This window comes from Sphingomonas sp. NPDC092440 (assembly GCF_044754985.1).
Classification (GTDB): Bacteria; Pseudomonadota; Alphaproteobacteria; order Sphingomonadales; family Sphingomonadaceae; genus Sphingomonas.
In genome coordinates, this window is sequence record NZ_JBIVQA010000005.1 from 278,528 (window position 1) to 362,288 (window position 83,761).

77 protein-coding genes and 2 tRNA genes (1 of these 79 only partly in view) are annotated in these 83,761 nt (G+C 68.3%); 29 read left to right on the forward strand and 50 right to left on the reverse strand.

All coding sequences use genetic code 11. From position 1 onward, the window contains the following. From ACIQCS_RS10960 to ACIQCS_RS10975, 4 genes are all read right to left on the reverse strand, one after another. Window positions 1–1,018, reverse strand: the 5' portion of a protein-coding gene (locus ACIQCS_RS10960) for a glycoside hydrolase family 3 protein (protein ID WP_345850044.1). 929 nt of this gene lie to the left of the window's left edge; 1,018 of the gene's 1,947 nt are visible here — the first part of the coding sequence; it begins with the start codon at window positions 1,016–1,018; its stop codon lies off the left edge, out of view. Window positions 1,019–1,134: 116 nt separating this feature from the next. Beyond that, window positions 1,135–3,927 (reverse strand): TonB-dependent receptor, encoded by a 2,793-nt coding sequence (locus ACIQCS_RS10965; protein ID WP_345850045.1) that lies wholly within the window; start codon window positions 3,925–3,927, stop codon window positions 1,135–1,137. Window positions 3,928–4,175: 248 nt separating this feature from the next. Further along, window positions 4,176–5,279 (reverse strand): LacI family DNA-binding transcriptional regulator, encoded by a 1,104-nt coding sequence (locus ACIQCS_RS10970; RefSeq protein ID WP_280279539.1) that lies wholly within the window; start codon window positions 5,277–5,279, stop codon window positions 4,176–4,178. Between the two features lie 350 nt (window positions 5,280–5,629). Further along, a complete protein-coding gene (locus ACIQCS_RS10975; protein WP_345850046.1) occupies window positions 5,630–6,118 on the reverse strand; it encodes an Lrp/AsnC family transcriptional regulator in 489 nt (162 codons plus the stop codon). A gap of 103 nt (window positions 6,119–6,221) precedes the next feature. Between ACIQCS_RS10975 and ACIQCS_RS10980 the strand changes: the two genes are divergently transcribed. Beyond that, window positions 6,222–7,289, forward strand: a complete 1,068-nt coding sequence (locus ACIQCS_RS10980; RefSeq protein ID WP_345850047.1) for a Glu/Leu/Phe/Val dehydrogenase dimerization domain-containing protein — start codon at window positions 6,222–6,224, stop codon at window positions 7,287–7,289. A gap of 8 nt (window positions 7,290–7,297) precedes the next feature. Beyond that, the gene (locus tag ACIQCS_RS10985; protein ID WP_280279536.1) at window positions 7,298–7,531 is read left to right on the forward strand and encodes a hypothetical protein; all 234 of its coding nucleotides are present in this window, start codon (window positions 7,298–7,300) and stop codon (window positions 7,529–7,531) included. Here the strand turns inward: ACIQCS_RS10985 and ACIQCS_RS10990 are convergent. Continuing rightward, a complete protein-coding gene (locus ACIQCS_RS10990) occupies window positions 7,528–8,145 on the reverse strand; it encodes a TetR/AcrR family transcriptional regulator (protein ID WP_345850048.1) in 618 nt (205 codons plus the stop codon). The genes ACIQCS_RS10985 and ACIQCS_RS10990 overlap by 4 nt on opposite strands. Window positions 8,146–8,246: 101 nt before the next feature. Between ACIQCS_RS10990 and ACIQCS_RS10995 the strand changes: the two genes are divergently transcribed. The 6 genes from ACIQCS_RS10995 to ACIQCS_RS11020 all read left to right on the forward strand — a co-directional run bounded on the left by ACIQCS_RS10995 (window position 8,247) and on the right by ACIQCS_RS11020 (window position 17,290). Continuing rightward, on the forward strand, window positions 8,247–9,716 hold the full coding sequence (locus tag ACIQCS_RS10995) for an efflux transporter outer membrane subunit (protein WP_345850049.1): 1,470 nt from the start codon (window positions 8,247–8,249) through the stop codon (window positions 9,714–9,716). Next, entirely contained in the window at window positions 9,709–10,854 is a 1,146-nt protein-coding gene (locus tag ACIQCS_RS11000; protein WP_345850050.1) for an HlyD family efflux transporter periplasmic adaptor subunit, read from the forward strand. Before ACIQCS_RS10995 ends, ACIQCS_RS11000 begins: the two co-directional genes overlap by 8 nt. Before the next feature lie 11 nt (window positions 10,855–10,865). Then, window positions 10,866–12,395 (forward strand): DHA2 family efflux MFS transporter permease subunit, encoded by a 1,530-nt coding sequence (locus tag ACIQCS_RS11005; protein ID WP_345850051.1) that lies wholly within the window; start codon window positions 10,866–10,868, stop codon window positions 12,393–12,395. Window positions 12,396–12,589: 194 nt separating this feature from the next. Continuing rightward, on the forward strand, window positions 12,590–12,922 hold the full coding sequence (locus ACIQCS_RS11010) for a hypothetical protein (protein ID WP_345850052.1): 333 nt from the start codon (window positions 12,590–12,592) through the stop codon (window positions 12,920–12,922). Between the two features lie 54 nt (window positions 12,923–12,976). Next, window positions 12,977–14,104, forward strand: coding sequence for an efflux RND transporter periplasmic adaptor subunit (locus tag ACIQCS_RS11015; protein WP_345850053.1), 1,128 nt, complete (start codon window positions 12,977–12,979; stop codon window positions 14,102–14,104). 3 nt (window positions 14,105–14,107) lie between these two features. Beyond that, window positions 14,108–17,290, forward strand: a complete 3,183-nt coding sequence (locus ACIQCS_RS11020) for a CusA/CzcA family heavy metal efflux RND transporter (protein ID WP_345850054.1) — start codon at window positions 14,108–14,110, stop codon at window positions 17,288–17,290. Window positions 17,291–17,355: 65 nt separating this feature from the next. Here ACIQCS_RS11020 and ACIQCS_RS11025 read toward each other — a convergent pair whose 3' ends face one another. From ACIQCS_RS11025 to ACIQCS_RS11065, 9 genes are read right to left on the reverse strand one after another with little or no spacing between them, the layout of a single operon-like run. Next, window positions 17,356–17,757 (reverse strand): TrbC/VirB2 family protein, encoded by a 402-nt coding sequence (locus ACIQCS_RS11025; RefSeq protein ID WP_345850055.1) that lies wholly within the window; start codon window positions 17,755–17,757, stop codon window positions 17,356–17,358. Then, complete coding sequence (gene virB11, locus ACIQCS_RS11030) at window positions 17,754–18,749, reverse strand: P-type DNA transfer ATPase VirB11 (protein WP_345850056.1); 996 nt, start codon at window positions 18,747–18,749, stop codon at window positions 17,754–17,756. Before virB11 ends, ACIQCS_RS11025 begins: the two co-directional genes overlap by 4 nt. After that, on the reverse strand, window positions 18,746–19,852 hold the full coding sequence (locus tag ACIQCS_RS11035) for a TrbI/VirB10 family protein (protein ID WP_345850057.1): 1,107 nt from the start codon (window positions 19,850–19,852) through the stop codon (window positions 18,746–18,748). The genes virB11 and ACIQCS_RS11035 overlap by 4 nt, the downstream gene beginning before the upstream one ends. Further along, window positions 19,849–20,544 (reverse strand): TrbG/VirB9 family P-type conjugative transfer protein, encoded by a 696-nt coding sequence (locus ACIQCS_RS11040; RefSeq protein WP_345850058.1) that lies wholly within the window; start codon window positions 20,542–20,544, stop codon window positions 19,849–19,851. Before ACIQCS_RS11040 ends, ACIQCS_RS11035 begins: the two co-directional genes overlap by 4 nt. Then, a complete protein-coding gene (locus tag ACIQCS_RS11045; protein WP_345850059.1) occupies window positions 20,541–21,335 on the reverse strand; it encodes a VirB8/TrbF family protein in 795 nt (264 codons plus the stop codon). Before ACIQCS_RS11045 ends, ACIQCS_RS11040 begins: the two co-directional genes overlap by 4 nt. After that, window positions 21,332–22,564 carry a type IV secretion system protein gene (locus ACIQCS_RS11050; RefSeq protein ID WP_345850060.1) on the reverse strand — a complete coding sequence of 411 codons (1,233 nt, stop codon included), beginning with the start codon at window positions 22,562–22,564 and terminating at the stop codon, window positions 21,332–21,334. The genes ACIQCS_RS11045 and ACIQCS_RS11050 overlap by 4 nt, the downstream gene beginning before the upstream one ends. Further along, on the reverse strand, window positions 22,561–24,915 hold the full coding sequence (locus tag ACIQCS_RS11055; RefSeq protein WP_345850061.1) for a VirB4 family type IV secretion/conjugal transfer ATPase: 2,355 nt from the start codon (window positions 24,913–24,915) through the stop codon (window positions 22,561–22,563). The genes ACIQCS_RS11050 and ACIQCS_RS11055 overlap by 4 nt, the downstream gene beginning before the upstream one ends. Further along, a complete protein-coding gene (locus ACIQCS_RS11060; RefSeq protein WP_345850062.1) occupies window positions 24,894–25,178 on the reverse strand; it encodes a type IV secretion system protein VirB3 in 285 nt (94 codons plus the stop codon). The genes ACIQCS_RS11055 and ACIQCS_RS11060 overlap by 22 nt, the downstream gene beginning before the upstream one ends. Before the next feature lies 1 nt (window position 25,179). Then, window positions 25,180–25,467, reverse strand: coding sequence for a TrbC/VirB2 family protein (locus ACIQCS_RS11065; RefSeq protein WP_401530874.1), 288 nt, complete (start codon window positions 25,465–25,467; stop codon window positions 25,180–25,182). Window positions 25,468–25,845: 378 nt separating this feature from the next. Between ACIQCS_RS11065 and ACIQCS_RS11070 the strand changes: the two genes are divergently transcribed. Next, a complete protein-coding gene (locus ACIQCS_RS11070; RefSeq protein WP_401530832.1) occupies window positions 25,846–27,291 on the forward strand; it encodes an MFS transporter in 1,446 nt (481 codons plus the stop codon). 835 nt (window positions 27,292–28,126) lie between these two features. On the opposite strand, the gene ACIQCS_RS11075 is transcribed toward ACIQCS_RS11070, so the two are convergent. Together ACIQCS_RS11075 and ACIQCS_RS11080 are read right to left on the reverse strand one after the other, a co-directional pair. After that, window positions 28,127–29,284, reverse strand: a complete 1,158-nt coding sequence (locus ACIQCS_RS11075; protein ID WP_345850064.1) for a YdcF family protein — start codon at window positions 29,282–29,284, stop codon at window positions 28,127–28,129. Next, window positions 29,284–31,785: a TonB-dependent receptor domain-containing protein gene (locus ACIQCS_RS11080; protein WP_345850065.1), complete on the reverse strand. Its 2,502-nt coding sequence runs from the start codon at window positions 31,783–31,785 to the stop codon at window positions 29,284–29,286. The genes ACIQCS_RS11075 and ACIQCS_RS11080 overlap by 1 nt, the downstream gene beginning before the upstream one ends. A gap of 123 nt (window positions 31,786–31,908) precedes the next feature. On the opposite strand from ACIQCS_RS11080, the gene ACIQCS_RS11085 reads away from it, so the two are divergent. Beyond that, on the forward strand, window positions 31,909–33,042 hold the full coding sequence (locus ACIQCS_RS11085; RefSeq protein ID WP_345850066.1) for an ROK family transcriptional regulator: 1,134 nt from the start codon (window positions 31,909–31,911) through the stop codon (window positions 33,040–33,042). A 120-nt stretch (window positions 33,043–33,162) separates the two neighbouring features. On the opposite strand, the gene ACIQCS_RS11090 is transcribed toward ACIQCS_RS11085, so the two are convergent. Next, window positions 33,163–33,717: a TetR/AcrR family transcriptional regulator gene (locus tag ACIQCS_RS11090; protein ID WP_345850067.1), complete on the reverse strand. Its 555-nt coding sequence runs from the start codon at window positions 33,715–33,717 to the stop codon at window positions 33,163–33,165. 266 nt (window positions 33,718–33,983) lie between these two features. Here ACIQCS_RS11090 and ACIQCS_RS11095 point away from each other — a divergent pair, with 266 nt between their 5' ends. Next, window positions 33,984–37,376: an acyl-[ACP]--phospholipid O-acyltransferase gene (locus ACIQCS_RS11095; RefSeq protein WP_345850068.1), complete on the forward strand. Its 3,393-nt coding sequence runs from the start codon at window positions 33,984–33,986 to the stop codon at window positions 37,374–37,376. Window positions 37,377–37,519: 143 nt separating this feature from the next. Next, on the forward strand, window positions 37,520–38,320 hold the full coding sequence (locus tag ACIQCS_RS11100) for a hypothetical protein (protein WP_345850069.1): 801 nt from the start codon (window positions 37,520–37,522) through the stop codon (window positions 38,318–38,320). A 170-nt stretch (window positions 38,321–38,490) separates the two neighbouring features. Here ACIQCS_RS11100 and ACIQCS_RS11105 read toward each other — a convergent pair. From ACIQCS_RS11105 to infA, 5 genes are all read right to left on the reverse strand, one after another. Further along, window positions 38,491–38,566, reverse strand: a tRNA-Phe gene (locus tag ACIQCS_RS11105). 30 nt (window positions 38,567–38,596) lie between these two features. Continuing rightward, on the reverse strand, window positions 38,597–38,782 hold the full coding sequence (locus ACIQCS_RS11110) for a DNA gyrase inhibitor YacG (RefSeq protein WP_345850164.1): 186 nt from the start codon (window positions 38,780–38,782) through the stop codon (window positions 38,597–38,599). 19 nt (window positions 38,783–38,801) lie between these two features. Further along, window positions 38,802–39,746, reverse strand: a complete 945-nt coding sequence (locus tag ACIQCS_RS11115; RefSeq protein WP_345850165.1) for a ribonuclease — start codon at window positions 39,744–39,746, stop codon at window positions 38,802–38,804. Continuing rightward, window positions 39,739–40,308 carry a nucleoside triphosphate pyrophosphatase gene (locus ACIQCS_RS11120; protein WP_280279512.1) on the reverse strand — a complete coding sequence of 190 codons (570 nt, stop codon included), beginning with the start codon at window positions 40,306–40,308 and terminating at the stop codon, window positions 39,739–39,741. Before ACIQCS_RS11120 ends, ACIQCS_RS11115 begins: the two co-directional genes overlap by 8 nt. A gap of 13 nt (window positions 40,309–40,321) precedes the next feature. After that, window positions 40,322–40,540: a translation initiation factor IF-1 gene (gene infA, locus ACIQCS_RS11125; RefSeq protein ID WP_003049127.1), complete on the reverse strand. Its 219-nt coding sequence runs from the start codon at window positions 40,538–40,540 to the stop codon at window positions 40,322–40,324. Between the two features lie 235 nt (window positions 40,541–40,775). Between infA and ACIQCS_RS11130 the strand changes: the two genes are divergently transcribed. Beyond that, the gene (locus tag ACIQCS_RS11130) at window positions 40,776–42,164 is read left to right on the forward strand and encodes a hypothetical protein (protein ID WP_345850204.1); all 1,389 of its coding nucleotides are present in this window, start codon (window positions 40,776–40,778) and stop codon (window positions 42,162–42,164) included. 69 nt (window positions 42,165–42,233) lie between these two features. Here ACIQCS_RS11130 and ACIQCS_RS11135 read toward each other — a convergent pair whose 3' ends face one another. From ACIQCS_RS11135 to hisG, 6 genes are all read right to left on the reverse strand, one after another. After that, window positions 42,234–44,414, reverse strand: coding sequence for a sodium-translocating pyrophosphatase (locus ACIQCS_RS11135; RefSeq protein WP_345850205.1), 2,181 nt, complete (start codon window positions 44,412–44,414; stop codon window positions 42,234–42,236). 108 nt (window positions 44,415–44,522) lie between these two features. After that, on the reverse strand, window positions 44,523–45,362 hold the full coding sequence (gene thiL, locus ACIQCS_RS11140; protein WP_345850206.1) for a thiamine-phosphate kinase: 840 nt from the start codon (window positions 45,360–45,362) through the stop codon (window positions 44,523–44,525). Window positions 45,363–45,542: 180 nt separating this feature from the next. Beyond that, window positions 45,543–46,004: a transcription antitermination factor NusB gene (gene nusB / locus ACIQCS_RS11145; protein ID WP_280279508.1), complete on the reverse strand. Its 462-nt coding sequence runs from the start codon at window positions 46,002–46,004 to the stop codon at window positions 45,543–45,545. 333 nt (window positions 46,005–46,337) lie between these two features. Further along, window positions 46,338–46,730, reverse strand: coding sequence for a hypothetical protein (locus ACIQCS_RS11150; RefSeq protein ID WP_345850208.1), 393 nt, complete (start codon window positions 46,728–46,730; stop codon window positions 46,338–46,340). Then, window positions 46,730–48,022, reverse strand: a complete 1,293-nt coding sequence (gene hisD / locus ACIQCS_RS11155) for a histidinol dehydrogenase (protein WP_345850209.1) — start codon at window positions 48,020–48,022, stop codon at window positions 46,730–46,732. The genes ACIQCS_RS11150 and hisD overlap by 1 nt, the downstream gene beginning before the upstream one ends. Next, entirely contained in the window at window positions 48,019–48,672 is a 654-nt protein-coding gene (gene hisG / locus ACIQCS_RS11160) for an ATP phosphoribosyltransferase (protein WP_345850210.1), read from the reverse strand. The genes hisD and hisG overlap by 4 nt, the downstream gene beginning before the upstream one ends. 64 nt (window positions 48,673–48,736) lie before the next feature. Here hisG and ACIQCS_RS11165 point away from each other — a divergent pair, with 64 nt between their 5' ends. Then, a complete protein-coding gene (locus ACIQCS_RS11165; RefSeq protein WP_401530847.1) occupies window positions 48,737–49,834 on the forward strand; it encodes a DUF2332 domain-containing protein in 1,098 nt (365 codons plus the stop codon). Then, window positions 49,834–50,211 carry a DUF6157 family protein gene (locus ACIQCS_RS11170; RefSeq protein WP_345850212.1) on the forward strand — a complete coding sequence of 126 codons (378 nt, stop codon included), beginning with the start codon at window positions 49,834–49,836 and terminating at the stop codon, window positions 50,209–50,211. Before ACIQCS_RS11165 ends, ACIQCS_RS11170 begins: the two co-directional genes overlap by 1 nt. A 311-nt stretch (window positions 50,212–50,522) precedes the next feature. Here ACIQCS_RS11170 and ACIQCS_RS11175 read toward each other — a convergent pair whose 3' ends face one another. The 4 genes from ACIQCS_RS11175 to ACIQCS_RS11190 form a co-directional block, all read right to left on the reverse strand. Beyond that, complete coding sequence (locus tag ACIQCS_RS11175) at window positions 50,523–51,422, reverse strand: alpha/beta hydrolase (RefSeq protein ID WP_345850213.1); 900 nt, start codon at window positions 51,420–51,422, stop codon at window positions 50,523–50,525. A gap of 55 nt (window positions 51,423–51,477) precedes the next feature. Beyond that, complete coding sequence (locus ACIQCS_RS11180) at window positions 51,478–51,642, reverse strand: hypothetical protein (RefSeq protein WP_345850214.1); 165 nt, start codon at window positions 51,640–51,642, stop codon at window positions 51,478–51,480. Between the two features lie 43 nt (window positions 51,643–51,685). Beyond that, window positions 51,686–52,585 carry a pirin family protein gene (locus ACIQCS_RS11185; protein ID WP_345850215.1) on the reverse strand — a complete coding sequence of 300 codons (900 nt, stop codon included), beginning with the start codon at window positions 52,583–52,585 and terminating at the stop codon, window positions 51,686–51,688. 105 nt (window positions 52,586–52,690) lie between these two features. Further along, window positions 52,691–52,975: a BolA family protein gene (locus ACIQCS_RS11190; protein ID WP_345850216.1), complete on the reverse strand. Its 285-nt coding sequence runs from the start codon at window positions 52,973–52,975 to the stop codon at window positions 52,691–52,693. 90 nt (window positions 52,976–53,065) lie between these two features. Between ACIQCS_RS11190 and ACIQCS_RS11195 the strand changes: the two genes are divergently transcribed. Beyond that, window positions 53,066–53,626 (forward strand): J domain-containing protein, encoded by a 561-nt coding sequence (locus tag ACIQCS_RS11195; protein ID WP_345852059.1) that lies wholly within the window; start codon window positions 53,066–53,068, stop codon window positions 53,624–53,626. Window positions 53,627–53,778: 152 nt separating this feature from the next. Here ACIQCS_RS11195 and ACIQCS_RS11200 read toward each other — a convergent pair whose 3' ends face one another. Genes ACIQCS_RS11200 through ACIQCS_RS11235 form a run of 8 tightly spaced genes read right to left on the reverse strand, consistent with a single transcriptional unit; the run spans window position 53,779 to window position 58,351 of the window. Then, complete coding sequence (locus ACIQCS_RS11200) at window positions 53,779–54,426, reverse strand: glutathione S-transferase family protein (protein ID WP_345850217.1); 648 nt, start codon at window positions 54,424–54,426, stop codon at window positions 53,779–53,781. 6 nt (window positions 54,427–54,432) lie between these two features. Further along, the gene (locus tag ACIQCS_RS11205) at window positions 54,433–55,218 is read right to left on the reverse strand and encodes a VOC family protein (RefSeq protein WP_345850218.1); all 786 of its coding nucleotides are present in this window, start codon (window positions 55,216–55,218) and stop codon (window positions 54,433–54,435) included. 11 nt (window positions 55,219–55,229) lie between these two features. Beyond that, on the reverse strand, window positions 55,230–55,586 hold the full coding sequence (locus ACIQCS_RS11210) for a DUF1428 domain-containing protein (protein WP_345850219.1): 357 nt from the start codon (window positions 55,584–55,586) through the stop codon (window positions 55,230–55,232). 28 nt (window positions 55,587–55,614) lie between these two features. Continuing rightward, window positions 55,615–56,268, reverse strand: a complete 654-nt coding sequence (locus ACIQCS_RS11215; RefSeq protein WP_345850220.1) for a glutathione S-transferase family protein — start codon at window positions 56,266–56,268, stop codon at window positions 55,615–55,617. 10 nt (window positions 56,269–56,278) lie between these two features. Further along, on the reverse strand, window positions 56,279–56,758 hold the full coding sequence (locus tag ACIQCS_RS11220; protein WP_345850222.1) for a VOC family protein: 480 nt from the start codon (window positions 56,756–56,758) through the stop codon (window positions 56,279–56,281). A gap of 26 nt (window positions 56,759–56,784) precedes the next feature. After that, entirely contained in the window at window positions 56,785–57,168 is a 384-nt protein-coding gene (locus ACIQCS_RS11225; RefSeq protein ID WP_345850223.1) for a DoxX family protein, read from the reverse strand. 26 nt (window positions 57,169–57,194) lie between these two features. Next, window positions 57,195–57,635 (reverse strand): VOC family protein, encoded by a 441-nt coding sequence (locus ACIQCS_RS11230; protein WP_345850225.1) that lies wholly within the window; start codon window positions 57,633–57,635, stop codon window positions 57,195–57,197. Window positions 57,636–57,658: 23 nt separating this feature from the next. Beyond that, window positions 57,659–58,351, reverse strand: coding sequence for a DUF899 family protein (locus tag ACIQCS_RS11235; RefSeq protein WP_345850226.1), 693 nt, complete (start codon window positions 58,349–58,351; stop codon window positions 57,659–57,661). Window positions 58,352–58,510: 159 nt separating this feature from the next. Between ACIQCS_RS11235 and ACIQCS_RS11240 the strand changes: the two genes are divergently transcribed. Then, window positions 58,511–59,125 (forward strand): winged helix-turn-helix transcriptional regulator, encoded by a 615-nt coding sequence (locus ACIQCS_RS11240; protein ID WP_345850227.1) that lies wholly within the window; start codon window positions 58,511–58,513, stop codon window positions 59,123–59,125. 284 nt (window positions 59,126–59,409) lie between these two features. On the opposite strand, the gene ACIQCS_RS11245 is transcribed toward ACIQCS_RS11240, so the two are convergent. Continuing rightward, window positions 59,410–60,060: a hypothetical protein gene (locus ACIQCS_RS11245; protein WP_345850228.1), complete on the reverse strand. Its 651-nt coding sequence runs from the start codon at window positions 60,058–60,060 to the stop codon at window positions 59,410–59,412. Window positions 60,061–60,244: 184 nt separating this feature from the next. Between ACIQCS_RS11245 and cobS the strand changes: the two genes are divergently transcribed. Continuing rightward, window positions 60,245–61,249: a cobaltochelatase subunit CobS gene (gene cobS, locus ACIQCS_RS11250; RefSeq protein WP_345850229.1), complete on the forward strand. Its 1,005-nt coding sequence runs from the start codon at window positions 60,245–60,247 to the stop codon at window positions 61,247–61,249. Between the two features lie 323 nt (window positions 61,250–61,572). Here cobS and ACIQCS_RS11255 read toward each other — a convergent pair whose 3' ends face one another. Further along, window positions 61,573–61,956 (reverse strand): hypothetical protein, encoded by a 384-nt coding sequence (locus ACIQCS_RS11255; protein WP_280279485.1) that lies wholly within the window; start codon window positions 61,954–61,956, stop codon window positions 61,573–61,575. 138 nt (window positions 61,957–62,094) lie between these two features. Here ACIQCS_RS11255 and ACIQCS_RS11260 point away from each other — a divergent pair, with 138 nt between their 5' ends. The 6 genes from ACIQCS_RS11260 (at window position 62,095) to ACIQCS_RS11285 (ending at window position 69,109) form a co-directional block, all read left to right on the forward strand. Continuing rightward, window positions 62,095–62,985, forward strand: coding sequence for a hypothetical protein (locus tag ACIQCS_RS11260; RefSeq protein ID WP_345850230.1), 891 nt, complete (start codon window positions 62,095–62,097; stop codon window positions 62,983–62,985). Between the two features lie 42 nt (window positions 62,986–63,027). After that, window positions 63,028–64,854 (forward strand): cobaltochelatase subunit CobT, encoded by a 1,827-nt coding sequence (gene cobT, locus ACIQCS_RS11265; RefSeq protein ID WP_345850231.1) that lies wholly within the window; start codon window positions 63,028–63,030, stop codon window positions 64,852–64,854. After that, window positions 64,851–65,120, forward strand: a complete 270-nt coding sequence (locus tag ACIQCS_RS11270; protein WP_345850232.1) for a ribbon-helix-helix domain-containing protein — start codon at window positions 64,851–64,853, stop codon at window positions 65,118–65,120. The genes cobT and ACIQCS_RS11270 overlap by 4 nt, the downstream gene beginning before the upstream one ends. Before the next feature lie 112 nt (window positions 65,121–65,232). Continuing rightward, window positions 65,233–67,737, forward strand: a complete 2,505-nt coding sequence (locus ACIQCS_RS11275) for a TonB-dependent receptor domain-containing protein (RefSeq protein WP_345850234.1) — start codon at window positions 65,233–65,235, stop codon at window positions 67,735–67,737. Window positions 67,738–67,799: 62 nt separating this feature from the next. After that, a complete protein-coding gene (locus ACIQCS_RS11280; RefSeq protein WP_401530856.1) occupies window positions 67,800–68,432 on the forward strand; it encodes a tetratricopeptide repeat protein in 633 nt (210 codons plus the stop codon). Beyond that, window positions 68,426–69,109: a Fe2+-dependent dioxygenase gene (locus ACIQCS_RS11285; protein WP_345850235.1), complete on the forward strand. Its 684-nt coding sequence runs from the start codon at window positions 68,426–68,428 to the stop codon at window positions 69,107–69,109. Before ACIQCS_RS11280 ends, ACIQCS_RS11285 begins: the two co-directional genes overlap by 7 nt. A 380-nt stretch (window positions 69,110–69,489) precedes the next feature. Here the strand turns inward: ACIQCS_RS11285 and ACIQCS_RS11290 are convergent, their stop codons facing one another. The 6 genes from ACIQCS_RS11290 to ACIQCS_RS11315 form a co-directional block, all read right to left on the reverse strand. Beyond that, on the reverse strand, window positions 69,490–70,470 hold the full coding sequence (locus ACIQCS_RS11290) for an FAD:protein FMN transferase (protein WP_345850236.1): 981 nt from the start codon (window positions 70,468–70,470) through the stop codon (window positions 69,490–69,492). A gap of 202 nt (window positions 70,471–70,672) precedes the next feature. After that, the gene (locus ACIQCS_RS11295; RefSeq protein ID WP_345850238.1) at window positions 70,673–71,551 is read right to left on the reverse strand and encodes a DUF4198 domain-containing protein; all 879 of its coding nucleotides are present in this window, start codon (window positions 71,549–71,551) and stop codon (window positions 70,673–70,675) included. 19 nt (window positions 71,552–71,570) lie between these two features. Continuing rightward, window positions 71,571–72,104, reverse strand: a complete 534-nt coding sequence (locus ACIQCS_RS11300; protein ID WP_345850240.1) for a DUF2271 domain-containing protein — start codon at window positions 72,102–72,104, stop codon at window positions 71,571–71,573. A 6-nt stretch (window positions 72,105–72,110) separates the two neighbouring features. Further along, complete coding sequence (locus tag ACIQCS_RS11305) at window positions 72,111–72,761, reverse strand: PepSY-associated TM helix domain-containing protein (protein ID WP_345850242.1); 651 nt, start codon at window positions 72,759–72,761, stop codon at window positions 72,111–72,113. 541 nt (window positions 72,762–73,302) lie between these two features. After that, entirely contained in the window at window positions 73,303–77,892 is a 4,590-nt protein-coding gene (locus tag ACIQCS_RS11310; RefSeq protein WP_401530878.1) for an NAD-glutamate dehydrogenase, read from the reverse strand. A gap of 487 nt (window positions 77,893–78,379) precedes the next feature. Then, on the reverse strand, window positions 78,380–79,702 hold the full coding sequence (locus ACIQCS_RS11315) for a hypothetical protein (RefSeq protein ID WP_345850246.1): 1,323 nt from the start codon (window positions 79,700–79,702) through the stop codon (window positions 78,380–78,382). 187 nt (window positions 79,703–79,889) lie between these two features. Between ACIQCS_RS11315 and ACIQCS_RS11320 the strand changes: the two genes are divergently transcribed. After that, window positions 79,890–79,965: transfer RNA gene (locus ACIQCS_RS11320), tRNA-Thr, on the forward strand. Window positions 79,966–80,125: 160 nt separating this feature from the next. On the opposite strand, the gene ACIQCS_RS11325 is transcribed toward ACIQCS_RS11320, so the two are convergent. Together ACIQCS_RS11325 and ACIQCS_RS11330 are read right to left on the reverse strand one after the other, a co-directional pair. Next, window positions 80,126–81,010 (reverse strand): ImmA/IrrE family metallo-endopeptidase, encoded by an 885-nt coding sequence (locus tag ACIQCS_RS11325; RefSeq protein ID WP_345850248.1) that lies wholly within the window; start codon window positions 81,008–81,010, stop codon window positions 80,126–80,128. Further along, window positions 81,007–81,342, reverse strand: a complete 336-nt coding sequence (locus tag ACIQCS_RS11330) for a helix-turn-helix transcriptional regulator (RefSeq protein WP_345850250.1) — start codon at window positions 81,340–81,342, stop codon at window positions 81,007–81,009. The genes ACIQCS_RS11325 and ACIQCS_RS11330 overlap by 4 nt, the downstream gene beginning before the upstream one ends. Before the next feature lie 154 nt (window positions 81,343–81,496). On the opposite strand from ACIQCS_RS11330, the gene ACIQCS_RS11335 reads away from it, so the two are divergent. The 4 genes from ACIQCS_RS11335 to ACIQCS_RS11350 are packed head-to-tail and all read left to right on the forward strand — an operon-like array spanning window position 81,497 to window position 83,059. After that, a complete protein-coding gene (locus ACIQCS_RS11335; protein WP_345850252.1) occupies window positions 81,497–81,637 on the forward strand; it encodes a hypothetical protein in 141 nt (46 codons plus the stop codon). A gap of 13 nt (window positions 81,638–81,650) precedes the next feature. Further along, window positions 81,651–81,944, forward strand: coding sequence for a DUF3892 domain-containing protein (locus ACIQCS_RS11340; RefSeq protein WP_345850253.1), 294 nt, complete (start codon window positions 81,651–81,653; stop codon window positions 81,942–81,944). A gap of 25 nt (window positions 81,945–81,969) precedes the next feature. Continuing rightward, a complete protein-coding gene (locus ACIQCS_RS11345; RefSeq protein WP_345850254.1) occupies window positions 81,970–82,449 on the forward strand; it encodes a hypothetical protein in 480 nt (159 codons plus the stop codon). Then, window positions 82,388–83,059, forward strand: a complete 672-nt coding sequence (locus tag ACIQCS_RS11350; RefSeq protein WP_345850255.1) for a DUF6338 family protein — start codon at window positions 82,388–82,390, stop codon at window positions 83,057–83,059. The genes ACIQCS_RS11345 and ACIQCS_RS11350 overlap by 62 nt, the downstream gene beginning before the upstream one ends. Window positions 83,060–83,761 lie beyond the last annotated feature (702 nt).

An 83,761-nucleotide genomic window follows, 5' to 3' on the forward strand; every position in this document is an offset into this window, starting at 1 on the left:
CGGCCTGGGGGCAATGATCCTTGGTGCAGCCCGGCACCTGCTGGATGCCGTTCCAGTCGGACACGATCAGCCCGTCAAAGCCCAGCCGGTCCTTGAGCACGCCGGTCAGCAAGTCGCGGCTGCCGTGCATCTTGCCATGGTCCTGGCCGGCGGCGGTGTCGTTCCAGCTGCTGTACGAGACCATCACCGTCTGCACGCCGGCTGCGAGCGCGGGATAATAGCCGGCGCCGTGCACCTGGATCATGTGGGTCCGGGCGGCGCGGTTCTCGCCCTGGTCGATGCCGTCGAACGTGCCGCCATCGCCCAGGAAATGCTTGGCGGTGGCCACCACGTCGCCATCGCCCGTCAGGCCGCCCTGCAACCCATGGACCATGGCGCGCGCATAGGCGGCGACGATCGCCGGATCGCTCGAATAGCTTTCATAGGTGCGGCCCCAGCGGCGGTTCTCGCTCACTGCCAGGGTCGGCGCGAACACCCAGGAGATGCCGGTCGCGCGCACCTGGCGGGCGGTGGCGCGGCCGATCCGCTCGACCAGCGCGGGATCGCGCGCGGCGCCCAGGCCGATATTGTGCGGGAACAGCGTCGCCCCCGCGACATTGCCGTGCCCGTGCACTGCGTCGGTGCCCCAGATCACCGGCACCCGCACCGCCATGTCGGTCGCCATCGAGGCGCGGTAATAGGCGTCGGACAGCGCGGTCCAGTCGGTGACGGCCGCGTCCTTCCGCATTCCCGGCCAGGCGCCGCCGCCGTTGAGGACCGAGCCGATATAATGGCGCCGCACCTCGTCCGGCGTGATCGAGCGGATGTCCGCCTGGGTCATCTGGCCGATCTTCTGCTCGAGCGTCATGCCGCGCACGATGCCGGCAATCCGCGCCTCCATCGCCGCGTCGGGCGCGGTGGGGGAGCGGAGCGCCGGCCAGTCCTGGCCGTGCCAGAGCAGGTCGCCGCCCGCGCCGGTGCCGGCGCAGCTCGCCAGCAGGGGAAGGATCAGCCAGAGCCCGGATCGCAGCGCTTTCATCTTGTTACTCATCCGCAAGGGGCGGCACGCGGGCCGCGAGGATAAAAAAGGGGAGGCGCCGGCATTGCCGTGCACCTCCCCTCGAACGCCCGGAAGGTCGACCCGGGGGGAGGAAATCAGAAGCGGTAGTTGAACCCCAGCAGGAACTGGCGGCCATATTTCTCATAGGTCTCGGGCAGCGGCGTGCCGTCGCTGGTGTGGGTGCCGCCGGTGTCCAGCCCCAGCCGGGTGCGATAGGGCGAGTCGGTCAGGTTGCTGACCTGGAGCAGCACGCCGAGGCCCTTCAGCGCCGAATTGTCCGGGAAGGTATAGCCGATCTGGGCGTCGAGCTGCCGGTCCGCCAGGATCTCGGTGTACCCGCGATTGGTGAACAGCTGCACCGTCTCGCCCTTGTAGGCCGAACGGAAGCGATAGCTCGCCCGCGCCTGGAAGCCCCATTTCTCGAAATAGCCGGTGACGTTGTACACCGTGCCGGACAGGCCCGGGATGCGCACCACGTCGTTGCCGTCGGTGGGGTTGAGATCGGATTCCGTGTAGGAATAGCTGCCGGTGAACCCGAAGCCGTCCAGCGCCGGGATGATGCGGCCGATCTCGATCGCGCCGCTGACCTCGATGCCCTTCAGATTGCCGCCCGGCCCGTTGGCCGGCATCGTCACCTGCCCGAACGAGCTGATGTTGACGTTGCTCGGAATCTGGTTCGTCGGGATCGGCAGGCCCGAAAAGTCGATCGCGAAGTTGCGATTGTAGATATAATTGTCGAGCCATTTGTAGAAGCCGGCGACGCTGACATAGGTCGCCTTGCCGATGTACCATTCATAGGCGACGTCCAGCGCCTTGGCGCGCCAGGGCTGGAGGTTCGGGTTGCCGCCGGTCGCCGACCAGGGGAAGACCGTGCTGCCCGGCGCGCAGGGCGGGCTGCCGCCGCACGGATTGGTGGTGAAGCTCGGCGTGAAGTTCGCGCGCATGTCGTCCATGCGCGGGCGCGCCAGCACCTTGGACGCCGCCAGGCGGATGCGGTGGCCGCCGCCCAGGTCGTAGATCAGGTTCGCGCTGGGGAGCACGTCGGTGTAATGCGCGGTCACGAACACTTGCGACAGCGCGATCGGAGTCAGCGTCTGGTTGATCCGCAGGCCGGACGACGACTGGAACTGCTCCACCACCTGCACGCCGACATTGCCGCGCAGCCGGCCCCATTCGATGTTCGCCTTCGCCTTCCAGGTGATGACGTCTTCCTTGATCTTCCACGCCTTGTCGAAGTGGTTGGCGTCCTCCAGCGGGGTCTTGTTGTAATAGGTGTCGAGCGCCGCGGGCACGTTCCAGGCGATCACGTTGCCGAAGCCGACAAAGTCGAGCGAAGTCGGATCGAGCATGAATTGCGAACCGACCGGCACCTGCGCCCGCCCGTTCTTCAGGTTGAGGTCGAGCTCGTCGACGGTCTTGCGCTTGTTGCGCTGCGTGTAGTTCACGCCGAGCTCGATGTTCCGGAGGAACCCGCCGATCTCCCGGCTCAGCATGAAATCGACGGCGCCCAGCTCTTCCTTGACGTGCGGCGACTTCATCAGGCCGTCATGGCCCCAGCCGCCCCAGGGCGCGCGATCGCCGAGCGAGACCTGGCTGGCATTCGCATAGTCCAGGCCGAAGCCATAATGCGGGAAGGCGCCGTCGATCGGGAACGAGAAGTCGTAATTGTCCATGGTGCGGGTCTGGAACGGGCCCACGCCATAGCCGCCATAGGTCTCGATATAGGTCTCGTCGCGCTTGTTGGTCGAATAGCTCAGATCGGCGACGAAGCGGGTGCGCTCGTCGAGCTGGAATTCGTTGTTGAGCCCGGCCGAGAACAGCTCGTCCTTGCGCTCGTTATAGTCGTTGCGCAGGATCGGAACGGCGTTGGTGATGTGGCCCGAGGTCCCGATCGCCGAGCCGCCCAGCTGGCTGGTGCCGATGTTGGAGAAGGTCGCATTGTCCGCCCAGCCGTTGGAGAACCACTGCGCGCCGCGGATCACTTCCTTCTGCTTGAAGCGCGAATAATAGACGTCGAGCACGCTGTGGATGCTGTCGCTCGGCTTCCATTCGAGCGTGCCCATCACGCCGTCGCGCTGGTTGCGGCGGCTGGTCGCCCAGGCTTCCTGGCCGTTGAGCTGCAGCGCGTTGTCGGCGGAATCGGGCGTGACGGTGTTGGGGCTGCACGGATTGGCGACCGTCGGCTGGCAGATGCCGCCGAACGCCTCATAGCCATAGGCCTTGTAGTGATCGACATGGCTCGGCGAATCGAGATGCGCATAGCCGAGCGACCAGCCGAGCGTGCCGGCGGCATTCTGGTCGATATAGCTGAGCGTGCCGCGCCAGCCCCATTTGGAGATGTCGGCATTGCGGCCGCCATCGGCATCGAGCTCGCCGCGCAGGTTCATCGCGATCGCGCGCTTGCCATAAGCGAGCGGACGCACGGTGCGCAGGTCCGCGCTGCCCGACAGGCCCATGCCGGCGATGGCGGCATCCGGCGTCTTGTACACCACGACGCTCGACAGCAGCTCCGCTGGATACTGGTCGAACTCGACGGCGCGATTGTCGCCCGAGCTGGCCTGTTGCCGCCCGTTGAGCAGCGTGGTGGTGAAGTCGGGCGCGAGGCCGCGGATCGAGATCACCTGGGCGCGGCCGTTGACGCGCTGGGCGGCGAGGCCGGGCAGGCGGGCGATCGACTCGGCGATCGAGACGTCGGGCAGCTTGCCGATGTCCTCGGCCGACACCGCCTCGACGATCGAGGCCTGGTCGCGCTTGATGTTGATCGAATTCTGCAGGCCGGCGCGCAGGCCGGTCACGACGATGGTGCTTTCCTCGGCCGGCACCTGGTCCTGCGCCCGGTCTTCCCTGGCCCGCGTGGCGCCGTCCTGCGCCCAGGCATGGGCTGGCAACGTTGTCGCCAGAGCCAACGTCGAAATCGTGAGTCCGAGATTGCCCTTGGCGCGCTTCATAGCGCGCGCATGCGGACGCTCCGCCATTGCCTCTTCCCCTCTCATATCAGGCGGCCGTTATCGGCCGTCTCTGTCCCCGTTGCGCGCCTCGAGAAAACTGGAAGCGCTTCCAATTGGTATCATCGCGTCGCGCGAAATTGTCAACGCGTTACAGAAAACGCTTACGAAGGGGCTGGGTCCGGCGGGTTTCAGCCGCGCGGCGGCGCGACCGATTCGCGCAGCACGAGGTGATGGTCGATCGCGTCGAAGCCCGGCGTGCCGGTGCCCTGGCCGCGCAGCAGCGTCTCGACCAGGCGCTCCACCGCCCGCGCGGCGATGCGGCGAATCGGCTGGTGGATGGTGGTGAGCGGCGGCCAGATATAGGCAGCGACCGGCGCATCGTCGAAGCCGACCACCGAAAGGTCACCCGGCATGACCAGGTGCATGCGGTGCGCGGCGAACATCGCGCCGACCGCCATGTCGTCATTGGCGCAGACGATCGCGGTGGGGCGGTCGGGGCCGGCCAGCAGCGCCTCGGCGAGCTCCACGCCGGAGCGGAAGCTGAAGTCGCCGCGCAGTGCCGTCACTGCGCCTTCGTCGAGCCCCGCTTCGGCGAGTGCGCGCAGAAAGCCGGCGAAGCGCGTCTCGGCGGCGAGATGGCCTTCGATCCCCAGCATATAGCCGAAGCGGCGATGGCCGGCGGCGACGACGTGATGGGCGATCTCATAGCCGGCCGCCGCCTCGTCGAACCCCACCCCGGGCAGCAGCGCGCGCACTTCGTCGCTGGGCGAGATGCAGACCACCGGGCAGCCCTGGGCGATCAGCCGGCGGGCGAGCTCGACATCGGCGGAGAGCGGCGGCGACAGGATCAGCCCGGTGCTGCGGCCCGAGGCGAACAGCTCGATCAGCCGGTCGTCGCGATTGTCGTCCTCGATATGGATGTTGAAGGTCGAGAGCTCGAACCCTGCCGCCGCGGCCGCACGCAAGGCGCCCAGTTCGATCGCGGCGAAATAATAGGAATTGGGCGGCGCGTCGCGCGCGTTGCAGTTGATCAGCGTGACCGTGTTGCTCGCCCGGCTGGCGAGGTTGCGCGCCTGCGGATTGACTCGATAGTCGAGCGCCTCGACCGCGCGCATCACCCGGTCGCGCATCTTGTCGCTCACATGCGCCTGGTCGTTGAGCGCGCGCGACACGGTGGCCCGGCCGACGCCGGCGAGCGCCGCCACGTCGTCGATCGTCGGCGGCCGCCCGTTCCGGCCGGTCTCCGTGCCGCTGGCGCCCGGTATCGGCGACGATTTGGAAAGCGATGACATCTCTAGAAACGGATGGGTGGCACAGGCGTTGGCGGAGCGGCAACCGAAAATGCGCGCCGGCCGGGCGACCCCTTCGGGGCGGGCTGATTCTGGCGCATAGCGGCGTCAATCGTCGGTCACGATGCACCGCATCGCTCCCTCCTCTTTTCCTAACCTGTGCGCCAGAATCCGCGCCGTCACGACCATTGCCGGCATCGAGTACGGACCCTGGGTTGAGAACCCAGGCAAGCCCTTGAAACTACGCCCGTCATCCCGGTCTTGCGCCGGGATCCCGCTTCTGCTTGCGCTGTCGAGATAGCGGGACCCCGGCGCCAGGCCGGGGTGACGAAGCAAGAATAGGAGTCCCCAACCTAGGGAATCGGCAATGCCGTCGTTGCCTTCACTTGCGAGAGCGCGACGGTGGAGTTGATCTCCTGCACGCCGGGCAGCTTGGAGAGCTTGGAAAAGAAGAAGCGTTCATAGGCCTCGATATCGGCGGCGACGATGCGCAGCATGAAGTCGAACACCCCCATCAGCACATAGGCTTCCAGCACTTCCGGGAAGGAGCGGATCGCCGCGGCGAACTCGTCGAGATTGGCGCGGCCGTGCGCGTTCAGCTTGATCTGCGCGAAGATGTGCGCGTTGAGCCCGATCTTCTGCCGGTCGACCAGCGCGACGCGGCGAGTGATGATCCCTTCCTTCTCCAGCCGGTCGACGCGGCGCCAGCAGGGCGAGCTCGACAGGCCCACCATCTCGCCGAGCCGGGCGGTGGGCAGCGAGGCGTCTTCCTGGAGCACCTGCAGGATCCTGCGTTCGAAGGGGTCGAGATCGACGGGCAAATCTGTTCTCCTATTCGGCATTTTCAGGTCGGATCGTGCCGATTTTCGGCGATGATGCGCGAACAAGGCCAGTTTATCCCGCGAAACCGTGGAAGAGTCATCCCTGGATTTCAGGAGCGCTTTCATGGTCGATGCCCCGCAAGTTACCGCCACCCCGCCGGAGAGCGTGCACGTGCTGCGCGACATGGAGAGCGGGCTGGACGGCGTGATCGTGCTCCACTCCACGCGGCGCGGCCCCGCCGCGGGCGGATGCCGGCTGTGGCGCTATGGCGGCCATGCCGCGCTGGTCGGTGACGCGATGCGGCTGGCCGAGGGCATGACCTTCAAGAACGCAATGGCCGATCTGCCCCTGGGCGGCGGGAAGGCGGTGCTGAACCTACCGGCCGGCGATTTCGACCGGCACCGGCTGTTCTCTGCGTTCGGCCGGGCGGTGGCGCGGCTCGAGGGCGCCTATGTCACGGCTGAGGATGTCGGCACCTGCGTGGCCGACATGGAGGCAGTGCGCGGTCAGACCCGCCATGTCGCCGGCCTGCCGCCCCGGAGTGGCAGGCCGGGCGGCGATCCCTCGCCCTGGACGGCGCGCGGCGTGTTCCTCGCGATGGAGGAGGCCGCCCGGCGCCAGCTGGGCAGCGACCTGCGCGGGCTGCGCGTGGCGGTGCAGGGGCTCGGCAATGTCGGATCGGCGCTGTGCGGGATGCTCCATGCGGCGGGGGCGCGGCTGGTCGTCGCCGAGCCGCGCCCCGGCGTCGCCGCCGATATCGCCTGCCGCTATGACGCGGAGATCATGGGCCGCGACAGCATCCTCGACGCCCGCTGCGCGATCTTCGCGCCCTGCGCGCTGGGCGGGGTGCTCGATGGCGACGCCGTGGCGCGGCTGCGCGCGCGCATCGTCTGCGGCGCGGCGAACAATGTGCTCGCCACGCCCGAGGACGGCGACCGGCTCGCCGATCGCGGCATTCTCTACGCGCCCGATTATGTCGTGAACGCGGGCGGGATCATCAGCGTGGCCGGCGAGTATCTCGGCTGGAGCGCCGATGCAGTGGCGGCGCGCGTTCATGCGACCGGCCTGCGGCTCGGCGCGGTGCTCGCCCATGCCGCCCGCGAGGGGGTGGCGCCCCACCGCGCCGCCGACGCGCTTGCCCGGGCGCGGGTCGTCGCGGCATCGGCGGCGTCGGTGCGCGAGGCAGCCTGAGCCCGGCCATGCGGTTCGACATCATGGGCGAGGCGAGCGCCGCCCTGCTGTGCCGCCTGGTCGGCCTTGCCGCGCAGCATGATCTCGCGGCGCCGGCCATGGAGGTGCGCGTGACGCCCGAGCGCATGACCGTGCGGCTGGAGCTCGATGGCCTGGCCGGGCCGCTGGGCCGGATCGTGGCGGAGAAGATGCGCCGCTGCATCGGCGTGGAGGCCGTGGCGCTCGACGGGGTGCCGCTCTAGTCGGGCGCGAAGGCGCGCAGGAAGACCTCGGCCATCTGCGCGGCTTCATGGTCGCGCTCCGCCGCCGACAGGTCCTGCCCCCAGAGCATGCGCTGCTGCACGCCGAGGCAGAGCGTCGCGAGCACGCGCGCCGCGAACAGCGGGTCGGCGCGGCGAAGCGTCCCCGCGTCCATCGCGCGCTCGAAAAAGCCGGCGAGCAGCTGCTGGGTCGGCACGGGCGCGCGGCGATAGAAGATGTCGCCGATCTCGGGAAAGCGGCTGACTTCCGAGGCGATCAGCCGGTGCAGCCGCAGCCCGTCGGGCGACGAGATCTTGGCGATGAAGCCGCGGCAGAATTGCAGCACCGCGGCGCGCACGTCCTCGCCGGGCTTGAGCACATCGGCCAGCTGGCCGCGATATTCCTTGGTCGCATCGTCGAGCACCGCGGCGAACAGCTCTTCCTTCGACGGGAAATAGCTCCACAGCGTCCCCTTGGAGCCGCCAAGCTCCGCCGAGATCGCCGACATCGACGCGCCGGAATAGCCCTGGTCGAGGAACACGCGCTTGGCGATCGCCAGGATCGCCTCGCGGCGTTCCTCCTTGCGCGCCTCGCGCTTGCCGGACGGCCTGTCCATGATTTTCTCCATAACCGTACTATAGGGTACGATTACGGGTTGACAAGGTGGCGGCCCGCGCCCATCTGCCGCGCCGTACCCGACAGTACGGTATTTAAATCATGATCCGATTCTCCCTTCGTCCGTTGCTGCTCGTCGCGACTGCCGGGACCGCGCTGCTTTCCGCGTGCGCGCCGGTGCCGCAGCTCGGTGCCCGTCCCGAAGTGCGTGCGGCGGCCGGCTATGCCGCCGACCAGTCGCTGGCCGCCCGGGCCGATGCCGCGAACTGGCCCGCCAATGATTGGTGGAGCGCCTATGGCGACGCGCAGCTGAGCGGGCTGATCGCGGAAGGGCTGGCCGGCTCGCCCGATCTCGCCGCCGCCGCCGCGCGCCTGCGCTCCGCCCAGGCCTATGCCCAGCAGGCCGGCGCGGCGCTGCTGCCGTCGGTGGGCGTCCAGGCGGGCGCGAGCTTGGGCAAGCAGAGCTACAATAACGGCATTCCCGCCGCCTTCGTGCCCAAGGGCTGGAACGACAGCGGCCAGGTCGCGGCGAACCTGAGCTTCGATCTCGACCTGTGGGGCAAGAACCGGGCCTCGCTCGCCGCCGCCACCTCGGATGCCGCGGCGGCGCGGATCGAGCTGGAGCAGTCGCGGCTCGTGCTCTCGACCAACATCGCCAGCGCCTATGCCGATCTCGCGCGCCTGGCCTCGCAGCGCGGCGTCCAGGCCCAGGCGCTGGCGCTGCGCACCCAGACGCGGCAGCTGGTGAGCGACCGGGTGACCAACGGGCTCGATACCCGCGCCGAGCTGAAACAGGCCGATGCCGCGGTGCCCGCCGCCCGCGCCGACCTGGCGGCCACCGACGAGGCGATCGGGCTCACCCGCAACCGCCTCGCCGCGCTGCTGGGCAAGGGGCCGGACCGCGGGCTGACCATCGCATTGCCCACCGGCCCGGCCGGCGCGCACGGGCTCCCGGCGGGCGTCACCACCGACCTGATCGGCCGCCGTCCGGACATCGCCGCCGCCCGCGCCCGGGTGGAGGCCGCCGCGAGCCGCATCAAGGTGGCGCGCGCCGATTTCTACCCCTCGATCAACCTCAGCGCGTTGATCGGCTTCCAGGCCTTCGGGCTCGACAATCTGTTCAAGAGCGGATCGACCTATGGCTCGGTCGGCCCGGCGATCAGCCTGCCGATCTTCCGGGGCGGGCAGCTGGCCGGCCAGTACAAGGGGGCCCGCGCCGGCTATGACGAAGCGGTCGCGACCTATGATTCGACCGTGACCACCGCCTATCGCGAAGTCGCCGATGCGGTGACGAGCAAGAACGCCCTGGTCACGCGCCTTTCGGAGAGCCGCCAGGCGCTCGCCGATTCCGAGGCCGCCTATGGGATCGCCCGCCAGCGCTACGAGGGCGGCCTGTCGACCTTTCTCGACGTGCTGACCGCCGAGCAGGGCGTGCTGCAGAACCGCCAGATCGTCGCCGATCTCGAGGCGCGGGCGTTCACGCTCGACGTCCAGCTGGTCCGCGCGCTGGGCGGAGGCTTTTCCACCGACACCGCGGCCGCCGCCGCAACCAAGGACTCGACCCATGGCTGATGCCGAACCCCAGATCCATGTCGCGAACGCCGACGCGGCGCCCGCCAAGCCCAGCCTGCGCCGGCGGCTGCTCACCGGCATCGCCGGCGCGGTGCTGATCGCCGGCATCGGCTATGGCGGCTGGTACGTGCTGGTCGGCAGCCATTACATCAGCACCGACAATGCCTATGTCGGCGCCGATACCGCCAGCGTCACGCCGATGATCGCCGCGCAGGTGGCCGGCGTCGCGGTGTCCGATACCCAGGCGGTGAAGAAGGGCGACGTGCTCGTCCGGCTCGACGACAGCGACGCGCGGATCACGCTCGCCCAGGCCGAGGCGGATCTCGCCAAGGCCCGCCGCCAGTACGGCCAGACCTCGGCCACCAGCGCGGCGCTCGCCGCGCAGGTCCAGGCCCGGGGTGCCGATATTTCCCGAGCCCGTGCCCAGCTCGTCGCCGCCGAGGCGGATTACGAGAAGGCGCGGGTGGACCTCGCCCGGCGCCAGCGCCTCGCCCCCAATGGTGCGGTGTCGGGCGAGGAGCTCACTTCGGCGACCAACGCCTTCTCCTCGGCCAGGGCCAATCTGGAGCTGGCGCGGGCCGGCGTGGCCCAGGCCAGCTCGACCCGCGGCGCCGCCAGCGGCGAGCTTGCGGCGAACAATGCGCTGATCAGCGGCACTACCGCCAATTCGGCGCCGGAAGTGCTCTCCGCCCAGGCCAGGGTGGCGCAGGCGCGGCTCGACCTCGATCGCACCGTGATCCGCGCGCCGATCGACGGCGTGGTGACGCGCCGCAACGTCCAGGTCGGCCAGCGCGTCGCCCCGGGCGCGCAGCTGATGCTGGTCGTTCCCGTCGGCCAGCTCTATGTCGACGCCAATTTCAAGGAAGGCCAGCTGACTCGCGTGAAGGTCGGCCAGCCGGTGAAGCTCAAGTCCGACCTTTATGGCGGCGGCGTCGAGTATCACGGCAGGGTCGTCGGCCTGTCGGGCGGCACCGGTTCGTCCTTCGCGCTGATCCCGGCGCAGAACGCCACGGGCAACTGGATCAAGGTGGTCCAGCGCCTGCCGGTGCGCGTCGCGCTCGACCCCAGGGAGCTTGCCGAGCACCCGCTCCGGGTCGGCCTTTCCATGGACGCCGAGATCGACGTCTCGAAGAACTGAGGACGGCTGCGATGAACGGCAAGACCGAGACGGCGGCGCCCCTGACCGGGCTGCCGCTGATCCTCGCGGGCGTGGTGCTCGCGCTGACCAACTTCATGGTGGTGCTGGACACCACCATCGCCAACGTCTCGGTCCCGCACATCTCGGGCAGCCTCGGCATCTCGGGCAGCCAGGGGACGTGGATCATCACCTCCTATGCCGTGGCGGAGGCCGTGTGCGTGCCGCTGACCGGCTGGCTCGCCGGGCGTTTCGGCACGGTGCGCACCTTCACTTTCGGGATGATCGGCTTCGGCGTCTTCTCGGTGCTGTGCGGCCTGTCGACCTCGCTCGGCATGCTCGTCGCCTGCCGCATCGGCCAGGGGCTGTGCGGCGGCCCGCTGATGCCGCTGTCGCAGACGCTGCTGATGCGCATCTTCAAGCCCGAGCAGCGCGCCCAGGCGATGGGCGTCTGGTCGATGACCACCGTCGTCGCGCCGATCCTGGGGCCGATCCTGGGCGGCACGATCTCGGACAGCTGGTCGTGGCACTGGATCTTCTTCATCAACATCCCCGTCGCCGCCCTGTGCGCGTTCGGCGGCATGCGGCTGCTCTCCAAGGTCGAGACGCCGACGAGCAAGCTGCGCGTCGACCGGGTCGGGCTGATGCTGATGCTGCTGTGGATCGGCGCATTGCAGATCATGCTCGATCTCGGCCGCGAGCATGACTGGTTCAACGACCGCACGATCGTGATGCTCGGCGTGACTGCGCTGATCGGCTTCATGGTCTTCCTTGCCTGGGAAGGCACCGAGGACCAGCCGATCGTCGACCTGCGCGTGTTCCGGCACCGGGGCTTCACCGTGGCGGTGCTGTCGCTGGCCCTGGCCTTCGGGACCTTCTTCTCCTCGGCGGTGATCATCCCGCAATGGCTGCAGACCAGCATGGGCTACACCGCCACTTATGCCGGCTATGCCACGGCCTTCACCGGCGTGGCGGCGGTGATCATGTCGCCGATCGTCGCCAAGCTGACGAGCAAGGTGGATCCGCGGGCGCTGGTGTGCTTCGGCATCCTCTGGCTCGGCTTCACCTCGCTGCTGCGGGTCCATTGGAACAGCCAGGCCGATTTCTGGAGCCTGGCCTTCCCGCAGATGCTCCAGGGCATCGGCATGCCGTTCTTCTTCATTCCGCTGACCACGCTGGCGCTGGGTTCGGTGCGGCCGGAGGAAACGGCGTCGGCGGCGGGCGTGATGGCGTTCCTGCGAACGATGGCGGGCGCGATCGGCACGTCGGTCTCGACCACCGCCTGGGACGACAGCGCGCGCGTCGCCCGCAGCGAGATCGCCTCGCGGCTGAACAGCGACGGCACTGTCGACGCGATGGCGGCGCAGGGCTTCTCGCTCGACCAGGCGCGGCTCGCGATCGCGCAGCTGGTCGACAAGGAAGCGTTCGCGCTGGCGACGAGCCACATCTTCCTGATCTCCGCCTTCGTCTTCGTCGGCGCGGCGATGATCATCTGGCTGACGCCGCGCCCGCAACGGGCAGTGGGGGCGGGCGCGGCGCATTAGGCGCAAGATCCAGTCAGCAAGCCCCGGCATCATCCAATCGGCAAACCCGTCATCCCCGCCTGCGCGGGGATGACGGAAGAGAACAAGGGATGACGGAGGAGAGCGCGGGAATGACGGTGCTTGCCGCATGAGTCCCCAACCAGGCCCGTCATCGGGCGCTTACACATGCCCGCGGATGTGATAGGGACGCCGTGATGCGCCTGTTGCTGCCCTTCATTGCCTGTCTGATGCTGGTGATCACCAGCCTGACGACGGTCGCGCACGCGACCGAGGCGCCGGAGCGGCACCTCACCACGATCGAGATCGAGGGCTGGCACGCGCCCGGCGACGCCGATGAAGTGCCGGCCGATCCCGACAAGAACTATCCGCATCACCATGCGACCTGCCACGGGCATGACCTTGCCGCGCCGGTGAAGGCGCCGGCGGCGCCGCTTGCCCATGGCGGCACCCCCCTGGCCTGGCGCATGCCCAGCGCCGAGCTGGCCGCGCGCGTCGCCGACACGCCGCTCAGACCACCGATCGCCTGACACCGGCTTCCGCGCCCCTCGCGGCGCGTCTGTCCCTGTCAGGAGTTCAAGTTCATGTATCGAATCGCAGCGGCGCTTTGCGCCGCGATGCTCATTGCCGGTTGCGGCGCGCCCGCGCCCCAGCCGGAAAACAAGACCGCCGAGGCGCATGCCGAAGGCACCGCGCCTCTCACCGCCGAGCAGATCGCGGCGGCCAACATCACGCTGATCCGGCCCGGCCGGGGCGGCACCGGCGCGGCGATCGAGGCGCCGGCGCTGCTCGAGAGCGACCCGGACGCCACCCGGGTGGTCGCCGCGCCGCTCGAGGGGCGGGTGATCGCGCTCGTCCGCAATCTGGGCGATGCCGTCCGCCGGGGCGAGACGCTGGCGGTGATCGAGAGCCGCCAGGCCGCCGGTCTCCAGGCCGAAGTGGAAAAGGCGCGGACCCGGCTGGAGCTCGCCCGCAAGACGCTGGCGCGCGACGAGGCGCTCTATGCGCGCGGCTTCCGCCCGCTGCGCGAAGTAGAGATCTCGCGCGCCGCCGCCGAGCAGGCGGAGACCGATGTGCGGCTGGCGCGCCAGCAGGTGGCGGCCTCGGGCGTGCGCGGCGGCAGCCTCAACCGGATCGTGATCACCGCGCCGATCGCCGGCCGCGTCGTCGCGCGCAGCGCCGTGCCGGGCCAGATGTTCACCGCGGATGCAGCGGAGACGGAGCTGTTCCGGATCGCGGCGCTCGAGCGGCTGAGCGTTGTCCTGTCGATCGCGGCCGGCGATGCCGCGCGGGTGCGGCCCGGCAATCCGGTCGAGGTGGCCGCGGCGGGGCGCACCGCCATGGCGCGGGTGCGCTTCGTCGCGCCGGCGCTCGACCCGCAGACGCGCCTTGTCCGCGTGCTCGCCGATCTCGACAATCGCGGCGGCCAGTGGCGCGCGGGCGAGCCGGTGCAGGCGCGGATCGAAGTCGCCGGGGCGGGCGCCGCGCCGCTGATGGTGCCGGCCACGGCGGTACAGACAGTGGAGAACCGGCCGGTGCTGTTCGTGCGGACGCCGCAGGGCTTCCGGACCCAGCCGGTGACGCTCGGCGCGCGCGACGGCGCGATGGTCGCGATCCTCTCCGGCCTGGCGGACGGCGAGCAGGTCGCCGCCACCAACACCTTCACGCTCAAGGCCGAGCTCGGCAAGGGCGAAGCGAGCCATGAGGACTGAGCCATGATCGCCCGCATCGTCAACTGGGCGGTCGACAAGCGCTGGCTTGTCCTCCTGCTCACCGCCATCGCCGCCGTGATCGGCGCCGCCGCCCTGTACCGCCTCCCCATCGACGCGGTGCCGGACATCACCAACAACCAGGTCCAGATCAACGTGCGCGCGCCCGCGCTCTCGACCGAGCTGGTCGAGAAGCAGGTCGCCTTTCCGATCGAGACCGCGCTCGCCGGCATTCCCGGCCTTGAATATACCCGCTCGCTCAGCCGCAACGGCTTCGCCCAGGTGACGGCGGTGTTCGCCGACGCGACCGATATCTATTTCGCCCGCGCCCAGGTGAACGAGCGGCTGGCCGGCGTGCGCGAGGGCCTGCCCGACGGCGCCGATCCCGAGCTGGGGCCGATCGCCACCGGCCTGGGCGAAGTCTATATGTGGACGGTCCGGCTCGATCACCGGCCGGACGACAAGCATCAGCCCGGCGAGCCCGGGATGCAGCCCGACGGCAGCTACATCACCCCCGAAGGCGAGCGGCTGACGAGCGAGACCGACAAGGCGACCTATCTGCGCACCGCGCAGGACTGGATCGTCACGCCGCTGCTCAAGAACGTGCCGGGGCTCGCCGGCATCGATTCGATCGGCGGCTATGCCCGGCAGATCCTGGTCATTCCCGATGTGGCGAAGCTGGCGACGCTCGGCCTGACGCTCACCGATCTCGCTACGGCGATCGAGCGCAACAACACCAGCAGCGGCGGCGGCTTCGTCGACCGCAATGGCGAGGGGCTGGCGGTGCGCGCCGACGCGCTGGTCCGGGGGCCGGCCGAGCTGTCGCGCATCGTGATCGCCACGCGCGCGGGCGTGCCGATCACGCTCGATCAGGTCGCGACGGTGCGGACCGGCCAGGCGGTGCGGATGGGGTCGGCATCGGAGAACGGCACCGAAGTGGTGGTCGGCACCGCGATCATGCGGATCGGCGAGAACAGCCGCACCGTGGCGACCGCGGTGGCGGACCGCCTCAAGTCGATCAACGCCTCGCTGCCGCCCGACGTGGTGGTCCAGCCGGTGCTCGATCGCACCGCGCTGGTCAATTCGACGATCCGGACGGTGGCGCGCAATCTGAGCGAGGGCGCGCTGCTCGTCATCGTCGTGCTGTTCCTGCTGCTCGGCAATTTCCGCGCGGCGCTGATCGCGGCGGCGGTGATCCCGGTCACGATGCTGCTCACCGGCTTCGGCATGCTGCGCATGGGCGTGTCGGCCAATCTGATGAGCCTGGGCGCGCTCGATTTCGGGCTGATCGTCGATGGCGCGGTGATCATCGTCGAGAACGCGCTGCGCCGCCTCGCCGAACGCCAGCACGAAGCGGGCCGGCCGCTCGACCGGGCCGAGCGGCTGGAGACGGTTTCCGCCGCGGCGCGCGAGATGATCCGGCCCTCCGTCTACGGCCAGGCGATCATCATGCTCGTCTATGTGCCGTTGCTCACGCTGAGCGGCGTCGAGGGCAAGACCTTCGTGCCGATGGCGGTGACGGTGATCCTCGCGCTCGCCTGTGCCTTCGTCCTGTCGCTCACCTTCGTGCCCGCCGCGATCGCGATCTGGCTGTCGAAGCGGGTGGAGGAGAAGGAGGGGCGCATCCTCGGCTGGCTGCGCCGGCGCTACGAGCCGGGGCTGGACCGGGCGATGCGCCGGCCGAGCGTCACGATCGGCGCGGCGGTGGCGAGCCTGGGCGCGGCGGCGCTCGCCTTTCTGGCGCTGGGCCAGGTGTTCCTGCCGCAGCTCGACGAGGGGGACCTGCTGATCCAGGCGCTGCGCATCCCCGCCACTTCGGTTCAGCAGAGCCAGGCGATGCAGGTGCCGCTCGAACGGCTGATGGCGAAGCAGCCCGAAGTGAAGTTCGTCTTCTCCAAGACCGGCACGGCCGAGCTCGCCTCGGATCCGATGCCCCCCAACGCCACCGACATGTTCGTGATCCTGAAGCCGCGGGCCGAATGGCCCGATCCGGGGCTCGGCAAGGAAGCGCTGGTCGCGCGGATCGAGGGGCAGCTCGCGAAGCTGCCGGGCAATGCCTATGAGATCACCCAGCCGATCCAGATGCGCTTCAACGAGCTGATCGCGGGCGTGCGCGGCGACATCGCGGTGAAGGTGTTCGGCGACGACTTTTCCGCGATGAACGCCACCGCGAACCGTATCGCGGGAATCCTGCGGGCCACTCCGGGGGCGGCGGATGTGAAGGTGGAGCAGACCAGCGGCCTGCCGATGCTCGACATCCGGGTGAACCGCGACGCGATGGCCCGGCTGGGCGTCACCGCGCAGGACGTGCAGGATCTGGTCGCCGCCACGCTGGGCGGGCGCGAGGCCGGCATGATCTTCGAGGGCGACCGCCGCTTCCCGGTGGTGCTGCGGCTCTCCGAGGCGCAGCGCGCCGATTTCGATGCGCTGGCCCGGCTGCAGCTGCCTGTCGCGGGTGGCGCCTTCGTCCCGCTCGCCAGCGTCGCGGAGATCCGCGTGGTCGACGGTCCCAACCAGATCAGCCGCGAGAACGGCAAGCGGCGGGTCGTCGTCCAGGCGAATGTGCGCGGGCGCGACGTCGGCAGCGTGGTCGCCGATGCGCGCGCGGCGATCGAGCGCGAGGTGCGGCTGCCCGCCGGCAGCTATCTCCTCTGGGGCGGCCAGTTCGAGAATCTCGCCTCGGCGCGCGATCGGCTGGCGCTGGTGATCCCGGCCTGCTTCGCGCTGATCCTGTTGCTGCTCTACGGCGCGCTCGGCTCGGCGCGCGATGCGGCCATCGTCTTCACCGGCGTGCCGCTCGCGCTGGTGGGCGGCGTGCTCGCGCTGTTCCTGCGGGGCATGGACTTCTCGATCTCGGCGGCGGTGGGCTTCATCGCCCTGTCGGGCATCGCGGTCCTCAACGGGCTGGTGATGGTCTCCTCGATCCAGGACCTGGTCCGCGCCGGCGTGGCACGGGCGGAGGCGGCCAGGGCAGGCGCGATGCAGCGCCTGCGCCCGGTGGTGATGACCGCGCTGGTCGCCAGCCTCGGCTTCGTGCCGATGGCGCTCGGGCACGGCGCGGGCGCGGAAGTGCAGAAGCCGCTGGCGACGGTGGTGATCGGCGGGCTGATCTCGGCGACCTTGCTCACCCTGTTCGTGCTGCCGGCGCTCTATGCCCGGTTCGGGCAGCCGCGGCGCGACGCGGCATGAGGCGCGCGCGGGGCCGCGCGAGCGGCTCCGCGCGGTTCCCCGGCTGGCTTGGCGAGCTTCGCGGCTTATCGCTGCGGGACCGCCGCTCCGGCATAGGGGTCGTAGCTCCGCGCCGGCGTCGGCAGCGGCGTCGGCTTGGGCATGGCGGCGGCGAGCGGCGACGGCGGGGGCGCCGCACGCTCGGGAACATTGCTTCCGGATTGCAGCGATCCCAGCAGTCCGGCGGCGATCACCGGTGCGCCGAACAGCACGAAGCAGCCCGCGATGACGGTGGCGCCGCGCCGGACGGGCAGGCGGCCGCCGAGCATCAGGAAGCCGATGCTGGCCACGGCGATCAGCGCGATGCTGGTCGCGACCGTGCCGAGGGCCACGCCCTCGATCCAGCCGATCGCCGCCACGAACGGGTTCGATCCCGCGGGATCGGCCAGCGAGGGCGCGATCGCATAGGCAAGGGCGGGCACCGTCATGCGAGCAGCACCTCCGCCACGCGCCGCTGCCCGCCGGTGCGGGCGAGCTGGACATAGACGTCGACCGTGCTGCGCACATAATGGCGCACATCGTCGCGGCTGAGCTGGGTGCCGGCCTGCAGCACCAGCAGCACGATCTGCTCGATCGCGCGCTCGGCGGAATCGGCATGGACCGAAGTCATCGAGCCGGGATGCCCGGTGTTGATCGCGCGCAGGAAGGTATAGGCTTCCTCGCCGCGCAGCTCGCCCAGGATGATGCGGTCGGGGCGCATGCGGAGCGACGCGGCGAGCAGGTCGGTCGCCGTGACCCGCGCTTCGCCCAGCGCGCCGCGCACTGCCAGCAGGCCGACCAGGTTCGCGTGATGCTGGTGGAGCTCGGGCGTGTCCTCGATCAGGATCAGCCGCTCTTCGTCCGGGATCTCGCGGATCAGCGCGTTGAGGAACGTGGTCTTGCCGGTCGAGGTGCCGCCGGAGACGAGGATGTTCTTGCGGGCCTTCACGGCGGTGGCGAGCATGCCCGCGATGTCGCCCGCCTCGAGCAGTTCCGCGAGCTGCCGGTCGACCTGCGACTTGCCGGGCGCGGTGGATCGGCTGGTCGCGGCGAAGGCGCCGGCCGCGACATAGTCGTCGAGGCGGAGGTCCGGCGAGATGTGCTTGCGGATGGCGAGCGCCATGGGGCCGCGCGTGGCCGGCGGCGCCGCGACCTGCACGCGCGAGCCGTCGGGCAGGCTGGCGGAGAGCAGCGGGTGCTCGCGGCTGATCCCCTGATGCGAGAGCGCGGCGATCTGGCGGGCGAGCCGGTCGAGCGTGGCCGTATCGAGATCCGGCGCCGGATACCGCTCCACCGCGCCGCCGAGCGTCTCCGCCCAGATCTCGCCGGGGCGGTTGACATAGATGTCGGTCACGTCGGGTCGGGCCAGGACTTCGGCGAGCGGCGCGAGATAGGCCTTCAGATAGACCCGGGTGTCGTTCGCGGCGGCGGGCGCGTTCATCGGCCCTCGACGCTCGTGAAGTCCAGATCGCGCGCGACGAAGACCGAGATGCTGGTCGCGGCCTTGACCTTGAGCGTCGGCTTGATCTGGGTCGGGGTGACCGGGCGCGCGGCGCCGCCCAGGGTGCCGGGCAGGGCCACGATCACCGGGCTGTCCGCCGCGCGGGCGGCGAGGTTGACGCCGATATCGAGGGCGGACTGCAGGATCGCGCCGGCGAAGCGCTCGAAGAAATGCGAGTTGACCCTGGCGCGAATGCCGCCCTGGCCGAGCGGATCGCTGGCCGGCGAGCCGATCGCGATGGTGGCGCCGTCCGGGCGGATCAGACGGATCCAGTTGACGAGCATCCGCTTCTGGCCGGATTCGGTGTCCGTGCCATATTCGCCGATCAGCCGGCTGCCGCGCGGGATGAGCACGCGCGTGCCGTCGAAGCCGCGGATATCGCGCGAGACGAGCGCACGCGCCAGGCCCGGGCTGGTCGAATCCAGCGCGGTTTCGAGCACCGCGGGGATCAGCGTGCCCTGGGGCACCGTCGTCGCCTTGTTGGAGAGCACGCCGGCGGCGGTGCGCGCGCCGGCGACCGAATTCTTCGCGGACGGGCCGGCGGCGGCGGGCGCGGCATTGCCGTCGCCCTGTGCCTGCGGCCGCTCGGCACCGGTCGTGTCGATCACCAGCGTCGGCTCGGCGGCGACCCGGGCCGGCTGGGCCGGCGGCGGCGACGGTTGCGGCACATAGGTCGGTTGCGGGGTATAGGCCGGTGCGGGCGGCGGCAGGATCCGCGGCATGGGCGTCGGCGTGGGGCTGGGAAGCGGTGCCGGCAGGGGCGGCGGCTGCGGCGCCGGAACCGGCGGCACGTAGAGCGGCGCGATCTGCGACGGCGTCGACAGCGCATCGGCGGGGCGAGGCCGGACCGCAGGGGCGCTCAGCGAGCGGCGGCGCGCGTCCAGAACGGCAAACAGCACGAGCCCGATGCCGAGCGCGACGAGCAGCAACGTCCAGGCCGGCGGGCCGGATCGCGGCCGGGCGACCACGGGCAGCATGCCGGCCTCGGCGGCGGGGCGCGGATCGCCGCTCGGGGGCGGAGGCGGGGCGGCGGGGTCGCTCATCGCCGGTCCACTACGCGCACGGCTTCCGCGCTGCCATTGTCGATGCGGAACACCAGCCTGTCCTGAATGCTGTCGATCACTATCCGTCCGTCACGCATCATGCCGTTGATCAGCGTCTCCCTGCCGCGGCCGTTCACTGCATAGATGGCGGGAAGCGGCCGATCTTCCGGCCATTCGACATAGGTGTGGATGCCGTCGTCGTGAATCCCGCTGGGGCGAAGCTCGGGGCTGCCGCGCACCTTGTAGCGGCCGACCACCTTTTCCGGCCCCGCCGCGCCGGGCGCCTGATCGGACAGCAGCGCCGGATAGCGGAACTTGATCGACCAGGCCGTGCCCGGGCCGGCCTCGGCAAGCGCCGACAGCTCGAAATTATAGCGGCGCGCGTCAGTCACCACCAGCATGTTGGTCGAGACGCCGGTCCGGATCGGCTTGACGAACAGCCGGTCGCCGCGGCGATTGGCGGTAACCTGCCACGCGCCGCTGTCTCCCAGCGCGACATTCTCCACCCGCTCGTCCGGCGCCAGCTCGATCGTCACCTGATAGCCGGGCGCCGCCTCCAGCCACACCACCTGATCGGGGCGGTAATCGACCGACTGGATATGCGGATTGCCCGTGCCCGGTACCGGGCGGACCTGCGCGGCGGCCAGGCAGGGGGAAAGCAGCAGGAAGGCGAGGATGGCTGCCCGCGTCACAATTCCACCTCTGGCGTCGGCGCGGGCCGCGGCGGCGCCTGCGGCACCGGCGCGGCCGCGCCGGGCACGGGCGTGGGGGCGGGGGACGGCGCGGCGCTCGGCTCCGCTGCCGGCAGCGCCTCGGCATTGCGCTGATATTGCGTCACTTCGAAGCCCAGCGGATTCACGAACCGGTCCTCGAGGCTCATCGGCTCGCCCGAATAGCGATAGCGGATCACCGACACCCAGGCGCGCGGCGCCTGCACCGCGCCGTTGGCGTCGCGCTGCACCGTCTCGAACCGGACGAGCGCGGCGTTCCTGCCGATCGGCGACACGCTCTTCACTCGCGTCTCCACCAGGCTCGTGCGCGGCAGGCGCGCAAGCGGACTGTCGGGGTTCGAGACCTGCATGCCGGCGACATAGGCAGTGCGCGCCGCGCCTTCGGACCAGAGCGAGACCTTGCGATAGCTGGCCTGGAGCGAAGTCGCGTCGAAGCTCTCGCGCGCGATGACATATTGGACCAGGAACGACTGGGTGAGCGCGGCATTGGCGCTCACCTGCTGCGCGTCGAGCGGCTTCAGCGCCTGGACATAGCCGGTCTGCTTGTCGACCAGCAGCGTATAGGGCTCGACGGTCTTGAGCGGCGTGAGCGCCAGCAGCGCCGCGGCTTCCATCAGGGCGATCGTGCAGGCCACGCCGGCGACGATCCACGCCGTGCGCCGCGAGCCGCGCAGCGCCTCGCGGCCATCCTCGGCCCAGCTCCCCGCCTCGCGATAATAGGCGTCCAGCGCCTCGCGCGCCTCGTTCTTCATGGCTGACGGTCCCGTCGTGTTGCGCTGGCCGAGACCCGGTTGCGGGTCCGGCGATGAGTCTGGCCGAGCGGGGTCGGCGCGGACGCGGGCGTGTCGCGCAGGCCGGCGGCGGCGCCCGGGACGCGCGAGGCTCCGGCGGCGGCGCCCGCGAGCACCGCTTCCTGGCGCTGGATGCGCGCGACGGCTTCCGCCACCGCGGCGGCGCGCGACTGGTGCTCGGCCGGCGGCTGCCGTGCCGGGAGCGGCACGGAAGATTGCGTCCGTTCGGTATTGGTGGAGACCGTGGCGACCCGCTCGGCAAGGCGGCGCCAGAGCGTGCCGAGCCGGAAAGCGATGGCGATGCGCGCCGCCATGCCCAGGCCCGCCACCATCGCCAGCCCGAAGGCGAGCGCCGTGACGAGCAGCTCGCTGGTCGCGCCGCCGATCGGCAAGCCGGCCTGCCGGCGGGAGAGCAGGGTCGCGAGCCAGGGTTCGAGCAGCGCCAGCTCGACGCCGAGCAGGACCGTCACCGCCACCGCGCCGAGGATCGCGGCCACCAGCCCGCGCACCCAGCCCTCGAACAGGCTGCGGGTGCCCTCGAACAGCAGCAGCGCGATGAAGAGCGGCCCCAGCGCGAGCAGCAGGCCGGCAACCAGCCGCACCGAGGCATAGGCGGCGATCGTCGCGGTGAGGAAAGTGACCCGCGCGGTGCCGAGCGCGAATGGGCCGACGATGCTGGCCGGTTCCGGATTCGCCTCGGTGGTGGTGACCGGCTGGCCATTGGCGTCGGTTCGCGTCCGGGTAGCGGCGCTGTTCGGGCCGGTTCCCAGCGCGTTGAGCGCGATCAGGGCATCGTCCACCTGTTGCAGCCGCTCGACCAGCCCGCCCGTCGCCCCCGGTATTCCCGCAGGCGCGCCGGCACTCGCGGCGAGTTCGGCCGGGCCGTGCATCGTCACGTCATAGGCGAGGGTGCGATAGGCGCCCCAGCTCGTGGCGAGCGCCAGCACGATGCCGATCTTCACCAGCGCGAGGACGCCTTCCCGGACATTGGGCGTGTCGCCGAACAGCAGGCGATAGCCGTAGAACGCCACGAACAGCGTGACGAGCCCGGTGAGCAGCAGCGAGAGCGGCGAGCCCGGCGCCGCCGCCGCCTCATAGCCCGCGGCGCCGATCGTCTGCGCCTGGCAGTCGACAAAGGTCAGGACGCTCCGCAGATAGGCGCCGTCCGCGATGCCGGAGCAGGTGTTCATGCCACCTCCAGCAGGCGGGGCAGCCATTGTGCCGGATCCTCGCCATGCTCGGCGCGGATCTGGTCGAGCAGGCGCACCGTGCGCTCGCGGCCGGAGAGGATGGTGAGCAGCTCGCGCTCGCCGCCAAGGTTGAGCCGCGCGACAACGCTCTCGTTGCCATGCTTGATCAGGAAGCAATGCGCATTGTCGGGCAGGGTGCGGACCAGCTCATATTCGTGCGCGGTGAGCCCGAAGCCCTCCATATAGTCGCTGGCGCGCGCCTTGGGGTTGGCCATGAATATCTGCGTCGCCGCCTGCTCGATGATCGCGCTCGCGATGCGGCTCTCCAACGCATCCTGCGCGCTCTGGGTCGCGAAGCCGACGATGCCGTTGCGCTTGCGGATCGTCTTTTCCCAGTCCTTGATCCGGCGGACGAACACGTCGTCGTCGAGCGCCTTCCAGCCTTCGTCGACCACGATGATCGCCGGCGTGCCGTCCAGCCGTTCCTCCACGCGGTGGAAAAGATACATCATGGCGGGCGTGCGGACTGCCGGATCGTCGAGGATCTGGGTCATGTCGAAGCCGACCGTCTGGGCGGTCAGGTCGGTCCGGTCCTCGGCATTGTCGAACAGCCAGGCCCGTTCGCCGTCGCCCCACCAGGCGCGCAGCCGCGCCCACAGGTCGGCGCCGTGCGGGCGGTGGCTGCCCCGGAACAGCTCGACCAGGTGGCGCAGCCGGCGCTGCTCGCGCGGCTGGCCGAAATTGGCGTCGATCGCGTCCTTGATCTGGGCAAGCTCGTCGATGTCCGCGCCGCCGGCCAGCAGCGCCACCCAGTCGATCAGGAACTGCCGGTTGGCCGGATCGTCCGCCATCTGCAGCGGATTGAGGCCCGAGGGTGCACCGGGGCGCAGCAGGTCGTAGCGCCCGCCGATCGCGCGCAGGAAGGGCTCCGCGCCGCGATCCTTGTCGAAGAAGATGATGCGCGGTTCGAACTTGCGGCTCTGCGCGAGCAGGAAGTTGAGCACCACCGTCTTGCCCGAGCCCGAGGGGCCGATCACGGTGAAGTTGCCGAGATCGCCATGGTGGAAATTGAAGTGATAGGGGCCTGCGGCGGTGGTCTCGAGCAGAGTCACCGCGTCGCCCCAATGGTTTCCCGCCGCCTTGCCCTGGGGCAGGTTATGGCCGTTGGCGAAGCCGGCGAAATTGGCGGTGGAGATCAGGCCCCGCCGGGCGATATACTTGAAGTTCCCGGGAAACTGGGCCCAGAAGGCGGGTTCGAGCGCGATCTCCTCGCGCACCGCGATGATGCCGAGATCGGCCAGCGTCGCCTGCACCTCGGCCACGCCCCGATCGACTTCCGCCAGCGTCTGCCCGCGGATCGCGATCGTCATGTGGTGCTCGCCAAAGCCGGCGCGCCCCGCGGCGACGTCGTCCTTGGCGCTGGACAGGTCGGCGCGCAGGCTGACCGCCTCGTCCTCGGCCGAGCGCATCCGCCGGAGCGCCAGGTTCATCCGCGACAGCGCCGCCTGCCGCTCGACGAAGCCGAAGCTCTGCGCGATCGTGATCTCGAAGGGCAGGCGAAGCAGCTCGTCGAGCATGCCCGGCGCCGATTGGCCCGGATAGTCCTTGATCGAGACGATCGCCGCGAAGGTGCGCGGACTGGGGCCGGCGGCGCCGAGCTCGATCGCCTCCTGGCCGAAGCTGATCCGGCGATACGGCAGATAGGCGCCGGCATCCTGCATCGGCAGCAGCACGGGCCGAACCTCGCCATTGTAGAGCGAGGAGAGGAATTCGAGCGGTTCCGAGCAATTGCCCTGCGGCGTTGCGTAGACCGAGAGCAGCCGCGGCTCGTAGCTGCCGAGCGCAGCGGTCAATGCCTCGCGGGCGGTGTCGAGCGCGCGCAGATCATGCGCGCTGTTGGCCGCCGCCGGGCTGCCGCGCAGGCGATCGAGCAGGCCCATCCGGCCCTGGAGCGGGCGGCGGATCAGGGTGAGGAACAGGTCGTTGGTATAGAGCCGGCGCTCCGCCAGCCGCGCGCGCCAGGCCGCGTCGAGCCGGGCCGAGAAGGCATCGGGGAACGCCGCTTCGAGCTCGGGCTCGATCGCGCGGCGCACCACATGATAATAGACGGCGAAGCGCGAGGAACCGATCGACTGCAGCATCGCGTCGCGCAACCGCTTGCGATAGTTCAGCTCCTCGGTGTCGGCCGTCTCGAAGAGCAGGCCGCGCAGATGGACGACCTGGAGCAGCATGCCGTCGCGCGTCTCGACAGTGTGATCGTCGACGTGGCGCGCATAGGGCAGATGCCGTCCGGCGGGTGCTTCGCGCGCGACGACCTTGGGATCGCGCGTCAGGGCCGGTAGGAGTTGCATTGCCAGATCTTGTGGTTGCGGACGCGCGGGCAGCGGCTCATCCGCGCCAGCCACAGATCGAAGAAGCGCGGCTCACGCAGGCAGGCAAGGACGCCGATCAGGTGCACGGCGAGCGCCGCGACCAGCGCCCAGGCCGATTTGAAGATCAGGAACAGCTCGGTCGCCACGATCGCATTTGCGACGAAATAGCTATAGGTGACGCCCGCAAACATCTGCGGGCGAGTGAGGGCCACGAACAGCGGGTCACGCTCCAGTCCGTTCATGCTATTGTCCCAGCTGGGCGCTCGCCTGGATGCCCGCGACGATGCTCGCGGCGCCGAACAGGATGAAGCAGCCGAGAATGACGGTGGCGCCATAGCGCCAGTTGATCCGGCCGGTAAGCATCATCAGCCCGACCGCGGCAACCGCGATCACCGCCACGACGGTCGCCACCGTGCCGAGCAGGGTGCCCTCGATCCAATGCACCGCGCCGACGATCACGCCCGAACCCGCGGGGTCGGAACCCAGGTCCTGGGCAAGGGCCGCCATCGGAAGGGCCGTGACCCCAGCCAATCCGATGCGCAGCGACCGGAACGCGAATGACTTGACCAGCAAAGATCCACCCCCTTGATTCGAGGTGCAATACTGACGTTAGGAACGATACTTGCCAATGGGCTGATGGACAAATTCGATGGCTCCGCGCGTGGCGGTTCCTCCATCGGGAACTTTGCGGATACCGTGGCGGAACCAGGCCGTGCGGAAATATCTAGGCGCTTTCATCGAAAGCTGCATGCGTTCGTCCATCCGCGGACGAAGCCCGCCGGCATTTCGGTGCTGTCGCCAATCTGAAATGATCGGGCCGTACGGGCGACGACAGGTGCAGCATCGGGCTCGCCGCCACCTCGCATAGGAAAGACGTCGCCGATCGCGAACATTGCCACAGAGAGACGGATGCTCGCCTATTCGTCCGGCAATTTCGGCAAGGCCCTGGTGTTCGGGGGTGCGGATCTGACGATCCTGTTCCTGCTGACCGACGTGCTGGGCCTGAACGGTGCCCGGGCGGCGGGGCTGATGCTGTTCGCGGTGCTGGGCGATCTGGTGTTCGATCTGCTCGCCGCCCGGCTCGTCCTCCATTGGCGGGCGGCGGGGCGGGGCTATCGCTGGACCCTTGCCCTGGCCGCGCTGCCTTGCGGGGCGGCCTTCGGGCTGATCTACGCAATGCCGGCGCTGGGCCTGCACCGCGCCTGGATGCTGGCGGCGGCGATCCTGGTTTTCCGCGGCGCCTATGCGGTGGTCGACGTGCCGCACAATGCGCTGATGGCGCAGGTCAGCCGCGACAGCCGGGCGCGCGGGCGCGTCTCGGGCTACCGGCTGTTCTTCAGCACCGCGAGCGCATTGGTCATCGCCACAATGCTCACACCGCTGGTGCAGCAAGCGGGACGGACTGGGCATTTCGGCGCGCTGGCGTTCACCGGGATCGGTGCGGGCCTGGCCTTTGCGCTGACCATGCTGCTGTGCGCCTGGGCCTCGGGCGGGCGTGGCGAAAGCGGCACGGCATCCGCGTTGCGCGGCGATCGCGTCGCCGTTCCGCTGCGCGACCCGATGGTGTTGGCGATGGGCGCGCTGGCCCTGCTCACCGGCTTCGCCATGCCGTGTTTCGGCCGGATGCTGATGTATCTGGGAACCTATGTCGTCGATCGACCGCGTGCGGTCCCGTTGCTGCTTGCCGCGTTGACGGCGGGGCAGTTCGGCGGCGTGCTCGCCTGGACCGCGCTCACGCACCGCTTCAGCAAGAGCCGCCTGCTCGCTGCGGGGCATGCGGTGAGCGCGTTGGGCCTGCTCTGCTTCGCCCTGTGCATCGCGTGGCCGGCGGGGCAGGTGGCGGGCGCGGCGCTGATCGGCTTCGGCTTTGCGAGCGTGTTCATGCTGCCCTGGGGCCTGCTTGCCGACGCGATCGACGTCGTCGAATGGCGGCATGGCCGGCGGTTCGAGACGGGGCTGTTCGCCTTTTACCTCGTCCTGGTGAAGGCCAGCGGCGCCGCGTCGACAGCCATGATCGGCTGGGTGCTGAACGCGCTCGGCTACGTCTCCGGCGCCGTCCAGCCAACCGAGGTGCGCCTCGGCATGCTCGGCCTCGGCCTGGGCGTGCCGCTTGCCGGCGCGCTGCTGGCGATGCTGCTGCTCGGGCGCTTCACGCTCGACCATGGCCGCCATGCGCGGCTGCTGCGCGCGCTGGGGCGGCGTCAGGCCGGGGCGGAGCCCGTCTCCGGATTGAACCGGGGGTTGGAGGAATCGATCGGCGAGGGCACCACCTTGGCAGGCGGCACTGCACTTTCCGCCCAGGCACGGCAGAGCATGTCGCGCAGCATCGCCGCGCCCGCGGCGGTGCGCTCGTAGACCAGGGCGCGGACGTCCCTGTCGGCCGTATTGCCGAAGCCGTCGCGCTTCTCGAGCTTGTAGACCGTCTCCATCCGATCGCCGGACTGATCGAGAAAGGCGAGCACCGCGTCGAACATGTCGCCATGGAGATGCGCCGGCGCGCCGATTCGGGGCATGATGTCCGCGGCGGTGAGCCCGATGCCGTCGACGAAGCGGCTCTCGAACCGCCCATGGATGCTGCGATCGCGAGTATAGCCGTTCGGATTGGGGCCCAGCCAGCCGTCCGAGTGCACCGAGTCATGCAGCGGCTGCGAGCCGTCGCCGATATAATGGCCGAGCCGGATCGCCTGGAACGCGCAATGCTGCTCGGGAACCGATGCGTCGCCGCCGCTCGCCTGCGCCGCGCGGATCGCGCGCATGCAGACGATCAGCCGCTCATAGGCTTCCATCGCCGAATAGGGCAGCGTGCCGGTCCAGCGGACGTTCGTGCGTGCGGCGGCGGCCGGATCGCTCTGCTTGACCGTCTCGTAGTGTTTGTAGAGCGCGAGGATGAATTCGTAGCGCGATCGCGGGATCGGTTTCAGGAAGCCGAACTGCTCGCGGAACCAGCCATGGTTCGGGTCTTCCTCGATCTTCGAGAAGCCTTCCGAATCCCCGCGCCAGCCGTCCGGCAGCGCGGCGGAGGCCGAGATATAGTCGACATGGCGGCGCAGGAAGACCGGGCCGCCATCGGGTATCGCCTGGATCGCCGCACGATCGATCACCGCATGCGCCGTGCCGCCCCAGGCATGGGCGGCGGCGGGGCACAGCAGGAGGACGGCGGCCAGGGCGATGCGGCGCATGACGGTTCCTTTCAGGGATCGAGGGGATCGCGCGGGTCGACGCGCTCGGACGCCGGGGACGGGCGGAACACCAGTTCGGTAGGCGATATCCGGCGCACGACCTTGCCCGGCTGATAGCCGAGCTCGGCGGCGTTGCGCTCGGTGAACTTCGCGCTTTCGATATAGGCGCTCTGCAGCGGGTTGCAGACGATCACCGCCTCCGCCTCCACCGGCGCGCCCAGGCGCGCGAGCAGCCGGCTGGCGTTGCGCAGGTTGGTGGTGGTGTGGCGGGCATAGGGCTCGATGAGGATCGCTTCCGGGGGGACGCCGTAGCGGTCGATCAGCGCCTTGCGCATCTCGTCGGCCTCGGTGAAGGGCGTCGCGCGCGGATGCGCCCGGCCGCCGGTGACCAGGATGAAGGCGATATCGCCCTGCGCGAAACGGCGTGCGGCGAGGCGCAGGTGATATTTGCCGAACGGGCTGAGCGGCTCGCCCTCGATCTCGGGCCCGACGCCCGTGACGATCATCGCACTATAGCGATAACGGTGCCAGTCGAGCGTCTTCGCCCGCGCCATCGCCGCGGCGTTGGCGCCGCCGGTCAGCGGTTCATGGCCGATCGCATCGGTGCGGTCGCTCATGTCGAGCAGCGCGAGCGCATAGTCGATGCTGGGATCGAGCCGTTGTGCCGATCCGGCGCGGGGCGTCTCGGCGATCCAGTCGGCGGCCTGGAGGCGTGCCCGATGATCCTGGGGCGAGACGGTGCCGGGGCCATCGATCGCGGTGGCGGGGATCGCCCCCAGCGCATAGGTCCGCACGATCATGTTGATGCCCCCGATCTCGCGATCCACCTGTGCGGCGGGGCCATCGTCCGCGGCGGGAAGGCCTTGCGCCTGCGCAACGGCGCGACGCACCGCATCCGCTTCGCGATCGCTCCAGAGCAGCGCCTGCGCGCGACAGACGAGATCGGTGCCACATGCGGCGCGGCGCTCCTGCCGCACCCGCAGCACGCTCTCCATGCCGGGCGCCCTGGCGATCCGCTCGAGCGCCGCCGGATCGTGCCCGGCTGCATCGAGCAACGGGAAGAGCCGGGCGGACAGCGCCGCCATCACCCCGTCGTCCACCGCCCCGGCCGAAGCCGGGGCGGCGAGCACCGTCACCGCGAGCGCGGCGGCGGAGAGCATGGCGCGCATCACCAGCTGCGGCTGACGATGAGGCGGAAGTTCCGGCCGAACAACGGGCGGCCATAGATCGCCTGGCTGGTGCCCTGGCCGGCGAACTGGTCGGTACGCGTGTTGCCCTCGGTCAGGCCATGGGCGTTGAACAGATTGTCGCCGACCACCTGGAAGCGCCACGCCCCCCAATCGAGCGACGCGCCAGCGCCGATCGTCTGGTAGCCCGGCATCGCCGTGCGGTTGAACAGGTCGACATAGCGCCGGCCGACCCATTCGAAGCGCCCGAAGATCGAGAGTTTCTGTTCGCCCAGGTCGAAGTCGAAACTCGGCCGCAGATTGCCGAAGAACTTCGCCTCACGGATGATCTGCTTGCCGTTCACCGCACTCGGATCGGCGCCCGAATTGTTCTGGAGATTGGCATATTTCGGGTTCTGCCAGGTCACGGACCCGTCGAGCGAGAACCAGCGGACCGGCGCGATCCGGCCGTCTACTTCGACGCCCTTGACCGAGGCCTCGCCGATGAACGGCAGCGTCTGGTCGTTGCGGCCGGTCAGCGGGTTGAACGCCGCGAACGAGGCGTTGAACGGGTTGAACTTGGTGTAGAAGCCGGTCGCATAGAGATAGTTCGGGCCGAAGCTCGCCTTCAGGCCGACTTCATATTGGCGCGCCTTGGTCTTGACGATGGTCGCGTTGATGCCGGTCACCACACCCATCTGCGGCGGCACTTCCAGGTTCGAGATGCGGCCATAGGCGCCGAGATGGCCGTCCAGGTCGTAGCTGACGCCGACGGTCCAGTTGGTCGCCTTGGGGCTGAGGCGCTGGTCGAGCACCTGACCGGTGAAGGCGCGGGTGGTGTCGTCGGCCAGCGTGGTCGCGTCGCCGAGATTGGCCTGCGTGGTCGGCAGGGCGATGCCCCTGTAGCCGTAGCGCTCGGTGCGGATGCCGGCATCGACGCGCAGGCCGCGGGTGATGTCCCAGGTGTCGTTTGCGTAGAAGGCGATCATCTGGGCATCGCCTTTGCCCTTGTTGAGCGTGGTGGTGTAGCGCAGCACGCCGTTCTGGGTGACCGAGCCCAGCACCGCGCCGGTCGACGAATAGGCAAGCAGGTCGAGCGTGCGCGGCTGGCTGCGCACTTCGATCAGCATGTCCTCATAGGCCTGGAGCAACGTGTTGCCGTAGAACGCGCCGTACAGGCCGACGCGCACGTCATGGGTGCCGATGCCGGTCTCGAACTTGCGAGTGACGCTCAGGTCGCCCTGCACCGAGTAGAAGTCCGATTCCGAGGCGCGATACTGGCCGGACATGACCAGGCCCGAGGCAGTCGAGGGATCGTAGACCGACGCGCCGTTGGTGCCGGCGAACGCATAGCCGAGCCGGGCCACGTTCGGCCCGAAGGCAGTACGCGCGGCGGCCAGGTAGCCGGCGGCGAAGCTGGTCGCGTCCGCCGGGTTGGTGGTCGAATAGAACGCATCGAAGCTCGACTTGCCCTTGGTCCCGCCGACCTTGGCGGAGACCTGCCAGCCGCTGAAATCGGCCTCGTAATCGACCGCCGCGTTGAAGAAGCGCATGTGGCGGCCGCTGGAGAGGTCGCGCTGCATGCTCTGCAGCGTTCCGGCGCCGTCGCGATACTTGATGTTGACGTTGCGCAGCGACGGCGAGTTCATCGTGCCGGTGAAATAGTCGATATAGGGATTGAGCGAGACGGCCGGGTTGCGCGGATCGTTGGTCGGGATCGGCAGATAGAAGACGTTGTGGTCGTTCACATATTCGGCGGAGATCTTGACGTACCCGTTGGTCAGCTGGCGCTTGAGATTGGCCCGGATCTGGCCGCCCTTGTCGCTGGGGAAGCCGGCATAGCGATAGCCGTCATGCTGGCGCAGGAAGCCGCCGATCGCGAAATAGGTGTTGTCGCTGATCGGGCCGGACTGCATCGCGTCGAGCCGGTAGAGGCCGGTATCGCCCAGCGTGACCTGTGCCTTGCCGCGCGCCTGCGGGCCGCCCGACACGGTGATGTTGTTGGCGATCGCCGCCGCGCTGCTGGCATAGATCGGCGCCGGGCCGCCGCGCACGATCTCGACCCGCTCGGTCATCAGGTCGTAGCGGTTCATGCCTTCGCCGGAGTTGAAGAAGACGCCGTCGATCTCGTGGTAGAGCGGCAGGCCGTCCTGCTGGAAGATCAGATAGCCGCGATCGGTCGGGATGCCGCGCACGCGGGTGATGTTCTGCACCTCGCCGCCGGTCGCCTCGACCTGGATGCCGGGGACGGTGCCGAGCAGGTCGGCAAAGCTCTTCGGCGCGATCTTCTGGACGTCCGCCTGGCTGAGCGAGTTGATCGCATAGGAGACGTCGAAGCGGCGCTGCGCGCGCGCCGAGCCGGTGACGATGATGTCCGCGCCCGCATCGTCAGCGGCCGGCGCCGGGGCGGCGGCCGGCGCGTCGGCGGTCTGCGCGAAGGCCGGCGCGGACAGCATGCCGAGCGCGAGCACCGCGCAGCCGGCGGCGAGATTGTGCTTCTTCATCGGATCGTTCCCCCGAGATTCTTGTGAACTCGCGGCGGCGATGCGCGGTGCGGATGACAGATTTATTTATTTCTGGGAAAATTAATCGCGGACCGTGAATCGGGCTGCTATTGGCCCGGGACGATGAGGCATCCACCGGTCACGCTGCTCGAGGAGGAGAAGCGGCTGCTCTGGCAGCTGCGCACGCTCGGCCCGCAATCGCGGTCTGCCCTGGCGGAGACGCTGCAGATCAGCAACGGCGCCATCTCCAAGCTGACCAAGGCGCTGATCGGGCAGGCCTTGATCGAGGAACTGCCGCCCGAGGCGCTGGCGGGGCGGGGCCGCCCGACGGTGCCGCTGCGAATTTCCCCGGCCGGGGGCTATGCCGTCGGGCTGGCGATCTATGCCGGCCTTCTGGAAATCGCGCTGGTCGATTATGCCGGGGGCGTGGTGTCGCTCACTTCCGAGAGGATCGAGCCCATCGACCCGCATGGTTTCGCCCGCCATGTCGATCGCCGCATCCACGATCTGGCGATCGAGCACCGCCTGCTGGGCAGTCGTCTGTACGGCGTCGGCTTCAGCGTGCCCGGCCCGGCCCTGTCGCGCGACGGCAATCGCTGGCACGTCGTCCGCAACCTGCCCGGCTGGAAGGACGCGCCGCTGCGCACGATCTTCGAGGAAGCGCTCCGGCTGCCGATCTGGATCGAGAATGACGCGACGGCGGCGGCGCTCGCCGAATATTATCTGGGCGGGTTGATCCGGCGCTGCACCACGGCGGTGGTGATCCTGCTGGGGCATGGCGTTGGAGCGGGGATCGTCCATGAAGGCCGGCTGATGCGCGGCGAAACGGGCAGTGCCGGCGAGATCGGCATGTTCTACCCCGGCAACCAGCCGCGCCCGACGACGCTCGACCTGATCGCAACGCTGCAGGCGGCCGGATGCAAGGTCGGATCGCTGGCGGATTTCGCCGAGGCGATCCCGGGATATGAGGCGACGATCGATCATTGGCTGGAACGGGCCGCCGATCAGCTCCTCCAGGCGATCAACTCGGCGCTCGCCTGGTTCGATCCGGGTGCGATCCGGCTGATGAGTCCCTTGCCGTCCGCGATCATGCACGGACTTGCCGATCGGCTGAACCGCCGAGCGATCAAATGGGGCGACCATATCGCGGAGAGCGAGAAGGCGCGCTACGACATCGAAATCTCCCAGCTCGGCGGTGCCGGCTCCGCGCTAGGTGCGGCGCTGCTGCCGATACATGCATCGACCGCGCGAGCATGACGACAGGATGGCTCCATCGCTGCCGAAATACGGCCAGCGATCCTTGGATCTTCGACGCAGCCGAGCGCGCAAGCTGCTGACGGTGCATAGGCAACTGGACGTATCCAGTGGCCGCGCCGGTCATGTCCGTTCGTTGCTGGCCAGGATTTCCGTCACTCTCGCAAGGGCCGCCCCGCGCGGATCATCCACGCCGAGGAGACGGAAGGTTCCCGTGAGGGCAAATGCGCAATGCCCGTGCACGGTCGCGACCAGCGATCGCGTCAGGGCTTCGATTTCCGGAAGCGGTTTGCCCGGAAGTGCCGTCGCCACCTCACGCTCGACGATGTCGGTCAGGCCGGCGCGGAGAACGCGATATTGCTCGGGAATCTCCATGCCCGCGGGCAGGCGATGGTCATAGATCGCCATCCACAGATTGGGATTGTCTTCCGCGAAGTCGAAATAGCCCTCGACCAGCGCGGCGATCCGGTCCGGGCCGGCGACGGCAAGCTTCTCGCCCAGAGCCCGTGCCCACAGGACGAACGTCTGGCTGTTCAGCGCCGTGAGCAGCGCGTCATGGCCGCCGAAGACATTGTGGATCGTGCCGATCGAATATCCGATCCGCTTCGCCACCTCGCGCGCGGAGAAGCCGGAATAGCCGACCTCGGCGAGCAGGCGCTGGCCCTCGGCGAGGATCAATTCCTGCAACTCCCCCCGTGTATGATCGGATCTGCGCGCCACGAAGGGCATATAAGTGGATAATTGATCACTGTCCAATTATTTAATTGATCGATGTTCAATTCCATGACATCCAGTCGCGGTCCGGTGATTCGCCGGGCATCGGAACGGAATCGAAACGGAGTTGTCGCCAATGCAGCCCAAGCTGTTCCTTGGCTTCCCGAGCGCGCTCGGGGATCGCCACCAAGCCGCCGTCGTCGCATAACAGGTTCAGGGGAAACAAAGCCGTGTCCGCACCCGATTTCTCGCTGCTCGCCAAGCGGCGCTTCGGCCCGTTGTTCGTCGTCCAGTTCCTGGGCGCGTTCAACGACAATGTCCTCAAATATGCGATGCTGTTCCTCGCGAACTTCACGATCTTCGCCAATGCACCCGAACAGTCGGCAATGCTGGCAACGGTCGCGACCGGCATCTTCATCCTGCCCTATTTCCTGTTCTCGGCGCTTGCGGGCGAGCTCGCCGACGCCTGGGACAAGGCATGGCTGATGCGGGCGGTGAAGGCCGCCGAAGTCGCCTTCATGGGGCTGGGGCTTGCGGGCCTGTGGTTCCAATCGATCCCGCTGCTGCTGCTGGCGCTGTTCTGCATGGGCCTGCATTCGACCATCTTCGGCCCGGTCAAATATTCGATCATGCCCCAGCATCTGCGCGAGCAGGAGATCATGGGCGGCACCGGCCTGATCGAGGCCGGCACCTTCCTGGCGATCCTTGGCGGCCAGCTGCTCGCCGGCCTCGTGCCGGCCTGGGAAGCCGGCCTGATCGCGACCGGCCTTGCCGGGCTGGGCTTCGCGGTGAGCCTGCTGATCCCCGCGGCACCGCCGATCGGAAAGGTCGCGATCACGCGCAATCCGTTCGTCAGCACCTGGCAGGTGCTGCAGGCCGGGCGCGAGAACAAGGGGGTCTGGCTGTCGATCCTGGGCATCAGCTGGTTCTTTGCGATCGGCGCCGTGCTGGTTTCGGAGTTCCTGCCGCTCGTCTCCGGCAATCTCGGCGGGCGCGCGGAAGTCGTGACTCTGTTCCTGATCGTCTTCTCGGTCGCGATCGCGCTCGGCTCGATGCTGGTCAACCGGCTGCTGCGCGGCGAGGTATCGGCGCGCCACGTGCCGATCTCCGCGCTCGCGATGGCCGTGTTCATGCTCGACCTGTGGTGGGCGACGCGCAGCTTCGTTGTGGTGACCCCGCATGCCGATATCGCGCAGTTCGTTGCGACGCCGGGCAGCTGGCGCATCCTGTTCGACCTGACCGGCATGGCGGTCGCCGGGGGTATGTTCATCGTGCCGCTCTATGCGATCCTGCAGACTAGGAGCCCGCCCGAGGGGCGCTCGCGGGCCATCGCCGCGAACAACATCGTCAACGCCGCGGTGATGGTCGCGGTGGTCGCTGTCGCCACCGCCCTGCTCGCGGCCGGCGTCTCGATCCCCGGGATCATCGGCACGATGGGCTTCGCGACCCTGGCGGTCGCGCTGATCTCGTGCCTGTTGCTGCCCGATACGGTGCTCAAGCATTCGATCCGCGCGATCCTGAAGCTGGTCTACCGCATCGAGGTTCATGGCGGCGAGAACATGCCGCGCCCGGGCGAGCGCGCGGTGGTGGTGGTCAACCACGTCTCCTGGCTCGACGGGCTGCTGCTTGCGGTCTTCCTGCCCGGCAAGCCGGTGTTCGCCGTGAACACCGCGATCACGAAGCGCTGGTGGATCCAGCCCGCGCTCAAGCTGTTCCGCGCCTTCCCGGTCGATCCGACCAACCCGATGTCGGCCAAGGCGATGGTCCGCGCGGTGAAGGAGGGCAACACGCTGGTGATCTTCCCCGAAGGGCGCATCACCGTCACCGGCGCGCTGATGAAGATCTTCGACGGCCCCGGCATGGTCGCCGACAAGGCCGATGCGCCGATCATTCCGGTGCGGATCGACGGCGCGCAATTCTCACGCTTCTCGCACCTGCGCGGCAAGGTCCGCCTGCGCAGCTTCCCGAAGATCGAGCTGACGATCCTGCCGCCGCGGCGCTTCGCGATCGAGGGCGAGATGACCGCGCGGGCACGCCGGGCGATCGCCGGGCGCCGTCTCTACGAAGAGATGAGCACGATGATCTTCGCGACCTCGGATATCGATCGCACGCTGTTCCAGGCGCTGATCGATGCCAAGGACGTGCATGGCGGCAACATGCTGGTGGTCGAGGACATCAAGCGCGAGCCGCTTGGGCTCAAGCGGCTGATCACCGGCAGCCTGGCGCTTGGGCGCATGCTGGAGCGGCGCAGCGCGCAGGGTGAGGCCGTGGGGCTGATGCTGCCCAACGTCAACGGGACGGTCGCGAGCTTCTTCGCGTTGCAGGCGATCGGCCGCGTGCCGGCGATGCTCAACTATACGGCGGGGCTCGCCAACCTGAAGGCGGCATGCCTTGCTGCGCAGGTGCGGACGATCGTCACGGCGCGCGCATTCATCCAACAGGCCAGGCTGGAGGCAGTGGTCGAAGGCCTGGAGGCGGACGGCCGCACGATCCTGTACCTCGAGGACATCGCGAAGGAGATCGGCACCGGCGCCAAGTTGCGCGCGCTCATCGCCACGCGCTTCGCCGGACGGCTGCATCGCCGCCGGAATGTGTCGCCCGGGGACGCGGCGGTGATCCTGTTCACCAGCGGATCGGAGGGTCTGCCCAAGGGCGTGGTGCTCACCCACCGCAATTTGCTCGCGAATTGCGCGCAGCTGGCGGCGCGGATCGACTTCAACTCATCGGACCTGGTGCTGAACGCGCTGCCGATGTTCCACAGCTTCGGCCTGACGGGCGGAACGCTGCTGCCGATCCTCAACGGCATCCGCACCTTACTCTATCCCAATCCGCTTCACTACCGGATCGTCCCGGCGCTGGCCTATGATGCCAATGCGACGATCCTGTTCGGCACCGACACGTTCCTCTCGGGCTATGCGCGGCTGGCGCATGGCTATGACTTCTATTCGCTGCGCTACATCTTCGCCGGTGCCGAGCGCGTGCGCGACGAAACGCGCAAGGTGTGGAGCGAGAAATTCGGATTGCGCATCCTCGAAGGCTATGGCGCGACCGAGGCGGCGCCGGTGATCGCGGTCAACACACCGATGCATTTCCGTGCCGGGAGCGTGGGCCAGCTGCTGCCGGGAATCGAGGCGCGGGTCGATCCGGTGCCGGGGATCGATGCGGGCGGCAAGCTCTCGATCCGCGGCCCCAACATCATGGCCGGCTATATGAAGGCCGATCGGCCGGGCGTGATCCAGCCCCCGGAGGACGGTTGGCATGACAGTGGCGACATCGTCACGATCGACGAGGCGGGGTTTGTCACCATCCGCGGGCGCGCCAAGCGCTTCGCCAAGATCGGCGGCGAGATGGTCTCGCTGCCGGCAGTGGAAGGCTATGCCGCCGCCGTCTGGCCCGAGGCGGACCACGCCGTCGTGAGCCGTGCGGACCCGCGCAAGGGCGAGCAGCTCGTGCTGTTCACCACTCGGAAGGACGCGCGGGCCAGCGAGCTGCAAGGCTGGGCGCGCGAGAATGGCGTCGCCGAGCTCGCGATCCCGCGCGACATCCGCACCCTGGATGCCCTGCCTGTCCTTGGCACCGGCAAGCTCGACTATGTGACGATGGGGAATCTGGCCGCGTCCTGACGCCCCGAGGTCATCGGCAGATCCGGGCGCGCGCATATCGGCTTCGCGCCCGGATAACCGCCGTTCCGAGCGGGCGTTGTTCGAATGCCTTGAAGAGAAATTGACGAAAGCGCGGCAGCGCCGGCCTGATCAGGGGATCCCCGATGGAAGTTGTATATTATTTGCTGGGCTTCGCGGTGCTGATCCTGATGATGGTCCTGCCATTCATATTGGCGGCCATTCTTCTGGCGCTGCTGCTCCTTGGTTCTCTGCGCGTGGCTTCAAGATACAAGCGTGAGCGGAGGGTCGACATTCCTGGCGTCGCAATAATTCTCGTCGGGATCCTGGCGGGCGCGATAACCTATCAATGGCTACAGGGGCCAAAGGCTGAAATGGCGACGCTGCAGCCCCTTGTCGTCGATCGGGAGCTTGCCGCGAAGCTGCCTCGAACCTGGGTGGTGGATTATGGTGCCGTCAATGTCGCATTTGATCTTCTGCCGCGGAAATATGCCAGTCGCGTGTTGAATGCGCGGATCACCGACCCCAGCCTGCTCGCCTCCATCCGGGGGGAATCGTACGATGCGTTCATGGAGGAAATCAGCCTCGTGGACACGCCCTCCTGCAATGCCGTGATCGCAAGCAGGCATCGCAATGCGGCCCGCGCCCAGGAATGCATGATGCATAGCATCGTCGCCAAGGCCGATCTGGCCGCCGGCGGGCCATATCTGAAGCTGGAGCATGAAGAGAAGGGCGATGCCCAGATAGTGAATTTCATGCTGGTCACGGATGCGGGCGCGAGGCCGATCGCGCGCTGCATGGGGCAGGCACCCCGGGAGGCCAACCCCTGGCTCGCCATGGTCAGAAGGGACCGATCGCTCGACGTCGCTTCTTCCATATACAAATGCATTAGGCGCGCGGCCGCCGGTGCCCTGATCCTCGCCATTGCGACGGGCGCGGCGGGATAGGCAAATAAATGGGTCGGTGCCGCGGGACGCGCCCGGGGGTAGGGGGTGCCCGGCTTGCCCCGAAGGATCGCGTGGAGCGGGCCGGTAAGGCGCGCCGGCGCGACCCCATGGGTGAGTAGGCGTGTGCGACCGGTTCGTTACCGTGCGCGATTATTCGCGATGGGAGAAAATGGTGCCCGGGGACGGAGTCGAACCGCCGACACTGCGATTTTCAGTCGCATGCTCTACCAACTGAGCTACCCGGGCATGCCCGGCGAACGCCGGGGAGCGCGCCTCTTAGTCGGGCGAATCGGTGCTGTCCACCCCCGAATGCGCATGGGGATCCACGCGCTCGCCGGGAATGCGATAGCCCTCGCCCAGCCATTGCAGCAGGTCGCGGTCCCTGCAGCCGCGGCTGCAGAAGGGCTTGTTTCCGGTATCGGTCGGCTGCCCGCAGACGGGGCAGGTGTCGCTCTTCGCCATCTTGCTCCTTCGCGCCGGCTCAATCGCCGGCGGACGTGAATGCGGTCACGCCGCCGATTCGCCGCGCCAGCTCCGCCGTCCAGCCGGGTTGCTGGGCGAGGCGGCGGGCGATGTTCCTGGTCACCATATGGGTAGTCGGCGGCGGGGGAGGAAGCCTCTCGATCCGCCGAAGTTCTGCCCGTGTCGCCGCGCCGATCGGGTCGGCGCGCAGCAGTTCGGGCAGCGAGGGCCGGGTGCGCCGCCGGACGATCTGGAGGAAGCCGAAGCCGTTCACCGCGGTGCGCTCGAAAGGCTGGGGCAGGGCGGCGTCGATCGCCTCGGCCACTGCGTTGCGCGCGCCCTTGCCGCTGAGGGTAGGGAAGTCGATGCCGATCGAGCCGGCGATGCCGTGCCGCTCGATCGCCCGCGCCACCGCATGCGCGGCGGCGACCGCCAGCGGCTCGATCGGGCCGGAGCCGTCGACGTCGAACAGCGCCATCGCCGGCGTGGGCGAGAGGCGCAGCGCCCCGCCCGGAAAGGCGATCTCGCCGGTGAGCGCTTCCTCGAGCACTTCGGACCAGCCGGCTTCCTCCAGCGCGTCCGGCGCGTGCGCGCGCAGCATGCGGACGGGAAGGCCGGTGGCGGTGATGCGTTCGAGCAGGCTGGGGCCGTCCGACGGCTCCTCCTCGCTCGGCACCGCCTTGGGCAGCTTGGCCCGGCCGGGCTCCGGGATCGCCTCGCGCACGATCCGCACCCGCAGCTTCGCCCCCTGGGTGATCGCCTGGGGCACATGGTCGCACAGCGCCTCGCCGCCGCCGTCGAGCGCGATCAGCTTGGCCGCCTTGTCGACCAGCCGGGCCTCGAGCACCGCGCCGGCGCGCGGGTGCGTGCCCTCCAGCTCGATCCGCGCCTTCCAGATACCGCCGCGCGAGACGAGCGCGGCGCGGTTCTCGCCGATCCCGGCCTCGTAGAGCCACTCAGCCAAGGCTGTATCCGGCGCTCTCCAGCAGCGCGCGCGTCTCGAAGACCGGCAGGCCGACCACGCCCGAATGGCTGCCGGCGAGATAGCGGACAAAGGCCTCGGCCTTGCCCTGGATGGCATAGCCGCCCGCCTTGCCCATGCCCTCCCCACAGGCGACGTACCAGTCGATCTCGGCCTGGCTCAGCCGCTTGAAGGCGACGATCGTGTCGGAGATGCGGGTGCGTGCCTTGCCGTCGGCGCCGATCAGGCAGACGGCGGACAGGCAATGATGGCGCCGGCCCGAGAGCAGGGCGAGCATGCGGCGCAGGTCCGCCTCGTCCTCGGGCTTGGCGAGGATACGGCGGCCGACCGCGATGGTGGTGTCGCCCGCGAGCACGATCTCGTCCGCGGCACGGGGCACGGCATGCGCCTTGGCGATCGCGACGCGCAGCACATAGGCGCGCGGCGTCTCGCCGGCGCGGACATCCTCGTCGACATCGGGCGCGGCGACGCGCGCGGGTTCGGCCCCGATCCGCCTGAGCAGATCGAGCCGGCGCGGCGAAGTGGAAGCGAGGACGAGCCGCAAGGGCACCGCCCGCTTACTTGAAGCGATAGGTGATACGGCCCTTGGTCAGGTCGTAGGGCGTGAGCTCGACGAGCACTTCGTCGCCGACCAGCACGCGGATGCGGTTCTTGCGCATCTTGCCGGCGGTGTGGCCCAGGATCTCGTGATCATTCTCGAGCCGGACGCGGAACATGGCGTTGGGCAAAAGCTCAACGACCTGGCCCCGCATTTCAAGCAGTTCTTCTTTGGCCAAAAATTACCTCATGGGTGCGCGCGCTGAAAGTGGCGGTGCCTTTACAGTGCGCAAGGAGAAAAGGGAAGGCGGAGAACCCGACAAAGGCGGGCGCCTTGGTCCGATATGGGGATTGCGCCGGTTTCCGCCAGTTCCGGCCGGTTTGATCGCTGGATGCGCGGGCTTTGTCGCCGCTCGATTTGCGGCGCGGGGACGGGCTGTATCTCCCGCTGCCGATCATTCGGGAGTCGGGAAAATGCGTCCTTCGTTTCTGCTGGGCTCGGCGCTGTGCGTGCTGGCCGCCTTCAGTGCCGCCGATGCGCGGGCCCAGTGCCGCGACCGGCTCGACCGCGCCAACCACAATGCCCGCGACATGCCCGCCGGCACGCCCTATCAGGTGCACGACGCGCTTTCCGACAATTCGCTCATGGCCGAGGAAGTGGTCACCAGCAATCCGGCCGAATGCCTGAAGCTGGTGACACAGATGGAGGCGCTGATGCGCCGCCACGGCAAGGCGATCGTCGAGGAATCGGGGGCACCGGCCGCCAGCGCGGCGGCGCGGCCCAGGACATTGGAAGAGCTCTTCCCGTCCACGCCGCGCTCACAGCGGCTGGCGCAGATGCGTGTCTCGACCGGGGGCCAGACCCGGGCCGATGCGCTGGCGCTCAACGAATATGCCAATGCCAGCCGGGCGCTGGGCTTCGCGGTCTATGGCGCTGCCATCGAGACCAATCCCGCTGCCGCCGCTGAGGCCGTGTCGGTTACGGACAGGTCCGTCGCCGCGGCCGAGGCGACGCAGGAAACCATGATCATGATCAACCAGGAAGGCGATGTGCTGCACGCGCAGCTCGAGGACGCCTTTCGCGAGCTGGCGGCAGCCCAGCGCGCGCAGGATCGGTTCGTGCAGGAATATGGGGAACTGGCGGCGCTCTCGAAGGACGCCGCCACCAATCCGTTGAAGCGGCTGGAGGCGGCGAAGCGCAACCTCAAGAATGCGACCGATCGCCTGAACAAATGGATCGAGCGCAATCTGGAGGAGGGTTTCGCGCCGGGCTATCTCGGCGCGATGCGCGTGCTGGAGGCGCGCTACAAGCCCAGGTTCGAGCAGATCGAGCGACAGTGCGAGAAGATGCGGCAGGACGCGTTCCAGAAATTCGCCCAGGCCGCGATCCAGGGGAAGAAGACGACCGCAGTCGAGGACGCGGGGAAGGCATGCTCGCAACTGGAAAGGCCGCTCAAGGAGCAGTCGCAGCGCGAGGAAGACGAGCTCCACAAGAAATACAGGCTGCCGGAGAAGGCGGACGAGACGGGCGAAGAGGAGCCGGAGAAGAAGCCCACGCCTCCCAAGGCGCCGCCCAAGGCTCCAGTGAAATCTCCCAAGGCCCCGCCGGCTCCGACGGTTCCCGCGACGCCGCCGACCCCAGCGACGCCGCCGGCAGCGGCCCCTCCCGCGCCCGCCGCGCCGGCCCCGGTCGATGATCTGCTCGCGCCGTTGACGCTGCAGCCAAAGGCTCCTGCCACCCCCGCGACCCCGCCGACCCCGCCGACCCCGCCAACCCCCGCGACGCCGCCGGCAGCGGCCCCTCCCGCGTCGGCCCCGGTCGACGATCTGCTCGCGCCGTTGACGCCGTCGAAGCCGAAATAGGGCTCCAGGCACGAAGAAGGCCGCCGGATCGCTCCGGCGGCCTTCCGCTTTTCAGCCTTGGGGTGAAGATCAGCCCGCGGCGTGGCCCGCCAGCGCGGCGAGCAGCAGCAGCGCCACGATGTTGGTGATCTTGATCATCGGGTTCACGGCCGGGCCCGCGGTGTCCTTGTAGGGATCGCCCACGGTGTCGCCGGTGACCGCCGCCTTGTGCGCTTCCGATCCCTTGCCGCCGTAATTGCCGTCCTCGATATACTTCTTGGCATTGTCCCACGCGCCGCCGCCCGACGTCATCGAGATGGCGACGAACAGGCCCGAGACGATCACGCCGAGCAGCATCGCGCCCACCGCCGCGAAGCCCTGGGACTGGCCGGCGACCGCGGTGATGATGAAGTAGATCGCGATCGGGCTGAGCACCGGCAGCAGCGACGGAACGATCATCTCCTTGATCGCCGCCTTGGTGACGATGTCGACCGTGCGGGCATAATTGGGGCGGCTGGTGCCGGCCATGATGCCCTTGTCCTGCGCGAATTGCTGGCGGACGTCCTCGACCACCGCACCCGCCGCGCGGCCGACGGCGGTCATGCCGAAGGCGCCGAACAGATAGGGCAGCAAGGCGCCGAGCAGCAGGCCGACGATCACGTACGGATTGCTCAGGGAGAAATCCACCGGCACGTCCGGGAAGAACTCCTTGAGGTCGGTGGTATAGGCGCCGAACAGCACCAGCGCCGCGAGCGCGGCCGAGCCGATCGCATAGCCCTTGGTCACGGCCTTGGTGGTGTTGCCCACCGCGTCGAGCGCGTCGGTCTTGTGGCGGACTTCATCCTCCAGCCCGGCCATCTCGGCGATGCCGCCGGCATTGTCGGTCACCGGGCCATAGGCGTCGAGCGCGACGACCATGCCGGCCAGCGCCAGCAGCGAGGTTGCGGCGAAGGCCACGCCGATGATGCCGGCGATCTGGAACGACGCGATCACCGCGACGACGATGACGAGCGTCGGCAGCGCGGTGGATTCGAGGCTGATCGCCAGGCCCTGGATCACGTTGGTGCCATGGCCCGTCACCGAAGCCTTGGCGATCGACTTGACCGGGCGATACTGGGTCCCGGTGTAATATTCGGTGATCCACACCAGCAGGCCGGTGACGGCCAGGCCGATCATCATGCAGATGAACAGGCTCCAGCCGGTGAATTGCGGGCCGGCGATCAGGCCCTGCGCCGCCTCGGCGGTCACATGGTCGCTCGGCTCGAGGAAGGTGCCGGGATCGATGGCGAGGCCGCCGATCGCCGCGTTCATGTCGCCCAGCGTATATTGGGTGACGAACCAGATCGCCGGGACCGAGAGGATCGCGGTGGTCCAGAAGCCCTTGTAGAGCGCGCCCATGATCGACTGGCTCTTGCCCAGGCGGACCATATAGGTGCCGATGATCGACGTGATGATGCACACGCCGCCGACGATCAGCGGCAGCGACATCAGCTTGAGCAGCAGCTCGTCGGGCAGATTCTTCACCAGCAGCGCGATCGAGACCATGGTGAGGCCGAGCGTCACGACATAGGTTTCGAACAGATCGGCGGCCATGCCGGCGCAGTCGCCGACATTGTCGCCGACATTGTCCGCGATCACGGCGGGGTTGCGGGGATCGTCCTCGGGGATGCCGGCCTCGACCTTGCCGACCAGGTCGGCGCCCACATCGGCGGCCTTGGTGAAGATGCCGCCGCCCAGGCGCGCGAAGATCGAGATCAGCGAGGCGCCGAAGGCGAGGGCGGTCAGCGCCTCGATCACCTTGCGGCTGTTGGGCGCGAGCCCGGAGGGGCCGACCAGGTACCAGAACAGCACGGCGATCGCGAGCAGGCCCAGGCCCGCCACCAGCATGCCGGTGATCGCGCCCGAGCGGAAGGCGAGGGTGAGGCCGCCCTGCAGCGAGGTGCGCGCCGCTTCCGCGGTGCGGACATTGGCGCGCACCGAGATGTTCATGCCTACGAAGCCCGCCGCGCCCGAAAGCACGGCGCCGACGAGGAAAGCGATCGTCGAAAGCGTCCCCAGCGTGAAGAACAGGACGATGGCGACGGCCACGCCCACCACGGCGATCGTCATATATTGCCGGCCGAGATAGGCCTTGGCGCCTTCCTGGATGGCAGCGGCGATGCTCTGCATCTTCTCGTTGCCCGCCGGCGCCTTCAGCACCTGCTGGCTGGTCAACAAGCCATAGAGCACTGCGAGCACGCCGCAGGCTATGGCGATGTACACAATCGTCATGCGTTCAAGCCCTTCCCCTATTGGATATCGAGCCGCGCCGGTCTGTGTGCCGGTTTAAAAGGCCCGGTATGGGGAGGCTATCGAGCGGTTGCCCATAGCGCAAGCGGATCAGCGATGCTGGTAGCCAAGCGCGAAATCGGGCGCCGCGCCGTCGAGCAGCAGGGAGGCGCTCCCCCGCTCCGTCAGCGTGCCGATCCGCGTGGCCGCCACGGGCGGCACGAAATCGGCGGGCGCGGCGAACAGCAGCTCGTAATCGTCGCCCCAGGTCGCGGCACGCAGCGGATCGGCGCCCGGGGCGACGGGCAGGGTCGCGCGCGCGATCTCGGCGGTGCAGCCGCTCGCCTCGGCCAGGCGGGCGGCGTCGAGGAGGAGGCCGTCCGACACGTCCATCATCGCATGGACATGCGGCGCCAGGGCGCGGCCCTCGGCGAGGCGCGGGCGCGGGCGGAGATAGGCGGCGCCGTCCCCCGCCTCGAAGCCCAGCATCGCCGCGCCGATCGTGCCGGTCACCCATAGCGCGTCGCCTGCCCGCCCGCCGTCGCGGCGCGGCACGGCGGCGCCGGCGCGGCCGATCGCGGTGCAGCCGAAGGTGGCGGGGCTGACCGAGATGGTGTCGCCGCCGAGCAGCGGCACGGCATATTCGGTGAGGATCGCGCGCAATCCCTCGACGAAGCGCTCCGCCCCGTCCAGCAGCACGGCGCCGACCAGCACGCCCAGCGGCGCGGCGCCCTTGGCGGCCAGGTCCGACAGGTTCACCGCGACCAGCTTCCAGGCGATGTCGAACGGATCGGTGCCGGGGCGGTAATGCACCCCCTCGGCAATGGCGTCATGGGTGAGGATCAGCGTCTCGCCGCCGATCGCCAGCGTCGCGGTGTCGTCGCGCAGGCCCTCGGCGCCCGGATGGAGGGGGAGGGTGCGCAGGGCCGCGATGAACTCGGCTTCGTTCATTTCAAATCCTCCCCGAGCTCGTCTCGGGGAGGGGGACCATCCGAAGGATGGTGGAGGGGCCGTGCCGAAGGCGCGGGGGTCGGTTGCCGATGTGGAACCGTCGCTGGCGCGACGACCCCTCCACCACGCGACTGCGTCGCGCGGTCCCCCTCCCCGAGCGGAGCTCGGGGAGGATTTGGATCAACCCCGGACTTCCTTCGCCACGGCATCGAGGATGCCGTTGACGAAGCCCTTTTCGCGGCGGTCGTAAAAGGCGTCGGTGACGTCGAGATACTCGCTGATCGCCGCGCCGACGGGCACGTCCTTGCGCGCCATCAGCTCATAGGTGCCGGCGCGCAGGATCTGGCGCATCGGCTTGTCGAGCCGGTCGAGGCTCCAGTCGGCGGTCAGCTTGGTGGCGATCATCCGGTCGATCTCGTCGCGGCGCTCGCTCACGCCGACCACGATGTCGTCGAAAAAGGCGATATCGGCCTCGGCATATTCCACGTCCTCGATCGTCGCGCCCAGGCGATGATTGTGGAACTCGTGGAGCAGCGCCGGGATCGAGGTCGCTTCCATCTCGTGCTGGTACAGCGCCTGCACGGCGGCGAGGCGCGCGGCGGCGCGCGCCTTGGAACGGGACTTTGCTTGATGGCTTGGCATGCTGCGCCCCATAGGTATGTTCGGTCGATATGGCAAAGCGTGTTGCGTGAAGCGTGCCATTCCCCTCCCTGCAAGGGAGGGGCTAGGTTGAGAACCCACACAAATATTTGATTTTCTACCGTCATCCCGGCCTTGAGCCGGGATCCCGCTTCTTCTTCCGTCAGCAAGGCAGCGGGACCCCGGCTCAAGGCCGGGGTGACGAAGGAGGAATATGAGTCCTCAACCTAGGGGTGGGTGGAATGCTCGCCTATGGTAGCCGGAGGATGATGGGTGGCCGTATCGCCAGGTCTCCACCCACCCCCGACCCCTCCCTTGCAGGGAGGGGAGAAGCGCCTAGCCGCGCGGCCAGGCCCTGAGCGGTTCCCGCGCGGCATAGTCGCGGCTCTCGGCATTGCCCGCCTGCACCTCGATCACATGCTCCGGCCCGAACGGCAGCTCGGTGCCGAGCCAGAATTCGTCATTCTCGTCGATGTCGGGCTCGTTATCGAGCAGCCCGAAATAGCCGCCGCCCTGCGCCGCCTCGCGCACCACCACCCACATCCGGTCGGTGATCGGCTCCTCGTCTTCCTCCACGGCGATCAGGAAGATCAGCTTGGCGAAATCGCCCGGCTTCAGGCTGGACCGGGTCTGCTCATCCGGAATCTCGAAGGTTTCGGCATCGAGCGCATGATAGTCGGCGGCGCTGGCCAGGCACCAGCCGTCCTCGTCGAGATCCGGCGCGCGCATCACGCCTCCCGCAGCCGGATCGCGACGGACTCGGCATGTGCCGGCAGCCCCTCGGCATGGGCGAGCGCCACCGCCGCCGGGCCGATCGCCGCCAGCCCGTCGCGATCGAGCGACAGGAAGCTGGTGCGCTTCATGAAGTCGAGCACCGACAGGCCCGAGGCGAAGCGCGCCCGGCGGCCGGTGGGGAGGACATGGTTCGGGCCCGCGACATAATCGCCCACCGCTTCGGGCGTGTAGCGGCCGATGAAGACGGAGCCGGCATGGCGGACCATGTCGAACAGCGCTTCGGCATCGTCGCAGGCGAGCTCGAGATGCTCGGGCGCCAGGCGATCGACCAGCGGCATCGCGGCGGCGAGATCGGGCACCAGGATGATCGCGCCATTGGCTTCCCAGCTCGCCCGCGCGGTCCTCTCGGTCGCGAGCCTGGCCAGCGCGCGCTCCACTGCCTCGGCCACCCGGTCGGCGAAGCCGGCATCGTCGGTGAACAGGATCGACTGGCTGGTCGGGTCGTGCTCGGCCTGGCTGAGCAGGTCGGCGGCGATCCAGTCGGCATCGTTCCGGCCGTCGGCGACCACGACGATCTCGCTCGGCCCGGCGACCATGTCGATGCCGACCACGCCGTAGAGCTGGCGCTTGGCCTCGGCCACCCAGGCATTGCCCGGTCCGGTGATCACGTCGACCGGCGCGATCCTGTCGGTGCCATAAGCGAGCGCGGCGATCGCCTGGGCCCCGCCGACGCGCCAGATCTCGTCGACGCCGGCCAGGTGCGCGGCGGCGAGGACGAGCGGGTTCACTTCGCCGTCCGGCGTCGGCGTCACCATCACCAGCCGGCCGACGCCCGCCGCCTTGGCCGGCAGCGCATTCATCAGCACCGAGCTGGGATAGGCGGCCCGGCCGCCGGGCACATAGACGCCCGCCGCGTCCACCGCCCGCCAGCGTGCGCCCAGCCTGATGCCCTGCGCGTCGATCTCGTCGCGATCCTCGGGCTTCTGCTTCGCATGATAGGCGGCGATACGCTCGGCGGCGAGCTCCAGCGCATCGCGCAGCTGGGGGGATAGCCCCTCCCAGGCGGCGAGGCAGTCGGCGCGGTCGAGCTTCCAGCCCTGGGCGTCGAGGTCGAACCGGTCGAAGTGCCGGGTGAGGTCCCTGAGCGCCGCATCGCCCTCGGCCCGGACCCGGGCGACGATCGCGGCAACGTCGCGCGCGACGTCCGCGTCGGCCTCTCGCCGCGCGTCGACCAGATCGGTGAACGCCCGGGCGAAGCCCGCGTCGCCGGCGTCCAGCCGGATCATTGGGCCACCGCCCGGCGGAACCCGTCGACCAGCGGCACCACTTCGGTCGCGCGCGTCTTGAAGGCGGCGCGGTTGACGATCAGCCGGCTGCTCACCTCGGCGATCACTTCCACTTCGACCAGCCCGTTCTCCTTGAGCGTGCGGCCCGAGGAGACGAGGTCGACGATGCGCGGCGCCAGCCCCAGCACGGGCGCCAGCTCCATCGCGCCGTTGAGCTTGATGCACTCCGCCTGCACGCCGCGCGCCTCGAAATGGGCGCGGGTGATGTGCGGATATTTCGTCGCGACGCGGACATGGCTCCAGCCGCGCGGATCGTCCCGCTCCGCCAGATCGGCCGGCTCGGCGACCGAGATGCGGCAATGGCCGATCCCCAGGTCCACTGGCGCATAGAGCTCCGAATAGTCGAACTCGGCGAGCACGTCCGAGCCGACGATGCCGAGCTGCGCGGCCCCGTGCGCGACGAAAGTGGCGACGTCGAACGCCCGCACGCGGATCAGGTCGATCGCGGGCGTGTTGGTCCGGAAGCGCAGCGCGCGGGAGCCCTTATCGGCGAAGTCCGGCTCGGGCACGATGCCGACACGGGCGAGCAGCGGCAGCGCCTCGTCGAGGATGCGGCCCTTGGGGACGGCGAGGATCAGCGGTTCGGTCATCGAAGGCGGGGCTTTACTAGGGGCACCCCATGGGCGCAACAGACGCGCCGCGGAGGGATTTCTTATGGCCAGTGAAGAGAATAACCGCGGCGCGTTTCGGATCCAGGAATTCTATTGCCGCAAGATGGACGCGCCCATCTATGCGGACATCTGCGTCGCGATCGCCGACGGGCTGACCCGCGGCAGCGAGACCGGCCGCCGCGTGCTCGACTGGCCGGGCGAGCCGACTCGCGACGCGCTGCCGCTGCGGCTGGTCGGCGGGCTGCACGCGCTGGTGCTGGCGGGCAGCGACCCGGAACTGGCCGAGGCGTTCGCGGGCAGGCTGGCGGGCGAGGCGCTGCAGGCGGCGCTCAACCGCGTGCTGGCGCGCCACGATGCCGCGCTGCTCCCCTGGCTCGACGGACCGCCCCAGACCAACGAGCCGGGCCGTTCGGGCGCGCTGATCGTCGGGCTGATCGAAGTCGCGCGGCGCCATGGCCCGAAGCTGGAGATATTGGAGATCGGATCGAGCGGCGGGCTCAACCTGCTGATCGACCGCTATCGCTTCGATCTGGGCGGCGCGCTGCTCGGGCCGGCCGATTCGCCCGTCACGATCGCGCCCGCCTGGCTCGGCGATCCGCCCGCGCTGCCGTCGCTCGAGATCGTCTCGACCCGGGGCTGCGACGTGGCGCCGCTCGACGTCACCGATCCGGCGGTGGCGGCACGGCTCTCCGCCTATGTCTGGGCCGAGACGCCGATGCGGCTCGAGCGGCTGCGCAAGGCAATCGCGATGGTGCGCGCGGGCGGCGTGAACCTGACGCGCGCCGATGCGGCCGACTGGGTGGAGGCACGCCTGGCCGAGCCGCAGGAGGCGGGCGTCACGCGGGTGCTGATGCACTCGGTGGTCTGGCAATATGTTCCCGATGCGAGCACTGCGCGCATCCGTGCTGCGATGGCGGCGGCGGGCGCGGCAGCCACGCCCGAACGGCCGCTTGCCTGGGTGGCGATGGAGCCCGATCGCGCGCTCGGCGAGCAGGTGGTGAGCGTGCGGACCTGGCCTGATGGCGGACCGCGCGTGGTGGTCGCCACCGCGCATGCCCATGCCGCATGGGTCCGCCCCGGCGCGGAACGCAGCAGCGAGCCGGGCATTCTCCTCGATGCCGCAGCCGAGGTGCGCCTGTGATGAAGTCGACCAATTATCGCGACACGCTGATCACCGCGTCGCCGGACAGCCCGGTCTCGGCGGGGACGGTGCCGGAAAAGCCCGGCACGGTGGCGGCGGTGCAGCACGCGCTGCTCGCCCGGCCCTATGCGATGACCAGCGACGATCTGCTCCATGCGGCCCATCGCGCGCGGGGCGGGGACAAGAGCCGCGAGGATTTCTTCGCCAAGCCCCAGGCATGCCTGCGCGCCTCGCCGCTGGTGAAGCAATATGGCTGGGGCGTGCATCATGACGGCGAAGGGCGGATCGCGCTGCTCGGCATGGAGAGCGCCGAATATCGCCAGCTGCTGGACGATCCGGCGATCGCCAAGACGCCGGGGATGCGCCGGGCGCGTTAGGACGGGGATGCCCTGGGTTGAGGCCTCCTATTCTTCTTTCGTCGCCCCGGCCTTGCGCCGGGGTCCCGCTGCCTTGCTGACGGAAGAGGCAGCGAGATCCCGGCGCAAGGTCGGGGCGACGGACTGGGGAGTTGAATCCCGATCCGAAGCCGCTTGCAATGTAGGGTTTTGCCTGTTGAGCGGAATGGGTGAAGAAATCGACATGCAGTGAACCATATTGGTTCTACGCCGATCCGCGGCGCGATCGACAGGCGCCGTGCCGATGGGGAGAATCGGGACCCCATAGTGTAAACTTCGTAAACTTCCGGCGCTCAGCCCTGCCGCGCGGCGAGCCAGTCGCGCATCGCTTCGGTCACTGCCTCGGGCTTCTGCCAGGGCACGAAATGGCCGGCATCCGCGATGCGCACCGTGGTGAGATCCGATACCAGCGCGCCGAGTCCGTCGAGCTGGACGGGCAGCAGCGCGGTGTCCTGCATTCCCCAGATCACCAGCGTCGGCTGGCGGAGCGGCGGGAAGGGCGCATCGAGCCAGGACGGCCGTTCCGGCGTGTCGCCGGGGGCCGGCACCTGGATGGTGCTGGCGCGGTACCAGTTCAGCATCGCGGTCATCGCGCCGGGCTGGCTCCATTCGGCGAGATAGGCGGGCTTCTCGGGGGCGAGCAATGCCGGATCCGCATGCTTGGCGAAGGTCGTGTCGAAGAAATTCTCCAGCCCGATCCGCGCGACGAACTGCTCGAAATCGCGGTTGCGGAAGGCGGTGATGTACTGGCTGGCCTCGCGCTGGGCCGGATCGTCGAACAGGCTGCGCTGGAAGACGAGCGGGTGGGGGGCGTTGACGATGATCAGCCGGGCGATGCGCTGCGGGTTCTGCAGCGCCGCCATCCAGGCGATGGCGCCGCCCCAGTCGTGCCCGGCCAGAGTGAAGGGGGCGAGCCCGAAATAATCGGCCAGCGCGAGCAGGTCCGCCACGGGCCGGTCGGGCGTATAGTTCGCCACGCCTTCGGGGCGCGCGGAATGGCCGAAGCCGCGCTGGTCGGGCGCGATGACATAATGGTCGCGGGCCAGCGCCGGGATCTGGTGGCGCCAGGTGCGGTGCGATTCGGGGAAGCCGTGGAGCAGCAGCAGCGGCGGGGCGGCGGGATCGCCCGCGACGGCGACGTTCAGCGTCACGCCGGTGGGAAGGGGGATCCGCTGGAGTTCGAAATCGGCCATGTCGCCTTTCCCGCCTGTCTCTGGTGCCGCAGGGTAGGCCGGCGCGCGCGCATCCTCAACCGTCATCCTCGCCCGCGCGCGTCGATAATGGCGATAGCCCGGGCCGCACCGCGCGCTTGCCCCTGGTGCGGCTGGTCAGGTGATAGTGGAAGCAGCGGTCGCAGCGATAGGGGCGCAGCGCCAGTCCCGAGGCGCGGATCGCGTCCAGCGCCTCGGTCATGGTCGGGTAGCGCCGCTTGCGCCGGCAGATGCTGAGCCGCGTCCTAGGGATAGCTCACCGTCTTGGGCACTTCCGGGATCGGGATGAACTCCTTGTCGTCGCCCGGCACCTTGGGGAAGTTGCCCGCCTGCCAGTCTTCCTTGGCCTGGTTGATCCGGTCGCGGCTGGAGGAGACGAAGTTCCACCAGACATGGCGCGGCGTGGCGAAGTCCTCGCCGCCGCACAGCATCACGCGCGCGCCGCCGGCGGAGCGCAGGATCGCGGTGATGCCGGGGCGCAGGATGTAGAGGGTGGAGACTTCCATCTCGATCCCGTCGATGCTGGCATCGCCATAGGCGAGGTAGAGGGCACGCTCGTCGGCGGAAGGATCGATCGGCACCGCGCCGCCCGGGTCGAGCGCGATGTCGGCATAGATGGTCTGGGCATAGGTGGTGGTCGGCGCGCTGGCGCCCCACAGCTCGCCCATGATCACCCGGCAGCGTGCGCCGGGCGCTTCGACCAGCGGCAGCGCGCCGGCGCCGACATGCTCGAATGCCGGGGCCATTTCCTCGTTCGCCTCGGGCAGGGCGAGCCAGGTCTGGATGCCCGACAGCTCCGGGCCCTTCGCGCGCTCGGCGCTGGGCGAGCGTTCGGAATGGACGATGCCGCGCCCGGCGGTCATCAGGTTCACCGCGCCCGGCTCGATCGTGGCGAAGGTGCCGAGCGAGTCGCGATGGTCGATCGCGCCGGCATAGAGATAGGTGACCGTGGCAAGGTTGATGTGCGGGTGCGGGCGCACGTCGATGCCGGTGCCGGCCTCCAGCCGCGCCGGGCCCATCTGGTCGAAGAAGATGAACGGCCCCACCATCGTCCGCGGCCGCGAGGGCAGCGTGCGGTGCACCTTGAAGCCGCCCAGGTCATGGGTGGTGGGGGTGATGGTCTGGAGGAACAGGTCGTCGGTCATGATGCTCTCCTTGAAGAGCGGCATAGCCCGGCGGGCCGCCGGCGGACAGCCACGCTTTGGAAAGGCAGGATTTCCGATCGTGCGGTTCCGGCGCGCGGCACCGGCTCACTCTCCCGGTGCGCGGGCCCGGATCGCCAATGCGTGGATGCGCGCGACGAGCAGATCGGCGAGCGCGGTGTTGATCAGGCGCTGGCGCTGGACGCGCGACAGGCCCTGGAAGGCCGCGCTCTCCACCACCACGGTCCAGTGCGATTCGCCGGTGCCGTCGTCGCCCAGATGGCCGGCATGGTGATGACTGTCGTTGATCACCTCGAGATGCGCCGGGGCGAGCGCGGCGGTGAGACGGGCGGCGATGATGTCGGCGAGTCCGCCGGTGGCGATGTCGGTCATCGCGCCTATATAGGCGGTTTGCGCAAGGGAGGTAGCGTGGCCGAGGGCCAGCACAGGAAGGACCGGCCGAATGCCCGTTTCCACGGCCGGGTGGAGGCGCAGGGGCGGCTATGCGCCGAACCCGGCTGCACCGAGCCGGGCGAGTTCCGCGCGCCGATGGGCCATGCGCGCGGCGGCTATGACGGGCCGGGCGAATATCGCTGGCTGTGCCTCGATCACGTCCGCGCGTTCAACTCGGGCTATAATTTCTTCCAGGGCATGACGCCCGACGAGATCCATGACGCCCAGCGGCCCTATGCCGGCTGGGAACGCGAGACGCGCGCCTTTTCGGGCACGGGCGGGGCCGACCGGCCGCCGCGCTGGGCGGATTTCGCCGATCCGCTCGATGCGATCGGCGCGCGCTTCCAGGAACGCATGCGGGACCGGGCGGAGCGCAAGGACGGCAAGCCGCTCTCGGGCAAGGACCGCGAGGCGCTCAAGGTCCTCGACCTGGCGATCGATGCCGACCGCACGGCGCTGCGCAAACGCTATTCCGAGCTGGTCCGCAAGTTCCACCCGGACCGCAATGGCGGCGACCGGTCCCATGAGGACCGGCTGCGGCGCGTGATCGAAGCCTATCAGACGCTCAAGGGCTCGCCCGCCTTTGCCTAGGTTCGATATCTACAGCCTTTCTGGCAGTTCCCCGGCGAAGGCCGGGGCCCAGTATCCGTGCACATAGTCAGGCTGGCCCGCCTCTCGATCGACGTTGCGACTGGGCCCCGGCCTTCGCCGGGGAACCGCCAGAACCTCGAATGCCGCCTCGCCTAGTCCGCCGGGCGCGTGTTCACCGCCAGCTGGTCCGCGAAGGCGCGGCGATAGGCGGGCCGGTCCTCGCCGCGCGCCACATAGGCGGCGAGGTTCGGATGCTCGTCGAGCAGGCCCGACGGGCGGCAGCGGAGCAATACCGATACCATCATCAGGTCGCCCGCGCTGAACGCGCCGTCGAGCCATTCGGCATCGCCGAGACGATCGGAGAGCTGGCGCAGCCGGGCGCGGATGCGGTCCCTGACCAGCGGCAGGCGGTCCTGGGCCCAGGGCTGCTTGCCCTCCTGGAACAGCGCGGTCGAGAGGTCGAGGATCGGCGGCTCCACCGTGTTCACCGCGGCGAACATCCAGGCGATCGCGCGCGCCCGGGCATCGGCATCGCCGGGCAGCAGGCCGGCATGCCGCCCGGCGATGTGGAGGACGATCGCCCCGGTCTCGAACAGCACGAGATCGCCTTCCTCATAAGTGGGGATCTGGCCGAAGGGATGCAGCGCCAGGTGCGCGGGCGCCTTCATCGCCGCGAAGGAGACGAGCCGGACCGTATAGGGCTGGCCCGCCTCCTCCAGCGCCCAGCGCACCCGGGTGTCGCGCGCCAGCCCCTTGCCGCCATCGGGCGACCGGTCGAAGGCCGTGATGGTGGCGGTCATTGCGGCTCAGCTCTTGCCGGGCGATACGAAGCCGCAGGCGACGCCCTCGGGATCGACGATGCTGATCACCCATTCGCCGCCGGGCACCTGCTCGGGGCCCCACACGACCTTGCCGCCGCCGGCCTCGACCCTGGCGATCGCGTCGGTGATGTCGGCCACGCGGACATAGAAGCGCCAGCCCGGGGGGGTGCCGGGCTGCGCGCGCATGATCGCGCCGACTGCTTCGCCCTTGCTGTCGCCATTGGCGATGAAGCTGTACTCGCCCATCTCGCCCATCGGCATGCCGCCCACCTTGGTGATGGCGAACAGCTTTTCGTAAAAGGCGAGCGCGGCGGCGTCGTCGGGCGCGAGCAGCTCGTTCCAGGCGACATGGCCGAGGCCCATCCGCTGATAGGCGGTGCTGGTGTGCGGCGAGGCGCCGCGCATCACGTAGAAGGGCACGCCCTGCGGATCGGTGACCATCGCCAGCCGGCCGACATCGGGAATGTCGAAGGCGGGAAGATGCACCTGCCCGCCGGCCGCGACCACGGCGGCGACCGACGCATCGACGTCATCGACGCCGAGATAGCCGAGCCATACCGGCCGGGCGCCGCCGGCGATCATGTCGGCATTGAGCTGCATCACGCCGCCGGCCTGGCCGTCGGCCGCGTTGATCATGCGATAGTCCATGCCGCCCGGGGCCGGCTCGGCATCGATGTTCCAGCCGCAGACCGAATCGTAGAACGCCTTGGCCTTGGCGGCGTCCTTGGTCATCAGCTCGTACCAGATGAAGCTTCCATGTGCGTTGGGCATGTTCTCTCTCCTCAGGCCTTGTGATCCAGGATCGTCTCGAACCCGCCCCAGAACATGCGCTTGCCGTCGAAGGGCATGTCCGCGCCGGGCTTCATTCGCTCGTCTTCCATGATCTTCGCCCAGGCGGTGTCCCGCGTCGCCTTGTCGGGCCAGACGATCCAGGAGAAGACGACATTCTCGCCCTCCTCGGCTTTGGTGGCCATGAAGAAATCGGTGGTCGTGCCGCGGGGCACGTCGCTGCCCCAGGTCTCGGTCACCTGCAGCGCGCCATATTCGACGAAGACCGGCGCAGCCTTGCCGGCCATTGCGAGATACGCCTCCTTGTTGCCGTCGGGCACGGGGGCGACGAAACCGTCCACATAAGCCATTTTCACTCTCCTCTTCCGTCTTGCTTCGTCAGGCCGCGACCGGCGCGGGCTGGAAATCCGCGAGCTGCGCGGCCATCGCGCGCTGGAATGCGGGCCGGGCCATGCCGCGCTCGACATAGGCGGCCAGGGTGGGGCGCGCCGCGATCAGCGGGCTGCCGTCGGCGTTGCGCAGCACCGTCACCATCGCGATGTCGGCAACGCTGAAGCCGTCGCCCAGCCATTCCCGCCCGCCCAGCGCATCGGCGAGCCGGTCGAGCCGCTTGCCCATGTCCTCCATCAGGCTCGGCAGGCGCAGCTTCGCCCATTCCGCGTCCTTCGAGAACAGCGTGACGTTGCCCAGCTCGAACAGCCCGGGCTCGACGCTGTTGAGCGCCGCGAACAGCCATGCGATGCTCGTCGCCCGCTGCTGCGGATCGCGCGACAGCAGCCGCGTGTCCCTTTCCGCCAGGTGCAGCAGGATCGCGCCGCTTTCGAACAGCCGGACCTCGCCGTCGCGCAGCACCGGCACCTGGCCCCAGGGCTGCTCCTCGAAATAGGCGGCCGGCTTGGGCGGGACCGGGCTGATCAGCCGCATGGCATAGGGCAGGCCGATCTCCTCGCAGGCCCAGCGCGGCCGCAGGTCGCGGACATAGCCGCGGGCGAAATCGGGCACCCAGTTGAAGCCGGTGATCTCGATGGACATGGCATCCTCCTCAGCCGCGCGCCGCGGCTTCGATCGCGGCGATGTCGATCTTCTTCATCGTCATCATCGCCTCGAACGCCCGCTTCGCGCTTGCGGGATCGTCGCCGAAGTTGAGCTCGATCAACCGGCGTGGCGTAATCTGCCAGTTGAAGCCCCATTTGTCCTTACACCAGCCGCACATACTTTCCGCGCCGCCATTGCCGACAATGGCGTTCCACAGCCGATCGGTCTCTTTCTGGTCCTCGGTGAGGATCTGGAACGAGACGCTCTCGTTCGGCTTGAAATTGGGGCCGCCGTTCAGCCCGGCATAGCTGCGCCCGGCCAGGGTGAACTCGACGACCAGCGCCGCGCCTTCCTTGCCGCTCGGATTGTCGCCCGGCGCGCGGAAGATCCTGCCGACATGGCTGTCGGGCAGCAGCGAGACGTAGAAGCTGGCGGCTTCCTCGGCCACATGGTCGAACCACAGGACGGTCGTGATCTTGTCTGCCATCGGTCCTCTCCTTTGGACTTTCGGAATCAGCCGGCGATCGGGATCAGCGCGCGCACGCGGGGATCGCGGAACCACAGTCCGCCCCAGGCGAGCACGCCCAGATAGACGCCGAACAAGGTGTGGCTGAACAACGGGCTGCCCACCCGGAAGTGCATTGCGACCGCGCCGCCCAGATAGCCGGTGAGCAGGATCGCGCCGAGCACTGCGGTGCGCGGTACCGCATAGAGGATGGTGCCGATCGCGAGGATCAGCCCGAGCTCGCGATAGAGGTTCACGTCCGGCGGGATGCCGAGCGGCGGGCTGTAGGCGATCATCGCCGCCGGCGCGATCAGCTTGCCGCCGGCGTCCATCGCCAGGAACAGGATGACCAGGCCGCTCAGCGCCCAGCCGATTGCAAGGTCACGCTTCATGCCGCGCCTCCTTCGTTCGCGCCCGCTCAGGCCGGCTCATGGGCGGGGCCGTCGGGGAAGGCGGCCATCGCGGCCTCGAGATCCATGAACATCGGCTCGAAGATATGGCCGTCCGGATCCTCGAAGCTGCGGCCGTACATGAAGCCCATGTCCTGCTTCTCGCGGATGTCCGCCTTGCCGCCGGCTTGGCCCGCGGCCTCGACGATCGCGTCCACCGCCTCGCGGCTGTCGCGCGAGATGCAGATCAGCGCCTCGGTCACCGCATGCGCATCGGCGATCGGCTTCGGCGTGAAGGTTTTGAAGAAGTCCCGCGACAGGATCATGAACACGATCGTGTCGCTGAGCTGCATCGCCGAGGCCTGCTCGTTGCTGAAGCGGGCGTCCTTGGTGCAGCCGATCGCCTCGTAAAAGGCGGTGGACCGGGCGACATCGGCCACGGGCAGGTTGACGAAGATCATCTGGGGCATGTTTTCTCTCCTGGGGATTCGGTTCAGTAGGTGAGGGAGGGATACCAGTCGGTCCCGCGGCCCTCGGGCGTGGAATCGAGGATGGTCCAGAGCGGCATCAGGTCGGGCGCGCCGCGCGGATCCTGGCCGGGATCCGCGCTGTCCGGGCCCATCTCCCCCGCCCAGAACAGGCGGGGCGTGCCGTCGCGCCGGGTGAAGACCAGCAGCTGCGGAATGTCCGAGCCATCGGGGGCGATCGCGCCATAGTCGCGGCTGAACGCCTGGTCCTCGTCCGAATAGAGCGGGAGATGCTGCCAGCCGCGCTCGGCCTTGAACGCCGCGAGCTTCGCGATCGGCGAGCGCGCGATCACGGCCAGGCCGGTGCGCTGGCGGATGTCGGGCGCTTCGCCGTCCCAGGCCGAGAGCAGCGAGGTGCACATCGGGCAGGGCCGCTCGCGCTGCGGGCCGAACATATAGGTATAGACGACCAGCGTGTCGTGCGTGCCGAACAGGTCCGCGAGGCGGGCCGGGCCATGCTCGCCCTGGAATGCATAGTCCCCGGTCACCGCCGGGCCCGGCGGCAGCGCGCGACGCTGCGCGGCCACGCGCTCCAGGTGACGGCGCAGCGCGATCTCCTCGGCGAGCAGCGCGGTGCGCGCCACGCGATATTCGGGGGATTCGCCCGGCCAGCGCGCCGTCTCACGCGCGGCCAGCTCTGCGGCGGGAACCAAGGTCATTGGACTAAACCTCCACTTCGGGTGGCCAGCGAATCGCTTTCTTGATCCTGATGCCCGACTCGGTTATTAAAAGCAACTATGGAGTCACAAAAAATAACTAACTCGGATTTCGCAAAGGCACGCCGCTGGTATCAGGACGCGTGCGGGACGGCGCTTGCGATGGACCTGATCGGAGAACGCTGGTCGCTGCTGATTGTTCGCGAGCTGCTGCTGGGGCCGCGCCGTTTCGGCGAGATCCGCGGCGCGCTGGAGGGGCTCAGCGCCAATATCCTGACGCAGCGGCTCGAAGGGCTGGAGAAGGGCGGCATCCTGCGCCGCAGGCAGCTCCCCTCGCCGGTCAATGCCCAGGTGTATGAACTGACCCGCTGGGGCGCCGCGCTGGAGGAACCGATCTTCGCGCTCAGCCGCTGGGCGGCGGGCTCGCCCGCGCACGACGTCACGCTGCCGCTCAGCAACGGTGCCTTCATGCTCTCGCTGAAGACGATGATGAATCGCGAGGGCGCGCGGGCGCTTGCGATCGATCTCGGCTTCCGCATCGGCGGCGAACCTTTCCGCGCGACGATCGTCGATGGCGGGCTGGTGATCGAGCGCGGTGACCCCGCCGGCGCGGATGTGGTCTTCGAAGGCGTGCCGACTCCGCTCGCCGCAACCTTCTACGGCCCGCTGCCGCTTGCGGAGTCGATCCGCGAGGGGCGGGTGGTGGTCACCGGCGATGTCGCGCTGGCCCAGCGTTTCGTCAACCTGTTCGGCCTGCCGCGGTTCGAGAACGACTAGAGCGCCGACTGCCCAAATCCGTCCTCCCGGCGAAAGCCGGGATCTCGTGCGGCTCCTGCCCCGTCATCGCCTGAGATCCCGGCTTTCGCCGGGACGGCGGCGGAGTTGCAATATAGGGTTTCGCCCGCTCCGTGCTGGTGGTGCAGGCCGGCTTCCTCTCCCGCAGCGATCGCGTCCGCTATCGGCAATCGTGCGGGAAGGAAGAGCCGGCCCCTCGTAGCATAAACTTGCGTGCCCCGCCGCCGGCCCGGATCGGCGGCGCGGCGCCAGGCGCCCGCGCCGTCCTAGGTCCGGTTGCAGAAGCCCGGGCGGCGATCGCCCATGTCCCAGCAGCCGTCGAGGATCATCGTCTTGAGCGTCTCGCAGCCCCGCTGCGGCCCGCACTGGCCGTCCGGATTGACCACCGCGCATTGGCGCGCGAGCAGCGCCGCCTTCTGCCAGCCGATCTTCGATGCGCAGCTCGGGCCGTTGTCGCGCCAGTTCCAGCGCTTCTCGCGGGGGCGGTAATGGATCGGCCGCGGCGACGGGGCGGGCCGCCATTCCGGCGGCTGCGCCCCGCGTGGCGGCGCCTTGAGATAGCGGCGATAGGCAGTGGCGACGCATTCCGCCGTCTGGCAGGCGTCGCGCTCGCTGAGCAGCGCCTGGAGCTGCTGGCGCTGGACCCAGAGCCGCTGGCGGTCGGCGCCCTGGCGCTCCTCCGCCCATTGGCCGGCGAGCGTGCGGTGCAGCCAGTTCAGACCCTTGTTGTCGCAGACCAGCCATTCGCCGCGCCGCAACGCGCCTTCGCAATAGGGAACGGGATCGAGCCAGTTCGGCCCGCGATCGACGGGGCGGACCACCGGCGGCGGGCGCCGGGGCGGCGGGGGAGGCTGCTGGCCCCAGTCGCAACCGGCGAGCGGCGCGAGCAGCGCCAGGAACAACAGCTTCCCGTTCATTGTCTTCCCCAGAGAAAAGGATCGGTAGATGCGCGCACCCGTTACTGTGGCGTCATGATCCCATGAAAGCCGATTCGAGGAAAGGGCTTGCGGCGGAAGCCGACGCTCGCGCGTTTTGCGCGAAGCCCGTTGCAGTGCGGCACGGGAGCTTCTAGTCGCTCTGGCGACGGAAGGATCCGAAGACATGGCCGATATCCCCAACACCCAGCCCGACAGCCGGAGCACCACGATCCTCGACGCGCCCGACAAGATGGTGAAGGCGCGCGACCTGTTCGGGATCGACAGCGATCTCGAAGTGCCGGCGTTCAGCGAGGCCGACGAGCGCGTGCCCGATCTCGATCCCGCCTATGTCTTCGATGCGGATACGACGCTCGCGATCCTGGCGGGCTTCGCGCACAATCGCCGCGTGATGGTCCAGGGCTATCACGGCACCGGCAAGTCGACGCATATCGAGCAGGTGGCGGCGCGGCTCAACTGGCCCTGCATCCGCATCAACCTGGACGCGCATATCAGCCGGATCGACCTGATCGGCCGCGACGCGATCGTGCTCAAGGACGGCCAGCAGATCACCGAGTTCCGCGAGGGCCTGCTCCCCTGGGCGCTGCAGACCCCGACCGCGCTCGTGTTCGACGAATATGATGCGGGCCGGCCGGACGTGATGTTCGTGATCCAGCGCGTGCTGGAGACCGAGGGCAAGCTGACCCTGCTCGACCAGAACCGGGTGATCCGCCCCAACCCCTATTTTCGCCTGTTCGCCACCGCGAACACCGTGGGCCTGGGCGACACGAGCGGCCTCTATCACGGTACCCAGCAGATCAATCAGGGCCAGATGGATCGCTGGAACATCGTGGTGACGCTCAACTATCTGCCTGCCGCGGTCGAGGCGCAGATCGTGCTCGCCAAGTCCGGCGATTTCGACAAGCCGGGCGGCAAGGAGCTGGTCGAGAACATGGTCCGCGTGGCCGACCTGACCCGCAAGGGCTTCGTCGCCGGCGACATCTCCACCGTGATGTCGCCGCGCACCGTGATCACCTGGGCGCAGAATGCCGAGATCTTCAAGGATGTCGGCTTCGCCTTCCGCCTGTCGTTCCTCAACAAGTGCGACGAGGCGGAGCGCGCGCAGGTGGCCGAATATTATCAGCGCGTGTTCGGCAAGGACCTGCCCGAGAGCGTGGTGGGCAAGGTCTGAGCGGGCCGGCGGCGCCGGGGCCCCGGCCCGGCTGCCGCCCGTCTCTTGCAATGTAGGATTGCGCCTGCTGGGCTCACGCAGCCGGGGCCTTGGCCCGGCCGCTCCTTGAGGCTGTTGGAACGATAGGATCGCGCTCGCGCAAGGATGTTGCGGGATGCGCGGCGTTCCCGAAAGAACGGGGAAGATGTGCCCATCGAGAACCCCGCCCAGGGCGCGTACTTCGTGACCTTTGGCCGGTCCGCGGCGCCCGCGATGTAGGATAGGAAATGCTAGCTCGGCATGGCTGCGGCTTGCGGCATGGCGTGCCCAACGGCGATCCGCCGCTAGCCCTTCCTCTCCGTCTCGCGCGGCGCGAACTCGATCGCCACGGTCATGGCCAGCCAGACCGCCAGCGTGGGCTGGAGCTGGACCGGCAGCTGCGCGCCCGGCGTGAGCAGGATCCTGAGCGAGAGGGGCATGAGCGCGACTCCCGCCGCGGCGAGCAGCGCATAGGCGAGCCGCTGCTTGCTCGACGAGACATAGAGGATTGTGATCACCATCGAAGCGGTCCCGACGAGGACAATGGTATAGTCCCGGGTGCCCAGCGTCTCGGTGCTCGCCATCACGAAGCCGAGCACCGCGCCGAAGAAGATGCCGAGGCCGTTGAGGTTGGCGCTATATTCCCCGTGGCTCATCCGCCCGAGGCCGATCCGTTCGAGAAGCTTCATTCGATCCCCCTTGCCGGGAACCATGAAGCGCGGGCGCGGCCAAGGCAATCGGGATCGATCCGCGATTGCCTTGGCCCTCGGGTCCGGGCAAGCTCGGCCCCGGGGAAGCGCGGCGGTCCGCGCGGAAATGGGGGAATGATGATCCGGAAATTGCGGGGACTCGCCATGCTGGCGAGCGTGCCGATGCTCGTGGCCGCGGCACCGGCCGATGGGGGCAACATGGCGGTGTTTCCGCTGCCGGACACGATGTGGCCCGATCCGGCGGTGCAGATCGGCAAGACGTTGACGCTGAAGCCGGGCGAGGAGCTGATGCGCGCCACGGTCAAGCAGTCGCAGAAGCTCACGCTGCTCGCGCCGGTGAAGGTCTCGATCGACAAGTTCACCGACGAGATCGCCGCCGGCGAGGAGCTGACCGCGGTGGTCGCGCCCGAGGCGACCCAGGCCAGGGTGGGCGGCAAGGGGCTCTATTTCTGCGGGCGTGACCAGCGCGGCCGTTCGGGGCTGGGCGCGGCGCTGCTCGGGGGGCTGGGCTCCAAGTTCATGCCGATCGTCCGCTTCTGCTTCATCGATGGCGACCAGGACGGCAAGCTGGACCAGGTCTTCCTCGCCGGCGCCAAGGACCAGACGCTGCAAAAGGCGATCCCGATCGATGCGGTGGCGTACAAGACCGAATATCTGGTGCCGCGCGACGCCGGCCAGTATCTGCGGCTGCGCTATCGGAAATATACGCCCGAGAGCAGCAAGGTGCAGCTTGAGCTCGAAGTCTATGACGACGGCAAGAAACGGAGCTTCGACTATGTGCTGTACAGCGGCCCCGGCGGGCCATTGCAGCGCCAGATGCCGTATCTGCAGACCAACCCCAAAAGGGTCCCCTATCCGGCGTCCTTCTACAATGTGATGGGCGCGATCGTGCGGGTCGACGGCGTCGACGCCGAGGGGAATGCGCGCTTCACGATCGAGCGCAACTTCCGCCCGACTCTGTTCCGCCCGATCTCGATCCAGGTGCGCTACATCTACATCTATATCTAGCCGAGGCTTGCATCGCGCGGCCAAGCTTCCCAAAGCGGGAGCATGGCCGCCGACTCTCCGCTCGACAGGTTCCGCAATGTGCTGGGCGGCGCCGCGCGCGCGCTGTCGGGCGAGCGCGAGGTGGAGCTGAGCTTCACCGGCGAGGCGCCGCGCCAGGATGGACGCCAGCTCAAGGTGCCGACGCCGTCGCGCACGCTGCCGGTCGCGGAAGTGGCCGAGGCGCGCGGCTTTGCCGACAGCTTCGCGCTGCGCATGCGCCACCATGACAATGCGCTGCACCTGAAGAGTGCGCCGCGCGAGCCGGTTGCCCGCGCGGTGTTCGACGCGGTCGAGACGGCGCGGGTCGAGGCGCTGGGCTCGCGCGGCTATGCCGGCATCGCCGCCAATCTCGAACATGCGCTCGAGCTGAAATTGCGGGCCGATCCGATCACCCGGGCGCGCAACCGCGAGGAAGTGCCGCTCTCCACCGCGCTGGGGCTGATGGTGCGCGAGCGGCTGACCGGGCGCGAATCGCCTGGCGCGGCGGCGCTCGGCATGGCGCTGATCCGCGACTGGATCGAGGCGCGCGCCGGGGCCGATCTCGATGCGCTGGCGCTGGCGATCGACGACCAGCGCGCCTTCGCCTCGCTCACGTCGAAGCTGCTCCACGACCTGGAACTCACCGAAGGCGACCTGTTGCCCGACGAGGCGGACGAGGGCGGCGGCGAGGACGAGGGCACCGAGGAAGAGGAGCAACCCGGCGAGGAGGAAGGCGAGAGCGAGGCGAGCCAGGGCGAGGGCCAGGCCGAGGCGCGCGGCGAGCAGCGCGAGTCCGATACGGGCGAGGAAGGCGAGCAGCAGCGGTCCGACGCGATGGAGGATGGCGATGGCGAGCCGGGCGACGAAGGGGACGAGGGCATGCTGCCCGTGCGGCCCAACCGCCCGTGGAGCGACTTGCCTCCCCAGTTCGAATATCGCGCCTACGCCACGCAGTTCGACGAGGTGATCGCCGCTACCGAGCTGTGCGACACCGAGGAGCTGGATCGCCTCCGCTCCTATCTCGATCAGCAGCTGGTCCATCTCCAGGGGGCGGTGACCAAGCTCGCCAACCGGCTCCAGCGCCGGCTGATGGCGCAGCAGAACCGCAGCTGGGACTTCGACCAGGAAGAAGGGCTGCTCGACGCGGCGCGGCTGGCGCGTGTGGTGATCAATCCCATGCAGTCGCTCTCCTACAAGGCGGAGAAGGACACCGAGTTCAAGGACACGGTGGTGACGCTGCTGATCGACAATTCGGGCTCGATGCGCGGGCGGCCGATCTCGATCGCGGCGATCAGCGCCGACATCCTGGCGCGCACGCTGGAGCGGGTCGGCGTGAAGACCGAGATCCTCGGCTTCACCACCCGCGCCTGGAAGGGCGGGCAGAGCCGCGAGAAGTGGCTGGCCGATGGCCGCCCGGCCCAGCCCGGCCGCCTCAACGATGTGCGCCACATTATCTACAAGCAGGCGGACGAGCCCTGGCGCCGCGCGAAGAAGTCGCTCGGGCTGATGATGCGCGAGGGGCTGCTCAAGGAGAATATCGACGGCGAGGCGCTGCTCTGGGCGCACCAGCGGCTGATCGGCCGGCCCGAGGATCGCAAGATCCTTATGGTGATCTCGGACGGCGCGCCGGTCGACGATTCGACGCTCTCGGTGAATTCGGGCTCCTATCTGGAGCGCCATCTGCGCCAGGTCATCGGCTGGATCGAGGCGCGCTCGCCGGTCGAGCTGGCCGCGATCGGCATCGGCCATGACGTGACTCGCTATTACAGCCGCGCAGTGACGATCATGGACGCCGAGCAGCTTGCCGGCACCATGGTCGAGCAACTGGCGGCGCTCTTCGATACGGAATGAACGTCGATCCGCCCCCGGGCGGCTTTCACGGGCCGGTCAAGCGTTCCGTCACCATTGCCGGGCACCAGACCTCGATCAGCCTCGAGCCGCTCTTCTGGGAAGCGCTCGAGCAGGCGGCGGTCGAGCGTGCCCTGCCGCTCAACGCGCTGGTCGCGGCGATCGACCATGCCCGGATCGGCGGCGAGGATCCGCCGAACCTCGCCAGCGCGATCCGCACCTGGCTGCTGGGGCAGCGGCGCGACGGATGGCTTCCACCCCCGGCATGACGCTATTTCGCAACAAATTTGCGACAAAGATGCGAACCGCTCGCATTAGCATTGACTCTGAGAACGCCTCGCAATAGCTCGCCTCGAAATAACCTGTTCAGGGGGACCAATTGTGAGTCGTGTTTCCACCGCGCGTTCGGGCGCTTCGTTCCTTGCGCTTGCCTGTGTCGGCTTCATTGCCACCGCTCCGGCCGCGCGCGCCGCCGACGGCAATGGGCCGGTGCCCGCCGACGCGGACAAGGACGGCCAGGACCGCAGCGCCGAGGATCGCGAGCAGATCGTCGTCACCGGCGGCCGCGCCGAGCTGCAGGGGCCGAAGGCCACCGCCTCCGTCCAGAACACCCCGCGTTCGGTGGTGATCCTGCCGAAGGACGTGATCGACCAGACCGGCTCGACGACGCTGGCCGATGCGCTGCGCACCGTGCCGGGCATCACCTTCGGCGCCGCGGAAGGCGGCAATCCCATCGGCGACCGCCCCTTCATCCGCGGCTTCGACAGCCAGGGCTCGACCTTTGTCGACGGCGTGCGCGACACTGCGGCGCAGACACGCGACACCTTCGCGATCGAGCAGGTCCAGGTGATCCGCGGTTCGGATTCGACGCTGGGCGGCCGCGGCAGCGCCGGCGGCTCGATCAACATCATCACCAAGGTGCCGCAGCAGACCAGCTTCATCCGCGCGACCGGCAGCGTCGGCACCGCGGACTACAAGCATGCCACGCTCGACGTGAACCAGTATCTGGGCGGCAGCGTCGGCGTGCGCGTCGCGGCGATGTGGCACGATCAGGACGTCGCCGGCCGCGACGCGATCTGGCAGCGCCGCTGGGGCGTGGCGCCTTCGGTCACCATCGGCCTCGGCACGCCGACGCGCCTGACCGCCTCCTATTATTATCTCGAGAGCCATGAGCTGCCCGACAGCGGCATCCCCTATCTCTACACGCTGGCCAATGCGCCGGGCACCGGCGAGATCTATTCGGAGCCGGCCATCGGCAATGTGCGGACGATCGCCGGCGTGACCGGCCGTGTCGACCGCGACACCTTTTACGGCCTGAAGAGCCGCGACTTCCGCGACACCTTCACCCACCAGGCCACGGTGCGGGTCGAGCATGACTTCGGCACGGTGACGCTGCGCAACACCTCGCGCTACAATTACAACGAGCAGAACTACATCTACACCCAGCCCGACGATCAGCAGGGCAATGTCTATGGCACCAACGCGGCGGCCCCGGCGACGGCGGGCGGCCTGGTCTGGCGGCGCGCCAACACGCGCTATGGCTATGCCGAATCGCTCACCAACCAGACCGACCTGTTCGGCACCTTCGAGACCGGGGGAATCAAGCACAGCGTCGCGACCGGCTTCGAGATCAGCTGGGAGAAGGCGCGCCGCGGCGCCTATGTCCTCGCCACCGGCTCGGGCATCAGCCCGCGCTGCACGCCGGCCGCGATCAGCCGCTTCTACTGCACCAGCCTGTTCAGCCCGAACCCGAGCGATCCCTGGGTGAACTATACCGGCGACGCCACCAATGTGACGACGCCGATCGTGAAGGGCGCGCCCACCGCGGAGACCCAGAACGACGCGCATACCCTCTCGGCCTATGCCTTTGATTCGATCACGCTGCTCCCGTCGCTGATCCTCAACCTGGGCGCCCGCGTCGACCGCTTCACGTCGAAGATCACGCCGGCGCTCGCCGCGGGCGCCACCCAGACGACTCCGCTCGAGCGCACCGACACGCTGTTCAACTGGCAGGCGGGCCTGGTCTTCAAGCCGACGGCGAACACCAGCCTCTATGCGAGCTACGCAACCGCGGCGACGCCGCCGAACAGCCTGCTCGGCGAAGGGCAGGAGCCGAACGCGCTGCCGACCACCAACACCGCCGCCAATCTGGCGCTGCTCGACAGCCTGAAGGTCGAGAAGACCAGGAGCTACGAAGTCGGCGCCAAGGCCGGGCTGTTCGACAACCAGCTCTCGCTGACCCTGGCCGCCTTCCAGACCGACACCGACAATGCCCGTGCCACCGGCCCGGACAATACGGTGCAGTTCATCGGCAAGCGGCGCATCCGCGGCATCGAGTTCAGCTTCAACGGCAACCTGACCAAGTGGCTGAACGTGTTCGGCGGCTATACCCATCTCGATCCGAAGATCGTCGGCGGCGGCTATACCGTGCTGACCGCGGCGGCGGTCACGGTGGGCGGCGTCGTCGTCCAGCAGGCCAAGACCCTGCTCGTGCCCTCGGTCAACACCGGTCGCCAGGCGACCCAGACCGCGCGGGACAGCTTCACGCTGTGGGCCAATGCCACGCCGATCAAGGGCCTCAGCATCGGCGGCGGCGCCTATTATATGAGCCGGGTGTTCGGCGGCTATTCCGACAATCGCAGCTTCACCCAGAATGCCGCGGGCGTCACCACCTATACGCCGGCCACCAAGGTCCGCATCGTGACCGTGCCCGAATATTGGCGTTTCGACGCGCGCATCGGTTACACGATCAACGAGCATTTCGACGTGAGCGTCAACGTGCAGAACCTGACCGACAAGGTCTATTTCCCCCAGGCTTACACGGCGCATTATGCGTCGATCGCGCCGGGCCGCTCGGCCTTCGCCACGCTGGGGGTGAAGTTCTGAGCGAAGACCTGGACAGCCTCTCCGCGGACGAAATCGCCGCCCGCCTCTCCGGTTCGCCGGAGGTGCGGGCGGCGCTCGTTCGGGCGGGCGCCGAGCAGGGCGTGGCCGAGGCGCAGGCCGTGCTCGGCCAGATGCTGCTCGACGCCGGCGATCCGCCCGCGGGCTTCGCCTGGTTCAACAAGGCGGCGGCACAGGGCCATCTGATGGCGCTCAACATGGTCGGGCGCTGCTATGATCTCGGCTGGGGCACGCCGGTCGACAAGGCGCGCGCCGCGGAATGCTTCCGCGTCGCCGCCGCGCACGGGCTCGACTGGGGCATGTATAATTACGCGACCGCGCTGGCGCTCGGCGCCGGCGTGGCCGAGGACAAGGCCGCGGCGCTTGCCTGGTTCGAAAAGGCCGCGGCGATGGGCAATGCCAAGGCGATCAACTATGTCGGCAGCTTCCATGAGGATGGCTGGGTAGTGGCGCGCGACATGGCCAGGGCGGCGGATCTCTATCGGCAGGCGGCCGAGGGCGGCGATTTCCGCGGCGCGTTCAATCATGCCCGGATGCTGCTGGACGCGGGCCGGATGGCCGAGGCGCGGACCTGGCTCGCGCGGACCCGCGAGGCCGCCACGCCGGCCTTCGCGCAAAAGGCGCGGGACTGGCTGCAGGCCTCGCGCTGGCCCGAACTGGAGGAATTGCTGTGCTGATCGCCATCCCCGAACTGCTTTCGCCGGAAGAGGTGGCCGAGATCCGCCGCGTGATCGACCCGGCCGAATGGGTGGACGGCAATGTGACTTCGGGCGCGCAATCGGCGCTCGCCAAGCAGAACGAGCAGCTGCCCGAAGGCGGCGAGGCGCATCGCCGCGCCGGCGCGATCCTCCTCGATGCGCTGGGCCGCTCGCCGCTGTTCGTGGCGGCGGCGCTGCCGCTCAAGGTCTTTCCCCCGCTGTTCAACCGCTATGGCGGCGGGCAGCGATTCGGCACCCATGTCGACAATGCGGTGCGCATCCAGCGCGGCACCGATTTCCGCATCCGCTCCGATCTGTCGATGACCGTCTTCCTCGAGGATCCAGGCAGCTATGACGGCGGCGAGCTGCTGATCGAGGGGCAGTTCAGCGAGCAGGCGGCCAAGCTGCCGGCGGGGCATGCGATCCTCTATCCTTCGTCGAGCCTGCACCGAGTGGAGCCGGTGACGCGCGGCACGCGGGTGGCGAGTTTCTTCTGGCTCCAGTCGATGGTGCGCGACGACGGCGCGCGGCGCATCCTGTTCGAGATGGACCAGGCCGTGCAGCGGCTGGTGGCGACGCTCGGCAACGACGATCGCTCGGTGATCGAGCTGACCGGCGTCTATCACAATCTCCTGCGCCGCTGGGCCGATGCCTGAGCCGGAAGTTGCGGAAGTTTACATCATGGGAGGGCCGGTTCTCCGCTCCCATCCTGCTCCGGACGGCGACCGGGGATGCCCGTGATGACCAACAGCGCAATCGGGCCGGGGACGGGCCGGCGGCATAGGCGGATGCCGGTTGGGGGCGTCCGGGTGATACGGGTGCGCGAAATGCCCAGGCCTGCACGTATCGCGTGCATCGACCCACCCCTGGGTTGAGAATCCAAATAAGCATCTGATTTTCTGCCGTCATCCCAGCCTTGCGCCGGGATCCCGCTTCTTCTTCCGTCCGTAGGGCAGCGGGCCCCGGCTCAGGGCCGGGGCGACGAAAGAAGATGATGAGCCCCCCAACCTGACCCCTCTCTTTCAAGGAGGGGAGGCTAAAGCATCGCCTGCAACGCGGGGGAGAGATGCTCCACGAACCCCATGTCTTCCCGCACCACCATGTGTGCCGCCAGTCCTTCATGCGCGGCCAGCGCCATTCCCGCCGGCCCCAGCACCGTGAGCGCCGTCGCCCAGGCATCGGCCAGCATGCAGCTGGGGTGCAGCACCGTGACCGAGGCGACGCCATTGACCAGCGGCCGGCCGGTGCGCGGATCGAGGCTATGGGCATAGTTGCGGCCGCCATGCGCGAAGCTGCGGCGATAATCGCCCGAGGTGGCGATCGACAGGCCGTGCAGCGCGGCACGCAGCGGCGCCAGGCGGCTGCCGGGCACGGGCTCCAGATCGACCCACCAGGGCTGGCCATCGGGCCTGATGCCTTCGCCGCGCAGCTCGCCGCCTATCTCGACCAGGAAGTCGCGCAATTCCATGCCGCGCAGCATTTCGGCGACGCGGTCGACGCCATGCCCCTTGGCGATGCCGGAAAGGTCGAGCGCGGCGGGGGCGGTGCGGCGGGCGCGGCGACCGGCCTGCTCGATATGCGCGCGGCCGGAAGCGGCGCGGGCAGCCGCGATCTCGGCTTCGCTCGGAATGCCGGTGCGCGGGCCGGGCGGACCGAAGCCCCACAGGTCGACCAGCGCTCCCATCGCGGGATCGAAGGCGCCATCGCTTTTCTCCGCCACTTCGAGCGCGGTGGCGAGGACGCGGGCGAAGCCGGAAGGAAGCGGCTGCCAGCGGCCGGGCTCGCTGCGGTTGAAGCGGGAAAGGGCGGAGTCCGGCACCCAGTGGCTCATCTCGGCGACGACGCGGTCGAGTTCGGCCTGGATCCCGTGGGCGATCCCCTCGGGCGGGGCGACCAGCCGGGCCGACCAGCTCGTGCCCATCGTCTCGCCGGCGCAGGTGACGACCGGGGCTCCCGTCCGGCGGCGATGGAACGCCGCGGGCGAGAGTGTGGGGGGAATGGCTATTCTGACGGTCATGCGCGGATCGTCATCCCGGTAAAGGCCTCATATTCCTTTGACCGTCATCCCCGCGCAGGCGGGGATCCAGGGTAGCGCGGGGCAGTGATGCCATCAGGCGAGCGCTCCCCGGAGCGCGCAGGACTCGACTGAGCGCAACCCGCCCTTGGCCCTGGATCCCCGCCTGCGCAGGGATGACGGGTCTGGTGATGGGGTCGTTACCCTATGGCGCCAGCACTTCGAGCGTGGTGACGTAGCTCACCCGGGCGCGGGGCGGGCCGGCGGGGCGCTCGCCGCCGGCACCGGCCGGTGCCGCGCCGGCGGGGCGGGGCGCACCGGCCCCCGGACCTTCGGGGCGCTCGCCGCCTTCATTGGCCATCACCCAATACATGCCTGGAGCGCCCCATTTGATCGAGACCTTGCCCTCGGCATCGGTCTTGAGGACCTGCTCCTTCAGATTGTCGCGATAGCGGATGCCCCCCGGGATCACGGTGACGGTGAGGCCGGCGCCGGGCTTGCCGTTCTTCAGGAACTGGAAGTTCGCCGGCTCATTGGTGACGAGATCGTTCGGATGGGTGATCGGCACCAGCTCGATGCCCCGGCCGCTGGTCTTGAACACCGTGCTGGTCGGCGCGCCCTGGGTGATGAAGATCTCGTTGCGGCTGAGATTCTCCGCGGTCTGCACATCGGTCGCGCCGGCCGGGATCGCGGCGGCGAGCGTCGCGGTGGTGGTGCCGCGCGGGAGCATCTTGCGCTCGCCGTTCAGCATGTAGCTGCCGAACACGCCCTCGTTGACCACCGCGACCTTGTAGGTGCCCTGCTGCGTCAGGTGCAGGTCGAAGGTCGCGCGGAACTTGCCGACATTGTGATTCTCGATCTTGCCTTCGCTGCCGTCGGGCTGGGTGACCAGGGGCACGGCGCGCAGCGGCTGGTGATCGAAGAAGAACAGGTCGTTCGACACGGCGGCGTCGACGGTCACCCAATTGTCGGTGCCCGAGACGGTGGTCGACGACGGCAGCATCCACATGCGGTGGGCGATGGCGGCCGGAGCGGCGATCGCGGCAATCGCGGCGGCAGCGAGAAGCGGCTTGCGGAAGTCCATGGCTCTATTTCCCCTGAAATCAGCGCTTGATCGAAACGGTGACGGCGCCGAGCTCGCTCGTGCCCTTGGCGGTGCCGCGCGCGGCGGTGCCGTTCCAGGCGAAGGGCACCGTGACGACTTCGCGGCCGCCGACTTCGCGGGCCGCCTCGACCATCAGCTTGTAATTGCCCGGCGTGAGCGCGGGCATGCCGCCGCGCCCGGCCACCAGCGTGACCTTGTGGCTGCCCGCCGGGCGGGTGGCGCCGGTGACGCCGTCGGCCGGGAAGGTCATGCCGCGCCCGACCACGCGCCACCATTGGCGCATGTCGCGCAGCCATTTGGTGCCGGCGCCTTCCTTGCTGTTCCCGTCGAAATCATACCAGACCTGGAGGGTGCGCGGCGCGGCGCCCTCCTTCTCCAGCCAGATCGCCACATAGGGGCGGTGATATTCGGCGACCTTCAGCTGCGGAATGGCGATCGACAGATCGAGCGTCTGCGCGCCGGCGGCGGCGGGAAGGCCCGCCCCGCCGATCGCGGCGAGCGTGAGGCCGGTGATGCGATACTGCATGGACATGGCTCCCTAATGGATCAGGAAAATCGCGACGAGCGCGGGAATGACGAGGCCTGCGGCGACGAGCGGCCAGGTGCTCCGGCGATGCCTGGAGTGCATCCAGAGCAGGACCAGGCCGGTGAGCGTGAAGACGATGCAGGCCAGCACGAAGATGTCGATGAACCATTTCCACGCAGTGCCGGCGTTGCGGCCCTTGTGGAGATCGTTGAGATAGGCGATCCAGCCGCGCGAGCTGACCTCGCTGGTCACCGCGCCGGTGTCGCGGTCGATCGAGATCCAGGCGTCGCCGCCGGGCCGCGGCCTGGCGAGATAGATCTCGCCGGCGGACCATTCGGCCGTTCCGCTCGCGTCGATCTTCACCTGGCGCTGCACCCATTGGGCAACGTCGGCGGGGATCGGCTTCTTGCTGTCGGGCTGGTCGTCGGCCTTGACCCGGGCGAGCAGGGTTGGGGGCAGTTGCGCCGCGCGCTCGACCGATCTCGGCGCTGCCTCGATATCCGCGGCATGGTTGAGCGTGAAACCGGTGATCGCGAAGAGCAGCAGCCCGATCAGGCTGATCGCCGAACTCATCCAGTGCCAGGTATGAAGCTGCTTCAGCCAGAAGCTCTTGCGGCTGCGCTTCGCTTTGGCCTGTTCTGCCTGGGCGGTGGGGGCGTGCATTTCGGGTGCGTGATTCCGGGTCGATTCGATGCCGGTCCGTAACGCGAACGATTCGCAATTGCAAACCTGATGCGGGTGTCGATCGGATCAATTCTGGTTCGGAAACGCCTCTAGTCCCGCGTCACCCCCGCGAAGCTGGGCCCATCTCCTGCACATGCCGCGCGGACAACCGCTGCGATGCGTGTGGCATCTTCCCGAGATGGGGCCCCGCTTCGCGGGGATGGCGGGGAGAGCGGGGGCGCGCGTGATTCTCGCAAATGCAGCAAAGATACGCCGCAACGCAGCGACGAATGTTTCTTGCCGACTTCCAAGAAATTACGCAGCTTCCCGCCAGATAAGACTTGGGAGGACTGGATGTCGGCACTTTATATCGGTCTGGCGGTGGTGTGCGTAGTCGGGGTTTCGGCCTGCCTTGGCGGCATGTACCTCATTCTGCGGAGCACGCCATCGACGGCGCGGGCCGACTCCGAAGCCTGAAGGCGACCACATCCTCGGGGCAGGAGAGCCCGGCCGGTCCAAGGCGGACCGGCCGGGCTTTTCTCTAGCGGGCGAGGAGAACGCGCGCCTGGCCGGCGATCTGCGCGAGCATCGCGGCATTGGGCACCGCGGCCTGGCGGGCGCGGCGGACCAGGGCCGTGAACTGCTCGACCCGGGGGGCATTGGCGGCGAGCCAGGCGTCCACCGCGGCCTGGGGTTCCGCGGCGTGGCCACGGCTCAGGAAGTCGAGGCGGATCTGCTGGAAGTCGCGGGCGAGGCCGGCGATCAGCAGCCGTTCCCACACATCGCCGGTGGTGATGCGCGCGGCGGTCGACTGGGCCCAGTCGAGCCCGAGCGCCTGGCCGAGCGACGTGAAGGCGCGGGTGAGCGGCGTCACTTCCAGCCCCATGCGCACGCCGAGATCGGCCAGGCCGACCGCGCCGTCCAGCTCGAACAGCTTGACCACCCTGGCGACCAGCTCGCTCGGCGCGCCGGCGGCCTCGAGGCGCGTGGAGATGCGGCTCGACTGTGCCTTGACCTCGTCGAGCAGCAGGCCCTTGGCGGCCTTGTCGAGCGCGTCGATGCCGGGCTTCAGGCGGTCGATCACTTCGGCGGGGCTGGCGCCCGGCGGGGAGACGCGGAGCAGATCCGCGACCTGGCCGCGCACCGCCACCGCCATCTCGTCGAGCAGCGCGATGCGCGCGCCTTCCGAGATCGCGGCGGTCTCCACCGCTTCCCATAGCGCGGGCAGGCAGAAGAGCCGCTCGGCGACGACGAACATCGCGGCGATGTCCGCCATGGCCGCGCCCTCCTCCTCGGCGAGCTCGAAGGGGTGGAGCACGCCCAGCCGGTTGATCACGCGGTTGGCGAGCTTGGTGGCAACGATCTCGCCGCGCAGGCGATGCTCGTCGATCGCCTTGCCGAATTTCGCCTGCATCGCCTTGGGGAAGGCGTTGCGCAGATCGCTCTCCAGCGCCGGATCCTGGCCGAGCGCGGTATGCTCGATCGCGTCCTGCAGGGCGAGCTTGGTCGAGGCGAGCAGCACCGCCAGCTCCGGCCGGGTGAGGCCGTTCTTGTCCTGCGCGCGGCGGAGCAGTTCCTCGTTGCTGCCGAGCCCCTCGACCGCGCGGTCGAGCCGGCCCGAGCCTTCGAGGATCTCGATCACCCGGACATAGGAGGGCAGCGCGACATAGCCGTCATTCTCCATGAAGGAGAGCGCGAGCGTCTGCAGGCGGTTGTCCTCGAGCACCAGGTGCGACACGTCGTCGGTCATCGCGGCGAGGAGCGTGTTGCGGTCCTCGAACGCCAGGCGGCCCTCGATCATCTCGCGGTTGAGCGCGATCTTGATGTTGACCTCATTGTCCGAGCAATCGACGCCGGCCGAATTGTCGATGAAGTCGGTGTTGATGCGGCCGCCCTGCGCGGCGAAGGCGATGCGCGCCGCCTGGGTGACGCCCAGGTTCGCGCCCTCGCCGACTGCCTTGCAGCGCAGCTGCTCGGCATTGACGCGCAGGCGATCGTTGGCGGGATCGCCGACCTCGCCGTTACTTTCGGACGCGGCCTTGATATAGGTGCCGATGCCGCCGAACCAGAGCAGCCCGACCCGGGCCCTGAGGATCGCCGAGATCAGCGAGGTCGGGTCGATCTCCTTCACGTCGAGGCCGAGCAGGGCCTGGATCTCAGGGCTGAGCGGGATCGATTTCTCGGTGCGCGGGAACACGCCGCCGCCCTTGGAGATCAGCGCGGGATTATAGTCCGCCCAGCTGGAGCGCGGCAGCGCGAACATGCGGGCGCGCTCGTCCCAACTCTTCGCCGGATCGGGATCGGGATCGAGGAAGATGTGGCGATGGTCGAAGGCGGCGACCAGCTTGATCGCCTTCGACAGCAGCATGCCGTTGCCGAACACGTCGCCCGACATGTCGCCGCAGCCCGCCACGGTGACCGGCTCGGACTGGATGTCGGTGCCCATCTCCAGGAAGTGGCGGCGGACCGAGACCCAGGCGCCCTTGGCGGTGATGCCCATCGCCTTGTGGTCATAGCCGTGCGAGCCGCCGGAGGCGAAGGCGTCGCCCAGCCAGAAGTTGCGCTCGGTCGCGATCGCATTGGCGACGTCTGAGAAGGTCGCGGTGCCCTTGTCGGCCGCGACGACGAAATAGGGATCCTCGCCGTCGAGGATGCGCACGCCCTCGGGGTGGACGACCGCGCCCGACACGATGTTGTCGGTGATCGACAGCAGCGTGCGGATGAAGATCCGGTAGCTTTCGGTCCCTTCGGCGAACCAGGCGTCGCGGTCCGTGGCGGGGGAGGGGAGCTGCTTGGGATAGAAGCCGCCCTTGGCGCCCGTCGGCACGATCACTGCGTTCTTCACGCGCTGCGCCTTCATCAGGCCCAGGATCTCGGTGCGGAAATCGTCGCGCCGGTCCGACCAGCGCAGGCCGCCGCGCGCGACCGGGCCGGCGCGCAGATGGATGCCCTCGACCCGCGGGCTGTAGACCCAGATCTCGCGCCAGGGGAGCGGCTGGGGCAGGCCCGGCACCTTGGCCGAATCGAGCTTGAACGCCAGCGCCTCCCGGGCGGCGGGAGCATAGGCGTTGGTGCGCAGCGTCGCGAGCACGACGCCGCGGATGGTGCGCAGGATGCGGTCGTCGTCGATCGCCTGGACCTGGGCCAGCCCGGCCTCGATTGCGGCGGCGGCCGCCTCGATCGCCGCATCGTCGCCGGCGCGGGCCGGGTTGTGCGCGGCATCGAAGCGCTCGATCAGCGCATTGGCGACATTGGGGGCCCGGCGCAGCGCGTCGACCACCGTGGCCATGCCATAGTTCATGCCGGTCTGGCGCAGATAGCGGAACCAGGCGCGGAACAGCACCACCGATGCCGGCTTCATGCCGCTCTCGACGATCAGCCGGTTGAAGCTGTCATTCTCGGCATTGCCCTCGAGCACGGCGGCGAGCGCTTCCTCGATCACCGCGGCATCGCCCTTCAGCCCGGTGGCCGAGACGGCGAAATCATGGACGAAGGCGCCGCCGGTGAGCGCGGTCGGCACTTCCTCGATCACGCGGAAGCCGAAATTCTCGAAGGCGGGCACGGCGTCGGACAGCGCCAGCGCGCCGCCCTGGGCATAGAGCTTCACGCGATACTCGCCGGCCTTGCCGTCGACGGGCGTGATCCGCACCGAGCGATCGCCCGGATTGTCGAGCCGGGCCAGGTGCAGGATGTCGCGGGCCGCTTCCTCGGGCGTCGAGGTGGTGCGATAGGCCGGCGGAAAGGCCTGGGCATAGCGCAGCGCGAGGCGGGTGGCGCCGGTCGGCCCGGTATCCTCCATCAGCGCGGCTTCCACCGCGGGCACCCAGCCGCGCATCATCCGCTCGAGCTGATTGTCGAGCGCCTCGGCGTCCGGCATCGTGCCGCCCGCGCGCAGGTCGAGCGTGTAGCGCAGCAGCGCGACCTCACCGTCCTCGAGCGCGATCGACCAGTTGATGATCTTGGCGTTGGCGGCTTCGGCGAGCAGCTCGCCCACCGCCTCGCGGCGCGTGGTGGTGACTTCGTCGCGCGGCAGCCAGACAAAGGCGAACAGGTGCCGGCCGAGCAGGCTCTTCACCAGCACCAGCTTGGAGCGCGGGCGATCGGCGACCGACATGGTGGTGAGTACGAGGTGCTCGAGCGAATCGGCGTCGAACGCCGTGGTCAGGTCGTGCGGCAGCGCAGTGAGCGCATGTTGCATCGCCTTGCCGGTATGGCCCTTCGGATCGAAGCCGAACTTGCGCTCCAGCCCTTCCAGCCGGGCCCGGAGCACCGGCACCTCGTCCGGATTGGCGAACAGCGCGGCGCTGGTCCACAGGCCGGCATGGATCGACAGGCCGGTCACTTCGCTGCCGGTGAGGATCGGCACCGCCACGATGTCGAGCGGCACGCGGCGATGGACCGGCGAGATCGAGTTGGACTTGAGCAGCAGCGGCGCTTCGCCGCCCTTGTTGAAATAGTCGACCGCCGCCTTGCGCGAGGCTTCGGCGAGGATCGGCGTGTCAAGCTCGTAGCGGGCGAGGCCGAGCTTGTCGGAGACGCTGCCGTCGGTGCGCCAGGTCTCGTGGCCGAGCAGCGTCATCGCGCCTTCCTGGAACCAGCGGAGCAGCTTGGCACCCTCGCGCGAGCCCACGGTGGCGGCGTCGGAGCCGATCGCGCTCTGCAGCGCGCGCCAGTCGTTCACGGCGTCGCGGACCTGGGCGAGCGTGCGTTCGAGCTCGGCCACCAGGCTGCGCCGGGTGCGCGCGTCGGCGCGCTCCATTTCGATGTAGATCATCGATTCGCGCTTGCCCGCGCCGATCGATTCGAGCTTGCCCGCCTTGTCGCGCTTCACGGCGATGACGGGATGGATGATGCGGAAAACGGCAATGTCGTAGGTCGCGATCGCGCCCGAGATCGAATCGACGAGGAAAGGCATGTCGTCATTGACGACCGCCAGCCGCATCCGGCGGCTCTCCTCGCCCTGGAAGGTCTCCAGCGCGACCTTCGCGGTATCGGGGAGGCGGACTGCGGCGGCTTCCGCGACGAAATTCGCCGCCTCGGCCCGCTCGGCCTCTCCGAAATCTTCCAACTCTCCCGGCAGCGCCCCTTCGAGCAACCGCGCCTCGAACGCCTGCGTCAGCGACGTCATCATGCTTTTCATGGCAGTACCGCCTACGCTTCCGCGGTGACCGGCTCAAGACTCGTTCCGTAAGAAAATTACAAATTTGCCGACATTGTTGCGGAGGCGAACGAAAGTGTCGGCGGGACACATGGCGGCGCCCGCCTTCGCGGCGGCGGCGGGCGCGGGGATGACGGAAGTAATCTCAAACGCTTGTTCAGGTTTTCAACCCAGGGTCCGTATTCGATGCCGGCCTGGCGGCGGACAACGCGGTGCCGCTTGCAAAGTAGGATTTCGCCTGCTTGCCTGACGCGGCCGGGTCTGGGGCTCGGCCGCTCTTTGACCCGTTGGCAAGATAGGATCATGCTCGCGCAAGGAAGTTGCGAGATGCGCGGCATTCCCGGGAAGTTAGGGAAAATAGGCCGCTCGAGGAACGCGCCGCCGGCATGGCCTTCGTGACCTTCCGCGAGCCGGCCGGCGCGCCGTGCAGAAATGCGGGAACAAGGCCTCGGCCAGGTATTTAGGCCGCGGCCTTGCGGACGGCGCGCTCGGTGAGCGGACTGTCCTCGACTCTCGCCACGATATCCAGGCCCTGCTTGCCGGCGCGGGCGAGCAGCACCACGAACTCGCTGTCCGCGGGCAGGTCGAGCGCGATGTCGACATGGGCGAGCGGCGGGCGGCTGCGCAGCTCGGCGGCGATCTGGGCGAAGCGATCGGGCCGGGGCGCCGGGCGGCGATGGGCGCGCTCGGCCTTCACCACGCCCTTGATGCCGCCTTCGGCCGCGTCGAGAAAGGCGTCGAGCCCACCCTGCGGCACCGCGACGCGCCGGGCATGGGCGAGCACGGCGGCGAATTCCGTGATGCGGGTCTTGTCATAGTCGGCGCCGAAGACGAGCTTGACGGCGGGCGTCATCGGCGCGCGCGCCTGGGTGGTGAGCCCGGCATCGGCGAGCAGGGCGGCATAGCTCTCCGCATCGTCATCGGCGGCGAGCGCGAAATCATAGGCGCGGGCGAGCGCGCGATAGAGCGCCGAGCGGCTGCGCGTGTCCGAAGCGCGGGCGGCGGCGGCCGATTCGCGGGCGAGCAGCAGCTTGTCGGCCAGGCTCGAGGCGACGGCGGCGGTCGCGGGCGAATCGGCGGCTGCGGCTGCGGCTGCGGCTGCGGCTTCCCCGGCGGGCGCGGCCGGCGTGTCGAAGCCGGCGCTCGGCCCGTCGGCCCAGACCGGCGCGGCGACCAGGCTGCGCGGCGCGGTGCGGCGGGATTCCTCCACCTCGGCCTCGAGCTTCGCCTGGGTCTCGGCGTCGACCAGTTCCTTCCAGTTGATCACGCCATAGATGAAGTCGATCCTGTCCTCTTCCGCGTCCGCGCCGGACGAGAAGGGCATCAGGATGCCGCGATAGAGCGTGTTGTGCCCGCGCGTGCCGACGAACTCGGCCTCGAAACCGATCGGGGCGCGATTGGCGATGATCTGGAGATAGTGATCGGTCAGGCGGGACAGCAGCGAGCGGCTGGGCACCTGGGCGACATGGGTGATCGAGGTGTCGAGCCCGGTCTCCTCGCGCAGCGCGCGGCCGAGGAAGCGAATCGCGGGATCGTCGACGCCCTTGGAGAAATCGAGCAGCACGCTGTGCGCGCCGAAGTCCATGATGTTGTCCGGATCGAGATCCTCGATCGACGGATAGGCGCGGCCGTGGAGCAGCGAGACCCAGTGATTATAGGCGCGCACGTGCATGCGGCGCTCGTCGGTGCCGATCGCCAGCTCGCGATCGTTTACGGCCTCGTCCGCCGCCTCGCCCTGGGGGTTCGAGTCGAGCGGGTGGTTGATGCCGCGCGCCATGTCCATGCCAAATGCTCCACTCGGGGCGGTCGCCCCCATATTCGTGGAACCGCTTGTGCACGCTGTGTGGTAAACGACGCGTAAAGGCGGCGCTTTTCGGGGCTTGTCGGCGGCAAGGCTTTCGCAACGCTTGTCAGCTAGGAAACATGCTGGTAAGCGCGCCGCTCCTTCGGGGCTTCGCGCCCCTTGGTTGGCCGCCTTAGCTCAGCTGGTAGAGCATCGCATTCGTAATGCGGGGGTCACAGGTTCGAGTCCTGTAGGCGGCACCATCCAATTTATAGCGTTGAAACAAGGACCTGCGGGCGTTCCCTTGCGGACGGGCGTTCGGCTGGGTCGTGGTTTGGGTACCACGTGGGTGGGGCTTCCGACCGGTGGGACGAGTGCGGTGGCGCTGAGCGCTTCTAGGCTGTCAGCTAAGCACGGTATAATTTATCGCCCGTAAGCGAACCTTGGCGTATAGCTTTCGATTAAGCGGGCCTCTTCATCCTCTTCTTCGTCCGGATCGTCGGCAAGCGCTTCGCCAGAGAGCACGGTCAACGTGTACCCATAAGATCCCAGGCCGACGACCTGCTCGTCCAGTTCGACACTTCGCGGGCCATCGAACCAGTGGCTCAGTGTGGTGGTGTCCGCGGCGCGCTTGCCGGCCGCGACATTGCTGGCGTCGGAATTGAAGCGTGAAGTCAAGGTGGATGGTAAGGAGCTTCCCTTGCGCAGGAAGGCCAATCGGCCAAGCTTCTTGAAGCTATCGGACATGAAGGAATAGCGCACCTCCTGGCCTTTGCTGACTACAATGGCCATCGGATATGTGCCGCATTCGGCCGCGCGGATTGCGCAGGCCGTCAGCGAGCATTGGGCTTGTTCTGCCAATGCGTCGATGCCCTCAAGGCCAATGCGCTCCCGATCGAGCAAGCGTCGCACCAAGGTTGTAGGAAGAAGCAACCCGGACGCGAAGTGGTCGGCCTCGACTTCGATCGAGATGTCACCCTGCGTGAAACCGGCGCGCGAGACGTGCATCGGCGATAGCTTGGTGATCTCCTCGGGGTGCCCCTCGAGGAAATAATGCCCGAGCTCGTGGGCGACAGTGAATCTCTGGAAGCCCCGGCTGTCGATGTTGGTCGCGTAGAAGATCGCCGTTCCCGCAGGATCGAAGATGATGCCGCCGCTGACGCCCACCTGGTCGGATGCCTTCGGGCAGATCATGATTTCCTCGCTCTCCGCGATTGCGAAGGGGTCGATCGGGAACGTATCGAATCCATGCTCCCGCGCCTTTCGTTCGCCGCGATCGCGCGCCCAGGAAAGGCGGAATCCGGTCATTCCTCGCTCTGCTCCCGCCTCTCGTTCATGAGGTTGATCATCATCTGGATATGCTCGCGATCGTTGTGAGTCAGATTTTCCTCGCCTCGAAACGCCGTGGTCGCCCCCTCCATCGAGGAGGAACGGCCGAGCAAATAGTCCGACGATATGTTGAGTGCTTTCGCCAATGCTCTCACATTCGCGAAAGACGGCTTGCGCCGATCGCGCTCGAAATGCCCGATCGCGGCGGGCTGGAGACCGGCCAGCTTAGCAAGCTCTGCTTGACTGAGCCCTCGCGCCTCTCGCGCATCCGCCAGCCTCGTTCCAAAAACGTCAGCTTCGTTCGCTGTCATTGACCCTACGTTATCCATCATGTTATATATACGAAATCGTAGGTAGAAAGGCTTGACCCCCTAGGGGCTTATTTTTTGCCCCAACTACCTACGATTTCGTAGGTTTTTGTACGACGACTCGGAAGGGTCGTCAAGGATACGAAAGGATCTGAATATGGCTCGCAAGCCCGAAGTCACGAGCGCGAAGGCAGCAACCGCAGCCTCGAAAGTTCTGCGTGATCCCAAGTCGAGCGCAGCCGCCAAGACCGCGGCGGCGTCGGCCCTCACCCAGCGCCCTAACCGCACCAAGAAGTAAGGAGAGAGACATCATGTCCGTGCGCATCACATGCATTTCGAAGGCCGGCGGTGACCACGACAACCCGCACGAGGCGATCAGCCATCTCGGATGGACCAACGAAGAAACGAGCAACTCTGGCAGATCGACGCGGCTCGAGATGTACAATTGGATCAAGGACAAGGACGGCTATGCGTATGTTCGTGACGGAGCGGGCAACACGGTACGCGTAGGCACGGCGGTGTCCGCGCGGGGCACGAAATACGTACGCACCTATCGGGATAAGGTCTGGACCGATAATCTACTCGCCCTTCCCGAGTGCTTGTAATCATCCGGACACTGGCAGGCAGGCAATGATATTCACCACTGATGCGAAGCTCGTAACCCTTAACGATATTGATATCGGCAGGTTGGCTCTTGGTTTTGGCTACGGCCACCAAGGGGTGCCATTTCTGATTAGCTCCGAAGAGCAAGAGAAGTGCCTGCTTCGGCTAAGGGGAGAGTTCTTCACCATCCAGGATGATGGACGAACGCAACTTTTGGATCTGGGGAATCCGGTTGTAAGGTTCGATGTTGGAAGTGCGATCGCGGATGACAAAGCGCCAGATGATGGCACCCTGATGATCACGACCGATGGACCGGGTGTGTTCGAAAACGCCCATCATTTTCGTGCCAGAGGTGGAAATTTGACGCTGCTCACCGGGGTAAGAAAGTCATTTTACCGACATCGTGAGATTCCCGCGTTTGCTAATTGGGAAATCGGATTCATGCGTGAACAAGATTTCGTTCCTGTCGCGTGTATCAATGCTCACGGAAATCGATTCGACCGGTAATTCGGAGGTTTGGTTGGATATTCCAAGTGCAGCGGAACTGACATCGCTGGCGAGTTTGCTCTCTCCCGGTGTTATTATCCTTTGGGTTAGGGGTAGGTTTAAGGATACGATACCGCCAAAGATTGGCGATCAGCTCATAAGCTTTGCGTTGATTTCTGTTGCATATAGCGCTGCAGTTTATCCGTTATTCCATGCTGAAAGCGGATTGCATTTGCCGGAGTGGCTGTGGCGTTTTCTAATTAGCTTTCTGGTTCCGTTGATCATTGCCATTTTAGTAATATTTTTTGATAGGTCAGAGCAGTTCTACAAGTTAACTCAGAAGTTTGGACTACGTCCTGCTCACCATGAGCCCACAGCTTGGGACTATGCTTACCGCAATCGCCAACCTTCATACGTCCTCGTGCACTTGACCGATGGTACGAGCGTTGCAGGAACTTGGGACGATGGCGCGTTTGCGTCCTCGACAGCGGGCGACCGTGACCTTCTAGTTTCGAGACTGTGGAAGGTCGAAAAGAATGGATCATGGACTGTAGTGGAGCCGGCTCGAGCAATGCTTATATGCGGAGGGAGTATCCGTATGGTTGAATTCATCGATGGAGGCCAATCTTGAGCGACAATAAAAGCAATAAAAGCGCGCCTGTGCATTTGCAGAAGGGCTATACGCCTGCGCCCAAGTCTCCCATTTATGCTCAGGATGGATACAAGCCGTCGGCTGGGCAGCTTGGTTCGCCGCCGACGACCGGGAGTGTCGTATCGAAGCCTGTCGAAGGCAAAAAGAACTAGTCCTTCATTTGGAGCAGACAAATGAGCAAACCAAAGGGCCCGAGCGTAACGTTCAAGGGTGTCATTACCCCGGGATTGGGTAAGGTTCAGGGAGGTTATCAGGGGCCACGCGGCAATCTTGGAACTCCGCCCACCGGAAGCGGCGGCAGTGGCGGCGGCGGGAATGGTGGAGGTGGCGGCTCTAAGAAGTAGTGGCCGGCATCGCCTCGCCGACTATCATTGGCACCCAGTTCTACCTGCACGCCTTCATAAGTCGTTGCGCAGTGTGCTCAATCGCGTCGCACGACAGCGCAGATGAGACTTCCGATGGAGCGGGTTCGCCTTTTCGAGCTTTTCGCAGAAGTACATTGGCGCATTCTGGCCCATGACAGGCAGAAGCACTCGGCAAGCAAGCTTCTCGCAAATGCGATTCGTTAAACCGCTGATCGAGCCTTTGAGTTGGCCCCCGAAATGACCTGACAGGGTCTCGCTCTTAGATAAGAGTGAGCCATATGACTGAGCATACGACTAGGCGCTACAATGGCGGCGA

What these genes read in the sequence shown, in the direction of transcription:
- ACIQCS_RS10970 (WP_280279539.1), bottom strand. Translation starts at nt 5,279, where the DNA reads ATGTCATCGCTTTCCAAATCGTCGCCGATACCGGGCGCCAGCGGCACG.
- ACIQCS_RS10975 (WP_345850046.1), bottom strand. Translation starts at nt 6,118, where the DNA reads ATGCCGAATAGGAGAACAGATTTGCCCGTCGATCTCGACCCCTTCGAA.
- ACIQCS_RS10980 (WP_345850047.1), top strand. Translation starts at nt 6,222, where the DNA reads ATGGTCGATGCCCCGCAAGTTACCGCCACCCCGCCGGAGAGCGTGCAC.
- ACIQCS_RS10985 (WP_280279536.1), top strand. Translation starts at nt 7,298, where the DNA reads ATGCGGTTCGACATCATGGGCGAGGCGAGCGCCGCCCTGCTGTGCCGC.
- ACIQCS_RS10990 (WP_345850048.1), bottom strand. Translation starts at nt 8,145, where the DNA reads ATGGACAGGCCGTCCGGCAAGCGCGAGGCGCGCAAGGAGGAACGCCGC.
- ACIQCS_RS10995 (WP_345850049.1), top strand. Translation starts at nt 8,247, where the DNA reads ATGATCCGATTCTCCCTTCGTCCGTTGCTGCTCGTCGCGACTGCCGGG.
- ACIQCS_RS11000 (WP_345850050.1), top strand. Translation starts at nt 9,709, where the DNA reads ATGGCTGATGCCGAACCCCAGATCCATGTCGCGAACGCCGACGCGGCG.
- ACIQCS_RS11005 (WP_345850051.1), top strand. Translation starts at nt 10,866, where the DNA reads ATGAACGGCAAGACCGAGACGGCGGCGCCCCTGACCGGGCTGCCGCTG.
- ACIQCS_RS11010 (WP_345850052.1), top strand. Translation starts at nt 12,590, where the DNA reads ATGCGCCTGTTGCTGCCCTTCATTGCCTGTCTGATGCTGGTGATCACC.
- ACIQCS_RS11015 (WP_345850053.1), top strand. Translation starts at nt 12,977, where the DNA reads ATGTATCGAATCGCAGCGGCGCTTTGCGCCGCGATGCTCATTGCCGGT.
- ACIQCS_RS11020 (WP_345850054.1), top strand. Translation starts at nt 14,108, where the DNA reads ATGATCGCCCGCATCGTCAACTGGGCGGTCGACAAGCGCTGGCTTGTC.
- ACIQCS_RS11025 (WP_345850055.1), bottom strand. Translation starts at nt 17,757, where the DNA reads ATGACGGTGCCCGCCCTTGCCTATGCGATCGCGCCCTCGCTGGCCGAT.
- virB11 (WP_345850056.1), bottom strand. Translation starts at nt 18,749, where the DNA reads ATGAACGCGCCCGCCGCCGCGAACGACACCCGGGTCTATCTGAAGGCC.
- ACIQCS_RS11035 (WP_345850057.1), bottom strand. Translation starts at nt 19,852, where the DNA reads ATGAGCGACCCCGCCGCCCCGCCTCCGCCCCCGAGCGGCGATCCGCGC.
- ACIQCS_RS11045 (WP_345850059.1), bottom strand. Translation starts at nt 21,335, where the DNA reads ATGAAGAACGAGGCGCGCGAGGCGCTGGACGCCTATTATCGCGAGGCG.
- ACIQCS_RS11050 (WP_345850060.1), bottom strand. Translation starts at nt 22,564, where the DNA reads ATGAACACCTGCTCCGGCATCGCGGACGGCGCCTATCTGCGGAGCGTC.
- ACIQCS_RS11055 (WP_345850061.1), bottom strand. Translation starts at nt 24,915, where the DNA reads ATGCAACTCCTACCGGCCCTGACGCGCGATCCCAAGGTCGTCGCGCGC.
- ACIQCS_RS11060 (WP_345850062.1), bottom strand. Translation starts at nt 25,178, where the DNA reads ATGAACGGACTGGAGCGTGACCCGCTGTTCGTGGCCCTCACTCGCCCG.
- ACIQCS_RS11070 (WP_401530832.1), top strand. Translation starts at nt 25,846, where the DNA reads ATGCTCGCCTATTCGTCCGGCAATTTCGGCAAGGCCCTGGTGTTCGGG.
- ACIQCS_RS11075 (WP_345850064.1), bottom strand. Translation starts at nt 29,284, where the DNA reads ATGCGCGCCATGCTCTCCGCCGCCGCGCTCGCGGTGACGGTGCTCGCC.
- ACIQCS_RS11080 (WP_345850065.1), bottom strand. Translation starts at nt 31,785, where the DNA reads ATGAAGAAGCACAATCTCGCCGCCGGCTGCGCGGTGCTCGCGCTCGGC.
- ACIQCS_RS11085 (WP_345850066.1), top strand. Translation starts at nt 31,909, where the DNA reads ATGAGGCATCCACCGGTCACGCTGCTCGAGGAGGAGAAGCGGCTGCTC.
- ACIQCS_RS11100 (WP_345850069.1), top strand. Translation starts at nt 37,520, where the DNA reads ATGGAAGTTGTATATTATTTGCTGGGCTTCGCGGTGCTGATCCTGATG.
- ACIQCS_RS11110 (WP_345850164.1), bottom strand. Translation starts at nt 38,782, where the DNA reads ATGGCGAAGAGCGACACCTGCCCCGTCTGCGGGCAGCCGACCGATACC.
- ACIQCS_RS11130 (WP_345850204.1), top strand. Translation starts at nt 40,776, where the DNA reads ATGCGTCCTTCGTTTCTGCTGGGCTCGGCGCTGTGCGTGCTGGCCGCC.
- ACIQCS_RS11135 (WP_345850205.1), bottom strand. Translation starts at nt 44,414, where the DNA reads ATGACGATTGTGTACATCGCCATAGCCTGCGGCGTGCTCGCAGTGCTC.
- thiL (WP_345850206.1), bottom strand. Translation starts at nt 45,362, where the DNA reads ATGAACGAAGCCGAGTTCATCGCGGCCCTGCGCACCCTCCCCCTCCAT.
- nusB (WP_280279508.1), bottom strand. Translation starts at nt 46,004, where the DNA reads ATGCCAAGCCATCAAGCAAAGTCCCGTTCCAAGGCGCGCGCCGCCGCG.
- ACIQCS_RS11150 (WP_345850208.1), bottom strand. Translation starts at nt 46,730, where the DNA reads ATGCGCGCGCCGGATCTCGACGAGGACGGCTGGTGCCTGGCCAGCGCC.
- hisD (WP_345850209.1), bottom strand. Translation starts at nt 48,022, where the DNA reads ATGATCCGGCTGGACGCCGGCGACGCGGGCTTCGCCCGGGCGTTCACC.
- hisG (WP_345850210.1), bottom strand. Translation starts at nt 48,672, where the DNA reads ATGACCGAACCGCTGATCCTCGCCGTCCCCAAGGGCCGCATCCTCGAC.
- ACIQCS_RS11165 (WP_401530847.1), top strand. Translation starts at nt 48,737, where the DNA reads ATGGCCAGTGAAGAGAATAACCGCGGCGCGTTTCGGATCCAGGAATTC.
- ACIQCS_RS11170 (WP_345850212.1), top strand. Translation starts at nt 49,834, where the DNA reads ATGAAGTCGACCAATTATCGCGACACGCTGATCACCGCGTCGCCGGAC.
- ACIQCS_RS11175 (WP_345850213.1), bottom strand. Translation starts at nt 51,422, where the DNA reads ATGGCCGATTTCGAACTCCAGCGGATCCCCCTTCCCACCGGCGTGACG.
- ACIQCS_RS11180 (WP_345850214.1), bottom strand. Translation starts at nt 51,642, where the DNA reads ATGACCGAGGCGCTGGACGCGATCCGCGCCTCGGGACTGGCGCTGCGC.
- ACIQCS_RS11185 (WP_345850215.1), bottom strand. Translation starts at nt 52,585, where the DNA reads ATGACCGACGACCTGTTCCTCCAGACCATCACCCCCACCACCCATGAC.
- ACIQCS_RS11190 (WP_345850216.1), bottom strand. Translation starts at nt 52,975, where the DNA reads ATGACCGACATCGCCACCGGCGGACTCGCCGACATCATCGCCGCCCGT.
- ACIQCS_RS11200 (WP_345850217.1), bottom strand. Translation starts at nt 54,426, where the DNA reads ATGACCGCCACCATCACGGCCTTCGACCGGTCGCCCGATGGCGGCAAG.
- ACIQCS_RS11205 (WP_345850218.1), bottom strand. Translation starts at nt 55,218, where the DNA reads ATGCCCAACGCACATGGAAGCTTCATCTGGTACGAGCTGATGACCAAG.
- ACIQCS_RS11210 (WP_345850219.1), bottom strand. Translation starts at nt 55,586, where the DNA reads ATGGCTTATGTGGACGGTTTCGTCGCCCCCGTGCCCGACGGCAACAAG.
- ACIQCS_RS11215 (WP_345850220.1), bottom strand. Translation starts at nt 56,268, where the DNA reads ATGTCCATCGAGATCACCGGCTTCAACTGGGTGCCCGATTTCGCCCGC.
- ACIQCS_RS11220 (WP_345850222.1), bottom strand. Translation starts at nt 56,758, where the DNA reads ATGGCAGACAAGATCACGACCGTCCTGTGGTTCGACCATGTGGCCGAG.
- ACIQCS_RS11225 (WP_345850223.1), bottom strand. Translation starts at nt 57,168, where the DNA reads ATGAAGCGTGACCTTGCAATCGGCTGGGCGCTGAGCGGCCTGGTCATC.
- ACIQCS_RS11230 (WP_345850225.1), bottom strand. Translation starts at nt 57,635, where the DNA reads ATGCCCCAGATGATCTTCGTCAACCTGCCCGTGGCCGATGTCGCCCGG.
- ACIQCS_RS11235 (WP_345850226.1), bottom strand. Translation starts at nt 58,351, where the DNA reads ATGACCTTGGTTCCCGCCGCAGAGCTGGCCGCGCGTGAGACGGCGCGC.
- ACIQCS_RS11240 (WP_345850227.1), top strand. Translation starts at nt 58,511, where the DNA reads ATGGACCTGATCGGAGAACGCTGGTCGCTGCTGATTGTTCGCGAGCTG.
- ACIQCS_RS11245 (WP_345850228.1), bottom strand. Translation starts at nt 60,060, where the DNA reads ATGAACGGGAAGCTGTTGTTCCTGGCGCTGCTCGCGCCGCTCGCCGGT.
- cobS (WP_345850229.1), top strand. Translation starts at nt 60,245, where the DNA reads ATGGCCGATATCCCCAACACCCAGCCCGACAGCCGGAGCACCACGATC.
- ACIQCS_RS11255 (WP_280279485.1), bottom strand. Translation starts at nt 61,956, where the DNA reads ATGAAGCTTCTCGAACGGATCGGCCTCGGGCGGATGAGCCACGGGGAA.
- ACIQCS_RS11260 (WP_345850230.1), top strand. Translation starts at nt 62,095, where the DNA reads ATGATCCGGAAATTGCGGGGACTCGCCATGCTGGCGAGCGTGCCGATG.
- cobT (WP_345850231.1), top strand. Translation starts at nt 63,028, where the DNA reads ATGGCCGCCGACTCTCCGCTCGACAGGTTCCGCAATGTGCTGGGCGGC.
- ACIQCS_RS11270 (WP_345850232.1), top strand. Translation starts at nt 64,851, where the DNA reads ATGAACGTCGATCCGCCCCCGGGCGGCTTTCACGGGCCGGTCAAGCGT.
- ACIQCS_RS11290 (WP_345850236.1), bottom strand. Translation starts at nt 70,470, where the DNA reads ATGACCGTCAGAATAGCCATTCCCCCCACACTCTCGCCCGCGGCGTTC.
- ACIQCS_RS11295 (WP_345850238.1), bottom strand. Translation starts at nt 71,551, where the DNA reads ATGGACTTCCGCAAGCCGCTTCTCGCTGCCGCCGCGATTGCCGCGATC.
- ACIQCS_RS11300 (WP_345850240.1), bottom strand. Translation starts at nt 72,104, where the DNA reads ATGTCCATGCAGTATCGCATCACCGGCCTCACGCTCGCCGCGATCGGC.
- ACIQCS_RS11305 (WP_345850242.1), bottom strand. Translation starts at nt 72,761, where the DNA reads ATGCACGCCCCCACCGCCCAGGCAGAACAGGCCAAAGCGAAGCGCAGC.
- ACIQCS_RS11310 (WP_401530878.1), bottom strand. Translation starts at nt 77,892, where the DNA reads ATGATGACGTCGCTGACGCAGGCGTTCGAGGCGCGGTTGCTCGAAGGG.
- ACIQCS_RS11315 (WP_345850246.1), bottom strand. Translation starts at nt 79,702, where the DNA reads ATGGACATGGCGCGCGGCATCAACCACCCGCTCGACTCGAACCCCCAG.
- ACIQCS_RS11325 (WP_345850248.1), bottom strand. Translation starts at nt 81,010, where the DNA reads ATGACCGGATTCCGCCTTTCCTGGGCGCGCGATCGCGGCGAACGAAAG.
- ACIQCS_RS11330 (WP_345850250.1), bottom strand. Translation starts at nt 81,342, where the DNA reads ATGACAGCGAACGAAGCTGACGTTTTTGGAACGAGGCTGGCGGATGCG.
- ACIQCS_RS11335 (WP_345850252.1), top strand. Translation starts at nt 81,497, where the DNA reads ATGGCTCGCAAGCCCGAAGTCACGAGCGCGAAGGCAGCAACCGCAGCC.
- ACIQCS_RS11340 (WP_345850253.1), top strand. Translation starts at nt 81,651, where the DNA reads ATGTCCGTGCGCATCACATGCATTTCGAAGGCCGGCGGTGACCACGAC.
- ACIQCS_RS11345 (WP_345850254.1), top strand. Translation starts at nt 81,970, where the DNA reads ATGATATTCACCACTGATGCGAAGCTCGTAACCCTTAACGATATTGAT.